133 protein-coding genes and 1 pseudogene (1 of these 134 only partly in view) are annotated in these 111,501 nt (G+C 38.0%); 46 read left to right on the top strand and 88 right to left on the bottom strand.

Annotated elements, in window-relative coordinates; translation table 11 throughout:
- The 4 genes from ACRPLY_RS11260 to ACRPLY_RS11245 all read left to right on the top strand — a co-directional run.
- Nucleotides 1-767, top strand: the 3' portion of a protein-coding gene (locus ACRPLY_RS11260) for a histidinol-phosphatase (protein WP_165636437.1). It extends 52 nt beyond the left edge of the window; 767 of the gene's 819 nt are visible here — the last part of the coding sequence; its start codon lies off the left edge, out of view; the stop codon is at nt 765-767.
- A 301-nt stretch (nt 768-1,068) separates the two neighbouring features.
- Nucleotides 1,069-1,923 (top strand): histidine kinase N-terminal 7TM domain-containing protein, encoded by an 855-nt coding sequence (locus ACRPLY_RS11255; RefSeq protein WP_325077629.1) that lies wholly within the window; start codon nt 1,069-1,071, stop codon nt 1,921-1,923.
- Complete coding sequence (locus tag ACRPLY_RS11250; protein WP_325077628.1) at nt 1,890-2,648, top strand: sensor domain-containing diguanylate cyclase; 759 nt, start codon at nt 1,890-1,892, stop codon at nt 2,646-2,648. Before ACRPLY_RS11255 ends, ACRPLY_RS11250 begins: the two co-directional genes overlap by 34 nt.
- A 144-nt stretch (nt 2,649-2,792) precedes the next feature.
- A complete protein-coding gene (locus ACRPLY_RS11245) occupies nt 2,793-3,554 on the top strand; it encodes an MBL fold metallo-hydrolase (RefSeq protein ID WP_325077626.1) in 762 nt (253 codons plus the stop codon).
- Nucleotides 3,555-3,851: 297 nt separating this feature from the next.
- On the opposite strand, the gene ACRPLY_RS11240 is transcribed toward ACRPLY_RS11245, so the two are convergent.
- Nucleotides 3,852-4,841, bottom strand: a complete 990-nt coding sequence (locus tag ACRPLY_RS11240; protein WP_325077624.1) for a DUF4003 family protein — start codon at nt 4,839-4,841, stop codon at nt 3,852-3,854.
- 144 nt (nt 4,842-4,985) lie between these two features.
- Entirely contained in the window at nt 4,986-5,771 is a 786-nt protein-coding gene (gdh, locus tag ACRPLY_RS11235; RefSeq protein ID WP_325077623.1) for a glucose 1-dehydrogenase, read from the bottom strand.
- Nucleotides 5,772-6,221: 450 nt separating this feature from the next.
- Here gdh and ACRPLY_RS11230 point away from each other — a divergent pair, with 450 nt between their 5' ends.
- Both ACRPLY_RS11230 and ACRPLY_RS11225 read left to right on the top strand, forming a co-directional pair.
- Nucleotides 6,222-6,848, top strand: coding sequence for a nitroreductase family protein (locus tag ACRPLY_RS11230; RefSeq protein ID WP_325075184.1), 627 nt, complete (start codon nt 6,222-6,224; stop codon nt 6,846-6,848).
- Nucleotides 6,849-6,908: 60 nt separating this feature from the next.
- Nucleotides 6,909-8,213, top strand: a complete 1,305-nt coding sequence (locus ACRPLY_RS11225) for an aldehyde dehydrogenase (protein WP_325077622.1) — start codon at nt 6,909-6,911, stop codon at nt 8,211-8,213.
- 38 nt (nt 8,214-8,251) lie between these two features.
- Here ACRPLY_RS11225 and ACRPLY_RS11220 read toward each other — a convergent pair whose 3' ends face one another.
- The 6 genes from ACRPLY_RS11220 to ACRPLY_RS11195 all read right to left on the bottom strand — a co-directional run bounded on the left by ACRPLY_RS11220 (nt 8,252) and on the right by ACRPLY_RS11195 (nt 14,208).
- Nucleotides 8,252-9,622: a DUF2254 domain-containing protein gene (locus tag ACRPLY_RS11220; protein WP_034268530.1), complete on the bottom strand. Its 1,371-nt coding sequence runs from the start codon at nt 9,620-9,622 to the stop codon at nt 8,252-8,254.
- A gap of 398 nt (nt 9,623-10,020) precedes the next feature.
- Complete coding sequence (locus ACRPLY_RS11215) at nt 10,021-10,794, bottom strand: TPM domain-containing protein (protein WP_155007862.1); 774 nt, start codon at nt 10,792-10,794, stop codon at nt 10,021-10,023.
- Nucleotides 10,794-11,363 (bottom strand): LemA family protein, encoded by a 570-nt coding sequence (locus ACRPLY_RS11210; RefSeq protein ID WP_080754488.1) that lies wholly within the window; start codon nt 11,361-11,363, stop codon nt 10,794-10,796. Before ACRPLY_RS11210 ends, ACRPLY_RS11215 begins: the two co-directional genes overlap by 1 nt.
- 287 nt (nt 11,364-11,650) lie before the next feature.
- Nucleotides 11,651-12,271, bottom strand: coding sequence for a polysaccharide deacetylase family protein (locus tag ACRPLY_RS11205; protein ID WP_049165661.1), 621 nt, complete (start codon nt 12,269-12,271; stop codon nt 11,651-11,653).
- A 130-nt stretch (nt 12,272-12,401) separates the two neighbouring features.
- Entirely contained in the window at nt 12,402-13,751 is a 1,350-nt protein-coding gene (locus tag ACRPLY_RS11200) for a glycosyltransferase family 2 protein (RefSeq protein ID WP_098112415.1), read from the bottom strand.
- A 214-nt stretch (nt 13,752-13,965) separates the two neighbouring features.
- A complete protein-coding gene (locus ACRPLY_RS11195) occupies nt 13,966-14,208 on the bottom strand; it encodes a spore germination protein (RefSeq protein ID WP_013084095.1) in 243 nt (80 codons plus the stop codon).
- A 220-nt stretch (nt 14,209-14,428) separates the two neighbouring features.
- On the opposite strand from ACRPLY_RS11195, the gene ACRPLY_RS11190 reads away from it, so the two are divergent.
- From ACRPLY_RS11190 to ACRPLY_RS11180, 3 genes are all read left to right on the top strand, one after another.
- A complete protein-coding gene (locus ACRPLY_RS11190) occupies nt 14,429-14,746 on the top strand; it encodes a winged helix-turn-helix transcriptional regulator (RefSeq protein ID WP_013058076.1) in 318 nt (105 codons plus the stop codon).
- A 30-nt stretch (nt 14,747-14,776) separates the two neighbouring features.
- On the top strand, nt 14,777-15,412 hold the full coding sequence (locus tag ACRPLY_RS11185; RefSeq protein WP_028414603.1) for an FMN-dependent NADH-azoreductase: 636 nt from the start codon (nt 14,777-14,779) through the stop codon (nt 15,410-15,412).
- Nucleotides 15,413-15,904: 492 nt separating this feature from the next.
- Nucleotides 15,905-16,540: an FMN-dependent NADH-azoreductase gene (locus tag ACRPLY_RS11180; protein ID WP_028414604.1), complete on the top strand. Its 636-nt coding sequence runs from the start codon at nt 15,905-15,907 to the stop codon at nt 16,538-16,540.
- Nucleotides 16,541-16,600: 60 nt separating this feature from the next.
- Here the strand turns inward: ACRPLY_RS11180 and ACRPLY_RS11175 are convergent, their stop codons facing one another.
- Nucleotides 16,601-17,140, bottom strand: a complete 540-nt coding sequence (locus ACRPLY_RS11175) for a GNAT family N-acetyltransferase (RefSeq protein ID WP_028414605.1) — start codon at nt 17,138-17,140, stop codon at nt 16,601-16,603.
- Nucleotides 17,141-17,338: 198 nt separating this feature from the next.
- On the opposite strand from ACRPLY_RS11175, the gene ACRPLY_RS11170 reads away from it, so the two are divergent.
- The 4 genes from ACRPLY_RS11170 to ACRPLY_RS11155 all read left to right on the top strand — a co-directional run bounded on the left by ACRPLY_RS11170 (nt 17,339) and on the right by ACRPLY_RS11155 (nt 19,705).
- Entirely contained in the window at nt 17,339-17,548 is a 210-nt protein-coding gene (locus tag ACRPLY_RS11170; protein WP_028414606.1) for a hypothetical protein, read from the top strand.
- A gap of 4 nt (nt 17,549-17,552) precedes the next feature.
- Nucleotides 17,553-18,077, top strand: coding sequence for a hypothetical protein (locus ACRPLY_RS11165; protein WP_325077616.1), 525 nt, complete (start codon nt 17,553-17,555; stop codon nt 18,075-18,077).
- A 238-nt stretch (nt 18,078-18,315) separates the two neighbouring features.
- The gene (locus ACRPLY_RS11160) at nt 18,316-19,209 is read left to right on the top strand and encodes a tyrosinase family protein (RefSeq protein WP_028414608.1); all 894 of its coding nucleotides are present in this window, start codon (nt 18,316-18,318) and stop codon (nt 19,207-19,209) included.
- 292 nt (nt 19,210-19,501) lie between these two features.
- Nucleotides 19,502-19,705: a YjcZ family sporulation protein gene (locus ACRPLY_RS11155; protein WP_375164330.1), complete on the top strand. Its 204-nt coding sequence runs from the start codon at nt 19,502-19,504 to the stop codon at nt 19,703-19,705.
- A 57-nt stretch (nt 19,706-19,762) separates the two neighbouring features.
- Here the strand turns inward: ACRPLY_RS11155 and ACRPLY_RS11150 are convergent, their stop codons facing one another.
- From ACRPLY_RS11150 to ACRPLY_RS11135, 4 genes are all read right to left on the bottom strand, one after another.
- Nucleotides 19,763-20,740, bottom strand: coding sequence for a ring-cleaving dioxygenase (locus ACRPLY_RS11150; protein WP_028414610.1), 978 nt, complete (start codon nt 20,738-20,740; stop codon nt 19,763-19,765).
- Between the two features lie 213 nt (nt 20,741-20,953).
- Nucleotides 20,954-21,577, bottom strand: a complete 624-nt coding sequence (locus ACRPLY_RS11145; protein WP_099331172.1) for an FMN-binding negative transcriptional regulator — start codon at nt 21,575-21,577, stop codon at nt 20,954-20,956.
- Between the two features lie 273 nt (nt 21,578-21,850).
- Nucleotides 21,851-22,228 (bottom strand): hypothetical protein, encoded by a 378-nt coding sequence (locus ACRPLY_RS11140; protein ID WP_098999213.1) that lies wholly within the window; start codon nt 22,226-22,228, stop codon nt 21,851-21,853.
- 23 nt (nt 22,229-22,251) lie between these two features.
- Nucleotides 22,252-22,425 (bottom strand): hypothetical protein, encoded by a 174-nt coding sequence (locus tag ACRPLY_RS11135; protein ID WP_167387325.1) that lies wholly within the window; start codon nt 22,423-22,425, stop codon nt 22,252-22,254.
- A 293-nt stretch (nt 22,426-22,718) separates the two neighbouring features.
- Here ACRPLY_RS11135 and ACRPLY_RS11130 point away from each other — a divergent pair, with 293 nt between their 5' ends.
- Entirely contained in the window at nt 22,719-23,291 is a 573-nt protein-coding gene (locus tag ACRPLY_RS11130) for a CBO0543 family protein (protein WP_028414613.1), read from the top strand.
- Between the two features lie 176 nt (nt 23,292-23,467).
- Here the strand turns inward: ACRPLY_RS11130 and phaZ are convergent, their stop codons facing one another.
- The 3 genes from phaZ to ACRPLY_RS11115 all read right to left on the bottom strand — a co-directional run bounded on the left by phaZ (nt 23,468) and on the right by ACRPLY_RS11115 (nt 25,383).
- A complete protein-coding gene (gene phaZ, locus ACRPLY_RS11125) occupies nt 23,468-24,364 on the bottom strand; it encodes an intracellular short-chain-length polyhydroxyalkanoate depolymerase (protein ID WP_325077612.1) in 897 nt (298 codons plus the stop codon).
- 207 nt (nt 24,365-24,571) lie between these two features.
- Nucleotides 24,572-24,763: a hypothetical protein gene (locus ACRPLY_RS11120; RefSeq protein WP_013058089.1), complete on the bottom strand. Its 192-nt coding sequence runs from the start codon at nt 24,761-24,763 to the stop codon at nt 24,572-24,574.
- Between the two features lie 89 nt (nt 24,764-24,852).
- Complete coding sequence (locus tag ACRPLY_RS11115; RefSeq protein WP_028414615.1) at nt 24,853-25,383, bottom strand: ECF transporter S component; 531 nt, start codon at nt 25,381-25,383, stop codon at nt 24,853-24,855.
- A 422-nt stretch (nt 25,384-25,805) separates the two neighbouring features.
- On the opposite strand from ACRPLY_RS11115, the gene ACRPLY_RS11110 reads away from it, so the two are divergent.
- Entirely contained in the window at nt 25,806-26,309 is a 504-nt protein-coding gene (locus ACRPLY_RS11110; protein WP_325077611.1) for a DUF1456 family protein, read from the top strand.
- 1 nt (nt 26,310) lies between these two features.
- The gene (locus ACRPLY_RS11105; RefSeq protein ID WP_432231857.1) at nt 26,311-27,018 is read left to right on the top strand and encodes a M48 family metallopeptidase; all 708 of its coding nucleotides are present in this window, start codon (nt 26,311-26,313) and stop codon (nt 27,016-27,018) included.
- 42 nt (nt 27,019-27,060) lie between these two features.
- On the opposite strand, the gene fbp is transcribed toward ACRPLY_RS11105, so the two are convergent.
- Nucleotides 27,061-28,989 carry a fructose-1,6-bisphosphatase gene (gene fbp / locus ACRPLY_RS11100; protein WP_325077608.1) on the bottom strand — a complete coding sequence of 643 codons (1,929 nt, stop codon included), beginning with the start codon at nt 28,987-28,989 and terminating at the stop codon, nt 27,061-27,063.
- Between the two features lie 867 nt (nt 28,990-29,856).
- Nucleotides 29,857-30,732: a YitT family protein gene (locus ACRPLY_RS11095; protein WP_013058095.1), complete on the bottom strand. Its 876-nt coding sequence runs from the start codon at nt 30,730-30,732 to the stop codon at nt 29,857-29,859.
- Nucleotides 30,733-31,021: 289 nt separating this feature from the next.
- On the opposite strand from ACRPLY_RS11095, the gene ACRPLY_RS11090 reads away from it, so the two are divergent.
- Nucleotides 31,022-31,222 (top strand): cold-shock protein, encoded by a 201-nt coding sequence (locus ACRPLY_RS11090; protein WP_029714163.1) that lies wholly within the window; start codon nt 31,022-31,024, stop codon nt 31,220-31,222.
- Between the two features lie 197 nt (nt 31,223-31,419).
- Here the strand turns inward: ACRPLY_RS11090 and ACRPLY_RS11085 are convergent, their stop codons facing one another.
- The 9 genes from ACRPLY_RS11085 to ACRPLY_RS11045 form a co-directional block, all read right to left on the bottom strand.
- Complete coding sequence (locus tag ACRPLY_RS11085; protein ID WP_165636422.1) at nt 31,420-31,593, bottom strand: hypothetical protein; 174 nt, start codon at nt 31,591-31,593, stop codon at nt 31,420-31,422.
- Nucleotides 31,594-31,800: 207 nt separating this feature from the next.
- Entirely contained in the window at nt 31,801-32,004 is a 204-nt protein-coding gene (locus ACRPLY_RS11080) for a cold-shock protein (RefSeq protein WP_014459099.1), read from the bottom strand.
- Nucleotides 32,005-32,294: 290 nt separating this feature from the next.
- The gene (locus tag ACRPLY_RS11075; RefSeq protein WP_165636421.1) at nt 32,295-33,698 is read right to left on the bottom strand and encodes an MFS transporter; all 1,404 of its coding nucleotides are present in this window, start codon (nt 33,696-33,698) and stop codon (nt 32,295-32,297) included.
- Between the two features lie 792 nt (nt 33,699-34,490).
- Nucleotides 34,491-35,705 (bottom strand): threonine synthase, encoded by a 1,215-nt coding sequence (locus tag ACRPLY_RS11070; RefSeq protein WP_325078069.1) that lies wholly within the window; start codon nt 35,703-35,705, stop codon nt 34,491-34,493.
- Between the two features lie 369 nt (nt 35,706-36,074).
- The gene (locus ACRPLY_RS11065) at nt 36,075-36,551 is read right to left on the bottom strand and encodes an MOSC domain-containing protein (protein ID WP_325078070.1); all 477 of its coding nucleotides are present in this window, start codon (nt 36,549-36,551) and stop codon (nt 36,075-36,077) included.
- Nucleotides 36,520-36,651: a hypothetical protein gene (locus ACRPLY_RS11060; RefSeq protein WP_325078071.1), complete on the bottom strand. Its 132-nt coding sequence runs from the start codon at nt 36,649-36,651 to the stop codon at nt 36,520-36,522. Before ACRPLY_RS11060 ends, ACRPLY_RS11065 begins: the two co-directional genes overlap by 32 nt.
- Before the next feature lie 146 nt (nt 36,652-36,797).
- The gene (locus ACRPLY_RS11055) at nt 36,798-37,538 is read right to left on the bottom strand and encodes a CPBP family intramembrane glutamic endopeptidase (RefSeq protein ID WP_325078072.1); all 741 of its coding nucleotides are present in this window, start codon (nt 37,536-37,538) and stop codon (nt 36,798-36,800) included.
- 158 nt (nt 37,539-37,696) lie between these two features.
- Nucleotides 37,697-37,924, bottom strand: a complete 228-nt coding sequence (locus ACRPLY_RS11050; RefSeq protein ID WP_325078073.1) for a hypothetical protein — start codon at nt 37,922-37,924, stop codon at nt 37,697-37,699.
- Nucleotides 37,925-37,968: 44 nt separating this feature from the next.
- Complete coding sequence (locus ACRPLY_RS11045; RefSeq protein ID WP_224980337.1) at nt 37,969-38,415, bottom strand: helix-turn-helix domain-containing protein; 447 nt, start codon at nt 38,413-38,415, stop codon at nt 37,969-37,971.
- Between the two features lie 255 nt (nt 38,416-38,670).
- Between ACRPLY_RS11045 and ACRPLY_RS11040 the strand changes: the two genes are divergently transcribed.
- Together ACRPLY_RS11040 and ACRPLY_RS11035 are read left to right on the top strand one after the other, a co-directional pair.
- Nucleotides 38,671-39,177 (top strand): CcdC protein domain-containing protein, encoded by a 507-nt coding sequence (locus ACRPLY_RS11040; protein WP_176551712.1) that lies wholly within the window; start codon nt 38,671-38,673, stop codon nt 39,175-39,177.
- A 215-nt stretch (nt 39,178-39,392) separates the two neighbouring features.
- Nucleotides 39,393-40,337 (top strand): phosphotriesterase family protein, encoded by a 945-nt coding sequence (locus tag ACRPLY_RS11035; protein ID WP_325078074.1) that lies wholly within the window; start codon nt 39,393-39,395, stop codon nt 40,335-40,337.
- Nucleotides 40,338-40,409: 72 nt separating this feature from the next.
- On the opposite strand, the gene ACRPLY_RS11030 is transcribed toward ACRPLY_RS11035, so the two are convergent.
- The 3 genes from ACRPLY_RS11030 to ACRPLY_RS11020 form a co-directional block, all read right to left on the bottom strand.
- Nucleotides 40,410-41,672, bottom strand: coding sequence for a SulP family inorganic anion transporter (locus tag ACRPLY_RS11030; RefSeq protein ID WP_432231856.1), 1,263 nt, complete (start codon nt 41,670-41,672; stop codon nt 40,410-40,412).
- Between the two features lie 462 nt (nt 41,673-42,134).
- Complete coding sequence (locus tag ACRPLY_RS11025; RefSeq protein ID WP_028414634.1) at nt 42,135-42,764, bottom strand: hypothetical protein; 630 nt, start codon at nt 42,762-42,764, stop codon at nt 42,135-42,137.
- A gap of 46 nt (nt 42,765-42,810) precedes the next feature.
- The gene (locus ACRPLY_RS11020; RefSeq protein WP_028414635.1) at nt 42,811-43,713 is read right to left on the bottom strand and encodes a LysR family transcriptional regulator; all 903 of its coding nucleotides are present in this window, start codon (nt 43,711-43,713) and stop codon (nt 42,811-42,813) included.
- A 127-nt stretch (nt 43,714-43,840) separates the two neighbouring features.
- Here ACRPLY_RS11020 and ACRPLY_RS11015 point away from each other — a divergent pair, with 127 nt between their 5' ends.
- Complete coding sequence (locus tag ACRPLY_RS11015) at nt 43,841-44,887, top strand: 2,3-butanediol dehydrogenase (RefSeq protein ID WP_029714146.1); 1,047 nt, start codon at nt 43,841-43,843, stop codon at nt 44,885-44,887.
- Nucleotides 44,888-45,453: 566 nt separating this feature from the next.
- Here ACRPLY_RS11015 and ACRPLY_RS11010 read toward each other — a convergent pair.
- The 7 genes from ACRPLY_RS11010 to ACRPLY_RS10980 all read right to left on the bottom strand — a co-directional run bounded on the left by ACRPLY_RS11010 (nt 45,454) and on the right by ACRPLY_RS10980 (nt 49,818).
- A complete protein-coding gene (locus tag ACRPLY_RS11010) occupies nt 45,454-45,663 on the bottom strand; it encodes a hypothetical protein (RefSeq protein WP_098999190.1) in 210 nt (69 codons plus the stop codon).
- Nucleotides 45,664-46,119: 456 nt separating this feature from the next.
- The gene (locus ACRPLY_RS11005) at nt 46,120-46,425 is read right to left on the bottom strand and encodes a hypothetical protein (protein WP_098113683.1); all 306 of its coding nucleotides are present in this window, start codon (nt 46,423-46,425) and stop codon (nt 46,120-46,122) included.
- Between the two features lie 240 nt (nt 46,426-46,665).
- The gene (locus ACRPLY_RS11000; protein WP_098113682.1) at nt 46,666-47,319 is read right to left on the bottom strand and encodes an ABC-2 transporter permease; all 654 of its coding nucleotides are present in this window, start codon (nt 47,317-47,319) and stop codon (nt 46,666-46,668) included.
- The gene (locus tag ACRPLY_RS10995) at nt 47,320-48,171 is read right to left on the bottom strand and encodes an ABC transporter ATP-binding protein (protein WP_432231855.1); all 852 of its coding nucleotides are present in this window, start codon (nt 48,169-48,171) and stop codon (nt 47,320-47,322) included.
- Between the two features lie 275 nt (nt 48,172-48,446).
- The gene (locus ACRPLY_RS10990; protein WP_034268427.1) at nt 48,447-48,686 is read right to left on the bottom strand and encodes a hypothetical protein; all 240 of its coding nucleotides are present in this window, start codon (nt 48,684-48,686) and stop codon (nt 48,447-48,449) included.
- A gap of 55 nt (nt 48,687-48,741) precedes the next feature.
- Complete coding sequence (gene yidC / locus ACRPLY_RS10985; RefSeq protein WP_028414643.1) at nt 48,742-49,506, bottom strand: membrane protein insertase YidC; 765 nt, start codon at nt 49,504-49,506, stop codon at nt 48,742-48,744.
- A 21-nt stretch (nt 49,507-49,527) separates the two neighbouring features.
- Nucleotides 49,528-49,818, bottom strand: coding sequence for a hypothetical protein (locus ACRPLY_RS10980; RefSeq protein ID WP_014459067.1), 291 nt, complete (start codon nt 49,816-49,818; stop codon nt 49,528-49,530).
- Between the two features lie 283 nt (nt 49,819-50,101).
- Here ACRPLY_RS10980 and ACRPLY_RS10975 point away from each other — a divergent pair, with 283 nt between their 5' ends.
- A complete protein-coding gene (locus ACRPLY_RS10975; protein WP_028414644.1) occupies nt 50,102-50,377 on the top strand; it encodes a DUF4190 domain-containing protein in 276 nt (91 codons plus the stop codon).
- A gap of 787 nt (nt 50,378-51,164) precedes the next feature.
- Here ACRPLY_RS10975 and ACRPLY_RS10970 read toward each other — a convergent pair.
- From ACRPLY_RS10970 to ACRPLY_RS10950, 5 genes are all read right to left on the bottom strand, one after another.
- Nucleotides 51,165-52,454 carry an FtsW/RodA/SpoVE family cell cycle protein gene (locus ACRPLY_RS10970; protein ID WP_325078078.1) on the bottom strand — a complete coding sequence of 430 codons (1,290 nt, stop codon included), beginning with the start codon at nt 52,452-52,454 and terminating at the stop codon, nt 51,165-51,167.
- 8 nt (nt 52,455-52,462) lie between these two features.
- Nucleotides 52,463-52,870 (bottom strand): PadR family transcriptional regulator, encoded by a 408-nt coding sequence (locus ACRPLY_RS10965; RefSeq protein ID WP_325078079.1) that lies wholly within the window; start codon nt 52,868-52,870, stop codon nt 52,463-52,465.
- Nucleotides 52,871-52,873: 3 nt separating this feature from the next.
- Entirely contained in the window at nt 52,874-53,407 is a 534-nt protein-coding gene (locus tag ACRPLY_RS10960) for a sigma-70 family RNA polymerase sigma factor (protein ID WP_028414648.1), read from the bottom strand.
- A 142-nt stretch (nt 53,408-53,549) separates the two neighbouring features.
- Nucleotides 53,550-53,807, bottom strand: coding sequence for a hypothetical protein (locus ACRPLY_RS10955; protein WP_325078080.1), 258 nt, complete (start codon nt 53,805-53,807; stop codon nt 53,550-53,552).
- Nucleotides 53,808-53,862: 55 nt separating this feature from the next.
- On the bottom strand, nt 53,863-54,270 hold the full coding sequence (locus tag ACRPLY_RS10950) for a DUF1878 family protein (RefSeq protein WP_325078081.1): 408 nt from the start codon (nt 54,268-54,270) through the stop codon (nt 53,863-53,865).
- A gap of 168 nt (nt 54,271-54,438) precedes the next feature.
- Between ACRPLY_RS10950 and ACRPLY_RS10945 the strand changes: the two genes are divergently transcribed.
- Nucleotides 54,439-54,639 (top strand): hypothetical protein, encoded by a 201-nt coding sequence (locus tag ACRPLY_RS10945; protein WP_099331191.1) that lies wholly within the window; start codon nt 54,439-54,441, stop codon nt 54,637-54,639.
- A gap of 62 nt (nt 54,640-54,701) precedes the next feature.
- On the opposite strand, the gene ACRPLY_RS10940 is transcribed toward ACRPLY_RS10945, so the two are convergent.
- On the bottom strand, nt 54,702-55,199 hold the full coding sequence (locus ACRPLY_RS10940; protein WP_274862654.1) for a hypothetical protein: 498 nt from the start codon (nt 55,197-55,199) through the stop codon (nt 54,702-54,704).
- 108 nt (nt 55,200-55,307) lie between these two features.
- Between ACRPLY_RS10940 and ACRPLY_RS10935 the strand changes: the two genes are divergently transcribed.
- Both ACRPLY_RS10935 and ACRPLY_RS10930 read left to right on the top strand, forming a co-directional pair.
- Entirely contained in the window at nt 55,308-55,478 is a 171-nt protein-coding gene (locus tag ACRPLY_RS10935) for a hypothetical protein (RefSeq protein WP_167387326.1), read from the top strand.
- 14 nt (nt 55,479-55,492) lie between these two features.
- Nucleotides 55,493-56,266, top strand: a pseudogene (locus tag ACRPLY_RS10930) (Cof-type HAD-IIB family hydrolase).
- A gap of 27 nt (nt 56,267-56,293) precedes the next feature.
- Here ACRPLY_RS10930 and ACRPLY_RS10925 read toward each other — a convergent pair.
- The 3 genes from ACRPLY_RS10925 to ACRPLY_RS10915 form a co-directional block, all read right to left on the bottom strand.
- Nucleotides 56,294-56,659, bottom strand: a complete 366-nt coding sequence (locus tag ACRPLY_RS10925; RefSeq protein WP_325078082.1) for a cupin domain-containing protein — start codon at nt 56,657-56,659, stop codon at nt 56,294-56,296.
- A 31-nt stretch (nt 56,660-56,690) separates the two neighbouring features.
- Nucleotides 56,691-57,944, bottom strand: a complete 1,254-nt coding sequence (locus ACRPLY_RS10920; RefSeq protein WP_432231854.1) for an erythromycin esterase family protein — start codon at nt 57,942-57,944, stop codon at nt 56,691-56,693.
- A gap of 132 nt (nt 57,945-58,076) precedes the next feature.
- Nucleotides 58,077-59,138: a beta-carotene 15,15'-monooxygenase gene (locus ACRPLY_RS10915; protein ID WP_325078084.1), complete on the bottom strand. Its 1,062-nt coding sequence runs from the start codon at nt 59,136-59,138 to the stop codon at nt 58,077-58,079.
- Between the two features lie 189 nt (nt 59,139-59,327).
- On the opposite strand from ACRPLY_RS10915, the gene ACRPLY_RS10910 reads away from it, so the two are divergent.
- On the top strand, nt 59,328-59,630 hold the full coding sequence (locus tag ACRPLY_RS10910) for a hypothetical protein (RefSeq protein ID WP_325078086.1): 303 nt from the start codon (nt 59,328-59,330) through the stop codon (nt 59,628-59,630).
- 431 nt (nt 59,631-60,061) lie between these two features.
- Here the strand turns inward: ACRPLY_RS10910 and ACRPLY_RS10905 are convergent, their stop codons facing one another.
- On the bottom strand, nt 60,062-60,388 hold the full coding sequence (locus tag ACRPLY_RS10905; RefSeq protein WP_165636398.1) for an antibiotic biosynthesis monooxygenase family protein: 327 nt from the start codon (nt 60,386-60,388) through the stop codon (nt 60,062-60,064).
- 232 nt (nt 60,389-60,620) lie between these two features.
- Here ACRPLY_RS10905 and ACRPLY_RS10900 point away from each other — a divergent pair, with 232 nt between their 5' ends.
- The gene (locus ACRPLY_RS10900; RefSeq protein ID WP_165636397.1) at nt 60,621-61,445 is read left to right on the top strand and encodes a hypothetical protein; all 825 of its coding nucleotides are present in this window, start codon (nt 60,621-60,623) and stop codon (nt 61,443-61,445) included.
- 291 nt (nt 61,446-61,736) lie between these two features.
- Nucleotides 61,737-62,603 carry an alpha/beta fold hydrolase gene (locus tag ACRPLY_RS10895; RefSeq protein ID WP_224980352.1) on the top strand — a complete coding sequence of 289 codons (867 nt, stop codon included), beginning with the start codon at nt 61,737-61,739 and terminating at the stop codon, nt 62,601-62,603.
- A gap of 234 nt (nt 62,604-62,837) precedes the next feature.
- Here ACRPLY_RS10895 and ACRPLY_RS10890 read toward each other — a convergent pair whose 3' ends face one another.
- From ACRPLY_RS10890 to ACRPLY_RS10830, 13 genes are all read right to left on the bottom strand, one after another.
- Nucleotides 62,838-64,301 (bottom strand): ATP-binding protein, encoded by a 1,464-nt coding sequence (locus ACRPLY_RS10890; RefSeq protein WP_432231853.1) that lies wholly within the window; start codon nt 64,299-64,301, stop codon nt 62,838-62,840.
- Nucleotides 64,289-64,966 carry a response regulator transcription factor gene (locus tag ACRPLY_RS10885; protein ID WP_432231852.1) on the bottom strand — a complete coding sequence of 226 codons (678 nt, stop codon included), beginning with the start codon at nt 64,964-64,966 and terminating at the stop codon, nt 64,289-64,291. Before ACRPLY_RS10885 ends, ACRPLY_RS10890 begins: the two co-directional genes overlap by 13 nt.
- Nucleotides 64,967-64,973: 7 nt before the next feature.
- On the bottom strand, nt 64,974-65,747 hold the full coding sequence (locus ACRPLY_RS10880) for an ABC transporter permease (RefSeq protein ID WP_048019469.1): 774 nt from the start codon (nt 65,745-65,747) through the stop codon (nt 64,974-64,976).
- A 13-nt stretch (nt 65,748-65,760) separates the two neighbouring features.
- Complete coding sequence (locus ACRPLY_RS10875; protein ID WP_325078091.1) at nt 65,761-66,588, bottom strand: ABC transporter permease; 828 nt, start codon at nt 66,586-66,588, stop codon at nt 65,761-65,763.
- Nucleotides 66,585-67,310, bottom strand: a complete 726-nt coding sequence (locus ACRPLY_RS10870) for an ABC transporter ATP-binding protein (RefSeq protein WP_325078093.1) — start codon at nt 67,308-67,310, stop codon at nt 66,585-66,587. Before ACRPLY_RS10870 ends, ACRPLY_RS10875 begins: the two co-directional genes overlap by 4 nt.
- A gap of 63 nt (nt 67,311-67,373) precedes the next feature.
- Nucleotides 67,374-67,637 (bottom strand): YesK family protein, encoded by a 264-nt coding sequence (locus ACRPLY_RS10865; protein WP_154991944.1) that lies wholly within the window; start codon nt 67,635-67,637, stop codon nt 67,374-67,376.
- A 53-nt stretch (nt 67,638-67,690) separates the two neighbouring features.
- Complete coding sequence (locus ACRPLY_RS10860; protein ID WP_301862261.1) at nt 67,691-68,002, bottom strand: hypothetical protein; 312 nt, start codon at nt 68,000-68,002, stop codon at nt 67,691-67,693.
- A gap of 122 nt (nt 68,003-68,124) precedes the next feature.
- Nucleotides 68,125-68,331, bottom strand: a complete 207-nt coding sequence (locus ACRPLY_RS10855) for a helix-turn-helix domain-containing protein (RefSeq protein ID WP_045290861.1) — start codon at nt 68,329-68,331, stop codon at nt 68,125-68,127.
- Between the two features lie 10 nt (nt 68,332-68,341).
- Nucleotides 68,342-68,899, bottom strand: a complete 558-nt coding sequence (locus ACRPLY_RS10850) for a DUF2975 domain-containing protein (RefSeq protein ID WP_301862259.1) — start codon at nt 68,897-68,899, stop codon at nt 68,342-68,344.
- 191 nt (nt 68,900-69,090) lie between these two features.
- A complete protein-coding gene (locus ACRPLY_RS10845; RefSeq protein WP_325077050.1) occupies nt 69,091-69,510 on the bottom strand; it encodes a GNAT family N-acetyltransferase in 420 nt (139 codons plus the stop codon).
- Nucleotides 69,511-69,706: 196 nt separating this feature from the next.
- On the bottom strand, nt 69,707-70,114 hold the full coding sequence (locus ACRPLY_RS10840; RefSeq protein ID WP_028409472.1) for a universal stress protein: 408 nt from the start codon (nt 70,112-70,114) through the stop codon (nt 69,707-69,709).
- 14 nt (nt 70,115-70,128) lie between these two features.
- Complete coding sequence (locus ACRPLY_RS10835; protein WP_432231851.1) at nt 70,129-71,595, bottom strand: SulP family inorganic anion transporter; 1,467 nt, start codon at nt 71,593-71,595, stop codon at nt 70,129-70,131.
- 208 nt (nt 71,596-71,803) lie between these two features.
- Nucleotides 71,804-72,007, bottom strand: a complete 204-nt coding sequence (locus tag ACRPLY_RS10830; protein WP_028414668.1) for a helix-turn-helix domain-containing protein — start codon at nt 72,005-72,007, stop codon at nt 71,804-71,806.
- Nucleotides 72,008-72,239: 232 nt separating this feature from the next.
- On the opposite strand from ACRPLY_RS10830, the gene ACRPLY_RS10825 reads away from it, so the two are divergent.
- Entirely contained in the window at nt 72,240-72,782 is a 543-nt protein-coding gene (locus ACRPLY_RS10825; RefSeq protein ID WP_098113662.1) for a recombinase family protein, read from the top strand.
- Nucleotides 72,783-72,844: 62 nt separating this feature from the next.
- Here the strand turns inward: ACRPLY_RS10825 and ACRPLY_RS10820 are convergent, their stop codons facing one another.
- From ACRPLY_RS10820 to ACRPLY_RS10810, 3 genes are all read right to left on the bottom strand, one after another.
- Nucleotides 72,845-73,456, bottom strand: coding sequence for a DUF421 domain-containing protein (locus ACRPLY_RS10820; protein ID WP_165636385.1), 612 nt, complete (start codon nt 73,454-73,456; stop codon nt 72,845-72,847).
- A gap of 175 nt (nt 73,457-73,631) precedes the next feature.
- The gene (locus tag ACRPLY_RS10815) at nt 73,632-74,015 is read right to left on the bottom strand and encodes a DUF302 domain-containing protein (RefSeq protein ID WP_155017416.1); all 384 of its coding nucleotides are present in this window, start codon (nt 74,013-74,015) and stop codon (nt 73,632-73,634) included.
- A 124-nt stretch (nt 74,016-74,139) separates the two neighbouring features.
- Nucleotides 74,140-74,853, bottom strand: coding sequence for a DUF4396 domain-containing protein (locus tag ACRPLY_RS10810; protein WP_325077053.1), 714 nt, complete (start codon nt 74,851-74,853; stop codon nt 74,140-74,142).
- Nucleotides 74,854-75,036: 183 nt separating this feature from the next.
- Between ACRPLY_RS10810 and ACRPLY_RS10805 the strand changes: the two genes are divergently transcribed.
- Entirely contained in the window at nt 75,037-75,366 is a 330-nt protein-coding gene (locus ACRPLY_RS10805; protein WP_165636383.1) for a four-helix bundle copper-binding protein, read from the top strand.
- A gap of 83 nt (nt 75,367-75,449) precedes the next feature.
- Here the strand turns inward: ACRPLY_RS10805 and ACRPLY_RS10800 are convergent, their stop codons facing one another.
- Nucleotides 75,450-76,292, bottom strand: coding sequence for a LysR family transcriptional regulator (locus tag ACRPLY_RS10800; RefSeq protein ID WP_301862241.1), 843 nt, complete (start codon nt 76,290-76,292; stop codon nt 75,450-75,452).
- Between the two features lie 117 nt (nt 76,293-76,409).
- Between ACRPLY_RS10800 and ACRPLY_RS10795 the strand changes: the two genes are divergently transcribed.
- Entirely contained in the window at nt 76,410-77,153 is a 744-nt protein-coding gene (locus ACRPLY_RS10795; RefSeq protein ID WP_432231850.1) for an SDR family NAD(P)-dependent oxidoreductase, read from the top strand.
- A 74-nt stretch (nt 77,154-77,227) separates the two neighbouring features.
- On the opposite strand, the gene ACRPLY_RS10790 is transcribed toward ACRPLY_RS10795, so the two are convergent.
- On the bottom strand, nt 77,228-77,959 hold the full coding sequence (locus ACRPLY_RS10790) for a nucleotidyltransferase domain-containing protein (protein WP_432231849.1): 732 nt from the start codon (nt 77,957-77,959) through the stop codon (nt 77,228-77,230).
- A gap of 222 nt (nt 77,960-78,181) precedes the next feature.
- On the opposite strand from ACRPLY_RS10790, the gene ACRPLY_RS10785 reads away from it, so the two are divergent.
- Together ACRPLY_RS10785 and ACRPLY_RS10780 are read left to right on the top strand one after the other, a co-directional pair.
- Nucleotides 78,182-78,442: an HPr family phosphocarrier protein gene (locus ACRPLY_RS10785; RefSeq protein WP_028414677.1), complete on the top strand. Its 261-nt coding sequence runs from the start codon at nt 78,182-78,184 to the stop codon at nt 78,440-78,442.
- A gap of 197 nt (nt 78,443-78,639) precedes the next feature.
- Nucleotides 78,640-79,701 carry an NAD(P)-dependent alcohol dehydrogenase gene (locus ACRPLY_RS10780; RefSeq protein ID WP_432231848.1) on the top strand — a complete coding sequence of 354 codons (1,062 nt, stop codon included), beginning with the start codon at nt 78,640-78,642 and terminating at the stop codon, nt 79,699-79,701.
- 78 nt (nt 79,702-79,779) lie between these two features.
- Here ACRPLY_RS10780 and ACRPLY_RS10775 read toward each other — a convergent pair whose 3' ends face one another.
- The 3 genes from ACRPLY_RS10775 to ACRPLY_RS10765 all read right to left on the bottom strand — a co-directional run bounded on the left by ACRPLY_RS10775 (nt 79,780) and on the right by ACRPLY_RS10765 (nt 81,025).
- A complete protein-coding gene (locus ACRPLY_RS10775) occupies nt 79,780-80,169 on the bottom strand; it encodes a MerR family transcriptional regulator (protein WP_028414679.1) in 390 nt (129 codons plus the stop codon).
- A 248-nt stretch (nt 80,170-80,417) separates the two neighbouring features.
- Nucleotides 80,418-80,594, bottom strand: a complete 177-nt coding sequence (locus ACRPLY_RS10770) for an aspartyl-phosphate phosphatase Spo0E family protein (RefSeq protein ID WP_223260221.1) — start codon at nt 80,592-80,594, stop codon at nt 80,418-80,420.
- 242 nt (nt 80,595-80,836) lie between these two features.
- Nucleotides 80,837-81,025 carry a hypothetical protein gene (locus tag ACRPLY_RS10765; RefSeq protein WP_028414680.1) on the bottom strand — a complete coding sequence of 63 codons (189 nt, stop codon included), beginning with the start codon at nt 81,023-81,025 and terminating at the stop codon, nt 80,837-80,839.
- 275 nt (nt 81,026-81,300) lie between these two features.
- Between ACRPLY_RS10765 and ACRPLY_RS10760 the strand changes: the two genes are divergently transcribed.
- Together ACRPLY_RS10760 and ACRPLY_RS10755 are read left to right on the top strand one after the other, a co-directional pair.
- A complete protein-coding gene (locus tag ACRPLY_RS10760) occupies nt 81,301-81,828 on the top strand; it encodes a cupin domain-containing protein (protein ID WP_049165744.1) in 528 nt (175 codons plus the stop codon).
- Nucleotides 81,829-81,980: 152 nt separating this feature from the next.
- Entirely contained in the window at nt 81,981-82,292 is a 312-nt protein-coding gene (locus ACRPLY_RS10755) for a hypothetical protein (protein ID WP_028414682.1), read from the top strand.
- A gap of 179 nt (nt 82,293-82,471) precedes the next feature.
- Here the strand turns inward: ACRPLY_RS10755 and ACRPLY_RS10750 are convergent, their stop codons facing one another.
- From ACRPLY_RS10750 to ACRPLY_RS10735, 4 genes are all read right to left on the bottom strand, one after another.
- The gene (locus ACRPLY_RS10750; protein WP_325077056.1) at nt 82,472-83,176 is read right to left on the bottom strand and encodes a hypothetical protein; all 705 of its coding nucleotides are present in this window, start codon (nt 83,174-83,176) and stop codon (nt 82,472-82,474) included.
- A 15-nt stretch (nt 83,177-83,191) separates the two neighbouring features.
- Nucleotides 83,192-84,349: a ParM/StbA family protein gene (locus ACRPLY_RS10745; protein WP_034268326.1), complete on the bottom strand. Its 1,158-nt coding sequence runs from the start codon at nt 84,347-84,349 to the stop codon at nt 83,192-83,194.
- 347 nt (nt 84,350-84,696) lie between these two features.
- On the bottom strand, nt 84,697-84,831 hold the full coding sequence (locus ACRPLY_RS10740) for a hypothetical protein (protein WP_255256570.1): 135 nt from the start codon (nt 84,829-84,831) through the stop codon (nt 84,697-84,699).
- Nucleotides 84,832-84,975: 144 nt separating this feature from the next.
- Nucleotides 84,976-85,848: an STAS domain-containing protein gene (locus ACRPLY_RS10735; protein ID WP_325077058.1), complete on the bottom strand. Its 873-nt coding sequence runs from the start codon at nt 85,846-85,848 to the stop codon at nt 84,976-84,978.
- A 231-nt stretch (nt 85,849-86,079) separates the two neighbouring features.
- Between ACRPLY_RS10735 and ACRPLY_RS10730 the strand changes: the two genes are divergently transcribed.
- Both ACRPLY_RS10730 and ACRPLY_RS10725 read left to right on the top strand, forming a co-directional pair.
- Nucleotides 86,080-86,292, top strand: coding sequence for a cold-shock protein (locus tag ACRPLY_RS10730; RefSeq protein WP_049165754.1), 213 nt, complete (start codon nt 86,080-86,082; stop codon nt 86,290-86,292).
- 230 nt (nt 86,293-86,522) lie between these two features.
- Complete coding sequence (locus ACRPLY_RS10725) at nt 86,523-87,245, top strand: hypothetical protein (protein WP_154992123.1); 723 nt, start codon at nt 86,523-86,525, stop codon at nt 87,243-87,245.
- 113 nt (nt 87,246-87,358) lie between these two features.
- On the opposite strand, the gene ACRPLY_RS10720 is transcribed toward ACRPLY_RS10725, so the two are convergent.
- From ACRPLY_RS10720 to ACRPLY_RS10705, 4 genes are all read right to left on the bottom strand, one after another.
- Entirely contained in the window at nt 87,359-87,856 is a 498-nt protein-coding gene (locus ACRPLY_RS10720; protein WP_154990075.1) for an ankyrin repeat domain-containing protein, read from the bottom strand.
- 136 nt (nt 87,857-87,992) lie between these two features.
- Nucleotides 87,993-89,504, bottom strand: a complete 1,512-nt coding sequence (locus ACRPLY_RS10715) for a methyl-accepting chemotaxis protein (protein WP_325077061.1) — start codon at nt 89,502-89,504, stop codon at nt 87,993-87,995.
- Nucleotides 89,505-89,521: 17 nt separating this feature from the next.
- Nucleotides 89,522-91,165, bottom strand: a complete 1,644-nt coding sequence (locus tag ACRPLY_RS10710; RefSeq protein ID WP_325077063.1) for a sensor domain-containing diguanylate cyclase — start codon at nt 91,163-91,165, stop codon at nt 89,522-89,524.
- Nucleotides 91,166-91,503: 338 nt separating this feature from the next.
- Nucleotides 91,504-92,838, bottom strand: coding sequence for an SH3 domain-containing protein (locus ACRPLY_RS10705; RefSeq protein ID WP_182030366.1), 1,335 nt, complete (start codon nt 92,836-92,838; stop codon nt 91,504-91,506).
- Between the two features lie 347 nt (nt 92,839-93,185).
- On the opposite strand from ACRPLY_RS10705, the gene ACRPLY_RS10700 reads away from it, so the two are divergent.
- The 3 genes from ACRPLY_RS10700 (at nt 93,186) to ACRPLY_RS10690 (ending at nt 95,151) form a co-directional block, all read left to right on the top strand.
- Nucleotides 93,186-94,397 (top strand): AGE family epimerase/isomerase, encoded by a 1,212-nt coding sequence (locus tag ACRPLY_RS10700; RefSeq protein ID WP_432231847.1) that lies wholly within the window; start codon nt 93,186-93,188, stop codon nt 94,395-94,397.
- Nucleotides 94,398-94,523: 126 nt separating this feature from the next.
- On the top strand, nt 94,524-94,829 hold the full coding sequence (locus tag ACRPLY_RS10695; RefSeq protein WP_230624686.1) for a hypothetical protein: 306 nt from the start codon (nt 94,524-94,526) through the stop codon (nt 94,827-94,829).
- 19 nt (nt 94,830-94,848) lie between these two features.
- Nucleotides 94,849-95,151, top strand: a complete 303-nt coding sequence (locus ACRPLY_RS10690; RefSeq protein WP_016764991.1) for a hypothetical protein — start codon at nt 94,849-94,851, stop codon at nt 95,149-95,151.
- A 177-nt stretch (nt 95,152-95,328) separates the two neighbouring features.
- On the opposite strand, the gene ACRPLY_RS10685 is transcribed toward ACRPLY_RS10690, so the two are convergent.
- Entirely contained in the window at nt 95,329-96,270 is a 942-nt protein-coding gene (locus ACRPLY_RS10685) for a magnesium transporter CorA family protein (RefSeq protein ID WP_432231846.1), read from the bottom strand.
- A gap of 165 nt (nt 96,271-96,435) precedes the next feature.
- Here ACRPLY_RS10685 and ACRPLY_RS10680 point away from each other — a divergent pair, with 165 nt between their 5' ends.
- Nucleotides 96,436-97,293: an STAS domain-containing protein gene (locus tag ACRPLY_RS10680; RefSeq protein WP_165636369.1), complete on the top strand. Its 858-nt coding sequence runs from the start codon at nt 96,436-96,438 to the stop codon at nt 97,291-97,293.
- Nucleotides 97,294-97,335: 42 nt separating this feature from the next.
- On the opposite strand, the gene ACRPLY_RS10675 is transcribed toward ACRPLY_RS10680, so the two are convergent.
- Both ACRPLY_RS10675 and ACRPLY_RS10670 read right to left on the bottom strand, forming a co-directional pair.
- A complete protein-coding gene (locus ACRPLY_RS10675; RefSeq protein ID WP_430077907.1) occupies nt 97,336-97,560 on the bottom strand; it encodes a hypothetical protein in 225 nt (74 codons plus the stop codon).
- A 32-nt stretch (nt 97,561-97,592) separates the two neighbouring features.
- Complete coding sequence (locus ACRPLY_RS10670; RefSeq protein WP_028414695.1) at nt 97,593-98,462, bottom strand: SDR family oxidoreductase; 870 nt, start codon at nt 98,460-98,462, stop codon at nt 97,593-97,595.
- Nucleotides 98,463-98,684: 222 nt separating this feature from the next.
- Here ACRPLY_RS10670 and ACRPLY_RS10665 point away from each other — a divergent pair, with 222 nt between their 5' ends.
- On the top strand, nt 98,685-99,023 hold the full coding sequence (locus ACRPLY_RS10665) for a general stress protein (protein ID WP_033580172.1): 339 nt from the start codon (nt 98,685-98,687) through the stop codon (nt 99,021-99,023).
- Between the two features lie 81 nt (nt 99,024-99,104).
- Nucleotides 99,105-99,260 (top strand): intracellular growth attenuator family protein, encoded by a 156-nt coding sequence (locus tag ACRPLY_RS10660; protein WP_141483553.1) that lies wholly within the window; start codon nt 99,105-99,107, stop codon nt 99,258-99,260.
- 22 nt (nt 99,261-99,282) lie between these two features.
- On the opposite strand, the gene ACRPLY_RS10655 is transcribed toward ACRPLY_RS10660, so the two are convergent.
- The 4 genes from ACRPLY_RS10655 to ACRPLY_RS10640 all read right to left on the bottom strand — a co-directional run bounded on the left by ACRPLY_RS10655 (nt 99,283) and on the right by ACRPLY_RS10640 (nt 103,324).
- A complete protein-coding gene (locus ACRPLY_RS10655) occupies nt 99,283-100,938 on the bottom strand; it encodes a M14 family metallopeptidase (protein WP_432231845.1) in 1,656 nt (551 codons plus the stop codon).
- Between the two features lie 583 nt (nt 100,939-101,521).
- Nucleotides 101,522-101,716 (bottom strand): hypothetical protein, encoded by a 195-nt coding sequence (locus ACRPLY_RS10650; protein ID WP_028414698.1) that lies wholly within the window; start codon nt 101,714-101,716, stop codon nt 101,522-101,524.
- Nucleotides 101,717-101,759: 43 nt separating this feature from the next.
- Nucleotides 101,760-102,839, bottom strand: coding sequence for a DNA alkylation repair protein (locus ACRPLY_RS10645; RefSeq protein ID WP_432231844.1), 1,080 nt, complete (start codon nt 102,837-102,839; stop codon nt 101,760-101,762).
- A gap of 2 nt (nt 102,840-102,841) precedes the next feature.
- Nucleotides 102,842-103,324, bottom strand: coding sequence for a GNAT family N-acetyltransferase (locus ACRPLY_RS10640; protein WP_098113644.1), 483 nt, complete (start codon nt 103,322-103,324; stop codon nt 102,842-102,844).
- A 327-nt stretch (nt 103,325-103,651) separates the two neighbouring features.
- Between ACRPLY_RS10640 and ACRPLY_RS10635 the strand changes: the two genes are divergently transcribed.
- Both ACRPLY_RS10635 and ACRPLY_RS10630 read left to right on the top strand, forming a co-directional pair.
- On the top strand, nt 103,652-104,782 hold the full coding sequence (locus ACRPLY_RS10635; RefSeq protein WP_367076967.1) for a GerAB/ArcD/ProY family transporter: 1,131 nt from the start codon (nt 103,652-103,654) through the stop codon (nt 104,780-104,782).
- A 74-nt stretch (nt 104,783-104,856) separates the two neighbouring features.
- Nucleotides 104,857-105,327, top strand: a complete 471-nt coding sequence (locus ACRPLY_RS10630) for a hypothetical protein (RefSeq protein WP_165636364.1) — start codon at nt 104,857-104,859, stop codon at nt 105,325-105,327.
- 58 nt (nt 105,328-105,385) lie between these two features.
- On the opposite strand, the gene ACRPLY_RS10625 is transcribed toward ACRPLY_RS10630, so the two are convergent.
- The 5 genes from ACRPLY_RS10625 to ACRPLY_RS10605 form a co-directional block, all read right to left on the bottom strand.
- Nucleotides 105,386-105,631, bottom strand: a complete 246-nt coding sequence (locus tag ACRPLY_RS10625; RefSeq protein ID WP_050690391.1) for a hypothetical protein — start codon at nt 105,629-105,631, stop codon at nt 105,386-105,388.
- Nucleotides 105,606-107,165, bottom strand: coding sequence for a sodium:solute symporter family protein (locus tag ACRPLY_RS10620; RefSeq protein WP_165636362.1), 1,560 nt, complete (start codon nt 107,163-107,165; stop codon nt 105,606-105,608). Before ACRPLY_RS10620 ends, ACRPLY_RS10625 begins: the two co-directional genes overlap by 26 nt.
- A 278-nt stretch (nt 107,166-107,443) precedes the next feature.
- Nucleotides 107,444-108,139, bottom strand: a complete 696-nt coding sequence (locus ACRPLY_RS10615; RefSeq protein ID WP_013058211.1) for a FadR/GntR family transcriptional regulator — start codon at nt 108,137-108,139, stop codon at nt 107,444-107,446.
- Between the two features lie 225 nt (nt 108,140-108,364).
- Entirely contained in the window at nt 108,365-108,994 is a 630-nt protein-coding gene (locus tag ACRPLY_RS10610) for a CPBP family intramembrane glutamic endopeptidase (protein WP_165636361.1), read from the bottom strand.
- Nucleotides 108,995-109,098: 104 nt separating this feature from the next.
- Nucleotides 109,099-110,028, bottom strand: a complete 930-nt coding sequence (locus ACRPLY_RS10605; RefSeq protein ID WP_432231843.1) for a hypothetical protein — start codon at nt 110,026-110,028, stop codon at nt 109,099-109,101.
- A 115-nt stretch (nt 110,029-110,143) separates the two neighbouring features.
- Between ACRPLY_RS10605 and ACRPLY_RS10600 the strand changes: the two genes are divergently transcribed.
- Together ACRPLY_RS10600 and ACRPLY_RS10595 are read left to right on the top strand one after the other, a co-directional pair.
- On the top strand, nt 110,144-110,644 hold the full coding sequence (locus ACRPLY_RS10600) for a GNAT family N-acetyltransferase (protein WP_165636359.1): 501 nt from the start codon (nt 110,144-110,146) through the stop codon (nt 110,642-110,644).
- A gap of 73 nt (nt 110,645-110,717) precedes the next feature.
- Complete coding sequence (locus tag ACRPLY_RS10595; protein ID WP_176343666.1) at nt 110,718-111,404, top strand: YoaK family protein; 687 nt, start codon at nt 110,718-110,720, stop codon at nt 111,402-111,404.
- The last annotated feature ends 97 nt before the right edge of the window (nt 111,405-111,501 follow it).

Raw genomic sequence — 111,501 nt, 5'->3', positions numbered from 1 at the left:
ATGCTCGCGGAACGATTCGAGATTATATAGAGGCGTCTATTGATAAAGGCCTTGATATTATTGGGATTTCGGATCATTCTCCTTATTTTGCGAGCGAAGAAGAGCAGCCGTATCCTCACATTGCGATGGGAAAAAGCGCATTCTCCGGATATGTAGCTGAGATTTTGAAACTAAAAGAAGAATATAAAGAGAAAATTGAAGTGCTGTTAGGCGTGGAGTCTGATTTCTTTCCTGAGCATGCGGGAATATATCAAAGCCACTATGAAAAATATCCGTTTGACTACATAATCGGCTCTGTCCATCAAGTTGATGAAATCAGTATCTTTCATAAAACGCGCTGGGAAGGACTTTCTCAAAAAGAAAAACAGCGCACGAAAGAAACGTATTATCAATTGATCCAAGAGTCCGCCCGAAGCAGAATGTTTCAGATTCTTGGCCATATTGATGCCATGAAAGGATTCTATCCCTCCTTTTCTTCTATCGAGACAGCTGTAATCGATCAGACGCTAAAAGTGATTTCGGCACATGACATTGCTATAGAAGTGAATACATCAGGCAAAACCAAAGACTGCGGAGGCTGGTATCCTGCAGACGATATTTTAGAAAGAGCCCTGCACTACGGGGTACACATTACATTTGGTTCCGATGCTCATGATCCGGAGCGTATTGGCGACGACTTTGAATTGGTAAAAAAGCGTCTTAAAGAAATCGGATTTACAGATTGGGTCTTCTTTAGACAGAAAAAAATGCAGGTGGCATCTTTGTAAAACGGTGAACTTAAATAGACTGTAAATACAAATATGCCTGAAGACACGCAGATGAAGGACATCGCGTATTTTCAGGCATGTGTTTTTTTACTGAGAAACTTTGACTTTTGTAGCTGAAGATAAATTTTCTCCGTTCGTTTCAATTACTTGTTGTTTAGGCACCATTTTTCCCTCGTCTTGACCTACCCTTATAGTCCCTCTACCATCTCGAACACTACTAAATTCCTACATAAAATATCCACATTTCATTTCAACTGTGCTACATTTAACTAAAAATGCTTTCTTAATGAGGGATACAATTGTGAATTTAGATTTAACAGCTTATATAACGCTTATCTGTACGTCCGGTGTTCTTAATCTATACTTATGTTTTTACGTATTTATTAAGCGTCACCACTACGCTAACATTGCCCATTTATTTATTCTTCATACAGGCTTCACCTCTATTTATTGTATGGGTGCGGCGTTTAGCTTACTATCCGTTAACCTCGGAGAAATGAAATTTTGGACCGCTATTCAATACGTGGGCATGCCTTTTTCGCCTCCTGCAGGACTGCTGTTTGTTATGCAGTATGTCGGCATAAAGGTAAGAAAAAAACATATTTTCGCCCTTTTTATCATTCCGTTTATTAGTTTGATTATGGTCGCAACAAATGACTGGCATCACCTTCATTACCGAGTGTTTGAAATTGATTCCGTTCTAGGTGCTCCTTACGTTCATCAAGAAATTGGACCATGGTACACAATTCACGGCATGTTCATCTTTTCGTCTATGTTCGTTGCTTTTTTGCTCGCCGTTTACCGCTGGAAAGAAACAGCCAAAGCTTACCGCCTGCAGTTAATTTCATTAATGGTCGGTCAATTAGTCCCTATCGTCACAGCTTTTATCTATTTAATGGGCTTTACGCCGCAGGGAATTGATCCAGTTCCGATGGTTTTATGGGTTTCTTCATTTTTATATTTATGGTCCATTAACTCATCGCGTATGTTTACAGTCATGCCCGTTGCGAAAGACGCGATATTTAACAGCATCAATGACGGCGTTGTCGTGCTCGATGAAAGCTATAGATTAATTGAATTTAATCTAGCGTCTAAAAACATGTTTCCGCAGCTAAAAAGTCGATGCTTGGAAAACATTTTGCTGATATTTGGGTGACGCTGTCCGGCCGTTCGTTTCCTTTTGCATTAGAAAATGCAAAAAGCAGTCATGAACTGGAGCTTTTTTCTGAAGATCAATCTTCGTATACGTATCAAGTTCGCACTTCTCCTTTGCAGTATGCTAACAACAGTCACGGCTTGCTGCTTATTTTTACAGATATCACGGAGCTAAAAAGACTTCAGCTAAAGCTTGAAAATCAAGCTTATTACGATGAGCTGACGCAAATCTATAATCGTCGGGCATTTTTTCAGCACAGCAAGCAAGCGTTCGATGAAGCAAAAAAGTCCGCATCTTCTTTTACACTTCTTTTACTTGATATTGATTATTTTAAAAAAGTGAACGACACGTATGGTCATTATGCCGGCGATCAGGTGCTTGTACATGTCGTAAAAGCCTGCCAGTCCGTATTATCACAAGGAGCCCTTTTTGCTCGGTACGGCGGTGAAGAATTTGTACTCGCGCTAAAGGGCCATACTTTATCTGAAGGCGAAACGCTTGCTGACCAAATTCGCCGTCACGTCGAGACTCAGCCCTTACTGATTAATGAAAAAACCATTTCTGTTACGCTAAGTCTTGGAGTAGCACAAGCGGAAAAACAAGAAAATGAAACGTTAGATGAGCTGTTGAATAAAGCAGATATCGCCCTGTACGCTGCCAAACAACATGGACGCAACCAAGTACGTGTATATAAAGAAATAAAAGAAATCTTAGAAAGAACCTAAACAGCACTGTTTCGGTTCTTTTTTCTTTTGAGTACTATTCTTTCATTTATCAAGTAAAAGTGCGAAAAGACTTGATTTTGTTTATGTATTTGAAAACAGCTCATCCTATAAACTAGAGGTAGATCAAAAAAAGGAGAGATAGAGATGAAGATTACACACATTCGAAATGCTACTTTACTTGTTGAGTACGGGGGAAAAACGTTTTTAATTGATCCTATGTTAGCGGAAAAAGGCACGTACCCTCCTTTCCCAAATTCGATCAGACAAGATCAAAACAACCCTTTAGTGAGCCTGCCGTTATCCGTTGAAGAGATTATTGAGGGTATTGATGCCGTCATTCTCACTCACCTTCATTTGGATCATTTTGACGATGCCGCTAAGCAGGCGTTGCCAAACGATATCAAAATGTTCGTTCAAAATGAAGAAGATGCCGCAGTAGTAAGAGCTGATGGTTTTAAAAATGTAGAAGTACTAACAAAGAACACGGTCTTTGAAGGCATCCAATTATCCAAAACAAAAGGTGAACACGGAAGAGGAGAAATTTTAAAGCGTACTGGTTTAGTATGCGGCGTTGTTTTTAAACACAAGAGCGAAAAAACGCTTTATGTAGCTGGAGATACGGTATGGTATTCCGTTGTTGAAGAAGAAATCAACACCCATCAACCGGATGTCATTGTCGTAAACGGCGGCGATAATCAGTTTTTAGAAGGCGGTTCTCTTGTGATGGGGAAAGAAGATATTTACGAAGTACACAAAGCGGCCCCTCATGCTACAATTCTTTCTGTCCATATGGAAGCTGTCAATCACTGGACCCTATCAAGAGAAGAATTAAAAAGCTTTATCAACGAAAAAGATATGGCGTCCCGCGTCTTTGTTCCAGATGATGGCGAGGTTTATACTTTTTAAGAGAGAAGATGAGACAAAAGTATTTAAGTTGAAGAAAGGTCCGAACGAGTTTGATTCTTGGGTGAGAATTAAACTCGTTCGGATTTTTTCATTGATATAGTAAACGTAGCTTTCATATGTGCAGTTGCTTCCAGCGGTTGATTGAAGGCTCAGCGCCCGCCCGCGGAAAGCGAAGCCTTGCATGGAAATCAACCGCGATGTTATAAGCAATCTACGGGCTATTTATCCCACTGATTCATCTTTAGGTTAGATTGATGTAGTTATGTCTCCCTCTCTCTTTTATAGCTCTTTAATTTATCAAGTAGTAGTCGTAGTAGCAACTGCTGAAGTGCTCGCAATAACCGCTAGCATAGCTGCTTGCTGAGCTTGAATAATGGTTTCAATCGTTGTATAGATGCCCGTTTCGACCACTCTAGAATCCTTCAGTTTTTCACTGATAACCAAATTAACCCCCAGCATAACATTGATGTCTTTCTGCCATTTAAAAAGCTTGTCTGCGTTTAGCTGTTTCACTACTTCATGGATAAGTTCAATTTCAGTTTCTGGTTTTTCAAACAGTGCTAATAAGCCAATGGCCGGGTAGTGCATCGCTTTTACTTTCATACCTGCCGATTCACAGGCTTCTTTTACTGATACGCATCTTTCAATAAGTGTATCTGCATCTAAATTTTTATCGATTGAGAGAATATGACTTAAAAATTGAAGGTCATTTCCTTTTTTAAATCCATGCTGCGCCAATGTTGTATAGAAGTGTTCAATTTCATGCATGAGATCATCAGTAGACTCGCTCGTTTCAGCTAATAGAACGGCAAGAGGTACATCGCCGCTTGAAGTAAGGAAAAGATGCTTCTTTTTCATGCCTTGATAAATTTCTGCGGATCTTCGGACCATTTCTTTATGACTTCGGCTTGACTCATTCGACAGCATAGCCGAAGCCGCAATGTACGTAAACGCGCCTCTCGTAAATCCGCCTTGTATCAATTGATCATATACGTCAAGAAACTCATGAAACGTTTCTTTTGGATTCTCATAGCGAGTATCAAGCATAGCTGCTATTGTAAAACGCTGTGATGATTTTAACGTAGAAAACATCCCTACTTGATTTTTGATATAGTCGCTTAACTCGAGGTAATCCTGAAGCTCGAGCGATTTACCTTTCACTGCATACATAGAAGCGATAGCCATAAACTGCTTGTGATCTGCCGCTTTCCATTTGAGCTCATTTTTTAAGCTGATATAAAAATCTCTATATTGATTTACTTTTTGTTGAATCGTTTCCGGGAGCATATCAACACGTCCTTTATTCGTCGTTAGCTTATATACGTAGCACTTCAACAAAAGTTTCAATATTTGGTAAATATCCTATACATTTATTACATACAAAAAAGACCTCGGAATATTCCGAGGTCTTTTTTTGTTCAGTTCTATTTATTAACCTCTTCCCGCTTGGAAAGAAGGATATTTTGTCATACCGCCATCCGCAAATAATGTAATACCTGTTACATAGCTTGCTTGTGATGATGCTAAGAATGCTGCAACTGACGCGATTTCTTCCGGGTTACCGATGTAGCCCATTGGAATCATACTTTCTACGTCTGCACGCTGTTCTGGATCAGCGAATTTTTCAGCGTTAATTGGTGTATCAATTGCCCCAGGTCCAATGTTATTCACGCGGATTCCTTTTGGTGCATATTCAAGAGCCAATGTTTCTGTCATTAGCTTCATGCCGCCTTTACTTGCTGCATAGTGAACAAATAATGGCCAAGGAATCATTTCGTGAACGCTAGACATGTTAATAACGTTTCCTTTGATATCATTTTCAACAAAATATTTAATCGCTTCGCGGCTGCCTAAAAACGCGCCCGTTAAGTTTGTATCAATTACTTGATTCCAGTTTTCTAATGATAATTTATGAGAAGGAACCGGGTTTTCAACACCAGCATTATTAATCATAACGTCTAATGTGCCAAATTCTTTAACAGCTATCTCTACAAGGTTCACAACGTCTTCTTCTTTTGTTACGTCGCCTCGAACAATAATTGCTTGACCGCCAGCTTGTTCAATTTCTTTTTTTACTTCTAGCGCTTCGTCTTCGTTGCTGCGGTAGTTTACAACCACTTTTGACTGCTCTTGACCAAAACGAACGGCCATTGCGCGACCCAATCCTTTTGATCCGCCTGTTACAACTACTACTTTATCTTTTAAATCTGTATACATCTTGAAGTCCTCCTACTTTTCCTGTTTAATATGTCTTGTTATACTGTACTAATTACAAATACAGTTTAGGTTTTAAAAAGAGAATAAACATTTTTCTATCTCTTCTTTGTCAAACTGTCATTCATTTAAAGAGCAGTAAATTCAATTTTGCTTCCTTTTCGTTACTTATCGTAACCAAGAGAGATAAAGTAGTCAAACTTTTTGTTTGATCATTTTTATCATTTCTTTTTTCCTTACTCTCTTTGTAGTTGTTTGTTCCCTGGAGAATGAGTCTTCACACTTCTAATTCACACCACTTCAAAAGTTTAAACTTTTTCCCTTGCAATTCTTAAATCAATGTATTATATTGTTGATGTATCAATTATTGATATATCAAACAATTGTCCGCAATCAAAAATATGGAAATGACAATAAATAAGTTTAACGCCTAAAAAGAAAGGAATAATGACTATGACTACAAAAGACTTTAACGAAATTGCTTTAAAACGTCGTTCAATTAAAAAATATAATCCTTCAGTAAAAATTAGCCGTGAGGAAATGGAGGAAATTCTTACAGAAGCTATGCGCGCTCCTTCTTCTGTTAATATGCAGCCGTGGCGCTTTGTTGTAATTGAAACACCGGAAGGAAAAGAAAAGCTAGCTGAACTTGCGAAATTTAACAGTGAACAAGTTCATACATCTTCAGCTGTTATTGCCGTGTTTGGTGATATGAATAACGTTGAATATGCAGATGAGATTTTCGGCAAGGCCGTAGAGCTGGGCTATATGCCTCAAGACATTAAAGAACAGCAGCTAAATTTCTTTAAGCCGATTTACGAAAACATGCCAAAAGCAGATATGAAAGACATCGTGCTGATCGATTCAGGTCTTGTGTCTATGCAGCTTATGCTTGTGGCTCGTGCTCACGGGTATGATACAAATCCAATCGGCGGATACGAAAAACACTTAATCGCAGAAGCATTCGGTCTAGATAAAGAACGTTATCTTCCAATTATGCTTATCTCAATCGGAAAAGCAGCAAGCGAAGGCCATGCTTCTTACCGTCTACCGGTCAATACGGTTACGACTTGGAAATAAGCAGCTAGTTCTATTCAATAAGTAAAGAGCTAAAAATGTGAAGTAAAAGGAGACTTTCTGATGAATAACTATCAAGAACTTACAAAAAAACAGCTTTCATTCTTCAACAGCGGTAAAACAAAAGACGTTGCGTTCCGTATCGAAACGCTAAAAAAATTAAGAGAACTTGTTGTGGGTCATGAAGACGACATTTTAAAAGCAGTAAAAGCTGATCTTAACAAACCAGAAATGGAAGCAAAACGTGCAGAAGTGGGTCTTGTACTAAGCGAAATCGACTTTGCAGTTGAGAATCTTGCAGAATGGGCAGCGCCAAAAGAAGTAGAAACACCATCTACTCACGCTGGAGCAAAAAGCTACATTTATCAAGATCCATACGGTTTAGCTCTAGTGATTGCACCTTGGAACTATCCGTTCCAACTTGCTGTATCACCAGTAGTAGGCGCGATTGCTGCAGGTAACTGCGTGGTGTTAAAGCCTTCTGAATTAACACCTCATACGTCAAGCCTTCTTGCTAAGATGTTTAATGAAAACTTCCCTGAAGAATACTTGACTGTAGTCGAAGGTGAAGTGGAAACAAGCACGGCTTTACTAAAAGAAAACTTTGATTACATCTTCTTTACAGGAAGTACAATGGTCGGCAAAATTGTAGCAGAAGCTGCAGCTAAACATTTAACGCCTGTTACGCTAGAACTAGGCGGAAAAAGTCCTACAATTGTACACGAAGATGCTAATATTGAAGAAGCAGCTAAACGTATTGCGCGCGGTAAATTTGCAAATGCTGGCCAAACGTGCGTAGCGCCAGACTACATTCTTGTTCAGCGAAATGTAAAAGACGAGCTGCTAGCTAACCTAAAACAAGTCGTAACAAAAACGTACGGCGAAGATGTTTCACAAAATCTAGACTTCCCTCACGTAGTGAGCGAAAAGCATTTTGATCGTCTTAACAGCTTCTTAACAAACGGAGATATCGTTTTTGGAGGCAAAACGGACCGTTCTCGTCTGTTTATTGAACCAACTGTTCTTGACAACATCTCATGGGAAGACAATGTGATGCAAGATGAAATCTTTGGACCAATTCTTCCAGTCATCGTATACGATGAAATCTCAGAAGTAATCCAAGCAATCGTAAAACGTCCAAAACCATTGGCACTTTATCTTTTCTCTGAAGATGAAGCAGTCCAAGATCACATCTTAAACAGCGTGTCATTTGGCGGCGGTTCTATTAACGATACAATTAATCACATGACATCTCACTACCTTCCATTTGGCGGCGTTGGTGACAGCGGAATGGGTGCGTATCACGGAAAAGCAAGCTTTGATACATTTTCACATGCTAAAAGCATCTTAAAACGTTCGAATAAATAAAGAAAAAGCCGAAGTCAGCGTCTGACTTCGGCTTTTTTTTATTCTTTCATTTGTTTGGCGATTTGTTCATACTGCTCTTCTTTTTTTGTGGAAACCGCTAAATCGCAAAGAATATGTAAAAAATATTTTTTATCTTGAACAAATAAATACTCTTCTTCAAAGCCTTTAGAAATGTATACGGCAAACTCCCAGATGTCGTCATAATAAGCTGGCCCAATGGCCTCAGCGAGATTTCCAAGCGTTTTGAGCAGCTCCATCGTAATGATAATATTCCGTCTCGCATAGTGCCGGATATTAGCAAATCCATCATATAAAAAGTCCTCAAACTTTTTGTCAGGGATCACCATTCGTATCACGCCTTTATCATCAACTAAGTAAGAAGAAAATTGACTCGCGGCACAAATTTCCCGAAGAATATCGCTAATTTGGTGAATGGAGTTAACTGCCGTTTTGAAGTCATCATTTCCTAGTGATTTAATCGCCATCTCCACAAACTTGGTAATAATATACGTCGTGTCTTGAATATCAGTCTGGGATTTCCCTACATGGATATATTGGTGAAAGACGGTGCAATCCATTTCATCTTGCTCCGTCGAATCTCTATGCCAATAATAAAACAATACGGTTCCGCTGAGCACATAATCCCCTACTTCACGCTCCATTTTTATCACTAAATTATGCTCTTTGGCACAGTGAATCAATTGGCTATAGTTCAATGTTTGAATATAGCCAGATGTTTGAATACATACCGGCTTTTTCTCTCCTTCTGGAAAGGAAAATTGTTCGCTATGACTAGACTGCGTTCGATGAATCTCCAGTTCCTCGCGAATCGTTGTCTTAATCGCTTTTATGGACGCTGTTTTCATCGATTGAGTCATATGATTTACTTGCAGCCACTTAACAGAATGATTAATGAAGTAGACAAACGTGCCCGCACTAAAAACAGAAAGGGCTGTCGTCACAAACGGAATCGCAAAATATCCGTCTACTTGAGAGCTGTTTAAAAATAGAAAGACAAAAAGTGTATATAAAAAACTACCTATAAAAATGCCCAGAATTCGCTGAGTAGATTTTGAAGAAGCAAAGTTTTTTAACACGCGAGGAGAAAACTGAGCTGCAAATGATGTAAACACAACGAGCATTAAGTTAAAGGTAAACGTCGTAATCGATAAAATTCCGGGCATAATCGTACTCACTAACGTATTGGTTAAATCCATGTTGATTGAAAAAAATGAAGGAACCTTCTCTCCTACTTTGCAATAATAGTCAAGAAACAGCGTTAGTGCAGCTAAAAGAACCGAAAAGAAAGCATAAATTAAGGGACTAAACCAGATTTGACTAGTTAACTCATCTTTAAACGCACGAGGAGAGAGCTGTTTTCTTGCCGCTATCCATCTAAATGTATTCATATAAAACCTTCCTTTTTATTTGTAAATCTCTAACTTTTTTCTTAGTTCCCTAATTTTTTTTGATTATGCTTATACAATGGAAAAAATCTATTTTTTAAGATATAGGCATACAAAGCAAAAAAGAGGTTGAGATACCCCTAATTATTTCATCTAAATGAGTACAAATAGAATACATGAGCTGAACCGCTCATGACGCGGCCGGTGAGCCTTTCCCCCCAGGAGTCTTCGCCTCGCCCTCCAATCAACTGCTAGAAGGAACTGAATGAAGATATGAAAGCTATATTCACCATCCAAACAAAAAATCCGAACGCGTTGGATTCTCAATCAAGAATCCATCACGTTCGGATTTTCTTTCAACTAACCTCATTTTATCTCAGCCTCTTTTAACTCTTACCTTTTTACCAGCCTCGGCTTGCTCCGCCGCCTCCGGAGCTGCCGCCTCCCCCTCCGCGAGGACCGCTTCCACTGCCGCCACCTCCGCCGCCTCTTCCTCCAAACATGACAAGGAAGTTTAGCAAAAATTGAGTGATGGCTCCTTTAAAAAAGACAAAGTCAAGGATAAGCAAGCCCACAATAACAGCTGCAATCAGCAGCGTTTGAAGCGTTGTGAAATGAACACCGCTATCAGAAGGCGGAGCTGCTTTTGGCACTTTTTGTTCAAAATCTGTTCCTAAATCATACTCTTTTACGACTTGGTTATAAACAGCTTTATATGTGCTTTCTAGCGCCGTATCGTATTTGCCGTTTTTTAAGTTAGGAATAGCATAAGAGTCAATGATTTCTCCAGATTTGATATCGGTGATAGCTCCTTCTAATCCATACCCTACTTCGATTCGGATTTTTTGTTCTTTTTTAGCGAGCAAAATAAGAACGCCATTGTTCAGCTTTTTATCACCGAGTTTGTACTTTCGAAACGCTTCATTTGCGTACTCTTCTACATCCGAATCACCTAATGAATTCACCGTAAGAATCGCTACTTGAGCTTTCGTTTCATCATCTAACTTTCTGCCCATTTGATTGATATCCGCTTTTTCCTGGTCATTTAACAGATGAGCAAAATCTTGAACGTAAATATCGCCTACCGGATTTGGGATATCAGGTGCAGCAAAAGCAACGCTTACCGTATTACATAAAAGAGATAATAATAAAGCAAACGAAGCAAGAAATTTCATCACTTATCGCTCCCGAAATCAACTTTCGGCGCTTGTTTTTCTTCATTTGTTACTTCAAAATATGATTTTTCATCAAACCCAAACGTGCGCGCAAACATGTTTTTAGGAAATCCCTTAACGGATTTATTATATTTTGCAACTTCATCATTATAGTCTTTACGCGCTACAGCAAGTCGATTTTCCGTTCCTTCTAAGCTATCCATCAAGCTTCTGAAGTTTTCATTTGCTTTTAAATCCGGATACTTTTCAACCACTACAAGCAGGCGATTTAACGCGCCGCTTAATTGCTGATCTGCATCAGCTTTATCTTCAGGCGTTTTCGCTCCCGCTAGCTGCGCTCTTGCCTGAGTGACTGAATCAATTGCTTCCTGTTCATGCTTAGCGTAGCCTTTTACCGTTTCCACTAAGTTAGGAATTAAATCAGATCGTCTTTTTAGTTGGTTATCCACTTGGGAAAATTTATTATCTACATCTTCCTCTGCGCTAACGAGGCCATTGTAAGAGCTTATTCCGTAAATTACAATAAGCACTAACACAACAATCGTAGCGATCAAACCTTTGTTTCTCAATGTATTACCTCTTTTCTTCATCAAAATTATGTATCTATTTACTAGTACGAATCATACCCTAAAAAGATTCATTTTTTTCCAATTTTATTTATGATGACCACATGCTTTAACGATCACTCTCTCTATAAGTTGAAATACTTTTATACTACTCTCACCGCAAACTCCTCATTTCTCAAACACGTTTCTCTATCTAGTCTTTCTATAACCTAGTACATGTAATCCTTATCCATTTTATCTTATTTCATACATCTAAAAAAGGAATGGCTAAGAACCATTCCTTTTTCTACTTAAGACCAACCCTCAATCTTGTATGCGACTCGGTGAAATTCAGGAACCGTTACAAATTGATAGTCGTTCTTTATTAAATACTTAATGAGTTTCGGCAATGAAGCAACAATTTGGTCCCGCGCTCCGCTGCCATACCGATCCCCGTCGTGCATGATAATAAGATTCTTTTCTTGTAGATTTTTAATCGTATGTTTGCATATGGCCAGTGGATCTTCTTCACGCCAATCCTGGCTATCTATATTCCATAGAACAGACGTCATTCCCAATTCCTTAATGGCAGCAAGAGCTGTATCATTTATCGAACTGTAAGGTGGACGAAACAGCTTGGGAGAATAACCGATGATTTTCTCTATTTGAGCATTTGTAGAAATGATTTCTTTCCACAACTCATGCTTAGAAAGAGTTGTAATATCAGGATGACTCCACGTGTGATTTCCAATTACGTGCTTTTCTCTATGAATACGTTGGATCAGCTTTGGAAATCTTTCTACTTCCGAACCAACGACAAAAAAGGTCGCACGTACATGATATCTTTTTAGAACTTTTAAAACTGCAGCCGTGTAAGCTGAGGGGCCATCATCAAACGTTAACGCAACGTACTTTGGTGAATTTTGATTCATGTTTTCTCCCCTTATATAAAATAGATATAGAAATAAACCCCTCAATTTTTTTTGCGTAAGCTGAGGGGGTTTTTACGGCGGGACAATTTTCACGAGTTGATGTTATAGCTGCTTTTGAATGTGATAACCACTATAGGTAATAGATTTGTTCAAAAGAACTTGCCAAGTAGTCAAATCCGCGAGGACGCAGTGTTTCGAACTGCTGAATAATTTTTATTCTTTCCTCTGATCCTCCTGGGAGATCGTAAAGTTTCGTCACGGGCTGTCCACTATTTAAATATTCAATGATTCTATACAGCATGACGCGAAAAGCATGTTTAAATTCCTTATATTCATCAGGAAAACGCTGCTCCAGCGCTTTATATTCAACTAATGTTCTATGCATATGCATAAACGGAAGCTCTTTCCATTCAAGAGAGAGGATAAGAACGTCTATATTGGGATGTTTTTTAACGAAGCGATAGTGATTTCCCCACTGTTCTTTTACTTTTCGCTTAGACATACCGTGTTCTTGGTGATAAGCAACCGTAGAGGAATCTAAAACAAATTGTGCACCATTCTTATATAAACGATATCCAAGCTCCCAGTCTTCTGCCCCGTAGCCGACAAAAGTCTCATCAAAATAGCCTGATTTCTTTAATTGCGCTTTTCTCACTGATACGTTTCCACTTAAAAATGCAATATAAGGTAGCGTAAATCCCTCAAGTCGCTCTCCGAAATGTTTTAGCCCGCTGTTGAGGAAATAGCGATTAGGAAAGGATAAACGTTGAAAACGGTTTGTATCAATATCTTCTTTTGTTACAAGAGGACAAGGAACATTTAAATGCTGCTGCGTCTGTTCATAGTTTTCATACAATCTTCTATACTCAGCATCGTTATTTACTAGTTGTTTTAAATGAGCCACTTGATCTTCATTATAGTCTGGCATAATAAACGTGTAGACTCCTTCATAATGCATAGCTCCGGTAACCACAAGGTTGGATTCATGCACATGATGTTTATAGTGATTTTCAATAAAAGCAGGAGGAGCCAGCATTTCTCCATCTAAAAAGATTAAAAGATCTCCTTCAGCATGATTAATTCCTATATTACGTACTGAGGAACGCCCTTTATTTTTTTTCATGCGAATATATTTAAATTTAAACGGGACATCAGCTTCTTTTAAAATGTTAGGTGTGTTGTCAGAAGAAGCGTCATCCACTAGAATGACTTCATACTGAGCGTGGGGAAACGTTTGTTTAGATAAACCGTAAAGCGAAAGAGAGGTTTGGTGGTATTTATTATAAGTAGGCATAATAATACTCACTTTAATAGGTTGTTTATGATTATTTTTTATACTCATACTATATAATGAATGGTCTGCTTTATTTATTTTATTTTTGGTCTCTTTTAAGGGATTTGGACTCTTTTTTTTCTTTTTAATATAGTATTTTCCATCGGAACGGTTGTAATAGGAATCATATAATTCTATTTTAATCATCCTTTCTTTGTTTTTCCTCTATATACTATTCAATAAATGACCGGGTGCTTGTACAATATATAATTTTTTTTGGAAAAGGCGTATATAATAGATTCGGGAACTTTAGTAGATCGTTCTATTGAATTAGAAACATATTCTCTTATCATAAATAAGTGTTCTACTTCTCAGTATAAAAAAGCTGCTTACAACTTCATGTGTTATAAGCAGCTTCCTTTTATAGCTGATTTCCATATACCCCATCAATATTTGCAACAGCCGTTTGATCAAATATATCTGCATCCATATTTGTATTTTTCATTCGCGCACAAGCAGCTGAAATGTCTCCATAGGTTGAGTTGATTCCAACAGATTTAACATCCGCTGTGTGTCCGTTGTGAAGAACTTCTCCAAAATTCATCGATCCGTTTCTTGCCATACCATTAATTCTCGTGTTACAGATGTTAATAACTCCTGCCATGACCATACCACCTTTTCTTAAAGAGAATTTGTACATCATATGTTGTGACAAGCCTATGTGTGAAAAGTTTTTATAAAACAAAAGGCAAGGTACAAACATTAGTGAATTTATTCATTTCACCCTGCTTCACCCAAAGTTTCCACATGTTTTTATGCTTTTTCTGTTACAATAAATGCATAAGTTATTTTTCATCCATATTGTTTGAAGGAGGATACGTAATATGGACGAACCAAAAGATATTCAACCTAAAGTAGAAAAAAGTTTCGAACTGATTGGCAAGAAGTGGACAGGATTAATCATCTATGTGCTTATGAGCGGTCCTAAACGCTTTAGTGAATTAAATGAAAGTATACCAGCTTTAAGCAGAAGGCTGTTGACAGAACGGATTAAAGAGCTTGAAGACCACGGAATCGTTGTCCGAAATGTCATTCCCGACCGCCCTATTCGTTCTGAATATTCGCTGACTCAAAAAGGAACAGAGTTAGGTAAAATACTAGGACCGATTAGCCAGTGGGCAGAAAGCTGGGTCCAAGATTAATAAAACTACTCCATAGAAAGGATGAGCATCATGGCAAATGTTCTCTATATTACTGCACACCCTTTAGCTGAAGACGAATCGCTTAGCATGGCTGTAGGGAAAGAATTTATTGACGTGTATAAGCAAACACATCCAGAAGATGATGTGGTTCATTTAGATTTATATCAAGCAGATATTCCATACTTAGATGCAGACGTATTTAACGGATGGAAAAAGCTTCGTTCTCACTCCTCCATCCAGGATTTATCAACGGATGAACGATTAAAAGTGGGACGGTTAGCCGAACTAGGCGGACAGTTCGTACTTGCTGACAAATATATTTTTGTCACGCCAATGTGGAATTTTTCCGTTCCTGCGATCATGAAAACGTACATCGATGCGATTACCGTGTCAGGTAAAACCTTTACATATACAAAAGAAGGCGCTCAGGGATTGCTTAAAGGAAAAAAAGCAATTCACATTCAGTCCCGCGGAGACGTGTATTCAGAAGGCCCAGAAATGGCAAGAGAAATGGGCCACCGCTATTTAGAAATCATGATGGACTTCTTTGGTATTGAAGCGTTTGAAAGCATTATTATTGAAGGGCAAGTAAAATTCCCGGATCAAATTCCGCAAATTAAAGAAAAAGCACTCCAAAAAGCACATTCAATGGCCAAAACGTTTTAAATTCAATAAGAATCAAAAAGACCTCGAAGCTGACCGGGGTCTTTTTCTTTTCTTTCCTCTTCGCTACATTATATTTCCCTTGAAATATTCCTCTCTTTCTGTCTCGTTTTGCGCTAAAAATATATGTTAAACAAACGGTTAAACGCTGTTATTTTTTGTTACTATTAATAACGCATGAAACAAAAATATATAATTTTTCTTTTTCTTTTTTTTAATTATCCATCTTCAAAAAAAGATAGTTCCTCTAGATAAATAACGTTTAAAATCACACTCCAAACTGAAAAAACCCTTATTTTTAAAGGATTCATCCATAAAACCCAAAAGCGTAATACTCTTAAAAATGTTTTTGAGCATGATAAAACCTAATAAAAAACCTTTGACTAAATTTGTTACGTAAGTTACTATTAATAACGTAGTAGATGTTTTCGAACATATTATCTTTAATTCATAAAACAACATTTATATATTGAAAACAGAAAGGTGAAAAGAATTATGGCAAAAGTATTATATATTACAGCAAACCCTAACGATGCTACGCAATCATTCAGTATGGCTGCGGGAGATGCATTTATTAATGAGTATAAAGAAGTAAACCCAGCGGATGAGATTGTTCACGTTAACTTATATCAAGAGCATATCCCTCACATCGACGGCGATGTATTCAGCGGATGGGGCAAACTTGGAAGCGGCGCAGAATTTGATACACTTACTTCTGAAGAACAGCGCAAAGTTGCTCGCCTAAACGAGTTAAGTGACCAATTTGCTCAAGCGGACAAATATGTATTTGTTACACCAATGTGGAACTTCTCATTCCCTCCAGTGATGAAAGCATACTTAGATGCTGTAGCAGTAGCTGGAAAATCATTTAAATATACAGCAGAAGGTTCTGTAGGTCTATTAACAGATAAAAAAGCGTATCATATTCAAGCAAACGGCGGTATCTACTCTCGCGGCCCTGCTGGTGAACTAGAAATGGGTCACCGCTATATGCGCATTATGATGAACTTCTTTGGGGTTCCTTCTATCGGAAGCCTATTTGTAGAAGGACAGGCTGCAATGCCAGATAAAGCACAAGAAATTAAAGAAGACGGTATTGCTCGCGCTAAAGAAGCTGCACGTACGTTCTAATAACAAATATAAGCACAAAAAAAGGAACATCTCCCCATGTTCCTTTTTTTGTGCTTACAATTATATCTTTGCTTCCCCGCGCAGCAGCGAATAAACATATGTATCAAACGGGATATTGTTTTGATATAGGTACTCTCTTAACGTCCCTTCTTTTTTAAATCCTACTTTGCTTAACAAAGCGATAGATCCGCTATTTTGCGTAAATACAATCGCTCCTATGCGATTGTATTGAAGTTCGTGGAAGCCATAAGAAATCGCTTCATGAACGGCTTCCGTTGCGTATCCTTTGTTCCAGTGCTCTGGAAAAAGAGCATAGCTTATATTTGCTTTTTTATGCTCTGAAGACCACTCTTGAAACCCTATTGTGCCAATCAGCTTTTCGTTTCCTTTTAGCTGAATCCCCCATTTAATCAACTGCTTTTCTTCGTAGCCTTTGGAAAAATTCTCAATGATCCCTTTCACTTGGTCAATCGATTCTAAAGATTTTTGCCCGTAATAGCGCAGCACGTCTTCATCAGAAAAGCATTCTAAAATCTCACCCGCATCATTTTCTACAATTTTTCTTAATATCAGCCGTTTTGTCTCTAATTCCGGAAACATTTTCTTCCCTCTTTTCTGCGCAGCTTATCTATCTACGGTAAACCATACTATTCTCCTCTCAACTAGCAATATCCTGCTAAAACCTCACCCGGGAGGGTTCATTTCCTATCCAAATAGTCGATTTACAGCAGAGATAGTGGTATTTTATATAGTGGGCATACGTTGCTTTTTATCAATACAGAGGCGGTGAACGCAGAAATGAGCCAAGATAAAGAATTGCTGTCCACGATACACGCTCTTCAAAAAGAGCTGCAGCAAGAAAAAGAAAACCGTGCGTATATGCAAAAAGATATGGACGAACTAAGAAGCGCTTTATTACAATCAGAACAAGTAAAACAAAACTTAATCGATCAGCTAGAAAAGAAAGTTGATTTGATTTTAACGTTGATTCAAAAAGGAGACGCATAAAGGAATGGATTTTTTTAAAAACAGCAAAATACTATACACCATTGTAGCACTTGTGATTGCTCTCATCGCTGTATTTACCAACAATTCGCCTATTTCCCTCATTCAGCAGCATGAAAATTCAAGCAGCACATCCAGCAGTACATCGGGGAGTACATCGGACACTACATCAAGCAACGAATGCTCTGCAGAGACTCAAAGCGACAGGTTATTTACCGGCAAAGAGCTTGTCTTACAAGAAGGAAATGATAAATACGGATATTGCCACATTGTCGCGCATATGCAAAAACCAGGAGCGGACAATTACCATGGTAAAAGCCAATTCAGCAAGTATTTAAATGAAAAACAAGCCATGTCTATTGCCGAAAAAGTCATTAACGAAGGTGAAGACGGCACCAATAATAAATCTGGCAATTACGTTAAAGAAAAATATATTAGTTCTTTAAACCAAGAAGTTAGAGTTGTGTATACCGACTACAGAGGCAAAGACTACGACTACAGTGTAACGACCATGTATCCAATAGGTCATTAACCCTAATATATACAATGAAAAAGCAGGCCCACGCCTGCTTTTTTTCATTATACCTCTTCTCATTATCTACAGCTCTAGAAAGTTAATAATTGATTTAAAGTCTATTTGATATGTAAAAAACCCAACTTTAGACTGTTAAATTTTGGAGATATGACAGTAGCACTTTTACCTCTTGGACATATTCTAAATATAAAAAAGAAACAGTCCTTTGCTTCTTTTTTAAGAAAGAGGTTTAAAAATGAGTAACAAATATAAAGTCAGAAAAAACGTATTACATCTTACAGACACCGAAAAAAGAGATTTTATTCGTGCCGTGCTAATACTAAAGGAAAAAGGAATATATGACCGCTATGTAGCCTGGCATGGTGCAGCAGGTAAATTTCATACTCCTCCGGGCAGCGATCGAAATGCAGCACATATGAGTTCTGCTTTTTTGCCGTGGCATCGTGAATACCTTTTGCGATTCGAACGTGACCTCCAGTCGATCAATCCAGAAGTAACCCTTCCTTATTGGGAATGGGAAACGGATGCACAGCTGCAGGATCCATCACAATCAGCAATTTGGAACGCAGATTTTATGGGCGGAAACGGAAATCCCAAAAAGGATTTTATCGTCGATACCGGGCCATTTGCAGCTGGGCGCTGGACGACGATCGATGAACAAGGAAATCCTTCCGGAGGGTTAAAACGTAATTTGGGCGCAACGAAAGAGGCACCTACACTCCCTACTCGAGATGATGTTCTCAAAGCTTTAAAAATAACTCAATATGATACGCCGCCTTGGGATATGACCAGCCAAAACAGCTTTCGTAATCAGCTTGAAGGATTTATTAACGGGCCGCAGCTTCACAATCGTGTACACCGTTGGGTTGGCGGACAGATGGGCGTTGTCCCTACTGCTCCGAATGATCCTGTCTTCTTTTTACACCACGCAAATGTGGATCGTATTTGGGCTGTATGGCAAATTGTTCACCGCAATCAAAACTATCTGCCGATGAAAAACGGGCCGTTTGGTCAAAACTTTAGAGATCCGATGTATCCTTGGAATACAACCCCTGAAGATGTTATCAACCATCGAAAGCTTGGGTACGTATACGATATAGAATTAAGAAAATCAAAACGTTCCTCATAACCCGTTCTAGAAACAGCGGTATAAAATTTAGAACAGGTAACCCCCTTCCCTTCTGACATAACTTATAAGGCCACAAGCATTGTAAAACTAAGTTCAACATTTCCATTCACCATAAAATATAGTTAATCAACCATAATTGGGCTGTGAATAAGCTTCATATGAGGACCTTCGAACATATGAATAAGTTATCAAAGCTTTATAAAAGTTTTATAAATGAAGGGAAGATATTAAAATGCATAATAACGTAAACGCACCTTTTAGTTCTAATGAAAATATGCCGTTCTCACCTGCTATGGCTCACCACGGCTATGCTGCTCCTGCTTATGACCATATGATTCCACACTGCGGATATACAATGCCGGACTATGGATATATGGAATGTGGATATAGCGTTCCTTGCCACAGAGGTAATGGTTTTGCCATTATCATCGTACTGTTTATTTTACTCATTATTATTGGTGCATGTGGTTTCGGTTTCCATCACGATGATTGTTAACCTAAAAAACTCCAGTATAAATACTGGAGTTTTTTCATGTCTTAATCGCTGCAAACCTTATAGCGTTTCGTCCAAATCTAGAGGTCTCAGCTTCTCTTCAATTTCTTTGCGCTTCGGCTCTAAAAATGGCGGCAGCGCTAATGTTTGACCCATTGTTTCAAGCGGTTCATCGGTCGCAAATCCAGGTGTGTCCGTTGATAACTCAAATAAAATGCCGTTTGGTTCTCTGAAGTAAAGTGCTTTAAAATAGTATCGTTCTACTTTACCGGAATTCGGCAGACTGTTTTCATTTAATCGAGTTGCCCACTTATTGTATTCTTCTTCATTTGGCACACGGAAGGCAACGTGATGAACGCCACCGCGCCCTAAGCGAACTTTCGGCAAATCGGGTCTCGTTTCAATATGAACTTCGGCTCCGCTTCCGCCTTCACCCGTTGCATAAACCAAAATATCCTTTTGATTTTCTGCAAAAGATGGATAAGAACCTACATAGCGAAATCCCATAATGTTTGTTAGTACACCGACTGTTGGTTCTGCCGTGCCCACCGTTAGCGTGACCGGTCCTAAGCCGATGATCGCATGTTCTAACGGAATGTCTTCGCGCTTCCACGGCACGCCTGCTCTTACCCCTTTTTCACCGTTGTCCGCGACAAGAAGCAAACGTGTACCTTCGTAATCTTTAAATGCTAATGTATCACGATTAGCTCGTTTAGCTATTTCTTCATATTCCACTCCGTGCTGCTCGAAGCGTTCTTTCCAAAAGTGTAGAGAATCCGTACTTTTAACGCGAAGCGACACAGTCGAAATGTCAGATGCACCTTCATGTGTTCTTGCAAGCCCTGGAATATCAAAAAACGTTACTTCCGTTCCTGGGGTCCCTTCTCCATCTGCATAAAATAAGTGGTAAGACTGAGTGTTATCTTGATTCACCGTTTTTTTTACTAATCGCATGCCTAAAACTTTAGTGAAAAACTGATAGTTTTTCTCAGCTTTCCCCGTCAGAATAGATACATGATGCAACCCTAACAATTCCATCTGATCCGCCTCTTTTCATAATATATAAATTTTTTAACTTCCTTTAAAATTATCTTTAATTTAATTATCTTTAATTAAAGATAATTTTAAAGGATATACAGCCTGTTTGTCAATAACAAGAAAAGTACTGTGGACATAAAAAAAGAAACTAAAAACATATTCAGTTTCTTTTTGGATTTAAGCTACCGAATAGATCATTCTTTTAACTAGCCCTTACTTTTTAAGCGCGCGCTGCACATTTTGTTTCATCAGGGCTGCAATTTTCTTTTCATTTTCACGCGACGTCTGCTCTAATTTTTCTATAACTAGCTGCTGTCTCTCTGCTGAATGATTTTGACTTATCTTTTGTTTGCCTTCCATTTTAGTGATATCGATTTTAAATCCAACGATTCCTTTACTTAAACCATTCATATAAGCAGGATCAACGTCATTTAGTGTATATGTACTGCTCGGACTTTCATATTTCTCCACCATCTTCCTCAGCAGCCCAAGCAGTTCTGCTGGTTCTTCAATCATTTTCATCGTTCCATACACGTGAACAGCTTCATAATTCCATGTTGGTACAGCTTGATTCGTTTCATACCAAGACGGTGAAATATAGCAGTGAGGCCCTTGAAACACAATCAAAATATCTTGATTTTCAGCATCTTTCCACTGCTGATTCGGACGAGCAAAATGTCCGTATAAAGCTTTTTCTTTCCGGTTTAACATCAGGGGCAAATGAGTAGCATAAGGCTTTTCGTTATGATACGAAAACAAAGTGGCGAATCCATTATCTTCAATAAAATCATACATGATTTGTTCATCATTCACTTTAAAATACTTTGGAATATACATCGGCGCTTCTCCTTTATCTCTTATTTAGTAAAAGATATAATACTATACGCGTTTGCAACAGCGTCAGTTATGAACTTTTTATGGAGGTCAGCAAACATTTAACCATTTATGAATCGATTTTTTAAGAAGTTTATGCTACACTGGTGCGATGTAAACCGCCGATTTTTTACATGTATTTATTTAGCACATGATGCAATTAGATAGCTGTTGGCTAAATAAAGCTCCCGGAACTCAAAAAAGAAGAGCTTGTTTAAAACAGCTCATTTCTCACGTTTATCTATACAATTGAGGATTTCTTTCTCGTTTGATAGGTCCGCCTTTGGCTATATGCCACTCAATGACGCGGTCGGTTAAACGATCGTATACGTCGTCTTCTAAGTATGGATCTTCTGCCGAAGTGAACAAGATGTGAACATCGGCTTTTATTTCGGCTAACATAGCTGCGCTGAATACGTCCGGGTCATTTAATACGTCTAGTATATATAGCACTAGCATCTCAAATCCGCCGTCCCAATTGGCATTTCCGTTGCCTTGAGCTTCACAGCGAAGCTTTTCAATGGCTCGGATGACCTCGCCTTCTACGATATCCGACTGCCCATTTCTCGGAACATAGTTTAACCATAGTTCTTTTGCTTCGTCAAAATATTTCATTCTGCACTCCTTTCTTCTGAACTTTATTCTTTTTTGTTTCTTTGATTCATCGTCGTTCCAAAAACAACGCCTAATGATGTCCCAATCGCAATACCAAACCCGATATTATCCATCAACATTCCAAGAGAAGCCCCCATTGCAACACCTAAACCTAATCCTACCCCTAGATAATCTGTCTTTTTCTTTTCTTCAGACAAAAAATCACTCCTTGTTGCTACTATTTTATTGATACCTTTTATACGTAAAAAACGCGCTAAAAGTTTCATAAAAATGGAAAAAAGCAGTTACTTTAACTGCTTTTTAGATAATTAGCTGATAAACGGCCTCTCCGAGCAGCAAAATCGACGTAAGCATGCAGATAAAACCGAATACATACATCGTTTTACGTGCAGAAAAATACAAACAACTCAACAGGGAAAGGTATCCAAACCTTAAGAAAAGGGCAGTTTAAAAATAAAAAACTTTTCTTACTTAAAAAGGATGGATCACGTTGACAACCAATCAAAAGGAATATCTTGAAAAAATACATAGTATACAGGAAGATCTCTCCAAAACGTGGGCTGAATATTGGCATCACTACTCCACTCCAGGCTCTTGGCAGTTTTGGGTGACCTTGGGCGCTTTTATTTTACCTTTAGTCATTCTCTATTTTTTTATTGATCGAAAAAAAGCCTTTCACTTAGGGTTTTATGGATTTAACGTGCACGTTTGGTTTCACTATAGTGACACCGCTGGAGTTTATAACGGGCTGTGGACGTATCCTTACCAAATCAACACAATCATACCCGTAAGCTTTAGCCTAGATGCTTCGCTTATTCCCGTTGCTTTTATGCTTCTCTATCAATGGACGATCAACCATCATAAAAATTATTATTTATATGCAACGGCTCTTTGTTTATTTTTTGCTTTTATTTTCAAACCATTATTAACAGGGATCGGCTTTTTCCAGCTGCATGAATGGGCTACTTACGGTTATTTATTTGTATTTTATCTCGGGGTGATAGTGCTATCAAAATGGATTACCAATCTGTTTCTTTATTTTGAAAAGCAGCATTCAATATGATAAGTGGCATCAATAAAAAACGTAAGCACCTTCAAAAGACCTTACGTTTTTTTGCTTATTTTCTTTACTAATTGTCAGCTTCCTCAAAAAACAGCTTTCTTTTCTTAATGTTAATTTAGAACATGCTGCATCTAGCAATAATAAAACTTCTGTTACTAAGGAGAATGGCAATTTTCCTAAGCCCTGCTTAACTTAGCGTTGTATAAGTCCATTAAACTGCTTAAATCATCTAACAACGGGCAGTGGCCTACACCTTTCATGATTTTTAACGTTGCATTTTCCCCTATGCCTTTTGCGATGTCAGATGCATCTCTTGTTGAAACCATCTTATCTTCATCTCCTTGAATAACCATAGTAGGAATCGTGATTCTTTCCACCTCTCCTGTTCCTTGAACAACCCCGTTAAAATCGTTTGAAATGTTAAATCTCATGAGTGCGTAATTGATATCAATTAAGTTGCGCTGCTTGATCGTTCCTTCTAAATACTTTTCAAATTGATCAGCAGACGGCTTATTTTTTGTATATAAAAATTGACGCAGCATCATTTTTAAAAACCATGTGTTTTTTGTTTCTTTCGCGTTTTCTACCATTCTAAATGCTTCTTTTACTTCTTCTTTGGTTTGTATAAAATTGTTAGGAATAGGCAGTTCTAGAAACGTTCTTCTTGGAATGGGATAGCCTTTGATGTTGACGGAGCTTAATAGGATTAAATTTTTGGCATCATTCGGATGATCAATCACATATTGCATAGCAACTGCTCCTCCTAATGACCACCCGCTTATTGTAAAAGCAGACAACTTTAAAGCATCTGCAAACAGTTTGACATCATCTGATAAGTCTTTGATTGTGTGGATAGGTGTATGATAAGTGGAGTCTCCAAACCCTCTTAGGTCGATGGCATAAGCTGTGATATGTTCTGGCAGTTCGTTCATTAACACATCCCAGTTAAGGGAAGAATTCATGTTTCCGTGAATTAACAAAAGCACCTCTTTTCCGCCTTTTTTCATTCGGTAATTTACTGTTTCTCCATTCGGTAATTCTACTTTTGCTTGTTCTAAAGCAGATACGGTCATCGCTATTTTCCTCTTTTCTTATATGATTAGAACGATAGCTATCTTTAATTTTTACATACCCTATTTATCTAGAGTTAAGCAGTTCAAAAGAAGTTGTACAAACACCAAGATGATTGTGCGTCATTCTATTTGCTAAAAAAAGCAGCCAAATACGCGATTCGGCTGCCTTTTTATTATGAAGAAATATACGAATGAGCAACAAGGCCATTACTTTTTCGGTGCGTCTAATGCTTGATAAGCAAGCTGATATTTCCCGCCTTCAGCCACTTCTGCATGGTAGAGAGCTTTAAGAGCAAAGTTTTTTTCAAGGCTGTGCTCTTTCATCAGTCCATTCAGCTTACCTTGCAGTTCCTGATTGTCTTTAATGAGCTGCTTCATCTGTGATTTTAGATATTTCATGGTGTTTTCCGCTCCTTTCACTTGATGAATATCTATCAAGTATATCACTTAAGGATAGGATAATGGTAAAACGACTTACGATTGACGGATTAAATTTGTACCGCTCTGTTCTTTAAGCGCCCTACAAGCGGAACGACAATGATACCGGCGATAACAACTTGCATCACATTGCCTGGTATAGAGCCAAGCGGAAGGATCCAGTTACCGTAAAGAATCACTTCGGCAAAATAGTAGCCCACGATTTTCACAATCAGCGCAGCAACAACTGCCAGTGTGTTGACAAGTGCTCTTTTACCAGGTGCTTTTTCAGAGATAAGACCTGCTAAAAAGCCCATAGCCCCTACAATAATAAACGTAAACGGTGCCCATGCTGTCCAGCCCGAGATCAGATCGAATAACCCCATTCCAAAAGCGCCGGCGATGGCTCCTGTTTTTTTACCGTAAATAAAGGCCGCTATAAAAAGAGGAACGTTGCCTAAATGGATGAGGCCTCCGTTACCCATGATTGGAAGCTTGATGTTGATAAACATTGTCGCTACAAACGTCAGTGCGATAAAAAGCGCATGCATGGATAAAGCTTTGATTTTGGTTGATTCTCTTGGTGAGTATGTTGAATTCATCTGTTGACCTCTTTCTTTTTTTACTACTATCATACTCCTATTTGGATACTAAATAAATATGTAAAACTATTTATTTAGTAGGGTATATCATTCTAGCAGCACACAGAGATCCGCTAACTTCAAAAATTGTCCTATCCGTTCTTAAAAAAATAAAGCTGCCTCTCCTTCCTTTAGCAGACTGCACCTCCTAATTTTTGTTATGGCAAAGTGTCTGTTCGGACATAATATGAGCAAATCGTTCTTTTTCAAGAGTTGACGAAGGCTGATAAATATGAGAAGTTATATGTTTGTAGAAATGAATGGAATAACTTAGAATTCCAGCGGAACCTGTTACTATAATTGTACTGATATTGACCAAGTCCGTTCAGATTGTGGCAGTCATAATTTTTACATACAGCAAGCAAGTTATAGGAGGAGCAAGAATGGATAATAACGATATTTTAATTAGATTACGATATGCCTTGGATTTAAAAAATACAGAAATGGTAGAGATCTTTAATCTTGGCGGAGAAGATGTAACCAAAGAAGACGTATTAAAAATCCTTACGAGAACACCGGATGCAGAAGACGAGGATGCAGTTCATGCGGACGATCATATACCGTGCACGAACAGTATGTTAGATTCTTTTTTAAACGGTTTTATTACCTTTAAAAGAGGAAAACAAGATCCTAAACCAGGACAAGCACCTCCAGCGCCGGTTCAGAGCAATCAAAATATGTATAATGTCTTATTAAAGAAAGTGAAGATCGCTTTATCCCTAACAAGCGAAGAGATGTTAGAAGTATTTGACGACGGTGGAATACGTGTATCTAAAGCAGAATTAGGTGCTTTATTACGAAAAAAAGGCCATAAAAATTACAAACCGTGCAAAGAGAATTTTGCTCGAAAATTCCTAAGAGGCTTAACCGTACAATATAGAGGATAACATGATACACACTTTTTCAAATCAGAGTATCCATTATGAAATACGATATAAAAACCGAAGTTCTTTTGCAATTAAAGTAGACGGATACGGAACGGTCGAAGTCCTTGCTCCTAAAGGAACCTCTACTGAACAAGTACGTATGTTATTAGAGAACAACTGGGCATTAATTCAGCAAAAAATAAATGAAATGAAAGATAGAACGCATGGACCCAAGAAAAAAGTCTATGAACACGGAGAAAGCTTTTTATATGTAGGAAAAAACTATCCGATACAGATTCATCACGATTCGACCATTCCAAAGGATTATGTAGTGTTTGAAGCGAACACGCTTCAGATTTATGTCAATCAGCACGACGATGAAGCGATAAAACAAGCGCTCAAACGTTTTTACTATCAACAATGTAAAGCGCTCGTAACCAAAAGTATCTCCTCCTATCAAAAACATTTTAAAACAAAGCCGCGATCCATTTCGATTTCCGATAGCAAAAAAGCGTGGGGCACGTGTGATTCTAAGCGTCAGCTAACCTTCAACTGGCGGCTGGCAATGGCACCGCAGCACGTCATTGATTACGTAGTCGTTCATGAAATGTGCCACATGGTTCACATGAATCATGATCGTTCCTTTTGGCGTCTTGTCGGGAAAATTATGCCTGATTATCGTGAACAAGAGCACTGGCTGGAAATGTCGAACTGGGAAATGACCGTGTAAAAAAGAGCAGGAGCCTTTAGGCATCCTGCTCTTTTCGTATTTTTAACTATAGCGATATTTTCTTAAATCTTTTAAAATCGAAATTTCTTTTAACAATTCTTCTCCGACATTTGTTTCTAAAACCATTTTTCTTTCTAGTTCTTTATCAACCAATCGCTTTACGGATAAAACGTCCGTTCCTTCTAATAAAATCTCTTCTTTTGAATTAAAGTGTTTGTGAGCAACTAGCTGCATGCCGTAAGAATTATATAATAATGTATATCCAGCGATACCTGTCGTGGATTGATACGCTTTTGAAAAACCGCCGTCAATAACAATCATCTTTCCATTTGCTTTGACCGGGTTTTCTCCTTCGATTTCTTTGACAGGCGTATGACCATTAATAATATGACCGTGATCAGGATTCAGATTAAATTCTGCGAGAATGTTTTGGCAGACTTCCTCATTTTCCCGTAAATAGTAGTATGGATTTTTCTTCTCTTTATGCGTTGCTTTATCACTGATAAAATATCGTTCAAACGTCGTCATGGCGCGTTTCCCAAAGAGTGATGAATATTCTCCTGTCCATAGGTACCAGACCATATCTGTTGCCAAATCATCCGTTTCTTCAGGGTGCGCAAAAGCCTCCTGTAAATAATGTTCAAACACATCAAGCAAGTTACGGCCTGCATACGTTTTATCTTCTATCGTCATTTTTTCCATGTTTCCTTCTTCATCTAAAGGAATGCAGCCGTGTATTAATAAGTTTCCGTTGTATTTCAAATAAAGGCTGCCTTTTTTCATCAGAAACTTCATATGTCTCGCCAGCTTTTCCGAATGCTGCACGGAAAGCAGCATTCTTTCCATTACCTGCTCTTCTTCTTCTAATAGCTGATCAGGCTGCTCGGGGTTAACCGTTGCAAAGCAGCTGTTTTCTAGCGGATACGTGTTTCCGTATATCGTAATTTCATTTTTATCATAATCAATTTTTTCAAGCAACAGCCTTTCTGACATATTAAAGAAAGGACGTCTTTTTATAATCGGACTTTCAAGCTTGAACTGAATCATCGCAATGGCCTGATGAATTTTCGTAATTTGTAGTCGCTCGTGATCGGATAGTTTGTCACTCGAGCTTACTTTTGGTCTAAAAGCAGGATTATCATCATAATATTTCTCCGCCAAGTTAAGCAGCGGTCTTAGGTTAATGCCATATACGTCTTCAATAATATCTAGATTGTCGTATCTCGCGCAGATCCGAATAATATTGGCAAGGCACACTTTCGAGCCCGCAAAAGCGCCTAGCCATAGCACATCGTGGTTTCCCCACTGAATATCAACGGAGTGATAGTTAATCAGCGTATCCATAATTTTATCCGGTTCAGGTCCACGATCATAAATATCCCCTACTACGTGCAGATGGTCCACAACCAATCTTTGCGTCGTATAAGCAAGCCCTATAATAAGTTTATCGGCTTGCCCTAAAGAAATAATCTGCTGAACAATCTTTGTATAGTACTGTTCTTTATTTGTAAATTCATCCGTTTTGTACAGCAATTCTTCAATGATGTACACAAATTGCTCAGGCAATGCTTTACGCAGTTTAGAGCGCGTGTATTTAGAAGAAGCGTACGAGATGAGATTAAGCATACGGTCAATGATTTCTTTATACCATTCATACAGTTCTTTTTTGTTTCGAAACTGCGCTTTAATCAACGGCAATTTTTCTTCAGGATAATACACTAATGTCGCAAATTCATTGATTTCTTGGTCAGATAATACATTTTTAAAAAGATCTTTGATTTTCTCTTTTACATTCCCTGAACCATTTCGCAGCACGTGCTGAAAAGCTTGATACTCGCCGTGTAAATCACTGACAAAATGTTCAGTCCCCTTTGGCAGATGAAGAATAGCTTCAAGGTTAATAATTTCGGTTACCACTTTTTCTTCCGTATCATACTTTTGTGCAAGTAAATCTAGATATTTTGTGTTCAAAACTATGTATCCCCTTTCAACGTTCACCATTTAGTACAATCACTCATCAAGCTTGTGATTATGATGTTAAATACCTTTTATTTAACTCTTCTCTTTTTTCTCCACGCCTCACCCCTTTATTTTAACCTATTTTACGTATGGGTAAAATGGTATAAAGTCTATTTGTCTATAAAGATTAAGCGGTCTTGCCCCCTTGAAGATGATAGCTAGCTGGTAACAAAAAAAACCTGCTGATCTTAGTCAGCAGGTTCGATACATATGAAAGAAGCGTACATAATTAAGAAAGTTTACTCCGACCTCTATACAATAGCAGAGTTTTTCTTCCCTCGCTGTGAGAAAACGCACAGCGCCAAGTCCTTGGTGGTGGTACGATAAAGATGACCTTTCTGAGACAGGAAAAGTCATCCTTTGTATGATATAAGAATCATCATTCTGTTGAATCTCTGTTCTTCTACGTTCAGAGATTTTTTCTGTTGGCTTTGTTAAATACAGCACGAGAGGAAAGTGAATACAAATACATATGGTACACGTAGGCTATCTGAGTCTGCTGTTTGACGACGGAAGAAGTTGTATGTGGCTTTTCCGAGTAACAATTGCTTCTATTATAATATGGAACGCTGTTGTCAAGTTTCCAAAGAAGAAACACAAAGGAAAAATCATTACGTGAATGTATGCAGGTACCCTATCTACTTTAACTCTGACCGTCTCACTTTTTCAGCATATCCGATTTTAAAACCCTCCGCTCAGCATGTGGATTTTACGATATAAAAAAGCAGCGGATGTAAAACATCACGCTGCTTTTTCTTATCTCTACACGCCTAAGTAAAAAAGGATGTGGTAGAGTGTTCTTACAATGTATTGATGATGTTAGTGAATATTATTCTTTCGGAAATTACCGCCTTTAACTTCGGCTACGTCATATACCGTAACAAAAGCCGTCGGGTCAATTTCATTAATAATTTCTTTCATTTTGCTTTCTTCCAAGCGGTTGATTACACATGTGATTTCCTTGAATTTCTCATGGGAGTATCCGCCGTAAGCTTCTTTATATGTAGCGCTTCGACCTAAACGATCACGTATTGTCTCTACCATTAACGCAGGCTGAGAAGTGATAATTTGGAAGGTTTTCGATCCGCTTAGACCTACTTCTACGATGTGAATAACTTTGGATGCAATAAAGTATGCAATTGCAGAAAGAATCGCGCCTTGCAGACCAAATACTAATGAAACAAAAATAAAGACAAACGCATTTAAGAACAAAATAAGATCACTTGTTCCAAACGGCAGTTTTCGAGAAAGCAGTACAGCTAGCATATCGATGCCATCTAGCGCGCCGCCATTACGCAGTGCAATTCCCATTCCAAAACCAAGGATAATACCGCCGACAACGGTTACGAGTAGTGTATCTCCTTCAATAATCGCTGGAGTATGATGCATGAGGCTTGTCCCGACAGCTAGTGAGACGATTCCGAGGATGGAAAATATAGCAAAACTTTTCCCGATTTGTTGATACCCTAACCATACAAAAGGAATGTTAATAACGGCAATGAGAACTCCTAGTGGTAAGCCAAATAGGTTTGAAGCAACGATACTAATGCCTGTTACTCCTCCATCTGAAACGTGGTTTGGAATTAAGACAGTTTCTAAGCCGTAAGCTGCAATAATCCCTCCGATAATGACCATTAGTGCTCGGAAAGCAATTTTTAGGCGCTTAGGCCTGTGGTGTTTTTTAGTTGTGTTCATATAATTCCTCGCTTTTAAATGTTTTTTACTATTTAAGTGTACCACAAACATTCTCTTTATTTGAACTGAGGAGGCTTACGTATCGGTTTTTAGCTCACATAGTGAAAAATAGACAAAGGAGAACTTCTAGCTGTACAGACTCTATCCTTGCAATACGTCATCATTTCTGTTAAGTTTAAGAAGAATTATTTTTGTTCGGCAAAGATTGATAAGTTACATAACTTTCGTCTATAGATTTGAGCAAGGATAGTAACACAATGTGTGCGTGTCACACTAGGAGGCAACAATTATGGAACAAGGTAAAGTAAAATGGTTTAACGCAGAAAAAGGTTTTGGATTCATCGAACGCGAAAACGGAGACGATGTATTTGTACATTTCTCAGCAATCCAAAGCGAAGGCTTCAAATCTTTAGACGAAGGTCAAGAAGTTACATTTGAAGTAGAACAAGGTCAACGCGGCCCTCAAGCTACTAACGTTCAAAAAGCGTAATCCATCATAAATAGAAAAAGACAGACTCCATGGAGTCTGTCTTTTTCATTACTTTGAAAATGTAATAATAAAACCCTATCCACTGAGGAATAGGGCTTATTAATACAAAAATAGTAATCGGTAATACAAATGGTAAACTCAGTATAGCATAGTATTGGCGTAATCCAAACTATAAATCAATATTTCTTCATAAATAATTATGATTCGTGTTTCATTAACTCTTCTTCAAAGAAAAATGTACTTGGATATTTATCAACTGTATAAGAATATCTTTTCATATTTTTCACATACTGACTTTTTACAATGATCACTATTTCATTAGATGCTTTTATACTTACTGTTTCTCCATTAGCAAATAAGCTTATAGTCATATCCTTCATCCTCTCTTATATCAAAAACAATTAAATTTTTAACTTTATTTATCGGGAAATATAATGTGCAGCTTATATTTGAGACGTTATCAGCATTCTGATAGTCAGCAACCTTTTCCAACGGCTAGTCCAATGAAGATTTCTTTTTTAATTATTAGAATCCAAAGCAAAAAGACCCCTATGTGGAGTCTTTTTACGTTGGATTAATTATGCTACTTTATGAACGTTAGCAGCTTGTGCTCCGCGTTGACCTTGTTCAATGTCAAACGTTACTTTTTGACCTTCTTCTAACGATTTAAAGCCTTCACCTTGAATAGAGCTGAAATGTACGAATACATCGTCTCCGCCTTCAACTTCAATAAAGCCGAAGCCTTTGTCTGCATTAAACCATTTCACTGTACCTTGTTCCATAATATTGCCTCCTGGTGTGGAATACTCCACGCTTGTATTACTACCCTTGTCCAACCATACTATCTTAAGATAAAAAATTCTATAGAAGAGATTTCTCTTCTCTCAATCTTATACCGAACAAAAATAATTAACTTAATCGTAACATACGGAATCGCAGATAGCAAATACAGGGAATGAGATAAGTCTTTGTATGGCAAAAAAATCCTTCTCTTTGCTATACAAAGAGAAGGATTTTTTTAAGTGTTCATATTCTGCACAGCAGTGAATGTAGCAGCTGCTTATTATTTACTTTATTTTTCTGTTTGCTCTGTGTGCCACCATAATGAATCTTTTGGATTTTCAACCGCTTCATTGTACTCAGACTTAGAAGCAACTGTAGGGTATGAACCTTTCAGTGATTTTCCTGCCGTGTTCGCGAACAGGAACAAGATTACGAAAAATCCGATGATGCTCACGATGGTTAAATAGAACGCTGGAGCTAAGTGATTGCCCGTTGCGTGAACTAACCATGTCGCAACTAATGGCGTCGTTCCACCAAAGATAGAAACTGAAACATTAAACGTAATCGCTAATGTTCGGTAGCGAATATCTGTGTAGAACATCGTTGGCAGCGTTCCAGGCATTGTTCCTTCATACGTGGCAAGGAAGATACCTAGAATAAGAATACCGATTGAAACAAAGACTAAACCATTTAAGTTGATTAAATAGAACGAAAAGGCTGACAGTAAGCTCAATCCGCCTAAACCGATTAAGAAAACTTTCTTGTTTCCGATTTTATCGCTCAGTTTTCCAAACATAAGGGCAAGCGGCACCATTAAAATCATAACTGCCGTAATTAATACCGTACCAACTGTGTTTGATAAACCAATAATTTCATTTAAATAAGAAGGCATATAAGATAATAGCATGTAGTTTGTAATGTTAAAGAAAGCCACGGCTACGAAACAAACAAACACGTCTTTTTTGTGATTTTTTAAAATAGAGAGGAAGCCTTCTTCTTCCACTTCGTCTTCGTTAGAAAGTTCATTTTCAAAAATAGGTGTTTCCCCTAAACTTCTTCGTAAATAAAAACCAATAAGTCCTAAAGGCAATCCTAATAAGAAGGGAATTCTCCAGCCCCATGAGGCCATCTGTTTATCCGACAGAAGAATAAACAGCAAGCTAGCTAGCAGTGAAGCAAGAATATAACCAACAAGTGTACCGATTTCTAGTCCACTTCCAAGCATATTACGCTTATTATCTGGAGACGACTCTGCAATATACACCATCGCACCAGCATATTCACCACCAGTTGAAAAACCTTGAATGATTCGTGCAATTAATAAAAGAATGGGTGCCCATATACCGATTTGGTCATATGTAGGTAATAAACCAATGAGCAATGTGGAGAAGGCCATTAAAATAATGGTGGTGGTTAAAACGACTTTTCTTCCTAACTTGTCTCCAATTTTACCGAATATAACACCGCCCAATGGACGCATTAAAAAGGCAATCGCAAATGTGGCAAATGTGAATACTAATTTGAGCTGATCATTTTCAACTGCACTAAAAAAGTTTTGACTAATAATCACGGCTAAATATGAATACAAGCCAAAATCAAACCATTCCATCGCGTTTCCTACTCCTGTAGCAAAGACGCTTTTTTTAGCTTTGTCAATATCTACGACGTTAATTTTTTTCTTGTTAAACTTCATTTCATCACGTCACCTCCGCGGTATACGATTATACAAGACTGAGTAGTAAAGTCAAATTTGACTTACTGTAATTCATACGTAACTGTCTTGGAACACTACTTATTTTTAAGTAAAAAACAAAAAATATTCATCTGGCGGTAAATATAAAAAAGGTTGCTGCTAAAGGGGTTAGAGAAAAAATGCTAAAGAATAATCGTTGATAAAGAAATTAATTAAAAATAAAATAATTTTTCATTTCAACGTACAATTCACGGATCATAATTTCCACTCAGATCACCTGACAATTATTGTCACAACCCATTAGATACAAGCTTCATTTTTGCAATGAATACACGGTTTTCATTACAAAAATTATGTAAACTTAGTAATAAATTATAAAGCTCGTTCTAATAATTGTAACAGTGTATGATTCTGCCCTTAGAACAAAATTTCAAGAGTTGGCTGGGTTCGGGGGATAAAAATTCAGCTCCTTTCTCCCTATCGTGGTTCGTGGCTTCATGGAAGTTTTCTACCGTAAAAGCAAACTGGTTTACAGCGCTGCTTTTGTCATATTCTTCAAGCTTTGTAATATGCTCGCTCAACCTCCTTACCAAGCTGTTTTTCCAAATTGAAAGATATCCTCTTTCTTCTCTTAGATACCCTCTAAGACAAACTTTAAACCTACATTCACTCATATAGTTTTGAACATAAAGATTCACATTTATTACAATTATTTACATTAAATAAGCGTGAGTGTGCGATGACATAAAAAATAGACCTCCACTTAGACGGAGATCTATTTTTTCACTTGCTTTATTTTTTAGTAAGGCTGCCATTTCGCTCTAAAATTGGTACTTCAATATCTACCGTATTTGGATATTTAACTCCAAGCCCTGTATTTAAAGCAACAACCGTTTCGTTTTCTTTAATCCAGCTTTCTTCTCGCAAACGGCGTGCAGCTAAAAATGTAGCCGCACCTTCCGGACAAATAAACGATCCTTCAAGCTGCGCAACCTTTTTTTGTTCTTCCACAATCTTATCTTCATCGACCGCAATTGCACATCCATTTGTATTGTATACGGCTTCTAAAACAAGAAAGTCCCCGATTGCTTTTGGTACGTTGATACCAAAGGCGATGGTTGAAGAATCCGGCCAAAATTCAGATTCTTGTTTTCGTTCATTCCATGCTTTTACAATAGGTGCGCAGTTTTCAGCTTGTACCGCAACTAAACGAGGAAGATCACCTTTAATCCAGCCGAGCTCTTTTAACTCATTTAACGCTTTATAGATTCCAATTAAGCCAACGCCTCCTCCTGTTGGATATAAAATCACATCAGGAAGATTCCAAGAAAACTGTTCAGCAATTTCTAGGCCCATTGTTTTTTTACCTTCGATTCGGTACGGCTCTTTAAGCGTAGAAGCATCATAAAGACCCCAGGCTTTAATAGCCTCACCAACAATCTTCCCTGCATCGCTGATGAGTCCATCGACTAAGTAAAGGTCAGCTCCAGCGACAGCACACTCATTTCGTGTAATAACAGGCGCATCTTTTGGCATCACAACGGTTGCTTTTATGTCAGCGCGTGACGAATACAGCGACCAAGCAGCTCCGGCATTTCCATTTGTAGGCATCGCTAACTGTTCAACGCCAAGTTCTTTTGCTTTTGACACGCCCACAGCGGCGCCTCTAGCTTTAAATGATCCCGTTGGAATAATGCCTTCATCTTTCATATATAAGTTTGGAATGTCCATTTCTTTCCCTAGCTTAGGCATTTTTATAAGCGGAGTCATCCCTTCACCTAAGGACACGACGTTTTTAGGATCTTCTACTGGAAGCAGCTCATGATATCTCCATAAATTTGGTTCCCTGCTTTGAACATCTTCTGGAGTCAAGTTAGCTTTCAATCTCTCTAAATCATACGCTACCAATAGCGGTGAGCCACATTCACATAATTGATGTTTTTCTTTTGGACTATATTCTTTTTTACATTTAGGACAATATAAGTGAGAAACATAACTAAACGGCATCATAAACACTCCTTTAAATTCTGTAAACATACTACCCTATATACATTATAATTTATATTATTTTTATCAGAATTGTAAGGTATGATTTACCCATCATTTTATTGAATATTTTAAAAAGCATAAAACCCTATTAAATTAAGATTTTATGCTTTTTCCTACGTTGTTTATATTACTTTTTTAGAATTAACCTCAGTAAATTTAAATAAAAACGCGAAAAAGAAACGCACTTCACACTTTAAATATAGGAATAATTATTTTAGTGTGTTAAAAAGCGACTTGAAGGAGGTAACGAAGGGCAGTGAGTGCACTTTCGATGCTGAACAAACGTAATAATAGAATGTACACTTATATAAAACTCCACCTTCACTATTATTCAGAACGAAACTGTTTCAAAAAGACCTGTCTTAAACTATTTGACAATGCGTCTGCTTGCAGAACTCTATCCAGCTTCTCTTTATTAAACCGGTCTTTGAATTTTACATCATTAACTGCTGCTATAGACACTTTGTTCGGATCTTTTTCAAACAGGATCAACTCATCTCTCACGGAGACGATGCCTTCTTTCAAAACGCGAAATAAAAACCCTGTATAGCCCGTGTCTCTCATTTTCACGACGATATCCGGCACTTCGTATTTTGCAGCAAGCTTGTAACAAGGATTTCTAGGTTCAGATATTTGAATAATAGCCTCACCAAATGCAAATATATCCCCGACGTGCGCGTTTCTTTCTGTTAATCCAACGGTTGTGATGTTTTCTCCAAACAACGCGATTTTAACAGGGTTTTGGATGATGTTATTCCAGTATTCATAATAATCATAAGGATACAGACATAGCGCTTTGTCCACTCCTCCATGATCTTTGTACGCCTCCTCGTCGCTTACGCTCCTGCAGGGTCTCACCTATTCCGCTTTTCCCGCAGGAGTCTTCGCCTTGCCCTCCAATCAACCGCTAGACGCACGTACCCACATAAACGAAATCTACGTTCATCCCAATAACAAAAAATCCGAACGAGTTTGATTCTCCATCAAGAATCTCCATTCCTTGTTCGGATTCACCTTCAACTAGACTACTTTTGTCACAACCTCTTTTAATTAGCCACTAACCTGATGTTGAGAAACAGATAAAGTAGATTTTCGATTCCATAAATAAAAGGCATATCCGCTTAAAAATAGAAGCAGCGCGTAATTGACAAATAAAGAATCATTTGCGTTGACAGGGCTTGTAAACTGGAGAAAATTATTTAAGCCGTGAAATACAATCGTCACTCCAATCGATTGACCGTTAACGATCAGTAAAGCCAAGACCAACCCAATAACAAATGCAAATAAAATTTGAAAAATTGTATTTGCTACCGATTGACCGCTTAACATATTCAAACTGTGCGTAAAGGCAAATAGGAACGATGATAGAAGAACCGCTACTTTATAGCTTTTTGATAACAGCAAATTCAGCATAAATCCTCTGAATACCATCTCCTCTACAAATGCTATGACTAGAGTTTGGGTAAGCAAAATAAGAACAAGATCAACAGTGGAACTTCCGTGTACACCTTTGTTCCCGATGAGGATAATAAGCAAATACAAAAGAAGCGGAGAAAGAAAGAGGATTCTTGTTCTAAAGGACATGTTTTGTTGAAAGGAGAAAAAATGCTGCCATTTTTTTGTTTTTGTTAGATAAAAAGCTATTCCTATTGCTAAAGGGACAACTCCTAAAAACTGAAGATAATGTGCAGTAGGATGCGTCATGCTCACGTATGCACCGTTTACCACAAACCAAAAGATAACTAAGATTTCTAGGCCAATAACTTTCCATAAAAGCTTTGACTTGATCATCACTACACTACCTTTCTACTTTAGGTTTCATTGATAACCTATATTCGTTTTAAGGATTTTATATGTTTTCACCTTTTTATCATTCAAGCTCAAAGACCATGTGAGGCAACGCTTCTTCCTTTTAAAATAAGAAGATCGTTCCTCCTTTTTTACTGTGATTACACAAGGTACAAAAATGCACAAAAACCTGCCCATGTGACGTAATCACTGAACCCCATTTTTTTATCGCCTCTCACGAGTACATTTACAGCCCAATTCAAAACACTTCCCTCAGACGTTTTATCTACATATTTTCTCGCTAAAGCGTATGCTCCCACCCGAAATAAGTAATAGCTGATTAAACATAAAAAAGAGATGGTCATAAAATTTAAATTTAACTCTTTCACCTTGTACACCTCATCGTTTTTGTGTTATTACATAACATTGTTTTTTATTTCTGTTCATAAAAATCTTTTTTGACACCTTTCAAAAGCTTTAAGATTTCTTTATAAAAACAGATAATTAACATTCCAGCGATGTTTGTCACCATCATAATCATAAGATTGCCGATGATGAGACTCAGAAAATTCCCAAAAAACATGAGGCCAATTCCGATATAAAAGCCTGGGTGAAGCAGCTTATCGTCGTCTTCTTTTTCTTCTTCCTGAATGTTTATTCTGTTTTGTAACGCAGCATCATTTTTAATAAACTCATTAATAGTTGTTCCATAGATGTCGCTTAAGTTTAAAAGTTGTTGGATATCAGGGTAGCTCTGATTACCTTCCCATTTATGTATGTGCTGTACCGATACACTCAGCTGTTCAGCAACCTCTTCTTCTGACATTTTTTGTTCTTCTCTTAATTTTTTTAATTGATTTCCTAGCCTCAACTCATTCACCTCTATAACTGTGGCAGCTTGTAAACAAAATTTGTTTGCACTACGTTTTCTCGTTTTCTATAATTCTAACATATTGTGGTAAAAAAGAAAGAAACAGTAATGAGACGTATAAACCATAAAACGATACCCCTAAAAAATAGTGAGAATTCTCATGTGTAAAAAATGAAAGAATGCACTTTTATCTTCATCCTTTTATTGTTTATACTAAATAGTGGATTGTAAGAACGTAGAAATAAAAAAGGAGGCAAACTGACGATGGAAATGCTACTGATTTATCTATTTGTTATCGCTCTTATTGGATTCATTATTTGGAGAAAGATGAAAAAGAAAAATAAGCCCATTAAAAAGAATGGACTTGGTATATTAGCACCTATTTTTTTCATATTAATTGCATTTTCTCTTAGTCTAAGTCAACTGATGCACATACCGGGCCAGCCCTTTCACTTACCACCCTACTGGGAAATGCTGATTGCTGGTGTATTAGGTATTGTGTTTGGACTTATTATGCTTAGCCAAACAGACTATGAAGTAAGAGAAGACGGCTTCATTTACTCAAAGCCAAATAAAAATTTTAAATATGTGATTATTGCTATTATCTTCATAAGAATGGCTTTGAGTCAGTACTTTAAAGGGTTAGATTCGATAGACTTCGCGGTCTTAACGATGACGCTAGCCTTTATATATATTGTTATTTGGAGAGTTGGCAGCTATTTAAAATTCCGTAAATTAAATGGTGATAATTACAGTGTAAATGCTGGGTAATCATCAATATAACTAATCCTTCTTCCTGTTTGGAAAGAAGGATTTTTTGTCATAGTGAGTAAAAGTCTCGCGTGTTGTGTAAGACAACATATATATTGTATAATGCAATATGTGTTTTTTATAACAGAAGTCTATATATAAAAACAGATTATATGAAAACTGTACCTAATCATCCGCTGTTTGATTTACAGGTAGATTATGAAAGGAATCATACTATGACATTTATCAATTCTGTAACAGGCCCAGTCGATTCGTCAGAACTAGGGCTAACGTTAATCCACGAACATATGCGCGTTCGTTCTGAATCTGTTCACGCACAGTTTCCTCATTTATATGATGAGAAACAAGAAGTTGCAAAAGCAGTCGAACAAGTAAATCGTGCAAAGAAGCTCGGAGTCAACACGATCTGTGATCCAACGGTGATGGAACAAGGGCGCGATATTCGTTTTATTGAAAAAATTGCCCGCGAAACGGACACTCAAATCATCGCAGCCACAGGAATTTATACGTATAACTACATCCCTACTCACTTTCAAACTCGTAGCATTGACTATATGACAGACCTGTTTGTTCGAGATATCGAAGTCGGCATTCAAAACACGTCGATTAAAGCAGGCTTTCTAAAATGCGCTACGGATGCACCTGGCGTAACGGCTGATGTAGAAAAAGTAATGCGCGCTGTCGCACGAGCTCATAAAAAAACGGGCGTGCCGATTATGACCCATTCACATCCGGCAAGCGGCACAGGCTTAAAACAGCTTGATATCTTACTTGAAGAAGGTGCTAATCCAAATCAAATTCTGATTGGACATACGGGAGATACAGATAACCTTGAGTATATTTCAAACATATTAAAGCAAGGTACTTTTATCGGTATGGACCGCTACGGCTTGACTAGAGAATGTTCAACTGAAAACAGAAATAATACGGTCATCCAGTTAGCTAAACAAGGCTATTCAAACCGCATGTTTCTCTCACAAGACTACTGCTGTACAATGGACTGGTTTCCAGAAGGCGTGATTGAAGAACGTTTTCCAAAATGGTCGATGAGCTTTGTATTAGAAGAAGTCGTGCCTGAGTTAAAAAGAAAAGGCGTAACGGAACAGCAGATTCAGCATATGCTTTTTGATAACGCCCGCTGCTGGTTTGAAGGAAAGTAATTAAAATATTATAAAAAACCCCCACTGTGCAAGCTTACAGTGGGGGTTTTTCGCGTATTATTCTACCTTACGTTAACCTGTTTTTCTTAATAGCTTTTGTTTTTCGCGGCTCTTTTTCACCATAAAGTGTATACCACATAAGCACAACCCGACGGCTATTCCAATTGTCAAGTTTGTAAACACTGTTAACGAAAATGTCGTAAGTAAAACCAGTGAATGAAATGATTTTTCTTTTATCACCTTTGCAAACTGTTCTTTTTTACTGATATTCCACGCTACGACCATCAAAACTGGGGCGAGACTGGCAAGCGCTACGTATGAAGCATACGGAGCAAGCACTAGCAGCACAATCAACACAAAGATAGCGTGCGTGATTCCTGCAATTGGAGATGAAGCGCCGTTTTTAATATTGGTAACGGTTCTTGCAATCTCTCCTGCTGCAGGAATACCTGAAAACATCGGCGTTACCATGTTTACGATTCCCTGACCGATCAGTTCTTTTTTGCTGCTGTGCTTTGATTTTGTCATTTCATCCGCAACGCGAGCTGTCAGCAAAGACTGTAACCCTACAAGTACAGCAATTACAAACGCAGAAGGTAAAAGAGTGACCACCCTCTCCACTGTTATATCTGGAAACGCTGGCGCCGGGAAATGACGAGGTATCTCTCCGTAAATCGAACCAATTGTTTCAAACTGATTGGAAAAGAAAAAAGATGCCAAGCCCGTTGATACAATAATTCCAAGTAAATAGGACATTCCCAGCGACTTTGGTGAAAAGTAAAGAACTATTAAAATCGTAGCTAAGCACAATCCTGCTGTAGCGATACTATAGATGTTAATGAAGTGTAAATTACCAAAGATCTCTTTTATATTCAAATGAAAAAACTGAAATTTGTCAATCGCGTGCAGCCCAAGGAAGTTTGGTATCTGCCCGCTAAAGATAATCAGCGCAATTCCTGACTGAAATCCTACAATAATAGAAGACGGAAAATACTTGATTAAAGCTCCTACTTTACATAGCGCAAAGATAATGAGGAGAATCCCTGACATAAAGCCGGCAATTAATAAGTTTTCATAGCCATATTGCAACACAATTCCTAATAAAACAGGAACAAACGCACCCGTAGGTCCAGCGATTTGAAACCTACATCCACCTAAAATAGCAATTAACAATCCTGCTACAATCGTCGTATAAAGTCCTGTAACAGGCGATATTCCAGAAGCTATCGCAAATCCTAACCCTAAAGGTATAGCTATGATGCCAACAACAATACCCGATAGTATATCTTTCTTCAAATGCTGCAAGGAGTAATTTCGAAAAACCTCTAGATTCATAAGTGTACATCAGCCTCCATTTTAAGTAGTGAGGTTACCCATTCGTATTTTCGTCATACAACCTTATTGAGCTTTCTCAAAATAAGGTGGGCTACTCGATTACTTCTATCTTAAAGGAGACAACTTACAAAAAAATAAAGAGGAAATTAGAAGTTTCTTAGACAGTTATTAAAATTTTCTTAAAAATTCTTACTTTTTATTCTTTTAGTTATTTTTTAGATAAAATGCGGTTCTTTGTTGTAAATAAAGCAAGATAACTAGACCCTATAGTAACGATAGAATGAATGGATGTGGACAGGCTGTGTTTAAAAATCTTTAAGTTTAAGTAGACGACACGCCTACCTCCATTCGTTTAACTATATTCGAATTCATAGGAAGCTCGGTTACATAAGGCCAATTAATTACAAACGTGAACACTAAAAGACAGAGGCTTTGAATCATAATTCAAAGCCCCTATTTTTACTAATAAGATATATAATACCAATTTCTTTGTATCTTTTCTATTTCATCAAACTTCATACCAAAATCGCCCGATGAAGGTTTACGGTTTTTTGGGTCATACACAAAACCCGAGAAATGCCCGAATAGTCCACTGCTTGTAAAGAAAAGTACGGAGATTGCCTTTCCTTTGGTTTCTACTGCAACATCATCTCGACCTCTGGACACACTCGCATACTCTTTCGGTAGATCAATTAGCGATGAGTTGTCGGGTTCATTGGAGAAAGGAATGAGCGATGGGTAGTCGACTCCATCGGCTTTCAAGACGCCACTTTGTATGTGAGCTGCCACTTCTTCTCTTTTCTGCTGATGGAGTTTAAAGTTTATGTCTAAATTAAGCTGCTCAAACGGAATGAAGAACCACAGCACAACGGTTATCACTTGAATAACCAGTGGTAGCCACTTTCTACTACTAAAGAGATAAATCAATGTCCACAGCGTTAGTAATAAAAAGAAAGGAAGGACAAAGAATAACCATATATATGGACTTACGTATTTCCCTATACGATCATCTAAATCCCATTGAAACAGGGACAATAAAAAAATGAACAAACTGCTACATAACGATAAAAGCAAAGTTAAATGACGTTTCACATATTTCCCTCTCTCTGAAATAATTCTTTTTAACCTTCACTCTTTATCATTCATTATTTACTATAGTTCTGTGAATCCGTTTTAAGAATTCTCTTATTATTCTAGAAAGCCCATTATTGGCGTTATAAAAATACCCAAAAGAATAAGTTTTATAGTGCGGAGGAGCAAAGTTAACGACTACATATTGATCACTTCTAGATAAACCAGCATCTGTTTTAAATGCGTAGTCAAATCCTATATTTATTGCCGTATTATTTTCCAATGTATGACGAATTGTATCTACATTATTGGTAGTAAACAAGATATCACATGGCAGTGAACTAAAACCTTTCATAAATTCCTGAATATACTTGTCGTTATATAAAACAATTGGCTGGTTAATTAACATCTCTTCAGTAATGAGTGTTTGTTTGGCTAATGGCGACTTCTTATTTACTGCAGCTACCATATGACCATCCAATAACTTTTTAAATACCAAGTTCCGATACTTTTTTTCTTCTTTTTCTGTATAAGTAATGAAACCTACATCTACTTCCCCATCTAGAACTTTATCTATAATATACTCGGTGCTATTTTCATAGACAGAAGCCTTTATGTTCGGATATTCTCTTTTAATTTCTGTTATTAAGCGAACGAGAATCTCCATTGGTCCTGGGTAGGTTGCAATCTTTATTTCACCATTCATTGTATTTGTATACGCTTCTGCTTCATCCATAAATTCTTGAATTTTCAATAAAGCAGCGCTGGCCTTTTCAATTAACCTATGACCTTCTTCAGTTGGAATAGATCCTCTTCTGGAACGATGAAAAATCATTATATTTAGTTCTTTCTCTAAATTTTTTATAGATTGGCTTAATGCAGGTAACGTAATATGAAGGTTACCTGCTGCTTCTTTTAGTGAACCCGTTTTATCTATTTCCACTATATGTTTTAATTGTTCAATATTCATAATGCCCTCTTTTTCTTTTAGTTAAGTATTACTTAACAATCGTTAACATTAACTAAATTTACCATAAGTATATCTGGTTGTATACTGATAGATATAGTAAAAGAAATGACACAAGGAGATGGAGTATATGAAGGCGCTAAGATGGCATAATCAAAAAGATATTCGTCTTGAAGAAATAAATGAACCAGTTGTACAGGCTGGTCAGGTAAAAATGAAAGTTAAATGGTGTGGAATTTGCGGTAGTGATTTGCACGAATACTTAGGTGGTCCCATCTTTATTCCAGTTGATAAACCGCACCCTCTCACTAATGAGGTTGCTCCAGTGACGCTTGGACATGAATTCTCAGGTGAAGTAGTAGAGGTTGGAGAAGGTGTAACCCATTATAAAGTTGGTGATCGTGTGGTTGTTGAGCCAATCTTTGCTACACACGGACACCAAGGTGCTTATAACCTAGATGAACAAATGGGATTCTTAGGTTTAGCCGGAGGCGGTGGCGGTCTTAGTGAATATGTCGCAGTAGACGAAGAACTTTTATTCAAACTTCCAGATGATTTATCTTATGAACAAGGTGCTCTAGTAGAACCAGCGGCAGTAGCTCTTTATGCAGTACGTTCAAGTAAAGTGAAAGCCGGAGACAAAGTTGCTGTATTTGGATGTGGACCAATTGGACTTCTTGTCATTGAAGCGTTGAAAGCAGCAGGTGCAACCGATATTTATGCAGTTGAATTATCTCCAGAAAGACAAGCGAAAGCAGAAGAATTAGGAGCAATCATCATTAATCCTGCTGAAGTTGAAGATACGGTAGCCGAAATTGCTAGATTAACTGACGGTGGCGTAGATGTATCATTTGAAGTAACAGGCGTACCTATTGTATTACGTCAAGCCATCCAATCTACGGGAATTGGCGGAGAAACGATTATCGTTAGCATATGGGAAAAAGGAGCAGAAATTCTACCGAATGATATTGTAATTAAAGAACGAACTGTTAAAGGAATCATTGGCTATCGTAACGTGTTCCCAGCAGTATTGTCTCTTATGCAAAAAGGCTACTTCTCAGCCGAAAAGTTAGTAACGAAAAAGATAGCTCTAGACGATGTAATTGAAGAAGGGTTTGAAAGCCTGATTAAAGAAAAAAACCAAGTTAAAATTCTGGTTAAATCGGAACAGCAATAACAATCATCAACAATGAAGATTTCTCTAAGCCACTGATCGTAATTAGTGGCTTTTTATTTCTTTAATCGGGTCCAGCCGAGAGATGTGTAAAATTTCACCAACACAATTTGACAGTTTAGAAGAATGAACGAGTCAACTACATAACGATGCCCATTGACTTAATTACATTTGAATCCATGAGACGTTTGGTTATCTGAATCTCATGCATTACAGAATTGATCACCTAAAAAACTTTCCTAGTCTAGTGTTGAGGTACCAATGGGTTAATCGACGAGGACTAGACAGATATAAAATACATATGCCCGCCCTTTTTAACCACCGTAGTAATACTTTAAAAAGTTTAAAATGGATAACAGGATAATCAAAATAACCAAAACTCCTTCTATCAATATCCTTCGCCCTTCTTTTGGGGATTTCTTTTGTTTTTTATGGGCATACAAAACCAGTTTTCGAAAGGAAATGTGAAGTAAAATAACGAAGGCAAACAAACCAATCTTCACAAGAATAAACAGATTATCACATCCATTTCAACAAACTAAAGATCTAAGAGACATTCGGCAAACAACTCAGCTATGAAACTTTTTATTTTCTTTGTTCTTTTGATACTCTACAAAAAAGGATACTGGAACTGCTCCAATACCTATACCAATCGAAATAAACAGCGACTGGTTCAGCTGAAGACTCGGATTTGCCGCTGCCTTACTATAAATGATAAAACACACAAAGCTTAAAAAGCCTATAGCTAAAGGAATAAGCGCGTGCTTGTACCATTTCATTGTATTAGCCTCCCCTCTTTTTCACCCCGCCTAGCTTGATAGTCGCAGCATACGATTTATTTGTCAGCAATTAAGAGATGCACCGATTAATAGCACAATCCTGTTTAGGTAAAATGACTTCCCGCTATAGCGCTGGCTAAAAGAACGATTACGGCTAGCCCTCTTATCATATAGGTTTGGCTTTCACTCAAAGGTTTCCCCTTTCTTTCACTCATAACAGGGTAAAAATAAAAAAGGTAAAAAGATAAAAGAAAACCCATAACCGCTGTCACAGCTATGATTATTTCCAAATTATCACATCTCCTTTTTCTTCCTTTTCCTTCTTTTCTTCTTGTTAAACAAGTTTAGCCAAATAGTCAGCGGCGCCTCCCTAGAACATACGAGTCCTCTTGAAATCATACAAAAATAAAAAAGGCAGGATTTCTCCTGCCTTTTTGCATATGTAATTCCTCTTCACTATGTCAACTCAGCGCTTTTAGCGAGCATAAAAGCAGAGATACTAAACAAAACAATCAATAAAGAAGCGGCATGTAACAGTAAAAAAAGAAATTTTTGGCCGCCTTTAATGAAGCACGAATAAATCATTCCTAGGATTGTTACTAAGATTAAAAGTGCTGCTGCTATTTTAATTACTATAGCAAAGAAAGCTCCTGCAAATACAATTGACGGAATAAAACACGCTACAATAATTATGTACAAAATCAGTGTAGCAATAAAAGCGTTTTTTGATACGTTTGAAGCACGTTTAAACAAATTCCCCATATAATCTCCTTTCCCATTTTAAAACTGCATCTTTTACTATAATACATGTGTCTAGAGGACACAATTAACTTTTGTGAAAACCTTAATAAGTTAAGCTTGATCACCAATAATATCAGCTATATTTTTGAGATCTTGTTTGCTTAGTTTATCAAATGTTCTAGCTGTTTTTTTGTTTGAATTATTTGATGATAAATAACCTTAAAGAACGCTTTGTAGTATTTACTTCAAAATCAATTCATACTAAAATTCTCTCTTCCGGTAGATAAACAGCGCAATAAAGTAAGAAGCAATATACATTACCATCCCCAAAAGAGTATATAAGATAGGAACATGCAAAGAAGAAGCGATCGGTAAGCTGGATGCTGCTAATATTTCAACTATATACCCAACAACTCCTTGTAAAGCAATCGCAACGAAAAGGCCGCCCATTCCACCTCCAAGTACTATTCCGTCAGATTTCTCTGCCCCGAATACATAAAGAAGCGGATAAGCAATTGCACCGGCGAAAAGTACGATAAATGTACCAAACGAAACGATATTTACTATATTCTCTACTGCACTCTTGGAAATAAGCGAATACATTGAGAAAACACCATAAGATAGGATGGTTCCGCTGACGACAATTAAAAAGTAAAAAATATAGTGACTTTGCACCACATTTTTCCGGCTAATTGGAAGGGTAAGCACGTATTTGTCATAGCCGGTTTTGCTTTCTAGTTTGATCACTTCAAGCGCTGGCATTGCCATTAATAAAATAATTAACATCGCTATAATACGATAAAATGAAGGATCAGCAAAATAAAAGATGACTGCAGAAATAACTATGGCGAGCGCTGTGTAAGTCAAAAAGCTTCGGTGAATGAGGTAATAGTTCGTTAACAATAGACCTTTCATTTATCGTTCACTCCTTGTTAAAAGCACGCTTAGTTCTTCCATCGACATCGGTTCAGTTACAGTTCCTTCTGGCAGCTGATGCTTATCTGATACGAGTACACGGGCAGACGTATCATACGTTCTTTTTGCCACTACTACATCTTCAGGAAGTACATTCAGCTGTTCTTCCTTCATAACGGCAATTGCGTACTCCTCAAACACTTTCTCTTTTTCTTCATTTAATAAAATTTCACCGTTTTTAATCACAACAAGATGGCTCGCGATTTTTTCGACGTCGCTCATAATGTGAGATGAAAGCAGTATTCCGCTGTTCCCATCGCTGACAAAAGCTTTTAATTCATCTAATATCTGCTCTCTAGACGAAGGATCCAATCCTCCTGTCGCTTCATCTAACAGCAATAGTTTAGCACCGTGAGACAGCGCTACCGCTAGAGATAATTTCATCGACATGCCGCGTGAAAACGTATGTATTTTTTTATCTTCTGGCAATGAAAAAGAATGAATCAACCGGTGAAAATCAGCTTCTTCCCAAGATTTAAATAGTTTCTTAAAAACGTTGTTTAACTGTTTTATCGTTAAAGAAACCGGCAGATTAATCGCATCAAACACGACTCCAATGTCTTCTTTAATCGTCGCATCTTTATTTAAATTGTCTTCACCAAATATTTCGACCGTACCGCTATCTCTTGAAACCAGTCCTAGTACCGCCTTAAACGTCGTCGATTTCCCTGCTCCGTTATCACCAATAAATCCTACAATCGATCCAGGAGGTACATGAAATGAAACATCTTTTAAAACCTCATTTTGGCCAAACGATTTTGCCATGTTTCTAACTTCTAAAAGATTTGTCATTTGCTCACTTCACTTTCTCTATTAGTAGTTAGTGTAATCTAATCGCTATGATGATTCGTAATATCACCTTTTTTTTACAAAAATGAATATTCACTACCAATTATAGCTAGTAAACTACAAAAAGTCGATGACAACCTAAAGCTTTATTACTCCTTCGTTTGTTTTTTATAATCGTAATATGTATGACAACATCTGCCTGTACTATTCTTATCCTATCCATTTATCAAAAGCGCAAATAAAAAAAGGATCTCCTATAAAAGATCCTTTTTTCTTCACTATAATTGATGACCCTGCTTTTTTTCTTTTTCACTTAATACGTAGTCTGTTATAAAACCAAGAATAAGTCCAACGGCTACCGGTATTAAACCGCCTTTTGCTTCCATTTGAAAATTTTCCGGTTCATTTACATAAATCCACTGAACTGAAAGCAACGAAATATGAAAGGTATTTCCGATAAAAAATAAAAGTGCTATGGTGCCAATTGTTACGCCGAATGAAATGATGTATTTCTTCACTGTACCCCTCCTTTCATTAAAAGGCTGCTCCAAGCAAAGCAACCTTTTAATTTCTTTATTTTGCTTCAAGCACTGCCTTTTCTCGAAAAACCTTTTTTAATACAAGAGATTGAAAGATCATAAACAAACTGCCCGTCATCCAATACAAGACGAGACCTGACGGTGAAAATATCCCAAAAGAAAGGACCATGACAGGCGAAAGAATTTGGGCTAGCAGTGCGTGGGATGAATTCATTCCATCTACGCCTGTTTGCATAACTCTTCCCTGTAAGTACGTAGCAACCGCTGCAACGATCGGAAGAATAAAATAGGGATCCGAGTGCCCTAAATCTAGCCACAAAAAGGACGATGCGCTAATCTCATCTATTCGTCTAATCGCATAGTACACAATTGAAAAGACTGGAAGCTGAACTAGTAAAGGAATGCATCCCATCAGCGGGTTAGCTCCATTTTCTTTAAGCAGTTCCATCATTTCACGCTGATATTGCTGCTGACTCTCAGGATCCTTATCTTTGTACTTCTCTTTTAGCTGTTGAAGCTGAGGCTGTATACGTTTATTGCTCAGCTGATTTTTATATTGAAGAATGTTTAAAGGCGCCAGCAGCATACGTACGCCCACCGTCACAAGCATAATTGAAAAGCCAACGCTTTGATGAAGCCACGTATTTCCTATAAACAAAATGAGCAGTGAAAAAGGATAAATAAAATAGTGATCAAAAAAGTGAGTGTGCGAACTTTGAATCACGTTTGCTGAATCACATCCGGCAAGTAGAAAAATGGAAACAACAATAAAGAAAAGCTTCTTTTTATGTTTTAACATTTATATTCCTCCAGTATTTTTTTAGTTAAACGAAAAAAATACTGGCGAATAAGGACCTTCATCGTCTTGTTCACCTATTGCTTCTTGTCTCTGAACAGAATGTATAAATTTAAATTTATGATACACGCAGCATATAAGATCCTGAGCACGTAAAAGATTTACGTTTTGTATGAGATACATGTCTTTTTGCTGCAGGCAAACGTGCTTATGTATTGTTTGAAATGTAGCTAGTTTAATAGCAGCATGTACAAAGAATGCTGTCATGATCGCAAATGATAAATACACTAAAGCATCCGGTATAAATAATTCCATTTATTCACATGCTTATGGATTATTGTATCATATTTTCCTTATTTTAGGTTAAATATTTTTATGAAGCAGATTTAATCTAATGTAGCCCACAAAACCGATTTCCTTATAGGAGTCAAAAAATAAGTTTCTTTTTGTACATGTCATTATACATTTTGATGAAATGACGTATAGACAATATACTGGGACACATATAATTCTAAAAATTTCTACTTTTATTAGCAAAAAGGATATTATTCCTTTTTATGGTATAATCAAAAAATATAATTCATAGGGAGTGAAACTATTGGAAACTAATACAAAACCTCAAGTAAACACCAACTCTATTGTTTCTCTAACTCTAGGTATCCTGTCCATTTTTATTCCAATCCTCGGGTTTATTACAGGTATTATCGGCATTATCCTCTACAAAAAAGCATCAAATCAAATAGCTGCTTCCAATCAAAGCGGTAAAGGACTCGCGATTGCCGGGCTGATCTGCAGTATAGTAGGCGTGATTTCTCAGCTGTTCTTCGTATTAGGAATTATTACGTTTGTATTTGCAGGAACGACAATGGAATAAAAACGTAGTTTATATAGAATTATTCACATTTCTATGTAAAACAATAAAAGCTTGATTTTCAAACAGTTGAAAATCAAGCTCCTAAAATGTAAACGTTACTTATTTAATCATCGTTACTACACTTACGCGAAATTGCAAAGGAGAATACAAAATTAAATCTATCGTTGAATCCAGAATAAAAGAAATCATAATTGTTCTACTTACTTTACTGCTAGTCATCTCTGTGTTGATTAACTGTTCTAGCTATTTTAATAGTACAGAAATAAAAACGTTCACCTCAAAATGTTATGATAACGGCGGAGATGCGATAGTAGAAATACATAATCCAATTACCAATGACTATTCTTTTAAATGTAAATAGCTGAGTTAAAAAACAGCTGGTCACTGAACAAGCTTACCTAGAAGAGGGCTAACGATTTAGCCCTCTTCTATACGTTAAAATATCGACGTATTAAGTCAACAATAAAGGAGTTCTTTATGAAACATGTCATATTAGGCATCTGCGTATTCGTATATGCCGTACTATTAGACTATCTAAAATATAACTATGGTCTTAACCTTATAGGAAAGGTGCTAATTCTGTCTGTTTTAACTGGTGTTACGTATAAAATTGTCGAGAAAATATATGAAAACCGAGAAACTACCTCAAAGAATTAAAAAACCTATAACCGCTCTAGATATAAAACAAACGCTGACAATTGGATGTCAGCGTTTGTTTTACTTGTTTTTATGAAGTGAATTATTTGCTCATAAAAGCAACAGATCTTAAAGTCTCACGATCTATACTCTATTGCTGATTACCATGTAAGGTGTTTGTAACCATTAAATCCTTACGTCTATAAATACTCAACACAATTCCAATTAAGAAAGCATTTAACAAGATCGGCATCAATCCATAGCTAATAAAGGGCAGTGACATGTTTGTCATAGGAAAGAATCCGACAATCATTCCTACGTTCCCAACTAGCTGTACAGTATAGACCATTACAACTCCTGCTAGTAAAAGCTTGCTGTACGTATCGTTTAGATTTCGAGCAATAAACATAATTCTCAGAGCAACTAAACAAAGAACCACAATAAGAATTGCTGCAAATAACCATCCGTAATAATACGTAAAACTTAAGAAGACGAAGTTAGTATGAGCCTCAGGGATGAATTGATCCGCAAATGAATGCTTGCCAAACCACCCTGCACCCACAAATAGATGATGTATTTCTAAGAGTCCAAATTTGGATGTTAAATATTCAGCGTTATAGGGATTTAAAAATGAAAGAACTCTATACTTCTGATAATAAGCAACGGTCATCCATCCAATTATGCCCCAAGCAGCGACTAACGCAAAGCCAGTTCCTAGGACAATGGCTATTTTCTTTTTATTTAGCTTACTCCACCAGATCATCGTAAAGGTCATGGCTACATATATAAAGAGCGTTGTAAGGCTGAATTGTAAAAAGAAATACGATGACAGAATGAACAAAAGAATAAATTTCCACATTTTAAAGCGATCGCTTTGAAAGAACCCTCCCCATGCCATAAGGAAAAAAGGAATGGCCATTAAACCTTCCATTTTTAAAGGCCCTAACTTAAAAACAGCTTGACCGTCTACGACGGTGTTAAAATGCCTTGTGAGGAACAATAAGAGTGCAGTACCTAATAAATAGAACATCCATCCTTTATTGGCCATCTTTCTATAGTCTATCAACATCATGCCAAGAGCTAAAACCCCACCTAAAACTACAAAGATAGCCTTATACATAGAAAAATGATTATCATTCATATACCCTTGGGACAGCAGTGGCAGAAACCCTAAAAGAAGAGCAGCTACAAATAAAATTAAGGTCATCCAGTCTACTTTCGGTCGATGAATACGGTTAAGACTTTGACCAATGCTGATGGGATTTCCCATTTGAGTAACAGCCTTGGCTTCTGCTTGGTCTTCGCTTATCCCTTTTTGCAGCCAATAGCTTTTTACTTCGTTTAAATGATGATGCAATTCCGCAGAAACAAATGCCTTGGCTTCTTTTGATTTTATTTGTGCCTTCACTTGTTCCAAGAATGAATTTCTTTGTTCACTCATATCCTTCTTCACCCCTCAAATATTTCTTTAAGACTCATTTGATTAGATAATGGCTGCTCTTCCACTTTTTTAAGTAGCCTGCAGCCCTTTTTATTTAATTGATAAAACTTAGCTCCGTCTTCTTGCCAACTGCTCGTCAATATACCTTTTAGCTCTAGTCGATGCAGGATGACATATAAAGCCCCTTCGTTTTCTTTAAAGTTTAAAATTCCTCGGCTTTGCAGTAAGCTGACTAACTCATAGCCCGTTTTCTCCTGCACAAGCAGCTGCATCATAGCAATCAGAATTTCTTCGTCGCTATGAGTCTCTTGCTTTATTTTTTCGTGAATGCTTTTCTTATGGTTTTCTGTAAATTTCAGCTGAGCAAACACTTCACGATTCATCGTTTTTCTAAGATTTTTAAGACGTTTATCCATGACTCATTCCTCCAGCATTTCTTTTAAAAGTGATTTTGCACGCCTCAGCCTTGTTTTTACTGTATTCGTTCCGGTTTTGGTTACGAGCGCAATGTCTTTAATTAACAATTCTTCATAGTAAAAGAGGTAAATCACTTCTTTATATTTGGTAGGCAGCTTCATAACAGCTGACATCAGCTCGTGGTCTTCTTCGTGTTGAATAACAGCTTCCTCTATGTTTTCTTTTTCACTTATATGATTTGGAAAATAGTCTGTCGCCGGTATGATGTTTTTGTTGTACCAACTTTTTAAAAAGTCTTTACAGTGGTTAATTGCGATTTGCCATAACCACGTCCGAAACTTGGATCTACCGCTGTACTTGTAAAGATTTTTGTAGCATTTAATAAAAATCTCCTGCGTCAAATCCTCCGCAACCGCTACGCTGTTTACATATGAGTAAGCCAGCTGCAAGATTTCCTGTCCATATCGATCCATAATTTCATCTATCACTAGTTCTTTGTCTTGTACGTGTATCCATTCTACGGTTAGTTCTTTCACTTCTGCCTCTCCTTTCTTGTTCTTAGACGAAGCGTTTTATAAAAAGGTTTTTGTATTTTCATTTTTATTTTCTAGATAATTGCATGTACATAAAAAAAGATTCTCTACACGAGAACCTTTCCTTGTACCTCTTATGTATGTGCTATGAAAAAAGATTGCCGATGAAGATAATAAATCCCGTCACTAGAGTTAATCCAGCACTAATTACTACTGTCAAAATACTTCTCACAGCCGATACCCAATTGTTTATTCCAAAGAACCCTGCGATGCCGGTGAAAAATAGAATAATCGCTACACAAAAATTTATATTTAATAATGAAGGGTGATTAAAAGCGACGAAAAATAAACCAACCCACAGTAACGACAAAATAAATGACCAAAAGTTAATGATTCGTGCCACTCCAATTAGCCTTCTTTCTATTTGAAATCTCTCTGTTTAAAACAGTTTAAATTATTTATTTCAAATCTATTTTTAAACGCTGCAATAAAAAGTCACACACTTCCATTTGAATACACTGCTTCTTTAAACTGCACAATAAATATTCTAGTTCAAATTCCTGATAAAAGATTTTAGCAACAACCGATTTTAATTCCTCTAAAGTTGGTTGTTCTGACGCATATAATTTATCCAACGGAAGATTAAATTGAGAGAACAGCTGATCATTTTGATAAAAGGTAGAAATGTCTTCACCTTTGATTCGACAGCTAAACACACCTAGCATGTTTAAAAATACCTTCACTTGATTTTCTTCAAATTCATGATCAATCACAAACATAAAAAAAGGATGTTCCTCTGCGTTAATCATGTGCTTCATGAGACTCATTTGATATTTTAATAGCTTCACTTCTTTTACGACATCCAACTTCTTCCCATCTTTCTTTTAAAAATGATCCTACTATACTCTGTGAATTTTACCATAATCTAGTAGTGTCAATAAACCGTTTATAGAAAATTACTTTGTAATGAATGGAATAATAAGGTATATTGTTATAAATGGTAATAATTTCATAAACCGAAAGCGAGGATACATATGGGCCTGTTACTAATTGCGGTTATTATCACGCTATCCATCATTTTAGATTACTTTATTTTTGACTATGAAGATAAGCACTGGGGCTGGTTGAAGAAAGCTTCTACACCCTTTAGAAGAAGTGTTATTGGCTGTTACTTGCTTATGTCGTTTGTTATTTATTTTGGTTTGAGTCTTCCGTATATTAAGCCTTTTTTATAAATATTAGTCTGCCTAAACTGGTTAGCCTATAACTCTTATCTAAAGGTTACAGGCTAACCCACTCATTTCACCACCACTACAAATTGTTTGTCTTCAAATTTGAACATTTCCCCTAATTCATAGATATACTTCTTTTTGTCTAATTTATAATACTTTCCAAAATACAGCGTTTTCAAGTTAATACTCATATCTAGACTTGAATCTTTTTCTTCCGCTTCACCTCCGTCTAAGCAAGAGTATAATTCAATGTAACAGCCCTCTATAAGGTGTTCTTCAATATAAGTAAATAACTCTCTTATCGATTTAGGATGTGTATCACAAGATAATTCATAGATATATGGCAAGGTGAATACGTGCTTGATGTCGCTATACCCGTCGGTTAAACGATTAACACTAATACCGTACGCATCTTCTTCTTTTTCATAGATTGTAATTATCTTTTCTTTCTTTGAATTTCGATTAAAGGAAGAAACTTCGGATAAAGGCACCAGCGTTTCTTTTGTGCCAAAACTTCCTGTAGGCAATTCATAAGGAGATCCTATATAGTGATGTACAGTCATATTCGTCACTTCTCTTTGCTTATGTAAAATACTATTATTCTATCACTCTTATTAAGATTACATACAAATACAAGGAAAATATGTATAATAAAACCAGGAGGTGACAGCATGAAGAAACTACTGCCTTTTCTATTTTTAGCCGCTCTCTATTTGTATGACTCTTCATACAATCATACTGCTTTTTTACATAAACCGGTTGTTTCGGCGTTTTTATATGTAGGTGCTATTTTTGCCTGTTCGCTACTGCTTGTAAATGTAAAAAAAGAGCGTGCTGTTTAAATAAGGAGATTACTATGAGCTATAAAATTGTATTCTTTGACGTAGATGGAACTCTTACTCATCACGAAAACGGGACTATTTCCACCAAAACTCGAGAGATTGTAAAAAGTTTAAAGCACAAAGGATTAAAAATCGTAGCCCCTACCGGAAGGCCTTTATCTCTCTGTGAAGAAATTAGAGAATTAGGTATAGATACGCTCATTACCGCAAACGGAGGGTTTACTGTACACGATGAAAAAGTTATTCATAAGCTGTCCATGGATAAGGACGTTGCGCGCGAAGTCTTTGAATACGCAGCCTCCCAAAATCACGGCCTTTCATTTTACACAAAAGAGCTCAGCATGAACGGAATCAAAGATGATAATATTTTAAAAGCCCTGAAGGAAACGCTATCGCTCAATGATTATCCTCAAATGAATGAGCGTATTTATGATGAAGATATTTATTTAATGTGCTTGTATGGTGATGACAGAACCGCCGAGCACTATGCACAGCGATTTCCTCATTTACTATTTAAAAGGTGGCACCCTTTTGTCTTAAGTGTTCTTCAAGAAGAAATTACAAAATCGGTAGCTATCCTGAAGGTCTTAGACTATTTTAACATCCATCAATCCGAGGCTATTGCATTTGGAGACGGAGAAAATGATATTGATATGATAGAGTTAGCCGGCCTTTGAATTGCGATGGGCAACGGATCTGATAAATTGAAAAGCCTCGCAGATTTTGTAACGAAAAAATCGGGTGAAGATGGAATTGAATTTGCTCTTAAAAAGTTTAAAGTTCTATAAAAAATCAGCATGCTTGGATAACTCTATCTAAGCATGCTCTTTTACCTCCATAAATTCTTCGGGTTGTAAAGCCTCGGATTGAATGACAATGGCCGCCATGCCCTCTTCGCTTCCCGACGTATGCCATTCTCCTTTTTCCCACAGTGCTGCTTCTCCACGTTTAATCGAAATTCGTCTTTGATCCTCTCCTGTTACCCACCCTTCACCTTCGACTACGATAAATAACTGAGGTATAGGCGCTTCGTGATATCCTACCGTTCCTTCTCCGTCTATATACATATAACCGATCGTAGCTGCTTCGTTTGTTTGAATCATTTTTACGTAAGTAGCTAAATTCGACTGATATTTTTCTACTTTTTTGCCATGTTTTTTACTAAATTTATAGATTTTCAATGTGCACCTCTTCTTTGTTCATTACGATTTTTTATTTATTTTTACTCCGTTTAAGATACTCGGGCGGAGAAACAGACTCAACGAGTAAAGCACCGTCTAGCTGATTACGCGGTACAAATAAAGTCGGCATAGTACCGCTTTCTAAAAAGATCGTTTTAGTGAATATCCATTTGTTGTCTGAGTTTTTTTCAACCTGTGAGAAATCCGTAAATAACGCCGGTGACCGCACTTGATGCATGTAATCTTCTAGACTTTTTTTAGGCGGCTTCTCTATTTTATATGGCTGCCCTGTATCCGTATGTATTTCACCTTCATACATAAATAAGCCTAAGTAATAAGACTGTTCCTTTATTTTACTAGAGACAATTGCTCCTAGAGGTTCAAATCCCGTAAACGTTTTGTATTGCTTAAAAATATGAAGGTTATGGGCCCAAATAATAATTTTCTCGTCAGGGTACAGCTCCTGGCAAATCCATTCTAGATTTTCTTTCATTCTTTTTTCTCTTACTTTTTTATAGGTTCGGTGGTTATGGTGAATATGGTTAATAAAATATAAGCGATTTTGCAGACATCGAATAATCATTTTAAACTTACATACAAGCTCTTGATTTTCAAGATGCAAAACGTATTCTTCATGTAGATAAGCTTCTAAATCTCCTATCACTGCGCTTGCTTTTTCTTTAAACTCTTCAAACTCATGTAGCATTTCTGCTGGGACTTTTTTTCTTCTCGCTTTATATTGCCCTAGCTGGTAGTACCATTTATATACGCCTGCCTCAATGTATTCGATCTTTTCTATCACGTCTTTAGACACTACGGGACTCAGCTGCTGAACAAATTTTACGAAAAGATCAGGATTAGAAGAAGGATTAATATCGATTCCTATTAAACTTAAATCTGATTTTTTCATCAGCTGAAACAAAGACAGATTTTCTTTTGTTGCCCATAAAGAATAAATCGCGTTTTTTAAAAAGTCTTCATCTGTAAACTCTTCCTTTAACTCATTAGCACTATGGCATTCCGCCAAGCCGCTTTCAAATGCCACTACGGTAAAATTCATTTCTTTATGTAGAAATTCTATTATTTTTGACTTCATCATATTATGTTCTCTTATGTTATGACCGTTTTCTCCTAACCACACAACTCTCTTACCTTTTACGATATAACGGAGAAATTCAAACTCTTGCGGCGTACATTCAGTTGGTTTGCTTAAATGGATTGAGTTTTCAGATAGCCATTCTATAGAGTTTAAATACTTCTCTTTTCCTCTAAAAAAAATTCCCATACACTATCCCCCTTTATCGAATTACCTATTACTTCCATTTTACTAAAATACAGCTAACACTTCACTATTTATGTCCAGTAGCTGATCACTAGCAAAAAGACCTTATATATCTGGTCCTAGCTTTCTAGAATCCTAGATTAAGCCCTTCTGAGCTTTCTCCAAACGTTCTTTAATTATTTTCTTAAACGCATGAGGATCATCTACACGAATAGCTACCTGCTTGTATTTCTTTTTGATTCCCATAAAAAGTGTTGCTTCAACTGGAAACTTTAATGTTAGTAAGAGATCAGGATGCACGGTTTCAAAATCACGTGCGATAAATTCAATCGTAGTGTTAGGTATTTTTTGTTCGAGGGTGTGAGTGTCTTCTATTATTTCTTCAATATCTTTAAAAGAGATTTCAATACGCTTGGCTAAGCCAAACGAAACGTATATACGGTCGTCTTCAACTCGTAAAGGGTTAAGCCTTAATGCTTGAATATCTCCTATAAAGAAAACAATACTGTAAATATTAAGGATCAGTAAAACGATTGAAAGAGTCATAGACGTATTGTGCAGCAGCCAGTGAAGCCCTAATGTTTCAATAACAATCGCGTGAATAATCATAATTTGAAACGTGACAAAACTTGAGCGTTTATACAGAGTAAACGTATTCTCTTCAGTACTCGGCTGCTTCTTCCACGTTCCAAACGCATAGTAAAACATCAGCATTTCTGAACACAGTACGTGTATAAACGGTTGTTTGGAGAACTTTTCGTTTACAGCCCGCGAAAAGGAAAATAAAAGCGGTAAAGAGCTTGATTTGATCCTTCTTAAGATAGGCGGTACGTTTTTGACTAGCATAAATAGCAGTGAAAGTTCAAATAAAATGAGTACTCCTTCTATGCCAACTCCTAGCCACATAACCGACTGAAAAGAAGCCAAGTATTCACTTGGAATGATAAAACGCGCAGCAATAAGGCCTGTAGCCATTAATACAATAAAGTATTTTAGACTGAACTTACGCTGCCAAGCTAGAAATAAGAGCGGAGCCACAAGGCTTAAGTCTAAAATAGAACCTACTACTACTCCGTTGAAATTACCAGGCAACGACTGAAGTCCAAAAGAAGAATGATATAACACGTAATTTGAACTTATTACTAACAGCAGTAAAAAAAGAGCGACCAGAGACACCGTTTTTTTATGAAGAACCAAATAACCCACCTCACTTTTAGTTGGTGAAACACAAAAATTCCTGTTACTTCCATTTTACCAATGGAGTTGATTTAAGTCACTTTGTAGCGTGACATTGTGTTATAAAATCATTTTTTATTTACCAATTCTTCTATACAAATAATTTACAATGTAAAAAGATTTTTACATTTATTGTAATGAGGAGTAAGAATGGATTGGGTTAAAATTGTGTATTCATTCATCCTGTTAGTTTGCGGTATTTTGATTTTTGTTACATCATCTTCTCGAAAAGGTGATGAAAGGAAGAAGTTTATCAGCACGAAGGCTCAATCATACGCATTTGTGGTAGTTATAGGTATGCTGATTTTAGAAGTTATAGAGTCCATTTATCGGACTTTTCAAGGGAAAAGTTCTTATGATGGCATTGGCATTTCGCCGCTAATATTTCTAACGATGATTTCAGTTATATATTTGATAACGTTTCTTACCTACAGAAAAAAATACGGTGATTAATTGAACGATCATAAGTAACAAATAAAGAAGTTCAGCTCGTCTTTCCTGGTGAAACGATAGATATAACCTTACCTTATAATTAGCTTTTAATACAGCCTCTAGATGACATACGACAGTAAGTGAGCTTGTTATAAGTGCTTTTTTAAAAAGTAATAACTAGACCTCCTACTGAGGTTTTTTTTATGCACTCTTAAAATAAAACATCTCCCTTAACTAAACTCAGGAGATGACACTATAAACGGTGAGTTCATTAGCGTTTTCTTACTCTCTATTCTGTTTCTCAAGTAATTCAATCACTCGATCATTTTGTTTAACAATCGTTCTTAGCTTTGCTTCTATCGAACACAAAGTGATAAAAACGGCTATAAATCCTATAACGCCATAAAACATAGCGGCTTCTCCCCTTTTTAAAGCAATTAAGCATATACGCTCTACATCTTAAAAAAGCTATGCCTTTCCACTTTGCACACTCTAAGCGAAAACGTTTGATACCATTCTGTTTTTCCTTTGTGCTGGGCTGCACGGTGGGCTGAGTTTTCTTTCCACATTTTGATTGATTCTAAAGAATCCCAGTACGAAATGGTAATGCCTAAGTCTTGATCTCTGGCACTTTCTATTCCTAAAAAGCCTTTTTGATTAGATGCAAGCTCTACCATTTTGTCTGCCATGATTCCGTAACCCTTCTCGCCTTCCGTTCTTTCAGAAGCAAAAATAACGGCATAATAAGGCGGTTCGGGGGTTTTAGCAATTCCACTCATATTGATTTCCTCCTTTAGACGTCATATTAATAGTAAAAAAGTATAAATGCATAATTAATTTTTCTATTACCTTTATCTTCTTTTAGTACTATTTTTATAAATTCCATTATAATACTTTTTTAAGTTTACCTATACAAAATGTAACATTTAATAGTATATAAAGATAAATATTCCATTTATATGATATAGTCTTTATAAGTAAGTAATAAACAAAGAGAAATGGAGTTTCAACATGAGGAACATAAGCAAGATAACAACTGGGACCATTACGATAGCTTTGGCGCTTGGATTAATGGGGTGCAGTCACACAACTTCAAACAATGAGAGCATAGATGGAAGCGAGGCAAAAAAAGAGCTGGCCATAGAGCTGAAATTTCTGCAAAACGAGTCCGAACGCTTAATTAATAATGACGGAAAGATAGAAGATAAAACGTTTCAAAGCTACAAAAATGATTTTAACCTGCTGTCTGCGTCTATTAATAGTACGTCAAAAGTAGAAACACAAAGTGATAGCGAGCTAAAAAAAAGCATAGCCCACTTAGCAAAAGACGTAGATACTTTAACAGAAAAAGAGTATGTAACATCCTATAAAAAATTCAATTCAAGCAAGACGATCTATGAAGTTACGCTCATGAACAATATGCATGACGTTATAGATGCAACAAAAACTTCGGAAGAAAGCAGTAACGTGTTAGACTCATTTGATGATAAACACTTTCATTCTTCCGAAGCACAAATAAAAAAAGATGTGGGGCCTGCGATCAATCATATCAACACCGCATCTAAATATAAAATAGAGCTCATGCAAGACGAAATCCAAAAGCACCGCGACAGTTATACAAAGCTCCAGCTCGAACAATTAAAAAAAGCCACTCATAATTTTGATTTGTCTCTTAACGATCAAATTAAATCGATTCAATCCTATAAACCTATAAGTGGAGGTTATAATATAAGCAGAAACTTTCGCTATAATTCCTATGATAAATATACAAATGCCTGTGTATACATTACTGACTTTGAATCTAATTTAGGAATTGCCAAGGCCGGTGATTTTTAAAAAAAGGCTCTCTATAAAGTACTTTTAGAGAGCCTTTTTGCTGTATTCATTACAAACGCGATTTCTTTATTTCTAGCGTTCTATAAATATTTTCTTCTCATGAGCCAGATAAAGCATCGCGTACATCCTAGGAATATCGAGGTTATATTTCATAAATAATAACCAAAATAAGGGTTTTAAGAGAGCTTTATAGCTCATTTATCGCGCAAGGAAACCTTATTGTTTGATACATCAACTAATAAAGAGTAAAGTTTTTCTATAATAAAGGTTAAAAGCGAAAGGATGAGTAACATGTTTAAAGACGGTTATGTAAAAGTAAATGATGTAAATCTTCATTATGTAACAAAAGGTGAAGGCGAGCTTATGCTGTTTTTACACGGATTCCCTTACTTTTGGTACACGTGGCACCATCAGTTAGAAGAGTTTTCCAAAGATTATCGCGTGGTAGCTGTAGATATGCGAGGCTATAACTTATCAGATAAGCCAGAAGAAATTTCTTCTTACAGCATGCCCATTCTAATGGAAGATGTAAAACAGCTAATTGAAGCATTTGGTGAAAAAGAGTGTGTGCTAGTGGCGCATGATTGGGGCGGCGCTGTTGCATGGGCATTCGCTTATACATATCCGCAGTATGTCAAAAATTTAGTGATGTTTGATGCACCGCACCCTTACACCTTTATAAGAGAGCTTGCTGAAAATCCTGCTCAACGAGAAGCAAGCAGCTATATGAGCTTTTTCCAACAGCCAAACTCTCAGGATGAGCTACTTGCAAATCATAGTGAAAAATTAAGAAACATGCTAACGGAGCCCGGTATCAAAAAAGGCTATTTAACAAAAGAAGAAGAAGCTAAATACGTAGAGGCGTGGAACCAGCCGAATGCAATGAAATCCATGCTTAACTACTACCGTGCGTCTTCACTTTACCCGTTTGAAGAGCGCGTTCATAAACCTGTAGCACTGCCGCATAAAGTATTCGAATCTCCAACTTTAATTGTATGGGGAAATGCGGACGAAGCGTTTGAAAATAGTAATTTAGATGGAATTGAAGAGTACGTTCCAAACGTAACGATTCACCGCTTAGATGGTGTAGGACATGCTCCTCAACATGAGCAGCCAGAAAAAGTGAATGAATTTATGAGAGAATTTTTAAGCAAATAAACGAGAGAAAGACTGCAGAATACGGTATACCGCCGTTTTGCAGTCTTTTTTTAAATGCTAAAAGCTGATTTCATCTATTTTTTACATGATTGGTTTATTTTTCAACGTTTTAACAAGTGTATACCGGGTATAAATTTCACTGTACAGATGCAGTCCCCCCAAAGGAACATGTACATTTCTTTCTTACTTACCCTTTTTGGAACTCTCTTTTTTGAGGGTTCTTTTTTTACGCATTTACTCTTTCCTTATCGGAAGAACAATCTTAAATAATGCCCCTCCCGTCTCTTTATTATCGACCGTGATGCTTCCTCCGTGGTTTTTCACAATGGAATGAGCAATATAAAGACCTAGCCCTAAGTTTCCGTGGCCGCTTGTTCTCGACGCATCTTCTCTGTAAAACTTTTTAAACACCTGCTCTTTGTTCGATAACGCAAAGCCGGGACCCGTATCATGTATTTCAAAGATTACTTCGTTATGATGAATGACGGTATTCCACCCTATCTCCCCTCGTTCAGGCGTATAGCGAATACAGTTTGTAATGATATTATCTAGCACTTGAGAAATACGCTGAGGATCTCCGTAAAATTGACTTGATGCTTCTGTTTCACTAACCGAAGATAAAAAGGCAATCTCTTTTTTTTGACATAAAAGCTGAAACTCGTCTGCTTTCTCATGAACAAATGAGATTATATCGATTGGCTCTCTCTTTACGGTAAAGCCCGGATTTTCGATCACAGATACTTCTTGCAGCTGATTTAATAGCTGAATCGAACGCTGTGTATTTGTGTAAATCGTATGTAAATATCGATTAAGCCTCTCCGGGTCTCTTTTGCTTCCTTCTACTAAAATTTCCGTATGTCCATGAATAATCGTAAGAGGCGTTCGTAAATCATGCGCAATCGCAGCCGTCATATCTTTGCGGTCTTCTTCTAGCTGCCACTGTTTAGCTAACGATTGCTTTAATTCTTTTCGCATTTCTTCAAAGGCGTGAAGCAGCTGACTTAATTCTTTGGCGTCTTGAGTGACCGACAGCGAAAAATCTAAATTATTATGCTGAATATTTTTAGCTGCGGTCATCAGCTCATTAAAAGGCCGTTCAATTTTTTTGCTAAATCGTCTTCCAAACAAATAAGCAAACAAATAAAAGTAAAGAAACGGGCTGGCTAGCGATACAAATGTGACAAGCGCAACGATCCATTTAATATTCGGATTAGCAGAAGCCATATTTAATTGATATCTTAGCGCAATCGCCCCGTTTACTTCGTCTTTTGAATTAAAAAGCGGATAAACTTTTATAATATATTTACCTGAGCGGATATTGGTATTGACCTGAGAGTAAAAATCCCGTTTATTTTTTATGTATGAAGTGGACATGGACCCATACACAATTTGCCCTTTTTTATTTATAATTTGATAATCCATTCCTTCTAGCGGAATCACCGCTTCTACTTGGTTTTTAGCATCTCTTGAAAGGAGCGCATCTTCTTTTTCTTTTACGAACTGAAGAATATCAGGAATTTGTTTTTCATAATAATTTGCGGGATTCAGTGCTCCGGGCATAAGAAACCAGTTTACTGCAATCACAATGCCCCACGTTAAAAGCGTCGCAAGCAGGCTGTACACCAAGATCAAATGAAAGGATAACACAAACTGCGCTTTTAACGTCGCCCGGTTCATCCATTTTTTTATTTTATCCATTTGTAACCAATTCCCCAAACGGTTGAGATGTAAGGCGTTTCGTCATATTTTAATAGTTTTGCTCTAATTTTCTTTACGTGTTCCGTAATCGTAGACGAATCTCCTTCCGCGTCATAGCCCCACACCTTTTCATACAGCTGCTCGCGTGTAAAAACCTGACCTGGATGAAGAGCGAGGAAATGAATGATCTCAAATTCTCTTGAAGTAAACGGAATTACTTCATTGCTATGTAAAATTTGATAGCCATTTAAATCAATGGTTAACTCTCCAAAGTGAAGCCTGTTATAGGAGTTACTGTTAATTCTCTGCTCTCGGCGCAGATGGGCGTAAATGCGGGCTTTTAGTTCTTTCATGCTAAAAGGCTTAACTAAGTAATCATCTCCACCCACTAATAGTCCTTTTACTCGGTCCTGCTCCGTTTGTTTAGCGCTTAGAAAGATAATGGGGCATGATATGCTTTTTCGGATCATTTCACAAAGTGCAAAGCCGTCCATGCCTGGCATCATCACATCCAGCACAATTAAGTCTGGATTTATTTTTAACTTTGTTAACGCTTCTTGCCCTTCGTAAGCAAACACCACCTCATATCCTTCATCTTGGAGCGCATCTTTCATAAATGAAATAATGTCTTTTTCGTCGTCCACTAGTAAAATTGTTTGCTTCATCTCCATCTCACCCTACCCATTCCTTCTTTTTCCATACGAATAGGTTTATTATAAGGCTAATAAGCAAAATTGGAAATAATAGGTTCACTAAAAATTCAGAGTTTGGCCTGCTTAATTCATGAAAAACAGAATCGGTTACGGAGAAAAAGAAGCTTAGTTTATCTGACACATACACACTTCCAATTAAAGCACCAATGGTTGCGACGTAAGATAAAATGGAATTAGGCATAAGAACACTCAGGATACTCCCGATACTAATAACCGCTATAAAGATGCAAAAACAAATGCCGTAAAATTTCAACGAATATAGTAACGCCCCTAAAGTCCCTAGCGTATGTCCGCCTAAAAATGTGGTTTCATTTACATGAGGCATAACCATTCTTCCAAGACATGTCCCCACTACCCACGTAATACAAAGAATAATAAAAACTAGTAAACATTGAACTGCCCACTTTACAAAAAACAGCTTCAAACGATGATGCGGCCGAATTAATACCATACGTAGCGCTCCGGACGTGTACTCGCCGTTAAAACTATCTGCCACAAACATAGGAATAACAATAAACGTAATCACAAACGATAGGTCTCGAAGAAGCAGTGGTGCTGAATTTAAAGAATCAATTTTTACGTCATGAGCCGCATCAAAAAATGAAATGCCTCCCCTTTGAAAGAAAAAGAACCAAATAAAAGCAAGTAATCCTATGTACACACCTAGTACCACTGCTGTCTTTTTCCGTTTAAACGTTCGCTCTAATTCACTGATAAAAAGTCCTGTCATCATGTCTTCTCTCCTTTTATAGAAACGATTCTTTTTTTCGAATAGCTACATATGTTAAACCGCCAAAAAATAAAATATAAAAACCTAAAACGCCGAAATTCCAGCCTACAAACTGCGGGTTTTCTGCCATCATGACTGTGATCCCCTGCCATTGAATCATCGGTACAGAAGTAAAGAAAAGCTGTCCAAAGAGCTCTTCACTCATCCACTGCTTAAATCCTGTTAATAAAGTCGGGTACGAAAACGAGATTAGTATAAAAGCAACCCCAATTCCAACAGCCGTAGTAGTCGTTTTACTAATAACAGAGATAAAAAACAGCACACAGCATATCGCAATCGTCGTTAAATAGGCATACCCATAGAATGCAAGATTATATACTAGCGCTTCTTTTATGTTGAAGACATGGCTGTGATAAAATACAAAGTAGCTTTGCGGATGTTCAAACATTAGAAAGCCTATCACATAACTCATACAAAAATACGTGATAAAAAACAGTAAATTAAACAGCAAAATCACTGCGGCTTTTGCGAGGATAATTTCTTTAAACGAATACGATCGTATCATGACCATTCTCAGCTGTCCTGATCGGTACTCTTCAGTAACAACGAGTGTAATAAAAACTAAGAACATGGCATTAAAAACGGTAAATAACATTTCGGCTAAGCTCAGTACAGGAAAGTTTCCCGCAAACGTATACTGCGGTAAATCGACTGTGAGTGCTCCATTTTGTTTTTGGAGATAAGAAGAAGCAACTAACAGCACAACTGGTACTAATAAAAAAGTCAGCCACGCCACTTTTCGTTTCCAAAGTCTCTCCCACTCCGCTACTAGCAGCTCCTTCATTGCGACACCAGCTCTACAAACGCATCTTCAAGATTTTTACCGGATGCTAACTGATCTAAAGCGCCGTCCCACATTAGCTCTCCTTCTCTCATCACCACAATTTGATCACATACTCGCTGTAATTCATCCAGTAAATGACTAGAGATTAAAATCGTTTTGTTATAGTCACGTTTTAAGGTAAAAAGCAGCTCGCGCAGTTCACGTACGCCCATTGGATCTAAGCCGTTGGCTGGCTCATCTAGTATCAACAGGTCCGGGTCGCCTAGGAGCGCTTGAGCAATGCCGAGCCTTTGCTTCATTCCCAGAGAATACGTTCGAACTTTATCGTTTTCTCTGCCGGTTAATCCCACAATATCAAGCACTTCTTTTACTCTTTTCTGCCTTTCTTGCTTTGTTGAAAATGGATGCAGGCGAGCTAAATTTGTCAGGTTTTCTTTTCCCGTCATATAAGGAAAAAAGATGGGTGACTCTACAATCGCACCAACGCTTTGCAGTGCTTCTTTCCTTTGTGAAACAATAGGTTTATTAGTAATAAAAACTTCTCCCCCAGTTGGTTTAATCAACCCCGTCAATAAACGAATTAACGTTGTTTTACCAGCTCCGTTTGGCCCTAGCAGTCCGCATATTTCTCCTTCCTCAATTTGAAACGATACTTCTTTTACTAAGTGACGACGTCTCACTTTTTTTGAAACGCTCTTTACCTCTAAAATAATATTTTTCATCTTAAATCCCCCCTACACGTAGTATAGGAGGGATTTATAAAGAATTTATAAAGTTTATAAAAATTATTGTACAGGTTTTTTAGCTAAGATATAGGATACCACTGCGAATAAAAGCAAAAATACAGATAAAAACAAATAGCTAGCGCCTTCAAAGCCTCTTACCTCTACATAGCCAATATAAAGAAGAACAGCGGCAGCAATAACGGTTAGCATGGAAGGAATCATTCTAATGACCTTGTTCCATTTCATTTTTCTGAATAGCCAAGTTAACATGAGTATAAGTACACCTGGCAGCAGGGCAATCAGTAAAGGACCGCCTATCATCATATCTATCAACCTCTCTAAATCCTAATCATTCACCTATAATAAAAATAATAAACTTACGGCTCAGAAATTCCATTTGCAATCGCTAATAAAAACATCAAAGCAGAAAGCAACACAAAAAAGATGCTGTTTGCGATAATGCTAAACCACACAACCCTCTGCTTTTTCGTTCGAACTCCTAAAACTAACGCCACAATAAAACCAACGTCTATGGCAAAAAACAGCCACAGCGGAATAGTCAAATCACCGCTTCTACTTGGAAAAATTGAATTTGATGGGAATATCCGATTCGCAAAAAACACTACAAACGCAGCTGCCAGCAAAATAACGGTTAATAAAATCGGCTTATTTTCTTTGGAAACACTCATTTCAAATACCCTCCTAACTAAAGAAAATAATACCATATAGTACTAAATTGAAATATACAAATTATAAATTCTCAACACCAGAAAGAAAAAGAGGACATAGATTTTATCTACGTCCTCTTTTTTTATTCATCTGGTACATATTCTAAAATGTCCCCTGGCTGACAGTCTAGCACTTCACAAATGGCTTCCAGCGTAGTGAAGCGTATGGCCTTCGCTTTTTCAGTTTTTAAGATAGAGAGATTGCTTTTGGTAATCCCAACTCGATCTGCTAGCTCATTTAAAGATATTTTCCTTTTGGCCATCATGACGTCTAAATTGACTCTAATCATCTCTGACCTCCTATATAGTAAGTTCACTTTCCTGGGCAATTGCAACTGCTTTTTTAAAGAATGCCCCTAAAAGAAGGATAAAAACGGCTGCTATAAACAGAATACCATCTATTGAGTACGAAATAGTAATAGTTCCATGTTTAAGATTTAATAAAGGAGCTAATTTAGCAGCAATAAAAAACTTGGGAATTCCAGCCGCAAACGATCCTATTAAAAAGATAATACCTGTTGCAAAAATAGCTTTTGTGTTGCTTGAAACAAAGATAATTCCCTTAGCTGCATTTTTAAATAATACTTTAAAATTCCAAAGCATTGCAATCGATAAAAAACAAGAAATCAATAAGGCTACAATCCAAATTTGGACTAATTTTGTATCCGGAATTTCGTTCAGCTTAACATCAAACAATCCTTTTCCTAATGATAAATTAAAAGATGAGTTCTGTAAGATCGAGTCGTCAAACTGAAGGTAAATAACCATTATTCCCATAATACCTGCTACAAAAATATTAAACCAAAATAAAGTGTTGACCAGATAAAAAAGAATTCGATAACCATTTGTTCGTTTCATGTAAACATCCTCCATAACTGTTGTTAGGATTAATTTACCATGTATATATAAGGAAATCAATGATTATTTATCGAAAAACAATAAATTTTATATTTTTTTTGATAAATAATAGTCGTTTTAGATAAAAATAAGAGATTCTATTGTAATGACATATAGACTTAATTTATATAAACAGCAGTCTTAGCCATAGCTTATTCTAAATATTCTTCCGCTAAAGAAGGATTTAAATAACGAGCCATGCCGGTTTTCATTTTACGAAATCCTGCTTTTTTATAAAACTCTTCATTACCCGCTGTGGAAACAAGGTGAATGCAGGAAATATCATTAAGCTGAGCAAGCAGGTTTTCTATAATTTGCTGGCCAATTCCTTTGTTCTGATAGTGCTCATCAATCACAACATCATAAATCGCAGCATTAAACACCCCGTCTGAAAGAGCTCTGCCAAACCCTGCTATGTTATCTTCATCATAAGCAATAGCTACTACGTTGCTTGATTGAAATACTTTTTTAATTTTTTCTTCATTATGGTTCGTCCATCCTACCGAGTGATAAATTTCTTTCATTCTCGACCACTCAACGTTTTCTATAGAATGTGAAAAGGAAATTTTCATAGAATCTACTCCTTTTATTTTTTATAAACTATTTCTTTTTTCAAAAACAAAAGTCCTTGGTAGATTATTACGAGTATGTGTATACGATAAAAAGCATCATACATGTCAGTGATGATTTATAAACGTTAACTTCTATATTTAACCGCAAAAAAGGTACAAATCATCTGCGATTTGCACCTACAATAACTACGTTCGTTTACTTAATAATCATAACCGGACAGTGTACTCGTTTAGCTACTTTATGACTGACGCTGCCTAGCACCATTTCTTGAAGAGAATTTAAGCCTCGGCTTCCTATTACCACCAGATCAAAGTTGTTTTTATTGGCGTAGGCTACAATGGTTGGCCCCGGGTCGCCGCGTTCTATTTTAAGCTGATGCGCTATCTGCTTCTTTTCAAAGCAGCTCTTTATTTCTTCGAGCGCTTGCTGTCTTTTTTGTTTCAGCTCTCCGTGTAAAATTTCGGTTTTCGCCTTTGATAAGTCAATAACCGAAATAATTTCTACTTTTGATTGCGGTATGAAAGAAGCAACTTGTATCGCATGCTCCGCGGCTCTTTTTGAATGTTCTGATCCATCTACAGCTAACAAGATTTTTTGATACATTCATTGTCCCCCTATCAATGAGCTGATGCTCTTGCATTTGACTTGTTGTAAGTCGCTAACCTTTGAAGCAGCTCCTCACTTACATCATTTAAACCTGTCAGCTTCACTTCAGCAGACGTTTGTTCTTTTAACTTTAATACGACTTTATCAATGGCCGCTACGGCTGAGTCGTCCCAAATATGCGCTTCTGAAAAATCAATTAAAATTAAATCTTGTTTTTCTGCAAACGAAAACGAGTTAACAAAGTCTTCTACAGAGGCAAAGAACAGCTGACCTTTTACTTTGTAAACTGTTCGATGTTCGGATTCTTTTGCTGACACATCTAGCTTTGAAATTTTAGCCGCAAAGAAAACTGCGCTTAAAATAACACCTGCAATAACTCCTTTGGATAAATCGTGTGTTGCTACAACCGTAATCACCGTCACAAGCATCACGACGGTATCTGTTAAAGGAACTTTTGTGAGCGTACGAAGTGAAGACCAATCAAATGTTCCGATCGATACCATAATCATGACCCCTGCTAGTGCAGCCATTGGAATTTTGACAACCCAGTCCCCTAGCACCAAGATGAGAAACATAAGAAATATCCCCGCTACAAACGTTGATAAACGACCGCGTCCGCCTGATTTTACATTGATAACGGTTTGACCGATCATCGCACAGCCGGCCATGCCGCCAAAGAAACCAACGACGATATTCGCAATTCCTTGCCCTCTGCTTTCTTGGTTTTTATTACTAGACGTATCTGTCATATCGTCCACAATCGATGCCGTCAGCAGCGATTCCGTTAATCCGACAATAGATAATCCTAGCGCTGTCGGAAAAATGATGGACAGTGTTTCCATATTCCAAGGAACGTTAGGAATAGAAAACACCGGCAGTGACTTTGTAATTTCTCCTAAGTCTCCTACTGTACGCAAATTAAATCCTCCAAAAATAGCTACAATTGTCATGACGACAATCGCTACTAATGGCGAAGGCACTGCTTTTGTAAAGCGCGGTAAAACGTAAATAATAACAAGAGTTAACGCCACAAACACATACGTCATCGTTGAGATTCCTACAAAATGCGGAACTTGTGCCATAAAAATTAAAATCGCTAATGCATTCACAAATCCTACCATCACGGATCGAGGAATGAATTTCATAAAGCGAGCAATTTTAAAGATGCCAAACAGAAGTTGAATCACACCCGTTAAAATAGTCGTTGCCCATAAATACTCCATTCCATGCTCTTTTACGAGTGTCACCATCAGCAGGGCCATCGCGCCGGTAGCTGCAGAAATCATCGCAGGACGCCCTCCTACAAAGGCCATCACAACGGCGATACAAAAAGATGCGTGTAAGCCCACCATCGGATCTACCCCGGCAATAATAGAAAATGCAATAGCTTCAGGAATGAGCGCAAGTGCTACGACAATACCTGAAAGAATATCTCCTTTCACGTTGCCAAACCACTCCACTTTTAATTTATTGAACATGATAACCAAAAACACCTTTCTCTCTATAGTCATAAACGTTTACTGTACGCTTTTCTAGATTTTGGACAATAAAAGTAGTAAAATAGAAAATAAATAGCACCTAAATGGAACGTTTATGGTACTTTTAATATATAAAAAAATGAGTGAAAACAGCCCAACATATCCCATCTTCCTCAAGTATTATATTTACGTACATGAAACACGTTTATTAAAACGATGAAGTCAGCTTCTTTATTTTTTCCTCATTTAATCCAAACGCTTCTTTCACTTTATTTTCTAAGTCCTCTGTAATCCTCCTCTTCCCAACTTCCACTAATGCAATGAGTGAAAAACTGCAGTTTACTCTTTCAGCGAAATTCCGCTGATTCAAATTGTAGCTTTTCCGAATCAATTTGATGGTGTCTTTATCCATATTGTCACCTCGCTTTTTTTATATAAGTGGCTTCCAACTCTCATAGAAGCCGAGACGTTGTTAACAACTAAAACTCTAGCAGACCTAAACCAAAATGTCTATCACTTTTTGTTCCAAAAACGATCTTTTTTGGAACTATACTTCTTTTTATACTGAAAAGAAATGTTATGAGCGGAAGGAATTTGGTACAATAGGTAAATATAAATAAACAATCCATGCAGGAGATGGTGTAGTGATTATTGGTTATACCCGTCCATATAGCGAAGATGAAAACTTGGACAAACAGTTACAGGCGTTGCAGCCTTTTAATTGCGATAAAATTTATCATGAAAAAACAAATTCCATAAAAAAAAGAGTAGAATTCGATGAGATGGTAGCTTCACTTCAGCCAGGCGATACAGTCGTTGTGTATAAATTTTACTGCATTGCAGACTCTACTCGGCACCTTATTGAATTAATTGAATATCTTTCAGATAATCATGTTCACTTTGTATCGATTTTGGATGACGTTGATACATCCACCGAACAAGGAAAAACCTTTTTCAGTACCATTAAACGTATTGGTGAATTTCAACATGACGTGATCAGTGAACGCACAAAAGCCGGTCTTCAAGAAGCAAAATCAAAAGGAAAAAGCGGCGGCCGGCCAAAAAAACCTGACTATAACGTCCACCGAGCACTTGACATGTACTGGAGTAAAAACTATACGATTGCTCAAATTACAGAAGCTACAGGTATAAGCAAGACGACTTTGTACCGTTACTTAGATAACTAAAGCACATGTAAAAAAGACGTCCTTTTATTCGGTAAAAAGGCCGTCTTTTTTTAGTGACTATATCACTGAAGGTATTTAGGATTCGGTTTAGAATGGTGATTAATTTCTTCAAATATATTTGAAGAAGGTTTAGACGACACTTTGTTATGTAAATCTTGCGCAGGCACGCTGGTTTGAGAAAAAGATGACATATATAATTCCATCAACTGTTTAAAGTCCCCTACAGTCAAAGGTTTTGCATCTTCTCGAAGTTCGTATCCTAACTGTCCATTTGGTTCGATTGTGGCGATTTTAACATCTTTTATGTTTGATATACCTGCATTTCGTAATCTCATTTCTAATTGATCGGCGGTTAAACGTAATTTTTTAAGCTGCTTAGTATCTAATTGACCGTTATTTATAACGATTTTAGATTTACCTGTCAGAAATTTTTCAAATCCATTAAACTTTAATTGTAAGTACTCTAAAACTAAAATAGCAAGAACAAAAATTGCTGCCCCGCCAATGGCTTTTAGCATACTTTTCTCAACAATAGGTTGTACAATGATGGTACCTAAGGAAATCATAACGACCGTTTGAGCGAGCGTCATTTGAGCAATCGATTTCCTCCCCGCTATTCTTAGTAATAATATTCCCGATAAAATCAAGATTACAGATTGCCAAATAAAATTCATAATATCATCCTTTTTATTACAGTCTGCTTTTAGATTAGGCATCTGAAAGCAAATTATTCATGTATCAAAAATTTCGTTTCCACTCCTCATACCCTAATAAAGTTAGAAAACAAAAAGATACCTTACGTAAAGGTATCTTTTTGTTTTGTTATTTTCTTTCTCGGAATCACAGGACTTATACAGATTGATCAATGCAGCGTATTAATCTTGTTTCGATGTCTTCTGCTAGTGTTTGGAGCTCTCCATTATGAAGCATATTAATCATAGCCGTAGGCCTAGGCATGCCAATCTTTGTTTCACTTTCATCTTGATATACAACCATTTTACAAGGGAGAAAATATCCTACTAAAAGATTTTGCGAAAGAACACGCTGAGCTTCTTTCGGATTACACACTTCTAATACTGTAAACGGTGTATGAAAGTCCTGCCCTTTTTCCTGTAGCTTTGCAGTTAAATCGAAATTCCACAAAACACCGAACCCTTCGCTTTTTAAGTTTTCTTCTAGAGAACTAATCGCTTCTTCTAGGCTTTTCGAGGTTTTTACCGTGTAATCAAACATCCAATCTCCTCCTGTTAAGTTAGAATGAATTCCTTTCTTCTACGAAACTTGAAGTTCATGTTATTCTGCCCCATCCTTAAAGTTTAAATCTATAGAATATCAGCAGCAGCAGCTCCAAATAAAATTACATCGCATGCTTTACCCCTTTTTTAACAAGTACCCAGTTCGCTGGATAGCTTGTACAAAAGCCAATGATCATGGCGATTTGCATCATAAACCAAAAGACCGCGCTGTCTGGTTTGGGTGCCTGTGCAAAAAAGACATAATGTGATAAAGCCATCCAGCCGAACATTCCTATTTCAAACGCAATAAGCGACCACGTATCTGCTTTTACCGCATTTTTCAGCTCATCTTTTGAGCCGTTATCTTTCATACTCATGCCGTAGTATTGAAAAGCAATTCCCGCTATATAAGCAAGAATAAATTCCACTACGTAATCTGCAAAAAGTACGCTTCCGGCAATCGTCCATCCCGTTAAAAATACGATTGGTGCGCCAATTAAATCTCCGACCGAGCACCCGCTGCTGCAGTGGGTCGTAGATACAAAAACACTTTGCCAAAAAGGCTTCTTACTATGATGGTGTTCATGATGATCTTCATGGCTATGATGCATATGTTCAGAGGAATCATGAGCGTGATCGTGTTTCTTTCGATCTTTACGGCCTAATTTAAAGTAAAACCATATCCCGACGACAGGAAAATATAGGCCCGTAATAGGCCACACAATATTCATCACAAACATCATCTGCGGATGCCTGATCACGTCGATTGTAATAACTAAAAATTGAATAATTCCGATTGTAATAGCTATATAAGAAAGTATTTCTAGCCAGCTCATGTGCTACACTCCTTTAAGATTTATCTATCACCTACATACCCTCTACCCCTATATCTAAACGTAAAAAAGAGAAACTGCTCATTACTTAATAAGTTTTACAATGCTGTTATCTTTTATTAGGTTTAATAAACTAAACGATAGTCTAATGTAATAGGGAGAAGAAAAATAAGGAGGAATTTTACAATGTCTAACGAAAATTATCAAACTGTTATTCAAACGCTGCATGAATGTATGAGTGCCTGCAACCAATGTTTTGATGCTTGCTTAAAAGAAGAAAATGTGGGTATGATGGTGGACTGTATTCGCTTTGACAGAGAGTGTGCAGATATGTGCGGATATTTGGAACAAGCTTTAGAAAGAGGAACGCCTTTCGTTGCTGAACTGGCTGGAGTTTGCGCCGAAATTTGCGAAAAATGCGGAAATGAGTGTAAGAAACACGATCATGATCACTGTCAAAGATGTGCAGAGGCTTGCTTGAAATGCGCGGATGAATGTAGAAAATTAGCTGCATAATCTTTGGAACATAAGAAAGCTAGAACCCTTGAAGCGCATTTCAGGCATTAAGGGTTCTTTTTAGTGATACGGGAGGAGAGAATCTATAGGCTTTCTAAAAAACGAATAAACTTTTTAAGACTTTGCGAGCGCTGCTTCCCTTTCTTTACTATAAAATCAATTTGAACGTCTTCTGCAAGCTCTTCGTATTCAATTCTTTTCATATCACCACGAGAATTTACTACGCTAGCCGGGACTACACTCATCCCCAGTCCATCGCGGACACCTTGTAAAATCGCTTCTAATGAATCAAATTCCATCATGTTGGCTTTATGTGTATGATGTTCTTTTGAAAACGCTACTAGTCTGTTTCTATAGATGCAGTTTACATCACTATTGATGAGCAGCATTGGTGAGGTTTTTTCTTCTATGTCTTCAGACGTAGGTGAGATGAGTACCACCTTTTCTGCATAGTGATAAACTCTTTCAAACTGAGCCCCGTTATAGGTACCGCTAAGAAAAAGTCCATCAATTTCCCCGTACGAAAGCATTTCTTGCAAGACTTGTTTTCTATCTGTTTTGATTTTAACTTCAATATCCCGATGTTCTTTCAAAAAAGACGAAAATAAAGCTGGAACTTTACTAGCAGAAACCGTCTGCGACGCACCAATGATTAAAGATGTTCTAAACTTATTCGGATTAACTTCTGCTTTAGCTTCCTCCATTAACAGTAAAATACGCTGTGCATAGTTAAACAAAGCTTCCCCTTCATCCGTTAACGTGACTCCTCTATTTGTGCGTGTCAGTAATTTAGTATCTAACTCTTCCTCTAATTTTTTTATGCGCTGACTGATATGCGGTTGAACATATCCTAATACCTCGGCGGCTTTTGATAGTGATTTTGTTTCTGCCACACATTTAAAAATTCGTAAGTCTTGGCTTTCCAATTTCCATTCCTCCGCTGATATCATTTTAAATGATACCTCTCTTAGTATTACCTATTATATCCTTTTTTTTATCGAAGATATAATAAAAGATGTTGAGAGAAAGGAAGGTTAAGAGAAATGAACGATTTTAAAAACAAAGTATTTATTATCACAGGCGGAGGCACTGGTGTAGGCAAAGCAACGGCTTTAAAGCTAGCCGATAAAGGCGCAAAACTTGTGATAAACTACAGCAACTCAGAAAAGGAAGCTAAAAAAGCTGTGGAAGAAATTTTAGAAAAAGGAAGTATGGCTTTTGCTTTTAAAGCGAATGTAGCCAACGAGAATGAAGTGAATGAAATGATTCATCAAACGATTGCACAATTCGGACGGTTAGATGGATTAGTGAATAACGCTAGTATTACTGCTCAAATCCCGATGCATGACTTAGAGTCTGCAACGGATGACGTATGGGACTCTTTATATGATATAAACGTAAAAGGCATGTTTCACTGTGTAAAAGCAGCCGTTCCACATATGAAAAAACAAAAGTCAGGAGCGATTGTTAATGTAGGAAGTGTTGCCGGCACAACTGGAATTGGCTCGTCTATTCCTTATGCAGCAACAAAAGCAGCGATTCATACGATGACAAAATCGTTAGCGATTGCACTGGCACCCCATATTCGAGTCAACTGCATCTCTCCTGGTGCAGTCGACACAAGGTGGTGGTCTGGCAACGAAGATAAAATGTATCAGCTTACAGGAAATCTGCCTCTTCAGCGCATTTCTTCTCCTGAAGATATCGCAGATGCTATTCTTTTTCAGTTAAAACAAGAGTCCGTGACGGGCCAAGTGTTTACGATTGATAACGGACAAACTCTTTAAGCATATGAAAATATTCCAAAAAATAAACCCCACTACTAGAAAGAAATAGTAGTGGGGTTATAATAAGCACTATGCTACTGATTGGCTCTCTCTTTCCCCAGTGAAAATCCTTCAAACAGCCGGCCTCCATATGGTTCTAACACTTTATCAACCAGTTGAATCACTTTATCTTTATTCCCTGTTTTATAAAAGGTATCAAATGCCTCTACAAACTCTTTACTAAAGCGTTCATTATAGTGATTCAAAGACCGGACAATCCATTTAGAATCCCCGATCCAATGACCGTTTGTTCTTAACACAAATTCATGCGTTATATAAGCGAGCGTGTTGGCAATAAAAAGTGCTTCACCTGTATTTGAAGAACCGATTAAATCATCCAACGCATCGCTTATAAAATATCTTTTTAATCTAATCGTCTCTTCCGACCATTTTTCCGGGCCTTTTTCAAGTAAGTGTTTCGCTTCTTTTTTTATAGACTGGATTACTCCTTTATCCACTAAAATAATTCCCTCGGAAATCATTCTTGGCAGTGAAGGTCTAGCCCTCTTACAGTCGCTTTTAAAAAAGACTTGGTATGAAGTCCGATTATGAGCAAAAACTTCAATGGCCCATCTAAATTCAATGAGTGACTCTCTAAAAGAAGAAGGAAAATCATCATCAAAAATAACAAGATCAAGGTCAGACGTGTGTGTAGCCTCTCCTCTTACTACGCTTCCGGCGAGTAATGCGCCTTGACAATTAGGATAATGCTTAGAAATAAATTGTGCAGCTGCTTGCAGCGGTTCTAACCTTTTTAGCTCTTTCATCGTATTCCTCCAGAAAATGATATATATTGTTTTTCTGGTTAGAACGTGGAAATTCCTTTAACAATAAGTTCTTATTTAACCTTTCTGAACATGTCTACTGTATTTACTTTTAGTTACCGTCATTTAAATGACTCTTTTATCCAAATTCCCCCTTGCCTTAAAGTTAACTTTAACGTTTAAGCTAGTTTTATAGTTTTTAAAATACAAAAAAGGGGAAACACTATGCTAATTAAAAGAATAACGGTGCAACTTTCCGGTGGACTTCTAGCTAGACATACAGCTTTGTTTGTACGCGAAGCGTGTTCGTTTCAAAGTGATATTTTTCTTGCGAAAGATGGAAAATGTGTAAGTGGAAAAAGCATCATGAAGGTAATGGCTTTGGCTGTTAAGAAAGGAGATGAAATAACACTGCTGACAAATGGAGTTGATGAACAAGCTGCCGCTCGCACCCTTGAAGAATTTCTTTTAACTAAACATAGATAGAAAGCTGCCATGCTATTCCTTCCTTTCCTTTTTTCATAAAGTCATAGAACGAAATTTTTTTCAAAAAACTCTTGCTTTAAAGTCGACTTTAACGTTTAAGCTAGTATTGTAGTTTTTAAATACATCAAGCGTAGTCAGTGAATGCACGTTTAGTAGCAACTGGTTATGTTTAATACGAAAGGATTGTGTTTTTACTTATGTGTAATAATCATCAACATACAACAACATCACGTGTTTTAAGTGCACCGCACGCAAAGGCAAAATTTGAAAATACGACAATTGAACGCAGAGAACTGCGAGCAGACGACGTTTTAATTGATATTAAGTTTAGCGGTATCTGTCACTCTGATATTCATAGTGCATTTGATGAGTGGGGCGGCGGGATGTTCCCGATGGTTCCTGGTCACGAAATCGCAGGAGTAGTTGAAGCAGTTGGCGAAAACGTAACAAAATACAAGGTTGGCGATCGCGTAGGCGTTGGATGTTTCGTTGACTCTTGCGGAGAGTGCGAGTACTGTGTGAACGGTGACGAGCAATACTGTACAAAAGGCGTTGTTCAAACGTACAATTCATTGGATTACGATGGAAACCTTACATACGGCGGCTACAGCCAAAAAATCGTCGTAAAAGAAGGATTCGTTGTTCGTATTCCTGATAACTTAAGTATGGATGCAGCAAGTCCGCTTCTATGCGCAGGGATTACAACATTTTCTCCATTAAAGCACTGGAATGCTGGCCCTGGCAAAAAAGTGGCGATCGTGGGAATGGGCGGCCTTGGACATGTAGCGATTCAATTTGCACATGCAATGGGTGCTGAAGTGACGGTATTGAGCCGTTCTAACAATAAAAAAGAAGAAGCACTAAGCTTTGGTGCAGATCATTATTTTGCAACAAGTGATGAAACGACGTTTACTGAATTAGCTGGTCGTTTTGATCTTATCTTAAACACGGTATCTGCTAACTTAAACGTGGATCAATATTTATCTTTACTTCGCGTAGATGGAACGCTTGTTAACGTGGGCGCACCTGCTAACCCAGATCAATACAGCGTATTCTCCCTTATCATGGGACGTCGCAGCATTGCGGGTTCACTTGTAGGCGGCATTCGTGAAACACAAGAAATGCTTGATTTTGCGGCTGAACACGGCGTTGCTCCTATGATCGAAGTTATCGATGCAAATCAAGTAGACGAAGCGTATGAGCGCGTTCTTCGCAGCGACGTTCGCTATCGATTTGTTATTGACATTTCTACACTGTAAGTTTAGAAAAAAGCGGGCAGCTAATTGGATTAGCTGCCCGCTTTTTATTTCTTTATAAAATAAAAAACAAACGGTAAATTAGGCTTTAGATGAAAGCTCTTCCCGGTACTTTTGCTCTAATTTATCATAGTAGTCAATTTTCGTTTCCACTTTTCTAAAAGCTGCGTCCAGCTCTCTTTGTTTTTCCATCATTTTCTCTCTATGCTTTTCAAATATCTGCTTGCGCAAACCGATTGTATCATCACCTTCTTGTGTTAATTCAACAATTTTACGTAACTCTAAAAGAGAGATGTCTGTTTTTCGTAAGCAAATAATAAATTCCAGCCACTCGATATCCGACTCGCTAAAAATACGATTTCCGTTTTCGTCTCTTTTTATAAAAGGCAAAAGCCCTTGCTGCTCGTAGTATCGAAGCGTATGCGTAGGCAGCCCTACCTTTGCAGCGGCCTCTTTAATATGATATTCCATTCCACTATACCCTCCATCGCCATTCTTAGTACGGCGTTTGCTTTATGTATCTAAGCTTCCCTTTTCAAGGGTGCTTTCAACTCATCTTCTAGGTTTCTACTATACGATATATATAATCAAATCCGCTATTTTCTTTGCTATGAGATAACTGTATAAATAGTATCATAAACATTAAAGCAAACGTGAAGGCAACTTATAAAGAGCTGCCGTGAAATCAGCAGCTCTTTTCATTTATATATAAAATACGATTAATCTGCGGCCATCACTTTACTTAGTTCATTTAATAAATAATCCAGGGTTTGACTGATTCGAACTGTATTACGACTTGTAAGACCTTCTGTAAGTCCCAACATAACCATGTGCTCTCTTGCTGTTTCGATTTCTGTCATTAAGACTTGCATGACAACTCCTTTATACCACTTCACAGCTCATCACCCCTTTTTACTATACATATATCTCATATGCGGCAATCTTAAACCTATCATACAGGTTTTTGGGGGTGAATAGCGAGTTTTAGACCTTCAACAGCTGTATTTTTTATGAAGTAAATATACTAATATACTTATTGAAATAGAAAGTATCACTCCCCTTACTACTAGAAGTGAAGAAAAGGCCCCCTAAATGGAGGTCTTTTCTTATTTCTTATAAAGCAGTCTAATACAAAGCCTTAGCCTTTAAAATATTCTCGGTAATACGAACCTTTCTCACACTCTATCTCATAGCGCAGCCTCGTTTGCTTCCTGTAAAGCTCTTCGGACAGCTCATTAAATTCACCTTCTGTGATAGATCCATGAATTAAATTGTTGAATAAATTATTAAGATGTTCAGTTAATTCTTGAAGTTTTTTTTCTTTCAATGAACGTCACCCTTTAAAATAATTTTCATCTTCTAAAATTATATCAAATAAAACGTTTTCATACGATATATTTTTTACTGAATTATCGTATTAAAGTGATGAAAGTATTTTTTAACCACCGAAAAACAATCAAAGAGCTCAGAGAAATCATTAATTACATGATTTGGGCAAAAAATAAGTGGATAAAGACCGCGGACAAAAAGGCAAATGGTATCAACCGTTTTGACAAAAGCATAGGATGAAAAGAAAAATGAAACGAGAAAAGGAGAATGAGTATGCACTATGCACCTTATTATCATCAGTGGCAGACCCCAGTGTACTATGGCTGGCAGCCATATAGTTATTATGTGCCGAATCACTATCACACCAGCGAACAGTTTCAACAAAGAAACGGTAAATTAAAGGACTACGGACCAAGGCCATTTGTTATTAACATTAATGAAGCGTCAAAGCAAAACAATACGTACCGCACTGCTTTATGGACGGGAACACATTTACAAGTGACGCTAATGAGTCTCAAGCCCGGTGAAGATATCGGCTTAGAAATCCACCCTAACGTTGATCAATTCCTGCGCATTGAACAAGGGCAAGGCGTTGTTCAAATGGGCAAAAGTAAAAACAACCTAACCTTTAAACGAAAAGTCTACGATGATGATGCGATATTTATCCCTGCCGGAACGTGGCATGATCTCACTAATACGGGTACCACTCCGCTAAAGCTTTACTCCATCTACGCTCCTCCAAACCATCCGTTTGGCACAGTTCATGTGACAAAAGCAAATGCCTTAGCTGAAGAACATTAACTAACATAAGCTCGCTAGAAAATCGGTGTACTACCTTTTCTAGCGAGCTTTTTTTAACTTGCTATACATAAAGGATTTTATAGCCAAAGAAAGAATTATAGAATAAACGAACCTTTTTAAACAGCTTAAAATAACTGAAAGGCAAACGGGCGATGAAATTATTTTATAAAATTCCTAAATCAAACGTAAATCCTTCCCTTAAACTAGCAAGAAAAGTTCTATATATATCGGTAGAAGCAGTCATTATGACCATGCTTGTGATTAAATCTTTTACTGTGGCCTATGAAAACGACATAAATTTAATTCTCAGGCAGCTAAATGAACTAAAAGCTTCGATTGGCGGATTTGGCATAAACGAAGCTCTATTTTGGTTTATGATAAAATGCAGTATTTGTACCATCGTTACATTTGATATTTGCTTATATTTTCAAAAAAAGCTAAAAAGAAACCAAAAAGATTTATGATGTATACGCTAAAGCTTTTACATCGGACCGCTGTTAATTTCCGTACAAGTTGGATTCACAATCAAGAATCAAACTCGTTCGGATCTTCCTTTAGCAAAAATACTTTTGCCCCAGCTCCATTTTTAATAGAAAAATAATAAAAGCAGAGGCATATCACGCCTCTACTTTCTACTTTCTGTTTAAAAATCTACATCGATATCTTCTTGAATGGTTCCGGTCACTTTTTCACTTTTAATTAACTGACCTTCTTTAAACGTTTCTTCCTCATCCGTAACGGGTTTCAGCTGCTTATAAGAAGGAGCTGATGCAGAGCCAAGCTCTTTTTTAAGCAAGTGAATTTCTCCTAACAGCTCGGTTCTCAATGAATGAACTAACGATTGAAAATCTTCTTCGCGGCTGTCTTTCTGCCCGTTTTGTTCCACAAGCTTCGCTACATAATCCTGAAGTTCATTTGAGTGCTTGGACTCATACTCCTCACGATTTGCAGCAAAACGTGAATTCATTTCTTGTTTTAGCAAGTCAATTTCGCCCAGCAGCTCTTTTCGAAGTGAATGAACGAGCGACTCGACTTCATCTTTTTTATTCATTTTTTGCAAGTCTTGCTGTATGAGTCTCACTATATAGTTCTGCAGCTCGTTTGCCTGCTGTTTTTCTTTTAGAAATGAAGACACTTCTGACGGAATGTCAGCAGTTTCAATTGTAAAACTTGCATGTTCATCTCTATTACTTACGGTCTTTCCCCTTGCTCCCATCATATCTGCTGATAGATTCCCAGCTGTTAGAAACGCATTTGATAATAAGTAAAATGGTGCAGCCACCTGGGAGCTTAGCTGACCGTACCAATCGTCTAGCGCTTCCTTAAGGCGAGTGTGTTGATGACTCATGTATGCTCCCCCTTTTTAAGCGTGAACCGCTGCGTTTGTTTCATGTCTGCTTAAAATTTCAAGACCGTATAAATTTAACTTTCGTGTCTCCGGCAAGAAAAGATGGTTTTCTTCTCTGATTTCTTCCCCGTACATGTTATCAATCTGCTCTGCAATAAACTGTTGAAGGATAGGAGCCAGTCCTCCAATATAAATATATTTATAGACTTTATCTTTTGGCGATGGAAATAGATTTTCAACTTTTGTTAATAAAATTTGCGTGTATTCTCTAAGCGAAGCGTGAATAGGCTCCGTGAGATCTACTTTTTTCCCGCTATTGCCGTCTCTTTGCTCCATTTTTGCTTTATGGATATTGGCAATAATAAATTCTTCTAATGAACGAACATCATCAAAATACTCAAGCAGCTTTTCATTTCTTAGCTTTTCAATATGCTTCAAATATGAAATATCCGTAAGACACTTCAACGAATTTCTGCTTTTAGGAGCTTGAAGCCCTGCAGGAAGCAGTGCCAGGTCAACCGTACCTCCGCCCAAATCTACAATTAGTGTTTCAAAATGTTTGAATGCATTTGCTTCTTCTCTATCTTGTAATTCAAAATCTTTTTTGATCGCCCAGCGAGCCACTTCGCTTTCAATACGGCATTTGCTCGTTTCAATGTTCACAGTGACCGTTTTTTCTAACCCAGGAGTCAATACCGTTACCGTATGCTCTCCTTGAAAACGTTCGGCCATCTTCTGCTGCATTTCACTGAATTTATTTGTTTTCTTAAGCAGCCAAATCGGAAGCATAGTCGAGAAAAAATTAATCGTCACATGATTATCCTCTTTGTCTTTTCCTTTAAGTATGTTGTAATAAGCAACTGAAGCTAAAAACATCACATAAGGAATATCAGATTCAGTTTTATTATGTAACTTATTAATATGGATATTGCCTAGCACGTGTTTCTCTGCGGCGTCTCCTACTAAATAATACTTTTCTACTCCTTCAATTGTGGTAGAAATCAGTAAATTTTGAAGAAGTAATTCCGGTTCATTTACACTTGAAGGAAAATGCCCCTCTGCCTGATCTTTTGTGATTTCTACTACGTTTGTAGGAATTTCATAGTAATAACCATCCACTAGCGTTTGAAAAATTGAGTTACCAAAATCAACGTTTTGACGTTTGATATCCATCCTTGTTTCTCCCCTTTATCTTTTCGTGACAACACTAATAAGTATATATTTTCCTCATTTGTTTGTCTAAGTATTTAAATAATTTATGTTATTCGAAATTGACAATTAATTAATTTTAGACGGCTAATGTAATTGAAAAGCGCTTGAAATGCTTCTTTTTACCAGTACCCCTTTTTACAAAGAATGTAACATGTGACGCTGTGACTTCCCCTTAAATTTTTCGTAATATAAGCCGTTCTTTTATTTTTTAGAGACACGAGAAAATAAAGAGGTGGAAACATAATTAAATCAACCCAATCGAAAGACGAACAAATGAGATAAATGAGATAAATGAGTTGGACTGCTTTTTACACCGCTGGTGATTTCCGTGCAGGACTTCGCTTTCCGCGGGCGGCCGGTGAGCCTCCTCGTCGCTTATGCTCCTGCGGGGTCTCACCTGTTCCGCTTTTCCCGCAGGAGTCTTCGTCTTGCCCTCCAATCACCAGCTAGAAGCAGTTACATACATGAAACCTACGTTCACCATAACAACAACCATAACAACAAAAAAAACCGAACCATCAATCAAATTAATGGTTCGGGTTTGACTTCAACTAACATACTTTGTCTAAGCTTCTTACTTTTTTTATTTATTGAAAAGTCCATTTGTTTGGTTTTCTTTGCGGATTTTCTGGCAGTTTACTGAAGCCTATTTCTTCAAGACCTTTTTCTAACGTCGCTCTTGTTTTGATTGTTCCAAAATCGACGCCTAAATCAACAACGGTTTGCGCGATTTCCGGACGTATTCCGGTAATCATCGTTTTAGTACCGATAAGCTGTAAAGCTTTTACAATTTGAAAAATATTGTCCGCTACCATCGTATCGACAATCAAAACACCTGAAATATCAAATATTAAATAACTCAGCTGCAGCTGAGCACTTTTTTCTAAAGCCGTTTCCATAATAAGCTGCGAACGATGCGTATCAATTTGTCCAACGATTGGCATCACAGCGATTCCTTCAGAAAGAGGAACGATGGGAACTGATAATTCTTCTAGCGCTGCATAAGCGCGTTTTATGGTTTCGGTATTATGTTCTTCGTAAATTTCGACAAATATATGATTAAGCTGATCAAGCATCGGATCAATTTTTTTACTTACATCAAGCATCGTAATAGGAGCAAACTGCTTCTGCTGCAGCTCTTCTGTAAAAACACCCCATATCACTGTTCGAAACAGCGCGAGTGATTTTAACGTTTGACTCAACGAAAGTCCGTTTTCCACAGCCACTTTTCCTATATCTGTACCCCACTGAATGATTTTCTTTAAAACGACCGAGTGCTCTTCGAATAACGACTCGCCTAAATACTCAATGAGTTCTGCTCTCCATTTTAAAACTTCACTTTCTTCATGGTAAACAAGCTTCCGCTTATATTCAGAGTCCATCAGATCAGAAAATTGTATCGCTAATTCCTGTTTATTATCGATAATTTTCTTCCCTATATATAACAACTCATCCCTCATTTTTTTCTTTATCTCCTTTAGTTAGCAGAATTAACGATTACATTTTATAACAATAGTTATATCACAGACAATATAAAAATATAACTGAAATGAAAAAATTGTTAAGCCCTCCCTATTTGCTTTTCCCGACTCTTCTAATCGGTATAACGATCATAAAAATGATTGAGATTTCAGCGTTTGGGTAAAAACCTATTAAGAAATTATTTCTATACTTATAAGGGGGATTTATCAATGAGCAAACATAAAGGAACCGTTAAATCGTTCAATGAACCAAAAGGATCTGGATTTATCACACCCGAGGACGGATCAAAAGAAGTGTTCGTTCACTCTAATGCAATCGACCGTGAGGAATATAAAAACCTGTCAGAAGGACAAAAAGTAGAGTTTGAAATCCAAGAAGGAGCTAAAGGACCCAGCGCTATAAAAGTACACCCTGTTGACTAATAGAGTGACATTTACATACAGGTTATGAGTAGACTCTCGAATCGAATACTCTTCGAATAAAAACACCTCTTCGACTTTCGTTTGAACGAGGTGTCTTTTATGATGCAAATACTTCTACATTCAAAATTAGTTACTAGTGGCTATTAAAAAACACAGTTCTAAAGTTGTCGGACAAGTATCCAAACATTTCCTCTATGAGTGAATACAGTATAGAGTACTGCAAAGAAAGGGTGATTATTATAAAAAAGTATTATTTCCATTACAATGATAAAGATGATAAATATTATGTAGAAAAATCTTATCCTCACAAGAAGAAAGCTTCCCTTAACAATAAGAAAGAGCAACATCAAGAAGATGCTCCTGAGGAAGCACGCGGCTGGGCTTATGGTCTCGAAGAAGATAGCTCTGAAGAATCACAAGTTTGGACTTATGGACGCGCAGAAGATTTCTATGAGGAATCACATGATTGTGCTTCTAAATGTAAAGAAGATAAAGACAAAAAAGGAAGCACGCGGGAGTCAGCATTTAGAGCGCTCAATTTAACGATGCCTCAAAATGTTCCTGCAAATACGTTTGTAAAAGCCGTTTTCCCCACTGAACAATTTGATTTAGCAAATGAATATAACCCGATTACTTCTACCTTCCGCCCCAAAAAAGATGGCGTATATTCCATCATTGCTACAATTGGATTCTCTCCTAACGACCAGATGCTAGATTATAGAACTCGCATTGAAATACGTGTAAATGGGACAACCGCTATCGCTATCGATAACGATTTCTTTGGCGGGAACACACCGTTTGTTAATGCGGTATCCGTGTCTACTATTTATAATTTAGAAGCTGGAGACCGCGTTGAAGTTTTTGTTCAAAGCAGCATAGCCGGTACAATCGTCACATCCGAAGATGGCTCACATTTTGAAGCAGCAAGATTTCCTTCTCCAACAAATAACTAAACAAATGGAACATTAGCTTTTAGAGAAAAGTATAAATCCCCTTTTGCAGATAGCTTCATATCTCAAAAAAGGGGATTTATACTAAATTCAGTGATCTAAAGGCAGAAAGTTTTTTAAGCGTTGGTATTTACATAATTTTTTAATAGATTTATTACATTTTCTTGTCCATTCTCTATCGCTACATCAAGCGGCGTTTGATCATCATCTTTTTTCACCTGAATCTGAGCTCCGTTTTCAACTAAAAGTTTGACGATGTCTTCTGCGCCGAGCAGGGCAGCTTCGTGAAGGCTTGTCCATCCGCCGCTTTGCTTGGCGTTGCTGTCTGCACCGCCCTGTAATAAAATCTCTACCACTTTTGTCTGTTTATTGGCAACAGCTGCGTGAAGCGGCATATTTTCATTGCTATTTTTCGCCCGAGCTTTCATGTTCGCTCCTAATGATAGCAATAGTTTTGCAGTTTCTTCTTTCCCAAAATACGAGGCTAAGTGAAGCGGTGTCCATCCGTCTGAATTAAATTCATTAATAAGTGCAGGGTTTTCACCAATCAAAACTTTTATTTCTTCATGATTTCCACTCATTGCGGCCTGTGTAAGTTCTTCCATTCTATCCATATGCCATTCCCCCATATGAAAAACGAATTACTTATCCTTCCATTTTATCACATATAACTGGAAAATAAGAGAATCGTATTTCTAATGAAGAGGCTAAAAATTATGTACGTCTACGTCATCTTCTGCTCTACCTCACTCACGCTTGCTTCGCTAACTTTTCCGTTACGCTGCCAAGCTCTTCAACTAACCGACTTAAAAATTCCGCCGTCTGGTCGATAGTCTGCAGCGATTGCAGCTGACGCACGGAAGCAGAAGAAATGCTGCTGCTGCTTGCGGCTGATTGGTTCGCAAAAGAGGTCATCTCGCTGACGGCATGGAGCACCTGCGTAGATCCCGCTGCTATTTGCTGTGCGGAAGCAGCCGTTTGCTGAATTTGTTCATGAACGTACGTAGATGCGTCGGCGATTCGATTAAAAACATTTTCCGCTTCGTTGGCTAGTAAAATACCGTTTTTTACATCAGCAGTTCCTGATTGAATGAATGCTACGGCTTGAGACGTTTCTTGCTGAATATGCTGAATGAGTCTTGCTACTTGTTCGGCTGACTGATTGGATTGTTCTGCAAGTTTGCGAACTTCCGCTGCTACGACCGCAAACCCTTTACCATGTTCGCCTGCGCGCGCTGCTTCAATTGCAGCATTTAGCGCCAGTAGATTTGTTTGTGCAGCAATGCCTGAAATCACACTCATAATATCGTTGATTTCTGCAGAACGTTCTTTTAACTGATGAATAACGCTAGCTGCATGCTGAACAGAAGAATCGATTGTATGAATTTGTTGAATGGCTTCTTGAATTTTTTCTTTTCCCTGCACGGCTTCATTTGCTGTTTGATCAGAAGCTTCGCTGACTGCCGCTGAAGCCTCGGCTATTTTGGTTACGCCTTGCGTCATCTCTTCTAGAAACTCACTGCTTTTTTGAGCCATTATTACCTGCTGGTCCGCTCCTGCCGCTAGCTCTTGCATTGAAGCCGTCGTATGATGACTCGCTGCTTGCGACTCTTCTAAGCTTTCCTTTAAGTCAGCAACCGTTTGTCTTACCTGACCATTCGTTTCATGCAGTTTTTTCATCATGTCATAAATGACGTGCTGCTTTTGTTTATTTTGCTGCTGAAGCTGTTTTGTATAATTTTTCTTTGAAGTAATTTGCCAAGCGGTCGCCCCTGATGTAAAAAGCAAATACGCCGCGTGAAGGCACAGCATCGAAAAGGAATAAGAAGACGTTCCGAAAATAATCGGCGTGAAAAATGGAACAAAAAATCCCACTAGATGCTCGATGACAAAAATACCCGTCATTAACAATAAAAGCTTTACATTTTCATAGTAGGAAAGAATGGCTATCACCATAAAAATTGAAAAATGATACTCGACCATTCCTCCTCCGCCTACAATCGTGCTGATGCTTGAAAACGTCAGCGTTAGCGTCACAAACGCAGGTACTAGCTCATGCTTTTTAACATACAGCACAAGCAGCACACCAAGAAAAACAATAGGAAGCATCAAAAAGATCAGTGACACTTCGCCTGGCGTTGAATTATGTTCCATCGACATGCCGGACATCTCCATCGGCCAAATACGATGAATGATATGTATGAGCAGAGAAAGTATCACTGCTCCGCTTGATAAAACAACCATTAATTTATGTTTATTCATATTTCTCCCTTTCTATATTAAACAATACTTTCTTTATCTATAGAATCGGCTACAGAGTGGTTTTTTTTATAGAAATTCACGTTATTTTTCCCCTGTCGTTTTCCTTCGTACAGCGCTTGATCCGCCTGTTTTAACAGCTCTTGAAACGATCCTACGTTTTCTGGATAATAAGCGGCTCCAATGGTCGATGTAGCCGTAAAGATGCAGGATTCAATACTCCATTCTTTTTGAAGCTCTCGGTGAATTCGTTCCATGATCTGCTGAATTTCCTCGCGCCTTTCAATGTGCCGAAGCAAGATAACAAATTCATCCCCTCCAAGGCGATACACTTCGTCACATGTGCGAATGCAAGACGTTAACCGATGCGCGTACTGAATTAAAAATGCATCGCCAATATCATGACCAAATTGATCGTTCACTTCTTTAAAATTATCACAGTCTAAAAACAGCAGGCCAAATCTTTCCTTTTGCTCGATCGCAGCCTGCACTTGTTTTTGCAGCATCATTCGATTCGGCACCCCCGTCAAACTGTCATGAAATGCCTTAAACTTCAGCTGATTTTCTAGGTTTTTTTGCGCAGTAATATCAGTTTGAATCAGCACGTAGCTTGAGATTCGGTGATGAATATCGGTCAGCGGAACAATGGTCTTATGGCTCCACACGATGACGCCTTCTTTTGTTATGCTTTTGACTTGCCCTCTCCAAACCTTTCCTTGGCCAATACTTTCAAGAACCCGAAAATCATAGCTTACATCAAATAACTCGTATGATTGTCCAATTAGCTCTTCTTTTTCATAGCCAAATATCGTACAGAACATATCGTTGACATACCTAATCGTTCCATATGGATCCAGGACGCTTACGATTGCGGACTCATCAAGGGCATACTTCATGTTTGCTAAATCTTTCACCGTGTTTTCCAGCTTTATTTCAGCTGTCTTTTCCTTTGTAACGTCCTGAGCAATCAAGTAAATACCCATCCATTCATTTTCCACGATGATGGGCACGTTTGTAACATATAAATAAATCATTCCTTTTTCTTTGTGCCATGCTTGGATTTCTTTGCTGTAGCTTTGGTCGTATATGATGTGATGCAAAGGCAAAGCACGGACATCAATCTTCAGCTCTTTTAGAAGCTGCATGTAAGAACTATTGATGATCTCTTGCGTATCGTAGCCGAACATTTGCTCACAGGCAGGATTTGCTTGAACAATTTTACCGCTTAAATCCATCATACATATGGCGTTTTCATGGTTCATAAAAAGCGACTTATACCGCTCCATACTTTGGGCTAAATCTTTTTTTAACTTTTGGATATTTTTACTCATCACCAATAAGTGCGTACTATTGTCGGCATCATCAAAAATGGGGGTAAGCGTTGTTTCAAACGCTTCAGCTTCATCTGAGAAGGTATTTATGTCATGGTAGGTAACTGGCTTTTTTGTTTCCATCGCTTTTATATAGTAAGGGTAAAGAGAGTGATACGCCCGCTCAGGGAGTACGCTTTCTAGCCGCATGCCCGCTTCTCCTTGGTACCGTACAAGCTTAGCAGCCGCTTTATTCATTTTTTTATAATAAAGATGTTGGTTCTTTACTTCCGCCAAAAAAACCAGCTCATTCATTTGATCAAAATAAAATTCAAACATATGATCTTTCAACATGATAGGATGCATCTCCTTCGTTTTTTCACAGATGAACGCCCCCTGTACTTTACACTTCTGTATGAAATATACACTAGATCTTTTCACACACAAACTCAACTTTAAATGTACAAACAGTAGTTCTTTTGTATCATTACCTACCCTCCTTCACAAGAAGGGTAAACATGATGAACAAAAATAAAAGAGATTGAGGCATAACAAACCACTAGAAGCACCTACATACATGAAAGCTATCTTTACCACAACAATAAAAAGATCCGAACGCGTTTGATTCTAAATCAAACGCGTTCGGATCTTCCGTCAACTAAGCTACTTTTATTCCAGCCTCTTTTTTAAACCTACTTAATTCCGTAATATTCTTCAAGCGTAATGCCTTTACTCTTAATCGCCTGCGCCACTGGTTTGCCTACATAGCGCAAATGCCACGGCTCATATTTATAGCCGGTTACCGCGTCTTTCCCTTTTGGATAGCGAATAATAAATCCATATTCGGCTGCATGGGCATCGAGCCAAGCTGCTTCTTTTGTTCCGCCAAAGCAGTCTTGAGCAGCACATGTGCCGTCTCCTTTTGTTACATCAATTCCAAGACCCGTTTCATGTTCACTCGTGCCTGGCAGTGCGCTATAAGTTGCCGCTTTATCATAACCGTCTCGTTGAACATACGAACTAAAAAGCGCGCTTTGCGTTGCATGTGAACGGTAAGCTGATACGCCAAGAAGCGTAACGCCTTGTTTTTTCGCACCCGCAAACAACTGTGCAATAGCAGCGGCTGCTTCACTGCGCATTTTTTTCTTTTCCGTTTGTTCTTTGAATGTAAACGGAATCGTTGTATATACTAAATCTTTCGGAACGTAGTTTTCCGGAAGCTTGTTTTGTTTATTCACAACAACTTGTATACTTTCAGGGTTCGAAACCACTTTCATCCCAGCTAATGCTCGTACGTATTGACCGCTTACATAGCCAACCTTCCCTTGATACGTAATTTTCAGCCAGCCGTTTGCTGCTTTACCCGTGACGTCGAGCTGTGTGCCGGCTTTCAGTGTTGCGATAACCGCACCAGAAGTTGAAGCAGTTGTTCGAACATTTAAATTCGCCGTTGCCACATAGACAGAAGCCTCCGGAGCTGGAGCTGGAGCCGGTTCAGAAGAACCCGTTGATTCTTTTACGTACTGCGTGCTCACGTAACCCGTTTTGCCTTGATAGCTTACTTTTAGCCAGCCGTTCGCTGCTTGTGCTGTCGACGTTAGCTGCGTGCCTTGTTTGACCGTTACAACAATCGCGCTTGACGTCGATGGAGCGCTTCGAATATTTAAATTTGCCGTTGTTACATAAGTTTTGGTCGTTGAACTCGCTGACTTTTTAACATACTCACTGCTTACGTAGCCCGTTTTGCCTTGATAGCTTACTTTAAGCCAGCCGCTTGCTGCTTGTCCAACTACCGTTAGCTGTGTGCCTTGTTTAACTGTCGCAATAATCGCGTTGGACGTCGATGGACCGCTTCGAATATTTAAATTCGCCGTGGTTGTATAGGTTTCCGCTGCTGCGCTTGCGACAGTTGGCTCACCCGTAAAATGTAAGGAATGAAGACCTAGAGTTCCAGCTCCTACAAGTGTAAAAGCAAGACCTGTTACCGCTAATTTTTTGTAAAATCTTTGTTTGTTCACTTCTGTCATTTTTTATACCTCATTTGCAAAATATAATAGAAATACATGTTGCCAGTTTAATAGATTAAGTGAAAACAGGATCCGATGTTTAAGCTCAATCTTAAACTAGCCACACTAAATAAAATCATTTGACGTCTAGAGGCTCTGTACATTTGTTCGTTCCAGCTAGCACGTACTTTTAGAATACCGGATAATCGTGTCAAAAGTATATCAAAATATTTCAAACTTGTTTCCAAACTGATACATTTTCAACAAAAATAGAATAATAGAGCAAAAACAGCAAAAAAACCCTTACGTTTACTACCAATGGCTTAGGGTAAAAAACAATTAAAAACAAAGATTGAGATGGTGATAAAATGAACACGGCAACGGATTTTTCCTCAACTGCGTTTCGAAAACCTCACACATTAAAACAGCATATTTTTGATACGCTTCATTTCTACTACCCCGCTTGTATTGACCAAAAAAACGGCGGGTATATCCATGAATACTACGACGACGGCACCGTCAACAACATGCATTCAAAGCACTTGGTAAGTACGGCGCGCTTTATTTATATCTTCAGTGTAGGGGCTCTTTTAGACGGACCGGATTGGTGCAAAGAAGCAGCTCAGCATGGCATTCGTTTTCTACAAAACAACCATTATGATAGAGAGCACGGCGGGTATTTTTTTGAAATAGCCGATGACGGAGAAGTCAAAGATGATTCTAAACAAGCATATGGCCACGCTTTTGCTCTTTTAGCTTCTTCCATCGCGTACCAAGCCGGCATTTTAGAAGCAAAAGAAACAATTGAACAGGTCTATGACGTGATGGAAAAGTACTTTTGGGAAGATGCGCACGGCTTTTACCGAGACGAATGGGACGCATCGTGGTCAGCTTCTTCTTTATATCGCAGCCAAAATGCAAATATGCATATGTGTGAAGCGATGCTTTCTGCCTTTGAAGCAACAAGAGATAAAAAATACGTAGACCGGGCATACGCGCTTGCAAAAGGCGTTACTCAGCAGCTTGCTGAACGATCTGGCGGCATGATTTGGGAGCATTATGATACAGACTGGCAGCCGGATTGGGACTACAATAAAAACGATACAAAAGATGAATTTCGTCCGTACGGCTTTATACCAGGACATCAGTTTGAATGGAGCAAGCTGCTTTTATGGCTTGATCGGCACCGTTCGGAAAACTGGATGACAGAACGTGCAAAGTATTTGTTTGATAAGGGCTGGAACCGAGGCTGGGATGCTAAGTACGGAGGTCTTTACTTTTCGCTGTCTCCTCAAGAAGAGGTCATTGACCCGGATAAAAACTACTGGGTGATGGCCGAAGCCATTTCTGCGGCTTCACTGCTCGGGGTAAAAACCGGAGACAGCGGATATTGGAAAGCATACGACGCCCTGTTCTCCTACTGTCAGAAACACTTTATCGATCACACATATGGAGGCTGGTATCAGCTGTTAAATCAACAAAACGAACGCTACAGCTCGAAAAAAAGCCCGGCTCCTAAAGCCGATTATCACCCTGTGGCAGCTTGCTATCAAACGCTGATAGCACTAAATTCTCTCTAAGATAACAATCATAAAGAAACCGTTTTCTTCCAAATGCGTTTATTTTGTTTATTTAAGGGAATTTACTTACTAACAATCATTGTTTCTATATTTCATAAAAAGCACGACTATATATAAGGAGTGAAGATGATGTATTTTTACGCGTTAGCACAAGGAACAGATTCTGGAGACCCAGTAACACTGCATCATGAGAAGCAGTTTTCGAAAAAAGAATTTCTAGCGATGTTTAACGAAGCATTAGATGAGTTGGATACGCATCCATCTCCAAGCGCTGTCGGTGAATACCTTTGCCGTGCATACGGATTTCAAGAAATTGAAATCGAGACGGGTGTTGTCTGCTACTGCGCTCCTTTTAGAAAGCTAGACGACTCGGATATTATAGAAGACCGTACGTACATGGACGCCACAACAGGGACACTAAAATACAACTAAATAGAAAACGAAAGGTTGGATGCGTGTGAAGACCGTCCAGAACATTTATCGAACGAGTGAAGCTGTACCAGAATCGGGCGCTTACATTTGTGCGGAAGGTGAAATTAAACTTTTTCAAAAAGATGATCTTTTTACACCTTGCCCGCACACACGTGAATCAACGACGTGGAAGCCCGTAGATGATGCCTTTTCAACCGGAGAATTGGTTCCGCAAACCGGTCGCTATACCGACGAAAACGGCAATCAAGTAAAGCTAAAAGAAAACGATTTATTCCCAAGATGCCTTCGTTCAGGTGAGCCTACGACGTGGAGGCGAGGATAACAAACAACAAAGAGGCTGAGACAAAAATAGTTTAGCCAAAGTGAAAAACGAACCATTCATCAACATGTTTGATGAGTGGTTCGTTTTTTGTGATGGTGAATATAGTTTAATCTATTTTGTTCCTTCTAGCAGTTGATTGGATTCATTTCGTTATGTCTCAACCTCTTTTATTAAAGCTTATTTAAAAAATGAGTTCTTTTTTCTTCCTTTTAAGAGATCGCCCGTCCATCCTTTCATTCGTAAATAGAGATAAATGGCAATGGTCGAAAGAACGATTAAAATGAGTGCATAGATATAGCCAAACTTCCAATCAAGCTCCGGCATCCCTTTAAAGTTCATTCCCCAAAGGGCTCCAAAAGCCGTTAAAGGCGTACTGATGGCTGTCAGCAGCGTTAAAGCTTTCATAATCTCATTTCCTCGATGAGTCGACACAACTTCTTCTAATTTAATTAACGCGTCAAATTCTTTTTGATATTGTTCAATTAGCGTTAAGCCGATTTCGATTTTTTTGCACATCCGCTGATATTGAATCGTTTGGTTAATTTTTTTATGAAACGCTTCTTCGATTCCCATGGTAACTTCTCGAACAGAACTGATTAGATTTGTCCATATAAGCAGGTCATAGCGCGCTTTATGAATGTCATCTAACACGTCGATGTTATTATTATGGCGCACTTCCCACAGAAGCTCTCTGAAATGACTTTCAAACTGATCAAACCCATTTAAGTGTTTTTTCATAATTTCGCCTAAAAGAATAAAAAAACTTTCCGCTGTATTAGCAGCCTGCTTCATGCGTTCAATCATTCGTTCATGATTGGTGTCCTCAAGGATTTTCAAATCGATTCCTGCCGTTATAATAAATTCCTCAGTAATATAAAAATGAAACGAATCGTAATTTTTTTGATCAAACGACTTCTTATGATAAATCAGTGAACCATAAATGAGCTCACTTTCTCCTATTACATCTACTTGAATATGATTAGAATTTTTCTTTTGAAGCTGATGGCAAAACCATTCATCTCTTGGATACTGATAGTCTTTGATTATATCAGCTATTCCATCGGCTTCTTCTAAATCAAACTGATACCATTTCCACTGATCGCTCGTCACGGTATTCATACTTTCCCTCTTTCCCCTTTTATTAAAATTTTTCCCTATATACAATCACTTAAAACCTCACACGCAAAATAAACATACATTTCATATCCATCTTTATAAAAAAGATGCTATAATAAATACGTTGCGCACCTGCGCATGTTTTATCAGTTTGAGAGGAGAATAACAGTGAAGAAAGATATCGCTTTACGTTCTTATCTGCTAGAAAGCGCACCAACTATGACGGAAGAATGGTATGAATCTTTGGATAAAACATCTTCTGAAGGCGTATATACCTCTAATGATCCTGACGTCATTCAACGCTTAAAAGCGCAAAACTATGAATTTCATTTATATATTAGCAACGTCTTTATAGAAGATGAAAAAAGCTTTTTTGACTCTTTTAACACGTGGCTAAATAAAGTTGCCAAAGACCAACAGCATCTCAGAACCCCCATTCAAAGTATTATTAAAGAATTTATGAACGTCCGCAAACAATACTGTGAGTATATTCGCCGATTTGCAGAACTTCATGATGACATCACTCAGCAGCATATCGATATGTGGAATGAAAAAGTAGTACGGGTATTTGATATTATTATTTTGAAATTCATCACAGAAGCGCAGGAATATGCCTCAAACCGCCTTCGCTCTCAGCAGGAAATGATTCATGAATTAAGTTCACCTGTTATTGTGATTAAAAAAGACGTGGCTCTTTTACCGTTAGTCGGAGATATTGATACGGCAAGGGCTAGAATGATCCTAGAAAGCACGTTAAAACAGTGTGCCGAGAAGCAAATCTCTCATTTGTATATTGATTTGTCAGGCGTGGTGATGATCGATACAATGGTCGCGCACGAGCTGTTTCAGCTGATAAATGCGCTTGATTTAATTGGCGTTAAATCGATTTTATCGGGCATTCGTCCTGAATTAGCCACTACTGCGATGCAGCTTGGTTTAAATTTTGACCATATACGAATTAAATCGAATCTTGCTCAGGCATTAGAAGATGATTCAAAAATTGTCATTGCTTCTAATGCTCATTAATATAGAAACACAGATAAAAAAACAGCCTTAGAAGGCTGTTTTTTATTTTCGATGATGAATGTTTTCAGAACCCGATTCATCCTTTGTTTTCGTTTTATTTTTCTCTTCTTTTTGTTCAAGTCTTATATCTTCCATTGGCATAGGATCCACTGTTTCTTCTTCTTTGAAACGTTCAAACAACGTTTCGTCTTGATCTGTTACACGCTGCTCCGTTTCATCTCGTTTTTTTGGTGCATTTGAAATAGATATTTTCTGGCGCTCTCCCATCGTTTTCTCCTCCTTTATAATAGGTGAAGCAATTATGTGTTCATGAAATCTCCGCCGTTGACATGAAGCGTTTGACCCGTCATATAAGATGAATCATTTGAAGCTAGCAGCACATAACAGCCTACGTGCTCCACAGGATGCCCAGGTCTGCCCATAGGCGTATCTGTACCGAATTCTCCTACTTTATCACTTGAGAAAGTAGACGGAATAAGCGGTGTCCAGATTGGTCCCGGCGCTACGCCGTTCACACGAATACCGTCTTTGACAAGCGCTTGCGCCATACTGCGCGTAAAGCCGTTAATTGCACCTTTTGTCGCCGTATAATCGATCAGCTGAGGATTCCCGCGGTAAGGATTAATGGACGTTGTATTAATGATGGCACTGCCTTTTCCTAAATAATCAAGCGCTTTTTTCGTAAAATAAAAGTATGAATAAAAGTTCGTTTTGAACGTTCGTTCAAGCTGTTCACTCGTAATTTCTTTAATGCTTTCTTTTGGATGCTGCTCTCCTGCATTGTTCACAAGGATATCAAGCTTTCCAAGCTCACTCACCGTTTTTTCTACCGCTTCGTTACAGAATGATTCGTCTCCTACGTCTCCTGCAATCAGCAAGCATCTTACACCTTCTTCTTCAATGCGGGCTTTTGTTTCCTCGGCGTCGCTATGTTCGTTTAAGTAAACGATGGCTACGTCCGCTCCTTCTTTCGCATAAGCAATGGATACAGCTCGTCCAATTCCGCTGTCTCCCCCGGTAACCAGCGCTACTTTTCCTTTTAATTTTCCTGTACCAATGTAATTGTCATCCTCATAAATAGGGAGAGGATTCATCTCACTTTCGATACCCGGCTGGCGGTCTTGCGTTTGCTCGGGCTGGCCTTGTGTTTGTTGATCTTGTAAATTCACTTTAATCTCCTCCTATTTTTGATGGAACTTTTTAGTATAGTCTAGGTTTAGCCTTCTGTTTTGAAGTTCAAACATCTTTTTTTGAAAATTTATGATGTTTCTATTCTCTTTTACTATCTGAGAAAATTCATAGAAAACAAGTTTAAAGTTGGAAACAAAGGCTACATGATGAGTAGAAGATGTATTTCGGAAATATCTTTTATCAGGAGGTTTGGTTCGTGTATGAAACACATTCAAGTAGCAGAAAACCAAGAGGAGGCAGTCTGCGTCATCCGTTCTTTTTTAAAGAAAGGATTTACAAGCAAAGAGATTTATCTGCTGGCCTACGATAAAGAATGGGCTCAGCATTTAACGGAGGCAACACATACAAAAAAGTACAGAATGGCAGAGCAAGGTATTTTTGAAACAGCGGTCAATATGCTTCTTTCAAGAGAAGATGAGCTTCTTTCAAAGATGGCTTCACTCGGCTTATCTAACAGGGAGGCAAACCGGTATATAGAAGAGATGAGACAAGGTCATGTCGTGGTTGTTGGCGCACAGAGTCAATCCATTCCCTACTAAAACAGCTGAAACGTTTTCTATTAGCTTATAAGGGTATTTAGTAAAATAAACCATTTTTTATCAAGAAAGGAAGTTATGATAATGTTAAACTACTTGGGCATTCAGATAGGCTCTCTTTACTTTCCTACTAGTATTCTTCTTATTACACTTCTTGTATTAGCCGGCTTTTTTATTTATTTCTTTTCTAGAAGAAGAAAAAACCGACAGCAGTCACGTGATCATAATGAAAAAGCGTGAAGCCAAGCTCCACGCTTTTTCATTATTTACGAGATTCTTTTTGCAAAGGCGATTTTTCAATGGAACGCGTAAACCGGTAAACATCAAGTTCTTGTCCTACCTCTGAAGGCAAATACCCAAACGTTGTGAAGCTGTCCACTGATTCCGGCTCAAGCGATAGAGACAATAAATTGTTTTGCGGCTGAGACGTTAAAAAGACGTAGCTTCCTTTTGGGAACGTCACCGTTTTCGACTTGACGATTGTTTGCACATCTACATTTGGTTTGTTTTCGTAGACTTCATTTTCAATGCGGCTGCTGACATTATACGCTTCTACTGAAAGAGCCGTTTCTTTCGTTAACTTGAATCCTTTTACTCCTTGTCCCTGCAGTTTTTTTGCTAACTCTTCATGTCCTGGTTTTAAAAGATAAGCAGTCGGACGCTCGCGGACAAGCGTCGGCGTTGCTTTCTTTGCACTGTAGTACGTCACAGGAATTTCTTTAACAGACGCGCTTTCCACATCAACCATTTCTAACGTAGAGTTTGGTATTTTTTTATTTTCACTGTTCACCACAATTGGATCATGATCATTTGCATTTTTTCCTTTTTTGACAAGCGCCGCTTTTTCTTTGGCAATCAGCGCTTTAATTTGTTTGGCGTGATTGGCTGTTTGTGTAATCAGCTTTTCTTGTGTAGCAATTTGCGCACTCACTCGCCGCGGAAAATCTTCTCGGCCAATGCCGATTCCTCTGCTTTCGACTAAAAATGAAAACGATGGATACAAGCCTAGTGAGCTTCGCCCGATTCGCGGTTCAACTGAGCCTTCTTCTACTTCCAGCTGCCCTTGTTTATTCACTTGAGACGTATAGTATACTTCTCCTGAATATCCTTGGTTTTCAATGGCTGTAAGCGTACTGTTCACAAACAGCTCATCCGACACGTCGCGAATGTTCTGCGGAATATTTAAGTTTCGACCGGACTGCAGTAAAATATCGTGATACTTCCACACGCCTTCTTTACCGATATTTTTAAATCCGCTGCTGTAAGGCGTATATTCATGAGCGTCGATGACGACTTCTGGTGAAAAACGGTTAAATTCAGCTCGTACGCTCTGCACTTCAGGGCTTTCAAGCTTTATGTAATCGCGGTTTCCGTCTAAATTATTTGCTAGCTGACGTTTAAATGCATAAGATCCGTCAGGATTAATGCGCGGCACAATGACAATGTTGACTTTATTTAACACATCTTTTCCAAAGTCTTCTGTCAAACGCGTTGCAACGGCGAGTACGGATTCACCGCTTGCCGGTTCATTACCATGAATTTGACTTTGAAGCCAAATCGTTGGCTTTTTAGATGTCTTTCCATCAGCAAACTTCTTTTCCTTCGAAAAATATAGAGCTGGAATGTCTCGCCCTTGCTGTGATTTACCGATAATCTTCAGCTTTACGTACGGACTTTTATGAGCAAGCGTTTGAACATACCTCATCATTTCTTCTTGAGTCGTAAATGCGTCTTGCCCTTTCAGAAATGCCGGCGTTGCTTCATCCACCTTTATTTCTGGATAAAGCGCTTTAATTTTTTCCGGCTGACTGTAGTCTTTTCCGTAGTAAGGCATCTCAGCTTGTACCGCAAGCGGCGACAGCAATAATCCAATTGACAAAATCGCCGGCACGGCCGTTCGTTTTACAGTTTTTTTCATTCATTTACTCCTCCCCATCCCCTTGATTAGACATTTTAAATTTTTTAAATATTTAAAATGTTACATAAATAATTATACCGTTTAAGGGAATAACTTCAAGATAAGGGAGCTGAACCTTTTTGACTATTTTTAATGTATTAAATGAGTGCATTTATATAAAAAAGGATTGAGACATAGCAGAATCAATTCAATCTGAAGACAAATAATCTGGATTAACAATTCGGACTTCTTGTTCAACCGCAGTTGATTTCCGTGCAAGGCTTCGCTTTCCGCGGGCGACCGATGAGCCTCCTCGTCGCTTGCGTTCCTGCGGGGTCTCACCTGTCCCGCTTTTCCCGCAGGAGTCTTCGCCTTACCCTCCAATCAACTGCTAGAAAGAATGAAACACATGAAATATACGTTCATTCACCCTAACAAAACAACGAACCCCTAATCAAACATGTTGATCAATGGTTCATTTTTCCCTTCGGCTAAAATACATTTGGTCCAGCCTCTCTTTTATGTATGAACTGCTATAAACTTTAGCCCTTCATTGAGCCCCCACTGTCCGTAATTTAGCTGCCATACTCCATGCAGCTATCGATCATTTCTTTACAGATTCTAACGTCTCTAAATCATATCGACCAATTTCTTTGTTATTTCTTGTAATGACGAGCTTTCCATGCCTCGCAACTTTTTGGAGGTTTTTTAATTTCTGATCGGAAGGAGCGAGAGGCATTTCTTTGTTTTTAACAGTCGCACCCAGATCGTAGTGCACATCGACCTTTCCTTTTTTCATATAGTTAAACTCTTCAATAAAAACTCTCTCCATAAGGAAAGAGCTACTCGATCACAAAGTCCGCTTCTGCTTTTACCACTCCGTTTACAATAACAGAAAGCGTATGCGTACCGCTGTAATGTTTTCTTGTACTTAAATCTTTAAATGCATGCTTTTTTGTGACGGTAAGCGTTTGGCCTGCTTTTGCTTGAACATTTTTTAGCATAAACACTTTTTGAGTGCGGTTTCCTTTTGCTTTTACGTAATGAATTCCATACTCTATGCGAAGCGGCATGGTTTTTTCCACGGATAGCTCAAATGAAAAGTCAATGCTATCACCGATTGTAATCGTATGTGGGTGTAAGCCAAGACCTGTGACAGTTACGCCTGGGTCATCTCCATAGCCAAAAAGAGACAGAGCTTCAGAATCGCCTTTTTTCAGCAGTGAACGGCACGCGTGTTTAACAATCCAGTCGGTTTTAGCGTCTTTTCCGTACCAGCTTTTCATCACATCAAGCATCCAATCTTTTTCTATGTACGAAATATCGTTTAAATGATTGGCTACGCTTTTGCGGACATAGAGCGATTCATCGCGTTTTAACTGCTCTAAAATCGGCAGCGTTTGTTTTGGATCCTGCTTTAACGCAGGTACTGATTGTCCCCACGGAAGTCTAGGTCGGCTCCCTTCGCTTGCTAATCTGCGAATATGATGGTTTTCATCTCCTGCCCACTCAATCATTTGCTGGAGCATTCGTTTTTGATCTTGAATTAAAAATGGACGCACCGCAAATTCTGATGTGGAAAACGGCGTAAAAAACGCGAGTGCTTTTATGGAAGCTTCCCAATCGTTTAATCCGTATAGTTCCACGTAATCTGGAAAAACCGTGCCTTGAAGCCCTCCTACCGTTGGAGCCGCTTTATATAAAATATGAAGTGCTTCTTCATAATCCGCCGGCAGCACTTCATGCATGGAAAGCGTAATTCTTCTCATGCGCTCTTTCAGCGCTAAGTTTTCCCAGTCCTGTTGAAAAACCAGCTCATGAAACGCTTTTTGATCAAATGAGCTCATTTCACGTGAAAAAGTATCGCTTAAGTGCGTAATCAACTCTTCATTAAATACGCTTTTACGTAACTCTTCAGCCATACCTATCCCTCTTTTCCAGGCAGTATTTTATTTTCTTTTGAATAAAGCGCCCGCTCGTACATGCCTTTTTTAAAAATTTGCATAAACAGCTGTTTGTTTTTGACTTCTTTGAATCCGTACTGACTGTACAAACCGTGAGCATCTTTTGTCGCTAGTAAAATTTTTCGTACGTGTTGAATCGGCTGATAGCGAATCATTTCTTGTACCAATGCTTTTCCAAGGCCGTTGCCTCGCGCGTGCGGAAGAATAAACACATCCGCCAAGTAAGCAAACGTCGCAAAATCTGAAATAATCCGTCCAAACCCTACTTGTTTATCGCACTCATCATAGACGCCAAAACAAACGGAATGTTCAATAGATGTTTGAACAAGATGAAGCGGAATTCCTTTTGCCCAGTATGATTCATGATGAAGGTACGAGTAGATGACATCTATATCAAGCTTTTCTTTATCTGTATGTATGGTAAACTGATGATTTTCTTTCATGCTGTATCCTCCTTGCTTCTCTATCATAGCACAAATGTTCGCTATAGAAAAAAGCCTTTTGCAGAGAAAAGGCTTTTTTCGTTAGTATGATATTTTTTTGGAAACCGAAGGATTTTTTCGATAGCGTCTTCCCACTATGTAAATAAGCGGACTGCAAATAAATCCAACGCTCTCTCTCCTTTTACGCACTTTTCTCTTATATCTTCGGCTAGCGTACTTATTTTTTAACAAAATATCCCTATTTTCTTTCCAACTCTTTACTTACATGATGCATATGCTCCACGTTAAAAAGCGCATACTAGCTGTAGAAAAGGAGGCGGATGGATAGTGGAAAAAGCTCGAATCAGCGGATGGCAGCTGTTTGTGTTAATTACGCTCTTTGAGATTGGCAGTGCCTTTTTAGTCGGCTTAGCTATGGACGCTAAGCAAGATGCTTGGATTGCTATTTTAGTTGGTATGATCAGCAGCTACGCACTCATTTTTATGTATTATCGCTTGCACCGCTATTATCCGCATTTAGCGCTGACGGAGTATATCGAAAAAATTATTGGAAAAGTGCCGGGACGCATACTTGCTTTTCTTTATGTATTATATTTTGCGAATGGAGCCGCGCGGGTGCTGCGCGATTTCGGTGCGATGCTTCTCACTTTCGTCTATCCCGATACGCCGCTTTTTATGGTGAACGCTTTACTGATGCTCGGAATTATCTATACGATTCATAAAGGAATTGAAGTAATGGCACGTTCGGCAGAACTGCTGTTTTTCTTCATTTATATACTCGCCGTCGCTGGCTTTATTCTTATCTTTGTTTCTGGCCTTCTTGATTTTTCAAACTTAAAGCCCATGCTTGAAAACGGCATTGTGCCGGTACTGAAAGTTGCCTACAGCCAAACGCTTTATTTTCCTTTTGGTGAAGTGATTGTATTTTCCATGATTTTCCCGTATACAAAAAATGTGAAAAAGACCGCTCTGATTGTATTCAGCGCAATCACGTTAAACGGTATTAATCTTATGATCACAATGATTGTGAATATAGGTGTGCTGGGCGTTACCTTAACGTCGAGGTCTGCTTTTCCACTTTTAAGCACCGTTCAAAGCATTCAATTTGCAGGGTTTTTAGAGCGGCTTGATGTATTTTTCATGGTGGCTTTAATTACTGGCGGCTTCTTTAAAATCGGTCTGTTTTTCTACGCCACCGTGCTAGGTCTTTCTCACGTGTTTGAGCTTAAAAACCCGTCACCGCTTGTATTTCCAATCGGCTTGGTCATTTTGTTTTATTCATTGTCTCTTGCTCAAAACTATTTCGAACATATATATGAAGGGTTAAACATCATTCCGTTCACTTTACACCTTCCGTTTCAAATTGTCATTCCTGCTTTTTTACTAGTGATCGCATTTTTAAGAAATCGAAAAAAAGTACAGTCCGTCACTGTGAAAAAGACCGCAGAAAATTCGTAGTATGTCCATTTCTCTATTGGATTTAATCTCCTAAAATTATACAATATAGTCAAGAAGCCAAAAGGAGAACCAATATGATTGGATTAATTCTTTCTATTTTAGTATTTAACGTTCTTGCTTTTAAAACAAACAAGCGCTTCACAGCAAATCAAATTGTACACATTTGGATGTTCACCATTGCTGCTCAGCATATCTTTGACGTCTTCATTAATTTCAAATTTCACGGCTACTGGTATTTTACACAAGAGACGGACTGGCAAGGTATTTTTGCCTATACTGTTCTCATTCCGCCTGTAAACATGCTTTTTCTTACCTACTATCCCCTTGCCGGGAAACTCACAAAAAAAGCCGCCTATATTTTATTTTGGTCGGTTGCTGTTTTACTTTATGAAGTAGTGGCTCTTCTCCCTGCTCCTTGGGGTTATTTTCACTACGGATGGTGGACGTGGTGGTATTCGCTTCTGCTAAATCCACTGTTGTTTTGGATGGTGGTGCAGTATTACCGGTGGGTGTGTAAGTTGGAGAGGAATTCTAGACCAATATAAGTAATTAATGAAAGAACAGCTTTTCTGCAAAAGAAAAGCTGTTCTTTGATGAAATCTATTATTTTAAAGCGCTATCCTTCTTCTCCCTCACGAACTCCACCACAGGCCCGACAATAATACAAATCCCTGCGATAATCAGCCAGCCAAACGCCAGATACGTCCAACCTTTAAAAAAGGAAAGCGTATATTGATAGCCCGTTAAAAACATCACGCCTGGAAACAAGAGGACAAATAAGAATGTAAGTCCCAGCGCCCAGCGCGTACATAGCTTTGCGTCTTTATTTAACTGTTGTTGTGGATCCATACGCCACTTCCTCCCTTAATGGTTCATCTCCATGTTCATCAAAGCTTTTGAATTTGTCTTTTAGTTCATCAAAGTCAAATTCTTTTTTAGCAAGCAAGCCGTGTCCAATTGATATGACCCCACTGATGATAAAAACGGTAGAATTTCCAATAAGCATTGGATACAGTCCGCCAAGGGCTTCCACATTAATGTGACCATTAATCACGTAAGCAGATGTGTTCCATGCGATAACGCCTCCGATCATTCCTAACAGCGCGCCGTAAAATGCACCTGTGTTCGTCGCTTTTTTCCACATCAGTCCAAGCGTGACGGGAATAACGGCTCCGCTGACGAAAATACCCATGGCCATATACACAAACCCAAGGCTAATTCCTAAGTAAAACAGTAAAATGGAAAACACGCCCATCGCCAGCCCAAAGCCAAGCGTCACTTTTCGCGACGTGCTTAAGATTTTTTTACTGCTTGCTTTCGGGTTGATAGAACGCAGGTAGATGTCCGTTACGATAATATTCGTGATCGCCGTTAATTCAGCCGCTCCTGTCGACATTACTGCCATAAACAGCATCGTTAAAAACAAAATAGAACCTAGATTTCCAAGCACGTGTGACGCCATAACGGGTGCAATGGAATCTGGTGAATCAACCGCAATTCCAAGACCAGCGGCACTTACGCCAAGGAAAGTGGCAACGGCAAAGGGAATCGAAAACCAGGCAATTCCGCCGTAAATATACGCTTTTGAAGCAGCGCTGTTTTTACTTGCGATGGCACGCTGCCAGTAAGCTTGATCCACAAAGACCGTACCGAAGTTCCCGATAATATTAATCATCCCAAACAAAAGGCCCGGCACCGATGCCATCGTAAGCATATGCTGTGACGAAGGCATATTTTTCAGCCCTTCGTACACGCTTGTTACGCCGAACTTATAATAGACGGCAGCAGCAAAAATAAATAAAATAATGAAAATAAAAACAGTGTTAAAATAATCAGCAACAAATGAGGCTTTTAAACCGCCAATCATGGTGTAGATGGTAAACGTAAGAGGAATTAAAAAAGCGGCAACAAAAATATTCATCCCAGTAAGAGAGTTTAAAGCAATGGCTCCTCCTAAAATAACCATGGCGGTCACAATAATATTTGTCATAAGAGCAAAGCCAAGCATTAAACGATGATTTTTCACGTCGAAACGCTGTGCAATAAATTCTAAAAACGTATGAGCGTTCGGTGCTTTTTTCTTCAGGTTAATCGCTACAATGGCAAACAGCAAAATTTGAATGCTTGCTCCCGCTGCGTACCAATACGGTCCGCTAATTCCGTACTGATAGCCTGTGGATGAAGACATCATTAACGTAGCGGCCCATGTCCACGCGGCGATAATGGATGCACTCGCCAGCCCAACGCCTACATTTCTTCCGGCTGTACTGAACTGCTCAGCCGTCATTTCCTTTCCTTGACGGCGCTGCATCATAATTGTAACGGCCGTAAATCCTCCTCCAAAAATCAGTAAAATCAAATATCCGACGCTTGATGAAAGCATCTTATCCCTCCTCTTTCTATAAATGTTAGATTTACTAACATAAGTATGTAAATAAAAGTAACATTTGTTAATAAAATACCACGTCGTAAAATTATTAACAATACTGTATTTTCTGATGATTAAAGAGTATAATTAGATATTTTCTCCTTTCACACACAAAAAAGCCGGCACATTTGCACCGGCTTAAGCATAAATTTCCGTTTTCATCGTGTGCTATTTCCTCACATGAATGGTCTGATTAATAAAAAACGACAGCCACTCGGGCTGTCGTTTTTTTATTATTGAGATACCATTACTTTTTGGCGAACGTGCTCTAAGTGATCACGAACCGCTTCTGCTGCTTCTTCTGGCTCTCCATTTTTAATCGCTTCAAAAATGCGTTCATGGTCAGCATCCGTTTGCTTGCGATTTTCTTTTTGGCTTTTATTTAACGAATAAGCAAGCGCTTTTCGATATAAATGCCCTAAATCTTCTACGGCATGAAGAAGGAATGAATTATGAGCTGCTTTCACGATATCATGGTGAAAACGATAGTCTGCTTCATGTCCAATTTCTTCACTGTTATGAACCGTCTTTTTAAATGCTTCTAACGATTCTTTAATTTCAATCAGTTCTTCATCTGTGCGGCGCAGCGCGGCTAGGCTTGCTGCCTGCGACTCAATGATAATACGCATTTCAATTAGTTCAAGAACCTGATCTGCTTCAACCATTTCAAACGTCATTGGATCAAGCATGCCCACTAAGTTTACACGCTTTACGTAGCTTCCTCCGCCTTGTCTTGATTCAATCAATCCACTGGCAGAAAGAACGCTTAGCGCTTCACGAATCGGTGCGCGGCTCACTCCAAACATTTTTGACAGTTCATGTTCCGACGGTAAACGAGACTCTGGCGGGAACGTTTTCTCTTTAATCATCTTCTTTAATTGATCAAGCACTTGACTAGATACTTTTTTACGCTCAATAGGTACAAACATACTTCTATTCCTCCTCCAAGTAATTATCTCTCTCTCTTTTTTTAGTGTTCATCGGACCCAGATTAACTATGTGTATTCCGATTTATGTAAACGCTTCAATCTTTGTATTACAAGTATACATTATTTCAATTCAAATGTGTTGATAAAATTTTACTATTATTGTTATTATACCATGAAAACAAGTTATAAATGAATAACGATTCATGGTTTTTTGATATAATACCACTATCTTACATATAATCCGTATACAATCATAATCGCCGCATCCGCTAGCGCATGACTGATGATGGCCCCTTTGATACCATATTGCTCTCTTATATACGCCCACATCATACCTGCTGAAAAGACGCCTATTACCGAGATCATATTAAACGGAAATACAAAAACAGGAAGGATAATGAATACGTGATAAAGCGTATAAAAGCTTGATGTGACAGTGCTTGAAGCAAGTATAGAAACATGCTTTTTCACTTTATTTTGTATATACACCCGCCAATATATTTCTTCTAAAACAGGATTAATAAAAATCAAAACGACGGCTAAAACGGCAACTTTCCACCCGCTAAATCCCCATATTTGCAAAACCGCTTGCATATCTTCCACATGAAAGATTTTACCAGAAAAAAGCAGGCTGCTTCCAATTATCACACCGGCACATAGAACTCCGCTCAGAGTTCCCACATACAGAGATTTTTTTGTAAGCGCTACCTTAAAGTTAATTTTATTATTCGCATATAAAATCATAAACATCCAGCCGTAAAAGCAAACAAATGTTACCAACACATTTTGGATAAGCCACAAACCGAAAAAAACAAAGATTGTAGGCATGAACAGCAAAAACAAAAATTTTATCACGTTTATGGCGCACCTTCTTTAAAAGCCGCTTTTCTTTTACCAAGTAAACCTTTCGTCTTCAAAAGGTTTACTATCTTTTATCTTATAAAAGTCCAGTGGTATTTTCAATTATTTTTTAATTCTTGCTCCAGCTCGCGAAGACTTTCTGCCAGCTTTTTCTTTTCTTCTTCAAAGTGAGCATCGTCTTTAAAAGCTGAAGCTAAAGGCGCTGCCTCTTCATTTTCTCTTAGCCAATCCGGCGTCAATTCTCTGCGAACTACACGCTTTTTATTGACGTAGGAAATCGGCTTTTCAGTCTGTTGACTCGCTAGCGTACGCTGTGATGTTACATAATGCTTATGAAAAAGATGCTGTTTGATATAGGCAAACGCTCGAATCGTATCACCGCTGTATTTAGGCACGTAGTGATCGAATGCTTCATGCAGTCCTGATAGTGCCGTTTCTAGTGGTATTTCGCTTTTTGCGACTTCGTACATATGCTTTAAATCACTGGCTGAAGGATACATCCCTCGGTTTCTTCTAGCGATAAAAGCAGCTTCCAACGTTTGGACGTAAGCGTCATGCGCGTCTTCTTCTTTTTTTATTTGAGTTGTATTTTCTGCTGTAGTCTCTGTTAATGACGCCTTCACTGTGACCGGCTCCGCTGCTTCAATTTGACTAGCCCTTTCTGTCAAATTGACATCTTCGAGCTCTTCAAATTCATCGCTTGGCATAAGCTTTTCTAATTGCTCATAATCAATTCGGTACCAAACCGTGTTGTTAAATTTAGAGCGGTTGTATTTTCCTTTTATAATTAACCCTTCTTTTTCAAGCTTTGAAATGATGCGTTGAATCGTTGAAAGCGACCAAAACGGAAACTGCTGCAGCCACTGCTGATTGGTATTGTATACCCACGTATATCCGTCCTGGACGTTTACGCTTTTTTCAAGCCAGTAGTGAAGTTGCTGAAGAAACAGCGCTCCGTTCACCCCTACTTTGACTGCAAGAGCCGGCAGTACAAGTAACGGCTGATCTTTTAATAATAATTTACTCATTACGTCATCTCCTTTGTTATGTAAAATAGCTACTATATATATACAAAGAAAACGGAAAAGCGGGGATACCACCTTTAAATTTATGTTAAAATATAGAAAAAAACGAGGTGAGCAGATGATACGTCAAGGGAGAATTGGTGATGAAGCGGGCATTGCCCACGTACATGTAGAAAGCTGGAAATCGACTTATAAAGGACTTGTTCCGGATTCTTTTTTACATTCGTTGAACGCTGAAAAACGAAAAGCCATCTGGAAAAAGCAGCTGGAATCAAATTCTGTTTTCGTTGCAGAAGAAAACGGTCAAATCGTAGGCTTTGCTTCTTATGGTAAAGAAAGAACCAACAAGCATCCTTCCTATACCGGAGAACTGTATGCCATGTATTTACTCACAGAGCATCAGCGAAAAGGAATTGGCAAAGCGCTTATGCATAAAATAGCGCAAGAGCTTGTAGACCGTGATATACATGCGATGCTCACATGGGCTTTTGAACAAAACGGCGCCTGTCAATTTTATGAAGCGCTTGGCGGAAAAAGAATCGATCGCGCCGACGTTATCATTGATGGTACATCTCTATCTGAAGTGGCTTTTGGGTGGGACACACTTGAAAATTTGTAGGACAACTCTCTGGACAGATTTTTTTCTTCACGGTAAACTGTTTAGTTGGTATAAAAAGAAAGGATGACTTACCGTGACGAATTCTACTTATCGAAACATTATTTTGCTCGTTCTTTGCGTAACAGCAGGTATCGTCGATGTGATTGGCTACTTAAGCCTTGGCCATATCTTTACTGCAAATATGACGGGAAACATCGTGCTGCTTGGGTTAGCAATCGGAAACTCGCTTGAAACAACTGTTTTTCATTCCCTCACAGCTTTAGGAGGTTTTATTGTAGGAGTTGTAGGAGCTGCAATCCTAGTTGGAAACAAAGAAAAAACGTTTTGGCCTAAAGCCGTAACGATTGCCCTTGGAATAGAAGGATTGATTTTACTTGTTTTTGCACTTTTATCTTCGTTTTCTCCTTCTTTACACTTAACTTACTTATTTATTTTCTTATTAAGCTCAGCAATGGGTCTTCAAACAACGGCTGCTCGAAAGCTTGGCGTAGCCGGAATTTCTACAACTGTATTAACAGGGACGCTTGCTAACTTCTTTGAAGACGTAACGGCACGTTTTCGCAGCTCTCGCTACCGCAAAACGTTTAACACCGATGCGATTCTTCGCGCGCTGTCTCTTGTGCTTTACTGCTTTGGCGCTGTTATCGCCGCACTTGCAGAGCCTGCTTATAAATTTGAAATTATTTGGCTGCCAATTGTGATTCTATTAGCCATTATCATTTTTGTCAGCACAAAGTTTCGCTCTGATTCAGAAAAATAATAATAAAAGACCCGTTTCGATAAGGGACTGACCCCCTAGAGTGAGACAAATAAAAAACACCTTTAAGTTAAAAAACGGGTATGTAGTACCTAACAAT

The organism is Priestia sp. TGN 0903 (genome assembly GCF_050846855.1).
GTDB lineage: Bacteria > Bacillota > Bacilli > Bacillales > Bacillaceae_H > Priestia > Priestia zanthoxyli.
This window is presented reverse-complemented; position numbering and strand designations above follow the sequence as displayed.

What these genes read in the sequence shown, in the direction of transcription:
- ACRPLY_RS11250 (WP_325077628.1), top strand. Translation starts at nt 1,890, where the DNA reads ATGCTTGGAAAACATTTTGCTGATATTTGGGTGACGCTGTCCGGCCGT.
- ACRPLY_RS11245 (WP_325077626.1), top strand. Translation starts at nt 2,793, where the DNA reads ATGAAGATTACACACATTCGAAATGCTACTTTACTTGTTGAGTACGGG.
- ACRPLY_RS11240 (WP_325077624.1), bottom strand. Translation starts at nt 4,841, where the DNA reads ATGCTCCCGGAAACGATTCAACAAAAAGTAAATCAATATAGAGATTTT.
- gdh (WP_325077623.1), bottom strand. Translation starts at nt 5,771, where the DNA reads ATGTATACAGATTTAAAAGATAAAGTAGTAGTTGTAACAGGCGGATCA.
- ACRPLY_RS11230 (WP_325075184.1), top strand. Translation starts at nt 6,222, where the DNA reads ATGACTACAAAAGACTTTAACGAAATTGCTTTAAAACGTCGTTCAATT.
- ACRPLY_RS11225 (WP_325077622.1), top strand. Translation starts at nt 6,909, where the DNA reads ATGAATAACTATCAAGAACTTACAAAAAAACAGCTTTCATTCTTCAAC.
- ACRPLY_RS11220 (WP_034268530.1), bottom strand. Translation starts at nt 9,622, where the DNA reads ATGAATACATTTAGATGGATAGCGGCAAGAAAACAGCTCTCTCCTCGT.
- ACRPLY_RS11215 (WP_155007862.1), bottom strand. Translation starts at nt 10,794, where the DNA reads ATGAAATTTCTTGCTTCGTTTGCTTTATTATTATCTCTTTTATGTAAT.
- ACRPLY_RS11205 (WP_049165661.1), bottom strand. Translation starts at nt 12,271, where the DNA reads ATGAATCAAAATTCACCAAAGTACGTTGCGTTAACGTTTGATGATGGC.
- ACRPLY_RS11200 (WP_098112415.1), bottom strand. Translation starts at nt 13,751, where the DNA reads ATGATTAAAATAGAATTATATGATTCCTATTACAACCGTTCCGATGGA.
- ACRPLY_RS11195 (WP_013084095.1), bottom strand. Translation starts at nt 14,208, where the DNA reads ATGGCAGGAGTTATTAACATCTGTAACACGAGAATTAATGGTATGGCA.
- ACRPLY_RS11190 (WP_013058076.1), top strand. Translation starts at nt 14,429, where the DNA reads ATGGACGAACCAAAAGATATTCAACCTAAAGTAGAAAAAAGTTTCGAA.
- ACRPLY_RS11185 (WP_028414603.1), top strand. Translation starts at nt 14,777, where the DNA reads ATGGCAAATGTTCTCTATATTACTGCACACCCTTTAGCTGAAGACGAA.
- ACRPLY_RS11180 (WP_028414604.1), top strand. Translation starts at nt 15,905, where the DNA reads ATGGCAAAAGTATTATATATTACAGCAAACCCTAACGATGCTACGCAA.
- ACRPLY_RS11175 (WP_028414605.1), bottom strand. Translation starts at nt 17,140, where the DNA reads ATGTTTCCGGAATTAGAGACAAAACGGCTGATATTAAGAAAAATTGTA.
- ACRPLY_RS11170 (WP_028414606.1), top strand. Translation starts at nt 17,339, where the DNA reads ATGAGCCAAGATAAAGAATTGCTGTCCACGATACACGCTCTTCAAAAA.
- ACRPLY_RS11165 (WP_325077616.1), top strand. Translation starts at nt 17,553, where the DNA reads ATGGATTTTTTTAAAAACAGCAAAATACTATACACCATTGTAGCACTT.
- ACRPLY_RS11160 (WP_028414608.1), top strand. Translation starts at nt 18,316, where the DNA reads ATGAGTAACAAATATAAAGTCAGAAAAAACGTATTACATCTTACAGAC.
- ACRPLY_RS11155 (WP_375164330.1), top strand. Translation starts at nt 19,502, where the DNA reads ATGGCTCACCACGGCTATGCTGCTCCTGCTTATGACCATATGATTCCA.
- ACRPLY_RS11150 (WP_028414610.1), bottom strand. Translation starts at nt 20,740, where the DNA reads ATGGAATTGTTAGGGTTGCATCATGTATCTATTCTGACGGGGAAAGCT.
- ACRPLY_RS11145 (WP_099331172.1), bottom strand. Translation starts at nt 21,577, where the DNA reads ATGTATATTCCAAAGTATTTTAAAGTGAATGATGAACAAATCATGTAT.
- ACRPLY_RS11140 (WP_098999213.1), bottom strand. Translation starts at nt 22,228, where the DNA reads ATGAAATATTTTGACGAAGCAAAAGAACTATGGTTAAACTATGTTCCG.
- phaZ (WP_325077612.1), bottom strand. Translation starts at nt 24,364, where the DNA reads ATGACCGTATCTGCTTTAGAACAAGCAAAAGTAGAATTACCGAATGGA.
- ACRPLY_RS11120 (WP_013058089.1), bottom strand. Translation starts at nt 24,763, where the DNA reads ATGAAATATCTAAAATCACAGATGAAGCAGCTCATTAAAGACAATCAG.
- ACRPLY_RS11115 (WP_028414615.1), bottom strand. Translation starts at nt 25,383, where the DNA reads ATGAATTCAACATACTCACCAAGAGAATCAACCAAAATCAAAGCTTTA.
- ACRPLY_RS11110 (WP_325077611.1), top strand. Translation starts at nt 25,806, where the DNA reads ATGGATAATAACGATATTTTAATTAGATTACGATATGCCTTGGATTTA.
- ACRPLY_RS11105 (WP_432231857.1), top strand. Translation starts at nt 26,311, where the DNA reads ATGATACACACTTTTTCAAATCAGAGTATCCATTATGAAATACGATAT.
- ACRPLY_RS11095 (WP_013058095.1), bottom strand. Translation starts at nt 30,732, where the DNA reads ATGAACACAACTAAAAAACACCACAGGCCTAAGCGCCTAAAAATTGCT.
- ACRPLY_RS11090 (WP_029714163.1), top strand. Translation starts at nt 31,022, where the DNA reads ATGGAACAAGGTAAAGTAAAATGGTTTAACGCAGAAAAAGGTTTTGGA.
- ACRPLY_RS11085 (WP_165636422.1), bottom strand. Translation starts at nt 31,593, where the DNA reads ATGACTATAAGCTTATTTGCTAATGGAGAAACAGTAAGTATAAAAGCA.
- ACRPLY_RS11080 (WP_014459099.1), bottom strand. Translation starts at nt 32,004, where the DNA reads ATGGAACAAGGTACAGTGAAATGGTTTAATGCAGACAAAGGCTTCGGC.
- ACRPLY_RS11075 (WP_165636421.1), bottom strand. Translation starts at nt 33,698, where the DNA reads ATGAAGTTTAACAAGAAAAAAATTAACGTCGTAGATATTGACAAAGCT.
- ACRPLY_RS11070 (WP_325078069.1), bottom strand. Translation starts at nt 35,705, where the DNA reads ATGCCGTTTAGTTATGTTTCTCACTTATATTGTCCTAAATGTAAAAAA.
- ACRPLY_RS11055 (WP_325078072.1), bottom strand. Translation starts at nt 37,538, where the DNA reads ATGATCAAGTCAAAGCTTTTATGGAAAGTTATTGGCCTAGAAATCTTA.
- ACRPLY_RS11040 (WP_176551712.1), top strand. Translation starts at nt 38,671, where the DNA reads ATGGAAATGCTACTGATTTATCTATTTGTTATCGCTCTTATTGGATTC.
- ACRPLY_RS11035 (WP_325078074.1), top strand. Translation starts at nt 39,393, where the DNA reads ATGACATTTATCAATTCTGTAACAGGCCCAGTCGATTCGTCAGAACTA.
- ACRPLY_RS11030 (WP_432231856.1), bottom strand. Translation starts at nt 41,672, where the DNA reads ATGAATCTAGAGGTTTTTCGAAATTACTCCTTGCAGCATTTGAAGAAA.
- ACRPLY_RS11020 (WP_028414635.1), bottom strand. Translation starts at nt 43,713, where the DNA reads ATGAATATTGAACAATTAAAACATATAGTGGAAATAGATAAAACGGGT.
- ACRPLY_RS11015 (WP_029714146.1), top strand. Translation starts at nt 43,841, where the DNA reads ATGAAGGCGCTAAGATGGCATAATCAAAAAGATATTCGTCTTGAAGAA.
- ACRPLY_RS11010 (WP_098999190.1), bottom strand. Translation starts at nt 45,663, where the DNA reads ATGAAATGGTACAAGCACGCGCTTATTCCTTTAGCTATAGGCTTTTTA.
- ACRPLY_RS11005 (WP_098113683.1), bottom strand. Translation starts at nt 46,425, where the DNA reads ATGGGGAATTTGTTTAAACGTGCTTCAAACGTATCAAAAAACGCTTTT.
- ACRPLY_RS11000 (WP_098113682.1), bottom strand. Translation starts at nt 47,319, where the DNA reads ATGAAAGGTCTATTGTTAACGAACTATTACCTCATTCACCGAAGCTTT.
- ACRPLY_RS10995 (WP_432231855.1), bottom strand. Translation starts at nt 48,171, where the DNA reads ATGACAAATCTTTTAGAAGTTAGAAACATGGCAAAATCGTTTGGCCAA.
- yidC (WP_028414643.1), bottom strand. Translation starts at nt 49,506, where the DNA reads ATGTTAAAACATAAAAAGAAGCTTTTCTTTATTGTTGTTTCCATTTTT.
- ACRPLY_RS10980 (WP_014459067.1), bottom strand. Translation starts at nt 49,818, where the DNA reads ATGGAATTATTTATACCGGATGCTTTAGTGTATTTATCATTTGCGATC.
- ACRPLY_RS10970 (WP_325078078.1), bottom strand. Translation starts at nt 52,454, where the DNA reads ATGAGTGAACAAAGAAATTCATTCTTGGAACAAGTGAAGGCACAAATA.
- ACRPLY_RS10965 (WP_325078079.1), bottom strand. Translation starts at nt 52,870, where the DNA reads ATGGATAAACGTCTTAAAAATCTTAGAAAAACGATGAATCGTGAAGTG.
- ACRPLY_RS10945 (WP_099331191.1), top strand. Translation starts at nt 54,439, where the DNA reads ATGGGCCTGTTACTAATTGCGGTTATTATCACGCTATCCATCATTTTA.
- ACRPLY_RS10940 (WP_274862654.1), bottom strand. Translation starts at nt 55,199, where the DNA reads ATGACTGTACATCACTATATAGGATCTCCTTATGAATTGCCTACAGGA.
- ACRPLY_RS10935 (WP_167387326.1), top strand. Translation starts at nt 55,308, where the DNA reads ATGAAGAAACTACTGCCTTTTCTATTTTTAGCCGCTCTCTATTTGTAT.
- ACRPLY_RS10920 (WP_432231854.1), bottom strand. Translation starts at nt 57,944, where the DNA reads ATGGGAATTTTTTTTAGAGGAAAAGAGAAGTATTTAAACTCTATAGAA.
- ACRPLY_RS10910 (WP_325078086.1), top strand. Translation starts at nt 59,328, where the DNA reads ATGGATTGGGTTAAAATTGTGTATTCATTCATCCTGTTAGTTTGCGGT.
- ACRPLY_RS10905 (WP_165636398.1), bottom strand. Translation starts at nt 60,388, where the DNA reads ATGAGTGGAATTGCTAAAACCCCCGAACCGCCTTATTATGCCGTTATT.
- ACRPLY_RS10900 (WP_165636397.1), top strand. Translation starts at nt 60,621, where the DNA reads ATGAGGAACATAAGCAAGATAACAACTGGGACCATTACGATAGCTTTG.
- ACRPLY_RS10895 (WP_224980352.1), top strand. Translation starts at nt 61,737, where the DNA reads ATGTTTAAAGACGGTTATGTAAAAGTAAATGATGTAAATCTTCATTAT.
- ACRPLY_RS10890 (WP_432231853.1), bottom strand. Translation starts at nt 64,301, where the DNA reads ATGGATAAAATAAAAAAATGGATGAACCGGGCGACGTTAAAAGCGCAG.
- ACRPLY_RS10885 (WP_432231852.1), bottom strand. Translation starts at nt 64,966, where the DNA reads ATGAAGCAAACAATTTTACTAGTGGACGACGAAAAAGACATTATTTCA.
- ACRPLY_RS10880 (WP_048019469.1), bottom strand. Translation starts at nt 65,747, where the DNA reads ATGATGACAGGACTTTTTATCAGTGAATTAGAGCGAACGTTTAAACGG.
- ACRPLY_RS10875 (WP_325078091.1), bottom strand. Translation starts at nt 66,588, where the DNA reads ATGAAGGAGCTGCTAGTAGCGGAGTGGGAGAGACTTTGGAAACGAAAA.
- ACRPLY_RS10870 (WP_325078093.1), bottom strand. Translation starts at nt 67,310, where the DNA reads ATGAAAAATATTATTTTAGAGGTAAAGAGCGTTTCAAAAAAAGTGAGA.
- ACRPLY_RS10865 (WP_154991944.1), bottom strand. Translation starts at nt 67,637, where the DNA reads ATGATGATAGGCGGTCCTTTACTGATTGCCCTGCTGCCAGGTGTACTT.
- ACRPLY_RS10860 (WP_301862261.1), bottom strand. Translation starts at nt 68,002, where the DNA reads ATGAGTGTTTCCAAAGAAAATAAGCCGATTTTATTAACCGTTATTTTG.
- ACRPLY_RS10855 (WP_045290861.1), bottom strand. Translation starts at nt 68,331, where the DNA reads ATGATTAGAGTCAATTTAGACGTCATGATGGCCAAAAGGAAAATATCT.
- ACRPLY_RS10850 (WP_301862259.1), bottom strand. Translation starts at nt 68,899, where the DNA reads ATGAAACGAACAAATGGTTATCGAATTCTTTTTTATCTGGTCAACACT.
- ACRPLY_RS10845 (WP_325077050.1), bottom strand. Translation starts at nt 69,510, where the DNA reads ATGAAAATTTCCTTTTCACATTCTATAGAAAACGTTGAGTGGTCGAGA.
- ACRPLY_RS10840 (WP_028409472.1), bottom strand. Translation starts at nt 70,114, where the DNA reads ATGTATCAAAAAATCTTGTTAGCTGTAGATGGATCAGAACATTCAAAA.
- ACRPLY_RS10835 (WP_432231851.1), bottom strand. Translation starts at nt 71,595, where the DNA reads ATGTTCAATAAATTAAAAGTGGAGTGGTTTGGCAACGTGAAAGGAGAT.
- ACRPLY_RS10830 (WP_028414668.1), bottom strand. Translation starts at nt 72,007, where the DNA reads ATGGATAAAGACACCATCAAATTGATTCGGAAAAGCTACAATTTGAAT.
- ACRPLY_RS10820 (WP_165636385.1), bottom strand. Translation starts at nt 73,456, where the DNA reads ATGAATTTTATTTGGCAATCTGTAATCTTGATTTTATCGGGAATATTA.
- ACRPLY_RS10815 (WP_155017416.1), bottom strand. Translation starts at nt 74,015, where the DNA reads ATGTTTGATTACACGGTAAAAACCTCGAAAAGCCTAGAAGAAGCGATT.
- ACRPLY_RS10810 (WP_325077053.1), bottom strand. Translation starts at nt 74,853, where the DNA reads ATGAGCTGGCTAGAAATACTTTCTTATATAGCTATTACAATCGGAATT.
- ACRPLY_RS10805 (WP_165636383.1), top strand. Translation starts at nt 75,037, where the DNA reads ATGTCTAACGAAAATTATCAAACTGTTATTCAAACGCTGCATGAATGT.
- ACRPLY_RS10795 (WP_432231850.1), top strand. Translation starts at nt 76,410, where the DNA reads ATGAACGATTTTAAAAACAAAGTATTTATTATCACAGGCGGAGGCACT.
- ACRPLY_RS10790 (WP_432231849.1), bottom strand. Translation starts at nt 77,959, where the DNA reads ATGAAAGAGCTAAAAAGGTTAGAACCGCTGCAAGCAGCTGCACAATTT.
- ACRPLY_RS10785 (WP_028414677.1), top strand. Translation starts at nt 78,182, where the DNA reads ATGCTAATTAAAAGAATAACGGTGCAACTTTCCGGTGGACTTCTAGCT.
- ACRPLY_RS10780 (WP_432231848.1), top strand. Translation starts at nt 78,640, where the DNA reads ATGTGTAATAATCATCAACATACAACAACATCACGTGTTTTAAGTGCA.
- ACRPLY_RS10775 (WP_028414679.1), bottom strand. Translation starts at nt 80,169, where the DNA reads ATGGAATATCATATTAAAGAGGCCGCTGCAAAGGTAGGGCTGCCTACG.
- ACRPLY_RS10760 (WP_049165744.1), top strand. Translation starts at nt 81,301, where the DNA reads ATGCACTATGCACCTTATTATCATCAGTGGCAGACCCCAGTGTACTAT.
- ACRPLY_RS10755 (WP_028414682.1), top strand. Translation starts at nt 81,981, where the DNA reads ATGAAATTATTTTATAAAATTCCTAAATCAAACGTAAATCCTTCCCTT.
- ACRPLY_RS10750 (WP_325077056.1), bottom strand. Translation starts at nt 83,176, where the DNA reads ATGAGTCATCAACACACTCGCCTTAAGGAAGCGCTAGACGATTGGTAC.
- ACRPLY_RS10745 (WP_034268326.1), bottom strand. Translation starts at nt 84,349, where the DNA reads ATGGATATCAAACGTCAAAACGTTGATTTTGGTAACTCAATTTTTCAA.
- ACRPLY_RS10735 (WP_325077058.1), bottom strand. Translation starts at nt 85,848, where the DNA reads ATGAGGGATGAGTTGTTATATATAGGGAAGAAAATTATCGATAATAAA.
- ACRPLY_RS10730 (WP_049165754.1), top strand. Translation starts at nt 86,080, where the DNA reads ATGAGCAAACATAAAGGAACCGTTAAATCGTTCAATGAACCAAAAGGA.
- ACRPLY_RS10720 (WP_154990075.1), bottom strand. Translation starts at nt 87,856, where the DNA reads ATGGATAGAATGGAAGAACTTACACAGGCCGCAATGAGTGGAAATCAT.
- ACRPLY_RS10715 (WP_325077061.1), bottom strand. Translation starts at nt 89,504, where the DNA reads ATGAATAAACATAAATTAATGGTTGTTTTATCAAGCGGAGCAGTGATA.
- ACRPLY_RS10710 (WP_325077063.1), bottom strand. Translation starts at nt 91,165, where the DNA reads ATGTTGAAAGATCATATGTTTGAATTTTATTTTGATCAAATGAATGAG.
- ACRPLY_RS10705 (WP_182030366.1), bottom strand. Translation starts at nt 92,838, where the DNA reads ATGACAGAAGTGAACAAACAAAGATTTTACAAAAAATTAGCGGTAACA.
- ACRPLY_RS10700 (WP_432231847.1), top strand. Translation starts at nt 93,186, where the DNA reads ATGAACACGGCAACGGATTTTTCCTCAACTGCGTTTCGAAAACCTCAC.
- ACRPLY_RS10695 (WP_230624686.1), top strand. Translation starts at nt 94,524, where the DNA reads ATGATGTATTTTTACGCGTTAGCACAAGGAACAGATTCTGGAGACCCA.
- ACRPLY_RS10690 (WP_016764991.1), top strand. Translation starts at nt 94,849, where the DNA reads ATGCGTGTGAAGACCGTCCAGAACATTTATCGAACGAGTGAAGCTGTA.
- ACRPLY_RS10685 (WP_432231846.1), bottom strand. Translation starts at nt 96,270, where the DNA reads ATGAATACCGTGACGAGCGATCAGTGGAAATGGTATCAGTTTGATTTA.
- ACRPLY_RS10675 (WP_430077907.1), bottom strand. Translation starts at nt 97,560, where the DNA reads ATGGGAGAGCGCCAGAAAATATCTATTTCAAATGCACCAAAAAAACGA.
- ACRPLY_RS10665 (WP_033580172.1), top strand. Translation starts at nt 98,685, where the DNA reads ATGAAACACATTCAAGTAGCAGAAAACCAAGAGGAGGCAGTCTGCGTC.
- ACRPLY_RS10660 (WP_141483553.1), top strand. Translation starts at nt 99,105, where the DNA reads ATGTTAAACTACTTGGGCATTCAGATAGGCTCTCTTTACTTTCCTACT.
- ACRPLY_RS10655 (WP_432231845.1), bottom strand. Translation starts at nt 100,938, where the DNA reads ATGAAAAAAACTGTAAAACGAACGGCCGTGCCGGCGATTTTGTCAATT.
- ACRPLY_RS10650 (WP_028414698.1), bottom strand. Translation starts at nt 101,716, where the DNA reads ATGAAAAAAGGAAAGGTCGATGTGCACTACGATCTGGGTGCGACTGTT.
- ACRPLY_RS10645 (WP_432231844.1), bottom strand. Translation starts at nt 102,839, where the DNA reads ATGGCTGAAGAGTTACGTAAAAGCGTATTTAATGAAGAGTTGATTACG.
- ACRPLY_RS10640 (WP_098113644.1), bottom strand. Translation starts at nt 103,324, where the DNA reads ATGAAAGAAAATCATCAGTTTACCATACATACAGATAAAGAAAAGCTT.
- ACRPLY_RS10630 (WP_165636364.1), top strand. Translation starts at nt 104,857, where the DNA reads ATGATTGGATTAATTCTTTCTATTTTAGTATTTAACGTTCTTGCTTTT.
- ACRPLY_RS10625 (WP_050690391.1), bottom strand. Translation starts at nt 105,631, where the DNA reads ATGGATCCACAACAACAGTTAAATAAAGACGCAAAGCTATGTACGCGC.
- ACRPLY_RS10620 (WP_165636362.1), bottom strand. Translation starts at nt 107,165, where the DNA reads ATGCTTTCATCAAGCGTCGGATATTTGATTTTACTGATTTTTGGAGGA.
- ACRPLY_RS10615 (WP_013058211.1), bottom strand. Translation starts at nt 108,139, where the DNA reads ATGTTTGTACCTATTGAGCGTAAAAAAGTATCTAGTCAAGTGCTTGAT.
- ACRPLY_RS10605 (WP_432231843.1), bottom strand. Translation starts at nt 110,028, where the DNA reads ATGAGTAAATTATTATTAAAAGATCAGCCGTTACTTGTACTGCCGGCT.
- ACRPLY_RS10600 (WP_165636359.1), top strand. Translation starts at nt 110,144, where the DNA reads ATGATACGTCAAGGGAGAATTGGTGATGAAGCGGGCATTGCCCACGTA.